114 protein-coding genes (1 of these 114 only partly in view) are annotated in these 111,981 nt (G+C 66.8%); 84 read left to right on the forward strand and 30 right to left on the reverse strand.

Annotated features, from left to right (window positions below; all coding sequences use genetic code 11):
* Together ACFWU2_RS12730 and ACFWU2_RS12735 are read left to right on the forward strand one after the other, a co-directional pair.
* A partial coding sequence (locus ACFWU2_RS12730) for an amino acid adenylation domain-containing protein (protein ID WP_378606307.1) occupies positions 1–3,527 on the forward strand: 3,527 nt, incomplete at its 5' end.
* Between the two features lie 133 nt (positions 3,528–3,660).
* Positions 3,661–4,722 carry an alpha/beta hydrolase gene (locus ACFWU2_RS12735; protein WP_378606310.1) on the forward strand — a complete coding sequence of 354 codons (1,062 nt, stop codon included), beginning with the start codon at positions 3,661–3,663 and terminating at the stop codon, positions 4,720–4,722.
* 80 nt (positions 4,723–4,802) lie between these two features.
* On the opposite strand, the gene ACFWU2_RS12740 is transcribed toward ACFWU2_RS12735, so the two are convergent.
* Genes ACFWU2_RS12740 through ACFWU2_RS12750 form a run of 3 tightly spaced genes read right to left on the reverse strand, consistent with a single transcriptional unit; the run spans position 4,803 to position 7,553 of the window.
* A complete protein-coding gene (locus ACFWU2_RS12740) occupies positions 4,803–5,648 on the reverse strand; it encodes an ABC transporter permease (RefSeq protein WP_378606313.1) in 846 nt (281 codons plus the stop codon).
* Positions 5,649–5,652: 4 nt separating this feature from the next.
* Positions 5,653–6,510 carry an ABC transporter permease gene (locus tag ACFWU2_RS12745; RefSeq protein ID WP_378606316.1) on the reverse strand — a complete coding sequence of 286 codons (858 nt, stop codon included), beginning with the start codon at positions 6,508–6,510 and terminating at the stop codon, positions 5,653–5,655.
* A complete protein-coding gene (locus ACFWU2_RS12750; RefSeq protein ID WP_378606319.1) occupies positions 6,507–7,553 on the reverse strand; it encodes an ATP-binding cassette domain-containing protein in 1,047 nt (348 codons plus the stop codon). The genes ACFWU2_RS12745 and ACFWU2_RS12750 overlap by 4 nt, the downstream gene beginning before the upstream one ends.
* 265 nt (positions 7,554–7,818) lie before the next feature.
* Here ACFWU2_RS12750 and ACFWU2_RS12755 point away from each other — a divergent pair, with 265 nt between their 5' ends.
* The 25 genes from ACFWU2_RS12755 to map all read left to right on the forward strand — a co-directional run bounded on the left by ACFWU2_RS12755 (position 7,819) and on the right by map (position 22,669).
* Entirely contained in the window at positions 7,819–9,474 is a 1,656-nt protein-coding gene (locus ACFWU2_RS12755) for an amidase (RefSeq protein WP_378606322.1), read from the forward strand.
* Between the two features lie 464 nt (positions 9,475–9,938).
* Entirely contained in the window at positions 9,939–10,244 is a 306-nt protein-coding gene (rpsJ, locus tag ACFWU2_RS12760; protein ID WP_003938093.1) for a 30S ribosomal protein S10, read from the forward strand.
* 28 nt (positions 10,245–10,272) lie between these two features.
* Complete coding sequence (gene rplC / locus ACFWU2_RS12765) at positions 10,273–10,926, forward strand: 50S ribosomal protein L3 (protein ID WP_169619973.1); 654 nt, start codon at positions 10,273–10,275, stop codon at positions 10,924–10,926.
* Complete coding sequence (rplD, locus tag ACFWU2_RS12770) at positions 10,923–11,603, forward strand: 50S ribosomal protein L4 (protein WP_169619972.1); 681 nt, start codon at positions 10,923–10,925, stop codon at positions 11,601–11,603. The genes rplC and rplD overlap by 4 nt, the downstream gene beginning before the upstream one ends.
* Positions 11,600–11,905, forward strand: coding sequence for a 50S ribosomal protein L23 (gene rplW, locus ACFWU2_RS12775; RefSeq protein ID WP_072813738.1), 306 nt, complete (start codon positions 11,600–11,602; stop codon positions 11,903–11,905). The genes rplD and rplW overlap by 4 nt, the downstream gene beginning before the upstream one ends.
* 38 nt (positions 11,906–11,943) lie before the next feature.
* On the forward strand, positions 11,944–12,780 hold the full coding sequence (rplB, locus tag ACFWU2_RS12780; RefSeq protein ID WP_378606325.1) for a 50S ribosomal protein L2: 837 nt from the start codon (positions 11,944–11,946) through the stop codon (positions 12,778–12,780).
* Positions 12,781–12,799: 19 nt separating this feature from the next.
* Positions 12,800–13,081, forward strand: coding sequence for a 30S ribosomal protein S19 (rpsS, locus tag ACFWU2_RS12785; RefSeq protein ID WP_072699610.1), 282 nt, complete (start codon positions 12,800–12,802; stop codon positions 13,079–13,081).
* Positions 13,078–13,476 (forward strand): 50S ribosomal protein L22, encoded by a 399-nt coding sequence (gene rplV / locus ACFWU2_RS12790; RefSeq protein ID WP_169619970.1) that lies wholly within the window; start codon positions 13,078–13,080, stop codon positions 13,474–13,476. Before rpsS ends, rplV begins: the two co-directional genes overlap by 4 nt.
* Positions 13,476–14,273, forward strand: a complete 798-nt coding sequence (rpsC, locus tag ACFWU2_RS12795) for a 30S ribosomal protein S3 (protein WP_378606328.1) — start codon at positions 13,476–13,478, stop codon at positions 14,271–14,273. Before rplV ends, rpsC begins: the two co-directional genes overlap by 1 nt.
* Positions 14,274–14,276: 3 nt before the next feature.
* Entirely contained in the window at positions 14,277–14,693 is a 417-nt protein-coding gene (gene rplP, locus ACFWU2_RS12800) for a 50S ribosomal protein L16 (RefSeq protein ID WP_072699607.1), read from the forward strand.
* Positions 14,693–14,929 (forward strand): 50S ribosomal protein L29, encoded by a 237-nt coding sequence (gene rpmC / locus ACFWU2_RS12805; protein WP_072699606.1) that lies wholly within the window; start codon positions 14,693–14,695, stop codon positions 14,927–14,929. Before rplP ends, rpmC begins: the two co-directional genes overlap by 1 nt.
* Positions 14,926–15,210 (forward strand): 30S ribosomal protein S17, encoded by a 285-nt coding sequence (gene rpsQ / locus ACFWU2_RS12810; protein ID WP_378606331.1) that lies wholly within the window; start codon positions 14,926–14,928, stop codon positions 15,208–15,210. Before rpmC ends, rpsQ begins: the two co-directional genes overlap by 4 nt.
* Before the next feature lie 299 nt (positions 15,211–15,509).
* Positions 15,510–15,878, forward strand: a complete 369-nt coding sequence (gene rplN, locus ACFWU2_RS12815; protein ID WP_072699604.1) for a 50S ribosomal protein L14 — start codon at positions 15,510–15,512, stop codon at positions 15,876–15,878.
* The gene (gene rplX / locus ACFWU2_RS12820) at positions 15,878–16,195 is read left to right on the forward strand and encodes a 50S ribosomal protein L24 (RefSeq protein ID WP_072699603.1); all 318 of its coding nucleotides are present in this window, start codon (positions 15,878–15,880) and stop codon (positions 16,193–16,195) included. The genes rplN and rplX overlap by 1 nt, the downstream gene beginning before the upstream one ends.
* A gap of 1 nt (position 16,196) precedes the next feature.
* On the forward strand, positions 16,197–16,763 hold the full coding sequence (gene rplE / locus ACFWU2_RS12825; protein WP_169619968.1) for a 50S ribosomal protein L5: 567 nt from the start codon (positions 16,197–16,199) through the stop codon (positions 16,761–16,763).
* A gap of 4 nt (positions 16,764–16,767) precedes the next feature.
* Positions 16,768–16,953: a type Z 30S ribosomal protein S14 gene (locus ACFWU2_RS12830; RefSeq protein WP_072699601.1), complete on the forward strand. Its 186-nt coding sequence runs from the start codon at positions 16,768–16,770 to the stop codon at positions 16,951–16,953.
* A 165-nt stretch (positions 16,954–17,118) separates the two neighbouring features.
* The gene (gene rpsH, locus ACFWU2_RS12835; RefSeq protein WP_169619967.1) at positions 17,119–17,517 is read left to right on the forward strand and encodes a 30S ribosomal protein S8; all 399 of its coding nucleotides are present in this window, start codon (positions 17,119–17,121) and stop codon (positions 17,515–17,517) included.
* A 14-nt stretch (positions 17,518–17,531) separates the two neighbouring features.
* The gene (gene rplF / locus ACFWU2_RS12840; RefSeq protein ID WP_378606336.1) at positions 17,532–18,071 is read left to right on the forward strand and encodes a 50S ribosomal protein L6; all 540 of its coding nucleotides are present in this window, start codon (positions 17,532–17,534) and stop codon (positions 18,069–18,071) included.
* Between the two features lie 2 nt (positions 18,072–18,073).
* Positions 18,074–18,481, forward strand: coding sequence for a 50S ribosomal protein L18 (rplR, locus tag ACFWU2_RS12845; protein WP_169619965.1), 408 nt, complete (start codon positions 18,074–18,076; stop codon positions 18,479–18,481).
* Between the two features lie 31 nt (positions 18,482–18,512).
* Entirely contained in the window at positions 18,513–19,169 is a 657-nt protein-coding gene (rpsE, locus tag ACFWU2_RS12850; RefSeq protein ID WP_378606339.1) for a 30S ribosomal protein S5, read from the forward strand.
* Positions 19,169–19,348, forward strand: coding sequence for a 50S ribosomal protein L30 (gene rpmD / locus ACFWU2_RS12855; RefSeq protein ID WP_006554593.1), 180 nt, complete (start codon positions 19,169–19,171; stop codon positions 19,346–19,348). The genes rpsE and rpmD overlap by 1 nt, the downstream gene beginning before the upstream one ends.
* A gap of 2 nt (positions 19,349–19,350) precedes the next feature.
* The gene (rplO, locus tag ACFWU2_RS12860) at positions 19,351–19,794 is read left to right on the forward strand and encodes a 50S ribosomal protein L15 (RefSeq protein ID WP_169619963.1); all 444 of its coding nucleotides are present in this window, start codon (positions 19,351–19,353) and stop codon (positions 19,792–19,794) included.
* A gap of 203 nt (positions 19,795–19,997) precedes the next feature.
* Positions 19,998–21,311, forward strand: a complete 1,314-nt coding sequence (gene secY, locus ACFWU2_RS12865; protein ID WP_378606342.1) for a preprotein translocase subunit SecY — start codon at positions 19,998–20,000, stop codon at positions 21,309–21,311.
* Positions 21,308–21,853, forward strand: a complete 546-nt coding sequence (locus tag ACFWU2_RS12870) for an adenylate kinase (protein ID WP_169619961.1) — start codon at positions 21,308–21,310, stop codon at positions 21,851–21,853. Before secY ends, ACFWU2_RS12870 begins: the two co-directional genes overlap by 4 nt.
* Before the next feature lie 18 nt (positions 21,854–21,871).
* Positions 21,872–22,669, forward strand: coding sequence for a type I methionyl aminopeptidase (map, locus tag ACFWU2_RS12875; RefSeq protein ID WP_378606345.1), 798 nt, complete (start codon positions 21,872–21,874; stop codon positions 22,667–22,669).
* 9 nt (positions 22,670–22,678) lie between these two features.
* On the opposite strand, the gene dtd is transcribed toward map, so the two are convergent.
* Complete coding sequence (gene dtd, locus ACFWU2_RS12880; RefSeq protein ID WP_378606348.1) at positions 22,679–23,116, reverse strand: D-aminoacyl-tRNA deacylase; 438 nt, start codon at positions 23,114–23,116, stop codon at positions 22,679–22,681.
* Positions 23,117–23,300: 184 nt separating this feature from the next.
* Between dtd and infA the strand changes: the two genes are divergently transcribed.
* The 10 genes from infA to ACFWU2_RS12930 all read left to right on the forward strand — a co-directional run bounded on the left by infA (position 23,301) and on the right by ACFWU2_RS12930 (position 29,049).
* Positions 23,301–23,522 (forward strand): translation initiation factor IF-1, encoded by a 222-nt coding sequence (gene infA / locus ACFWU2_RS12885; RefSeq protein WP_005140011.1) that lies wholly within the window; start codon positions 23,301–23,303, stop codon positions 23,520–23,522.
* 90 nt (positions 23,523–23,612) lie between these two features.
* A complete protein-coding gene (rpmJ, locus tag ACFWU2_RS12890) occupies positions 23,613–23,726 on the forward strand; it encodes a 50S ribosomal protein L36 (RefSeq protein WP_003938068.1) in 114 nt (37 codons plus the stop codon).
* Between the two features lie 212 nt (positions 23,727–23,938).
* Complete coding sequence (gene rpsM, locus ACFWU2_RS12895) at positions 23,939–24,307, forward strand: 30S ribosomal protein S13 (protein WP_072699592.1); 369 nt, start codon at positions 23,939–23,941, stop codon at positions 24,305–24,307.
* Entirely contained in the window at positions 24,307–24,720 is a 414-nt protein-coding gene (gene rpsK, locus ACFWU2_RS12900) for a 30S ribosomal protein S11 (protein WP_072699591.1), read from the forward strand. The genes rpsM and rpsK overlap by 1 nt, the downstream gene beginning before the upstream one ends.
* A gap of 26 nt (positions 24,721–24,746) precedes the next feature.
* Positions 24,747–25,352: a 30S ribosomal protein S4 gene (gene rpsD / locus ACFWU2_RS12905; RefSeq protein WP_378606353.1), complete on the forward strand. Its 606-nt coding sequence runs from the start codon at positions 24,747–24,749 to the stop codon at positions 25,350–25,352.
* Between the two features lie 99 nt (positions 25,353–25,451).
* A complete protein-coding gene (locus ACFWU2_RS12910; protein ID WP_072699589.1) occupies positions 25,452–26,513 on the forward strand; it encodes a DNA-directed RNA polymerase subunit alpha in 1,062 nt (353 codons plus the stop codon).
* 30 nt (positions 26,514–26,543) lie between these two features.
* Positions 26,544–27,095, forward strand: a complete 552-nt coding sequence (gene rplQ, locus ACFWU2_RS12915) for a 50S ribosomal protein L17 (protein ID WP_169619956.1) — start codon at positions 26,544–26,546, stop codon at positions 27,093–27,095.
* A 5-nt stretch (positions 27,096–27,100) separates the two neighbouring features.
* Complete coding sequence (gene truA / locus ACFWU2_RS12920; RefSeq protein WP_378606358.1) at positions 27,101–28,018, forward strand: tRNA pseudouridine(38-40) synthase TruA; 918 nt, start codon at positions 27,101–27,103, stop codon at positions 28,016–28,018.
* Between the two features lie 136 nt (positions 28,019–28,154).
* Entirely contained in the window at positions 28,155–28,736 is a 582-nt protein-coding gene (locus ACFWU2_RS12925; protein WP_378606360.1) for a hypothetical protein, read from the forward strand.
* Entirely contained in the window at positions 28,729–29,049 is a 321-nt protein-coding gene (locus ACFWU2_RS12930; RefSeq protein WP_169619953.1) for a transcriptional regulator, read from the forward strand. Before ACFWU2_RS12925 ends, ACFWU2_RS12930 begins: the two co-directional genes overlap by 8 nt.
* Before the next feature lie 37 nt (positions 29,050–29,086).
* On the opposite strand, the gene ACFWU2_RS12935 is transcribed toward ACFWU2_RS12930, so the two are convergent.
* The gene (locus ACFWU2_RS12935) at positions 29,087–30,229 is read right to left on the reverse strand and encodes an acyl-CoA dehydrogenase family protein (RefSeq protein ID WP_169651619.1); all 1,143 of its coding nucleotides are present in this window, start codon (positions 30,227–30,229) and stop codon (positions 29,087–29,089) included.
* Positions 30,230–30,283: 54 nt separating this feature from the next.
* On the opposite strand from ACFWU2_RS12935, the gene ACFWU2_RS12940 reads away from it, so the two are divergent.
* Positions 30,284–30,865, forward strand: a complete 582-nt coding sequence (locus ACFWU2_RS12940) for a TetR/AcrR family transcriptional regulator (RefSeq protein ID WP_378606364.1) — start codon at positions 30,284–30,286, stop codon at positions 30,863–30,865.
* Between the two features lie 20 nt (positions 30,866–30,885).
* A complete protein-coding gene (locus ACFWU2_RS12945; RefSeq protein ID WP_378606367.1) occupies positions 30,886–31,461 on the forward strand; it encodes an NADPH-dependent FMN reductase in 576 nt (191 codons plus the stop codon).
* Positions 31,462–31,470: 9 nt separating this feature from the next.
* On the opposite strand, the gene eccE is transcribed toward ACFWU2_RS12945, so the two are convergent.
* On the reverse strand, positions 31,471–33,099 hold the full coding sequence (gene eccE / locus ACFWU2_RS12950) for a type VII secretion protein EccE (protein WP_378606369.1): 1,629 nt from the start codon (positions 33,097–33,099) through the stop codon (positions 31,471–31,473).
* A gap of 104 nt (positions 33,100–33,203) precedes the next feature.
* Between eccE and eccB the strand changes: the two genes are divergently transcribed.
* Complete coding sequence (eccB, locus tag ACFWU2_RS12955; protein ID WP_378606371.1) at positions 33,204–34,655, forward strand: type VII secretion protein EccB; 1,452 nt, start codon at positions 33,204–33,206, stop codon at positions 34,653–34,655.
* A gap of 4 nt (positions 34,656–34,659) precedes the next feature.
* Here eccB and mycP read toward each other — a convergent pair whose 3' ends face one another.
* Together mycP and eccD are read right to left on the reverse strand one after the other, a co-directional pair.
* A complete protein-coding gene (gene mycP / locus ACFWU2_RS12960; RefSeq protein ID WP_378606374.1) occupies positions 34,660–36,033 on the reverse strand; it encodes a type VII secretion-associated serine protease mycosin in 1,374 nt (457 codons plus the stop codon).
* 4 nt (positions 36,034–36,037) lie between these two features.
* Positions 36,038–37,495, reverse strand: coding sequence for a type VII secretion integral membrane protein EccD (gene eccD, locus ACFWU2_RS12965; protein ID WP_378606377.1), 1,458 nt, complete (start codon positions 37,493–37,495; stop codon positions 36,038–36,040).
* Positions 37,496–37,745: 250 nt separating this feature from the next.
* Here eccD and eccCa point away from each other — a divergent pair, with 250 nt between their 5' ends.
* From eccCa to ACFWU2_RS13010, 9 genes are all read left to right on the forward strand, one after another.
* On the forward strand, positions 37,746–41,732 hold the full coding sequence (gene eccCa, locus ACFWU2_RS12970; protein WP_378606380.1) for a type VII secretion protein EccCa: 3,987 nt from the start codon (positions 37,746–37,748) through the stop codon (positions 41,730–41,732).
* Complete coding sequence (locus ACFWU2_RS12975; protein WP_378606383.1) at positions 41,714–43,231, forward strand: type VII secretion-associated protein; 1,518 nt, start codon at positions 41,714–41,716, stop codon at positions 43,229–43,231. The genes eccCa and ACFWU2_RS12975 overlap by 19 nt, the downstream gene beginning before the upstream one ends.
* A gap of 138 nt (positions 43,232–43,369) precedes the next feature.
* Positions 43,370–43,735, forward strand: coding sequence for a WXG100 family type VII secretion target (locus ACFWU2_RS12980; RefSeq protein ID WP_296551762.1), 366 nt, complete (start codon positions 43,370–43,372; stop codon positions 43,733–43,735).
* A 36-nt stretch (positions 43,736–43,771) separates the two neighbouring features.
* A complete protein-coding gene (locus ACFWU2_RS12985) occupies positions 43,772–44,077 on the forward strand; it encodes a WXG100 family type VII secretion target (RefSeq protein ID WP_378606386.1) in 306 nt (101 codons plus the stop codon).
* Between the two features lie 258 nt (positions 44,078–44,335).
* Entirely contained in the window at positions 44,336–44,779 is a 444-nt protein-coding gene (gene rplM / locus ACFWU2_RS12990) for a 50S ribosomal protein L13 (protein WP_378606389.1), read from the forward strand.
* The gene (gene rpsI / locus ACFWU2_RS12995; RefSeq protein WP_378606392.1) at positions 44,776–45,291 is read left to right on the forward strand and encodes a 30S ribosomal protein S9; all 516 of its coding nucleotides are present in this window, start codon (positions 44,776–44,778) and stop codon (positions 45,289–45,291) included. Before rplM ends, rpsI begins: the two co-directional genes overlap by 4 nt.
* Before the next feature lie 193 nt (positions 45,292–45,484).
* Positions 45,485–46,825, forward strand: coding sequence for a phosphoglucosamine mutase (gene glmM, locus ACFWU2_RS13000; RefSeq protein WP_378606395.1), 1,341 nt, complete (start codon positions 45,485–45,487; stop codon positions 46,823–46,825).
* Between the two features lie 139 nt (positions 46,826–46,964).
* Positions 46,965–47,324 carry a hypothetical protein gene (locus tag ACFWU2_RS13005; protein WP_378606398.1) on the forward strand — a complete coding sequence of 120 codons (360 nt, stop codon included), beginning with the start codon at positions 46,965–46,967 and terminating at the stop codon, positions 47,322–47,324.
* Complete coding sequence (locus ACFWU2_RS13010; RefSeq protein ID WP_378606401.1) at positions 47,321–48,667, forward strand: hypothetical protein; 1,347 nt, start codon at positions 47,321–47,323, stop codon at positions 48,665–48,667. The genes ACFWU2_RS13005 and ACFWU2_RS13010 overlap by 4 nt, the downstream gene beginning before the upstream one ends.
* 55 nt (positions 48,668–48,722) lie before the next feature.
* Here ACFWU2_RS13010 and ACFWU2_RS13015 read toward each other — a convergent pair whose 3' ends face one another.
* The gene (locus ACFWU2_RS13015) at positions 48,723–49,568 is read right to left on the reverse strand and encodes a hypothetical protein (RefSeq protein WP_378606404.1); all 846 of its coding nucleotides are present in this window, start codon (positions 49,566–49,568) and stop codon (positions 48,723–48,725) included.
* A gap of 161 nt (positions 49,569–49,729) precedes the next feature.
* Between ACFWU2_RS13015 and glmS the strand changes: the two genes are divergently transcribed.
* From glmS to tsaD, 8 genes are read left to right on the forward strand one after another with little or no spacing between them, the layout of a single operon-like run.
* Positions 49,730–51,595: a glutamine--fructose-6-phosphate transaminase (isomerizing) gene (gene glmS, locus ACFWU2_RS13020; RefSeq protein WP_378606407.1), complete on the forward strand. Its 1,866-nt coding sequence runs from the start codon at positions 49,730–49,732 to the stop codon at positions 51,593–51,595.
* A 44-nt stretch (positions 51,596–51,639) separates the two neighbouring features.
* Positions 51,640–53,109: an NAD(P)H-hydrate dehydratase gene (locus tag ACFWU2_RS13025; protein ID WP_378606410.1), complete on the forward strand. Its 1,470-nt coding sequence runs from the start codon at positions 51,640–51,642 to the stop codon at positions 53,107–53,109.
* Positions 53,110–53,167: 58 nt separating this feature from the next.
* The gene (alr, locus tag ACFWU2_RS13030) at positions 53,168–54,349 is read left to right on the forward strand and encodes an alanine racemase (RefSeq protein ID WP_378606413.1); all 1,182 of its coding nucleotides are present in this window, start codon (positions 53,168–53,170) and stop codon (positions 54,347–54,349) included.
* The gene (locus tag ACFWU2_RS13035; RefSeq protein WP_378606416.1) at positions 54,346–55,404 is read left to right on the forward strand and encodes an alpha/beta fold hydrolase; all 1,059 of its coding nucleotides are present in this window, start codon (positions 54,346–54,348) and stop codon (positions 55,402–55,404) included. The genes alr and ACFWU2_RS13035 overlap by 4 nt, the downstream gene beginning before the upstream one ends.
* A complete protein-coding gene (tsaE, locus tag ACFWU2_RS13040; RefSeq protein WP_378606419.1) occupies positions 55,397–55,879 on the forward strand; it encodes a tRNA (adenosine(37)-N6)-threonylcarbamoyltransferase complex ATPase subunit type 1 TsaE in 483 nt (160 codons plus the stop codon). The genes ACFWU2_RS13035 and tsaE overlap by 8 nt, the downstream gene beginning before the upstream one ends.
* A 31-nt stretch (positions 55,880–55,910) precedes the next feature.
* Positions 55,911–56,576, forward strand: a complete 666-nt coding sequence (gene tsaB / locus ACFWU2_RS13045; RefSeq protein ID WP_378606422.1) for a tRNA (adenosine(37)-N6)-threonylcarbamoyltransferase complex dimerization subunit type 1 TsaB — start codon at positions 55,911–55,913, stop codon at positions 56,574–56,576.
* Positions 56,573–57,055: a ribosomal protein S18-alanine N-acetyltransferase gene (gene rimI / locus ACFWU2_RS13050; RefSeq protein WP_378606425.1), complete on the forward strand. Its 483-nt coding sequence runs from the start codon at positions 56,573–56,575 to the stop codon at positions 57,053–57,055. The genes tsaB and rimI overlap by 4 nt, the downstream gene beginning before the upstream one ends.
* Positions 57,056–57,090: 35 nt before the next feature.
* Positions 57,091–58,119, forward strand: coding sequence for a tRNA (adenosine(37)-N6)-threonylcarbamoyltransferase complex transferase subunit TsaD (gene tsaD / locus ACFWU2_RS13055; RefSeq protein ID WP_378607241.1), 1,029 nt, complete (start codon positions 57,091–57,093; stop codon positions 58,117–58,119).
* Positions 58,120–58,135: 16 nt separating this feature from the next.
* Here tsaD and ACFWU2_RS13060 read toward each other — a convergent pair whose 3' ends face one another.
* Positions 58,136–59,725, reverse strand: coding sequence for an Hsp70 family protein (locus ACFWU2_RS13060; protein ID WP_378606428.1), 1,590 nt, complete (start codon positions 59,723–59,725; stop codon positions 58,136–58,138).
* Positions 59,726–60,040: 315 nt separating this feature from the next.
* Here ACFWU2_RS13060 and groES point away from each other — a divergent pair, with 315 nt between their 5' ends.
* A complete protein-coding gene (groES, locus tag ACFWU2_RS13065; RefSeq protein ID WP_006550071.1) occupies positions 60,041–60,343 on the forward strand; it encodes a co-chaperone GroES in 303 nt (100 codons plus the stop codon).
* A gap of 87 nt (positions 60,344–60,430) precedes the next feature.
* A complete protein-coding gene (groL, locus tag ACFWU2_RS13070) occupies positions 60,431–62,047 on the forward strand; it encodes a chaperonin GroEL (protein WP_378606431.1) in 1,617 nt (538 codons plus the stop codon).
* Between the two features lie 156 nt (positions 62,048–62,203).
* Here groL and ACFWU2_RS13075 read toward each other — a convergent pair whose 3' ends face one another.
* Complete coding sequence (locus tag ACFWU2_RS13075; RefSeq protein WP_378606434.1) at positions 62,204–62,497, reverse strand: WhiB family transcriptional regulator; 294 nt, start codon at positions 62,495–62,497, stop codon at positions 62,204–62,206.
* Between the two features lie 534 nt (positions 62,498–63,031).
* Here ACFWU2_RS13075 and ACFWU2_RS13080 point away from each other — a divergent pair.
* The 3 genes from ACFWU2_RS13080 to ACFWU2_RS13090 all read left to right on the forward strand — a co-directional run bounded on the left by ACFWU2_RS13080 (position 63,032) and on the right by ACFWU2_RS13090 (position 65,648).
* A complete protein-coding gene (locus tag ACFWU2_RS13080) occupies positions 63,032–63,949 on the forward strand; it encodes a hypothetical protein (protein WP_378606436.1) in 918 nt (305 codons plus the stop codon).
* A gap of 120 nt (positions 63,950–64,069) precedes the next feature.
* A complete protein-coding gene (locus tag ACFWU2_RS13085; protein ID WP_169619927.1) occupies positions 64,070–64,648 on the forward strand; it encodes a sigma-70 family RNA polymerase sigma factor in 579 nt (192 codons plus the stop codon).
* Complete coding sequence (locus tag ACFWU2_RS13090) at positions 64,641–65,648, forward strand: anti-sigma-D factor RsdA (protein ID WP_378606438.1); 1,008 nt, start codon at positions 64,641–64,643, stop codon at positions 65,646–65,648. The genes ACFWU2_RS13085 and ACFWU2_RS13090 overlap by 8 nt, the downstream gene beginning before the upstream one ends.
* Before the next feature lie 80 nt (positions 65,649–65,728).
* Here ACFWU2_RS13090 and ACFWU2_RS13095 read toward each other — a convergent pair whose 3' ends face one another.
* Positions 65,729–66,139 carry a DUF5319 domain-containing protein gene (locus ACFWU2_RS13095; protein WP_169619925.1) on the reverse strand — a complete coding sequence of 137 codons (411 nt, stop codon included), beginning with the start codon at positions 66,137–66,139 and terminating at the stop codon, positions 65,729–65,731.
* Between the two features lie 297 nt (positions 66,140–66,436).
* Here ACFWU2_RS13095 and guaB point away from each other — a divergent pair, with 297 nt between their 5' ends.
* The 5 genes from guaB to ACFWU2_RS13120 all read left to right on the forward strand — a co-directional run bounded on the left by guaB (position 66,437) and on the right by ACFWU2_RS13120 (position 74,223).
* Positions 66,437–67,960, forward strand: coding sequence for an IMP dehydrogenase (gene guaB / locus ACFWU2_RS13100; RefSeq protein WP_169619924.1), 1,524 nt, complete (start codon positions 66,437–66,439; stop codon positions 67,958–67,960).
* Between the two features lie 72 nt (positions 67,961–68,032).
* On the forward strand, positions 68,033–69,172 hold the full coding sequence (locus ACFWU2_RS13105) for a GuaB3 family IMP dehydrogenase-related protein (protein WP_378606440.1): 1,140 nt from the start codon (positions 68,033–68,035) through the stop codon (positions 69,170–69,172).
* A 204-nt stretch (positions 69,173–69,376) separates the two neighbouring features.
* On the forward strand, positions 69,377–71,104 hold the full coding sequence (locus ACFWU2_RS13110) for a GMC oxidoreductase (protein ID WP_378606443.1): 1,728 nt from the start codon (positions 69,377–69,379) through the stop codon (positions 71,102–71,104).
* A gap of 57 nt (positions 71,105–71,161) precedes the next feature.
* Positions 71,162–72,733, forward strand: coding sequence for a glutamine-hydrolyzing GMP synthase (gene guaA, locus ACFWU2_RS13115; RefSeq protein WP_378606446.1), 1,572 nt, complete (start codon positions 71,162–71,164; stop codon positions 72,731–72,733).
* Positions 72,734–72,894: 161 nt separating this feature from the next.
* Entirely contained in the window at positions 72,895–74,223 is a 1,329-nt protein-coding gene (locus ACFWU2_RS13120; RefSeq protein WP_378606449.1) for a hemolysin family protein, read from the forward strand.
* A gap of 26 nt (positions 74,224–74,249) precedes the next feature.
* Here ACFWU2_RS13120 and ACFWU2_RS13125 read toward each other — a convergent pair whose 3' ends face one another.
* Both ACFWU2_RS13125 and ACFWU2_RS13130 read right to left on the reverse strand, forming a co-directional pair.
* Positions 74,250–74,498, reverse strand: a complete 249-nt coding sequence (locus tag ACFWU2_RS13125; RefSeq protein ID WP_378606452.1) for a hypothetical protein — start codon at positions 74,496–74,498, stop codon at positions 74,250–74,252.
* A complete protein-coding gene (locus tag ACFWU2_RS13130) occupies positions 74,491–75,912 on the reverse strand; it encodes a PspC domain-containing protein (protein WP_378606455.1) in 1,422 nt (473 codons plus the stop codon). The genes ACFWU2_RS13125 and ACFWU2_RS13130 overlap by 8 nt, the downstream gene beginning before the upstream one ends.
* Before the next feature lie 130 nt (positions 75,913–76,042).
* Here ACFWU2_RS13130 and ACFWU2_RS13135 point away from each other — a divergent pair, with 130 nt between their 5' ends.
* Both ACFWU2_RS13135 and ACFWU2_RS13140 read left to right on the forward strand, forming a co-directional pair.
* On the forward strand, positions 76,043–77,311 hold the full coding sequence (locus tag ACFWU2_RS13135; RefSeq protein WP_378606457.1) for a PspC domain-containing protein: 1,269 nt from the start codon (positions 76,043–76,045) through the stop codon (positions 77,309–77,311).
* Positions 77,308–77,994 carry a response regulator gene (locus ACFWU2_RS13140; RefSeq protein WP_378606460.1) on the forward strand — a complete coding sequence of 229 codons (687 nt, stop codon included), beginning with the start codon at positions 77,308–77,310 and terminating at the stop codon, positions 77,992–77,994. Before ACFWU2_RS13135 ends, ACFWU2_RS13140 begins: the two co-directional genes overlap by 4 nt.
* A 7-nt stretch (positions 77,995–78,001) precedes the next feature.
* Here the strand turns inward: ACFWU2_RS13140 and ACFWU2_RS13145 are convergent, their stop codons facing one another.
* On the reverse strand, positions 78,002–78,490 hold the full coding sequence (locus ACFWU2_RS13145; protein ID WP_378606463.1) for a hypothetical protein: 489 nt from the start codon (positions 78,488–78,490) through the stop codon (positions 78,002–78,004).
* A 106-nt stretch (positions 78,491–78,596) separates the two neighbouring features.
* Positions 78,597–79,802, reverse strand: coding sequence for a serine/threonine-protein kinase (locus ACFWU2_RS13150; RefSeq protein ID WP_378606466.1), 1,206 nt, complete (start codon positions 79,800–79,802; stop codon positions 78,597–78,599).
* Between the two features lie 204 nt (positions 79,803–80,006).
* Here ACFWU2_RS13150 and ACFWU2_RS13155 point away from each other — a divergent pair, with 204 nt between their 5' ends.
* From ACFWU2_RS13155 to ACFWU2_RS13170, 4 genes are read left to right on the forward strand one after another with little or no spacing between them, the layout of a single operon-like run.
* A complete protein-coding gene (locus ACFWU2_RS13155) occupies positions 80,007–80,777 on the forward strand; it encodes a hypothetical protein (RefSeq protein ID WP_378606469.1) in 771 nt (256 codons plus the stop codon).
* Complete coding sequence (locus ACFWU2_RS13160; protein ID WP_378606471.1) at positions 80,774–82,348, forward strand: DNA polymerase Y family protein; 1,575 nt, start codon at positions 80,774–80,776, stop codon at positions 82,346–82,348. The genes ACFWU2_RS13155 and ACFWU2_RS13160 overlap by 4 nt, the downstream gene beginning before the upstream one ends.
* A 15-nt stretch (positions 82,349–82,363) precedes the next feature.
* The gene (locus tag ACFWU2_RS13165; RefSeq protein ID WP_378606474.1) at positions 82,364–83,125 is read left to right on the forward strand and encodes an alpha/beta fold hydrolase; all 762 of its coding nucleotides are present in this window, start codon (positions 82,364–82,366) and stop codon (positions 83,123–83,125) included.
* 25 nt (positions 83,126–83,150) lie between these two features.
* Entirely contained in the window at positions 83,151–84,065 is a 915-nt protein-coding gene (locus ACFWU2_RS13170) for an exodeoxyribonuclease III (RefSeq protein ID WP_378606476.1), read from the forward strand.
* 14 nt (positions 84,066–84,079) lie between these two features.
* Here ACFWU2_RS13170 and ACFWU2_RS13175 read toward each other — a convergent pair whose 3' ends face one another.
* From ACFWU2_RS13175 to ACFWU2_RS13190, 4 genes are all read right to left on the reverse strand, one after another.
* Positions 84,080–84,811: a hypothetical protein gene (locus tag ACFWU2_RS13175; RefSeq protein WP_378606479.1), complete on the reverse strand. Its 732-nt coding sequence runs from the start codon at positions 84,809–84,811 to the stop codon at positions 84,080–84,082.
* Positions 84,812–84,900: 89 nt separating this feature from the next.
* Positions 84,901–85,668 carry a hypothetical protein gene (locus tag ACFWU2_RS13180; protein WP_378606482.1) on the reverse strand — a complete coding sequence of 256 codons (768 nt, stop codon included), beginning with the start codon at positions 85,666–85,668 and terminating at the stop codon, positions 84,901–84,903.
* A 4-nt stretch (positions 85,669–85,672) separates the two neighbouring features.
* A complete protein-coding gene (locus ACFWU2_RS13185) occupies positions 85,673–88,123 on the reverse strand; it encodes a hypothetical protein (RefSeq protein ID WP_378606485.1) in 2,451 nt (816 codons plus the stop codon).
* Entirely contained in the window at positions 88,120–88,383 is a 264-nt protein-coding gene (locus ACFWU2_RS13190) for a hypothetical protein (RefSeq protein ID WP_378606488.1), read from the reverse strand. The genes ACFWU2_RS13185 and ACFWU2_RS13190 overlap by 4 nt, the downstream gene beginning before the upstream one ends.
* Positions 88,384–88,505: 122 nt before the next feature.
* Here ACFWU2_RS13190 and ACFWU2_RS13195 point away from each other — a divergent pair, with 122 nt between their 5' ends.
* On the forward strand, positions 88,506–89,036 hold the full coding sequence (locus ACFWU2_RS13195; protein WP_378606491.1) for a hypothetical protein: 531 nt from the start codon (positions 88,506–88,508) through the stop codon (positions 89,034–89,036).
* A 29-nt stretch (positions 89,037–89,065) separates the two neighbouring features.
* Positions 89,066–89,989, forward strand: coding sequence for a sucrase ferredoxin (locus ACFWU2_RS13200; RefSeq protein ID WP_378606494.1), 924 nt, complete (start codon positions 89,066–89,068; stop codon positions 89,987–89,989).
* Positions 89,990–90,033: 44 nt separating this feature from the next.
* Here ACFWU2_RS13200 and ACFWU2_RS13205 read toward each other — a convergent pair whose 3' ends face one another.
* The 3 genes from ACFWU2_RS13205 to ACFWU2_RS13215 form a co-directional block, all read right to left on the reverse strand.
* Positions 90,034–92,022 (reverse strand): SDR family oxidoreductase, encoded by a 1,989-nt coding sequence (locus ACFWU2_RS13205; RefSeq protein ID WP_378606497.1) that lies wholly within the window; start codon positions 92,020–92,022, stop codon positions 90,034–90,036.
* Positions 92,023–92,077: 55 nt separating this feature from the next.
* Entirely contained in the window at positions 92,078–94,201 is a 2,124-nt protein-coding gene (locus ACFWU2_RS13210) for an MMPL family transporter (RefSeq protein ID WP_378606500.1), read from the reverse strand.
* 306 nt (positions 94,202–94,507) lie between these two features.
* A complete protein-coding gene (locus ACFWU2_RS13215) occupies positions 94,508–96,064 on the reverse strand; it encodes a multicopper oxidase family protein (RefSeq protein ID WP_378607244.1) in 1,557 nt (518 codons plus the stop codon).
* Positions 96,065–96,193: 129 nt separating this feature from the next.
* On the opposite strand from ACFWU2_RS13215, the gene ACFWU2_RS13220 reads away from it, so the two are divergent.
* Complete coding sequence (locus ACFWU2_RS13220) at positions 96,194–97,099, forward strand: D-isomer specific 2-hydroxyacid dehydrogenase family protein (RefSeq protein ID WP_378606503.1); 906 nt, start codon at positions 96,194–96,196, stop codon at positions 97,097–97,099.
* 46 nt (positions 97,100–97,145) lie between these two features.
* Here ACFWU2_RS13220 and ACFWU2_RS13225 read toward each other — a convergent pair whose 3' ends face one another.
* Together ACFWU2_RS13225 and ACFWU2_RS13230 are read right to left on the reverse strand one after the other, a co-directional pair.
* Positions 97,146–97,499, reverse strand: coding sequence for an ArsR/SmtB family transcription factor (locus tag ACFWU2_RS13225; RefSeq protein WP_378607247.1), 354 nt, complete (start codon positions 97,497–97,499; stop codon positions 97,146–97,148).
* Position 97,500: 1 nt separating this feature from the next.
* Positions 97,501–97,959 carry an SRPBCC domain-containing protein gene (locus tag ACFWU2_RS13230; RefSeq protein WP_378606506.1) on the reverse strand — a complete coding sequence of 153 codons (459 nt, stop codon included), beginning with the start codon at positions 97,957–97,959 and terminating at the stop codon, positions 97,501–97,503.
* 459 nt (positions 97,960–98,418) lie between these two features.
* On the opposite strand from ACFWU2_RS13230, the gene ACFWU2_RS13235 reads away from it, so the two are divergent.
* The 3 genes from ACFWU2_RS13235 (at position 98,419) to ACFWU2_RS13245 (ending at position 101,765) form a co-directional block, all read left to right on the forward strand.
* Complete coding sequence (locus tag ACFWU2_RS13235) at positions 98,419–99,330, forward strand: polyphosphate polymerase domain-containing protein (RefSeq protein WP_378606509.1); 912 nt, start codon at positions 98,419–98,421, stop codon at positions 99,328–99,330.
* Positions 99,331–99,453: 123 nt separating this feature from the next.
* On the forward strand, positions 99,454–100,131 hold the full coding sequence (locus ACFWU2_RS13240; RefSeq protein WP_378606512.1) for a DUF4956 domain-containing protein: 678 nt from the start codon (positions 99,454–99,456) through the stop codon (positions 100,129–100,131).
* A 29-nt stretch (positions 100,132–100,160) separates the two neighbouring features.
* Complete coding sequence (locus tag ACFWU2_RS13245) at positions 100,161–101,765, forward strand: CotH kinase family protein (protein WP_378607250.1); 1,605 nt, start codon at positions 100,161–100,163, stop codon at positions 101,763–101,765.
* 155 nt (positions 101,766–101,920) lie between these two features.
* Here ACFWU2_RS13245 and ACFWU2_RS13250 read toward each other — a convergent pair whose 3' ends face one another.
* On the reverse strand, positions 101,921–102,505 hold the full coding sequence (locus ACFWU2_RS13250; protein WP_378606515.1) for a hypothetical protein: 585 nt from the start codon (positions 102,503–102,505) through the stop codon (positions 101,921–101,923).
* Between the two features lie 277 nt (positions 102,506–102,782).
* Between ACFWU2_RS13250 and ACFWU2_RS13255 the strand changes: the two genes are divergently transcribed.
* Together ACFWU2_RS13255 and ACFWU2_RS13260 are read left to right on the forward strand one after the other, a co-directional pair.
* Complete coding sequence (locus ACFWU2_RS13255) at positions 102,783–106,043, forward strand: error-prone DNA polymerase (RefSeq protein ID WP_378606518.1); 3,261 nt, start codon at positions 102,783–102,785, stop codon at positions 106,041–106,043.
* A 180-nt stretch (positions 106,044–106,223) separates the two neighbouring features.
* Positions 106,224–106,532 (forward strand): rhodanese-like domain-containing protein, encoded by a 309-nt coding sequence (locus ACFWU2_RS13260; RefSeq protein WP_296550813.1) that lies wholly within the window; start codon positions 106,224–106,226, stop codon positions 106,530–106,532.
* Positions 106,533–106,557: 25 nt separating this feature from the next.
* Here the strand turns inward: ACFWU2_RS13260 and fes are convergent, their stop codons facing one another.
* A complete protein-coding gene (gene fes / locus ACFWU2_RS13265; protein WP_378606526.1) occupies positions 106,558–107,763 on the reverse strand; it encodes an enterochelin esterase in 1,206 nt (401 codons plus the stop codon).
* Between the two features lie 79 nt (positions 107,764–107,842).
* Here fes and fepB point away from each other — a divergent pair, with 79 nt between their 5' ends.
* Positions 107,843–108,874 (forward strand): Fe2+-enterobactin ABC transporter substrate-binding protein, encoded by a 1,032-nt coding sequence (gene fepB / locus ACFWU2_RS13270; protein ID WP_378606529.1) that lies wholly within the window; start codon positions 107,843–107,845, stop codon positions 108,872–108,874.
* 76 nt (positions 108,875–108,950) lie between these two features.
* Here the strand turns inward: fepB and ACFWU2_RS13275 are convergent, their stop codons facing one another.
* Together ACFWU2_RS13275 and ACFWU2_RS13280 are read right to left on the reverse strand one after the other, a co-directional pair.
* A complete protein-coding gene (locus tag ACFWU2_RS13275) occupies positions 108,951–109,415 on the reverse strand; it encodes a tRNA (cytidine(34)-2'-O)-methyltransferase (RefSeq protein WP_378606532.1) in 465 nt (154 codons plus the stop codon).
* 139 nt (positions 109,416–109,554) lie between these two features.
* Positions 109,555–109,695, reverse strand: a complete 141-nt coding sequence (locus ACFWU2_RS13280; protein WP_169619887.1) for a hypothetical protein — start codon at positions 109,693–109,695, stop codon at positions 109,555–109,557.
* Between the two features lie 572 nt (positions 109,696–110,267).
* Here ACFWU2_RS13280 and ACFWU2_RS13285 point away from each other — a divergent pair.
* A complete protein-coding gene (locus tag ACFWU2_RS13285) occupies positions 110,268–111,122 on the forward strand; it encodes a bifunctional methylenetetrahydrofolate dehydrogenase/methenyltetrahydrofolate cyclohydrolase (protein ID WP_169619886.1) in 855 nt (284 codons plus the stop codon).
* Positions 111,123–111,142: 20 nt separating this feature from the next.
* A complete protein-coding gene (locus ACFWU2_RS13290; RefSeq protein ID WP_378606535.1) occupies positions 111,143–111,427 on the forward strand; it encodes a DUF3017 domain-containing protein in 285 nt (94 codons plus the stop codon).
* Positions 111,428–111,470: 43 nt separating this feature from the next.
* Here ACFWU2_RS13290 and ACFWU2_RS13295 read toward each other — a convergent pair whose 3' ends face one another.
* A protein-coding gene (locus tag ACFWU2_RS13295) for an MFS transporter (protein WP_378606538.1) crosses the window boundary here: on the reverse strand, positions 111,471–111,981 show its 3' end. 815 nt of this gene lie beyond the right edge of the window; only the last 511 of its 1,326 coding nucleotides appear in the window; the start codon falls outside the window, past its right edge; its stop codon occupies positions 111,471–111,473.

The following is a 111,981-nucleotide window of genomic DNA, read 5'->3' on the forward strand; positions in this document are numbered from 1 at the left end:
GTGCGGTCCCGGAGTGGTCGGCGTTGGAAGTCCAGTATGCGGATTACACGTTGTGGCAGCGTGAGGTCCTGGGCGAGGAGTCGGATCCGGAGTCGCTGCTGGCGCGGCAAACCGAGTTCTGGAGCACCACCCTCGCGGATCTGCCGGAGGAGTCGACGTTGCCGGGGGATCGGCCTCGCCCGGTGGTGTCGAGTTACCGGGGTGCGTCGCACGGGTTCACGATCGATCGACGCGTCCGTGCGGGTATCACCGATCTTGCCCGTCTCAGTGGCGCAACGGATTTCATGGTGGTCCATGCCGCTCTCGCGGTGATGCTGTCGCGGTTGGGCGCACAGTCCGATGTTGCGATCGGGACGCCGATCGCGGGGCGTGGTGAGGCTGCGCTCGATGATCTGGTGGGCATGTTCGTCAACACGCTCGTACTACGGTCTTCCCTCGACGGGGCTGTCCCGTTCGGCGAATTCCTCGACACCGTTCGCACGGCGGACCTCGAAGCGTTCGCCCATGCGGATGTGCCGTTCGAGCGGTTGGTGGAGGTGCTCGATCCTGCGCGTTCGCAGGCGCGTCATCCGTTGTTCCAGGTGATGTTGACTTTCCAGAATATCGCGGCTGCGGAGCTCGAGTTGCCTGGTCTGAGTGTCTCGGGTGTCGACTTCGACGCGCAGATCGCCAAGTTCGACTTGCAGTTGACGGTGTCGGAGGGGTTCGCGGAGGACGGTTCAGCCGCCGGTTGGGGTGCGGAGTTCACGTATGCCACCGATTTGTTCGATGCTTCGACGGTGGAGGGGTTCGCGGAGCGGTTCGTGCGGATCCTCGAAACGGTGGTGTCCGATCCGGCGCGGCGTGTCGGGGATATCGATCTGCTGGGCGCCGATGAGCGTGTGACGGTGCTCGAGCGGTGGAACGATACGGCGCATCCGGTGCCCGAAGGAACGTTGCTGGACCGGTTCGATGCGCAGGTCCTTTCGAATCCCGACGCGATTGCGGTGGTGTTCGAAGAAGAGTCGTTGACATACGGCGAGTTCGATGCGCGGGTCAATCAGCTTGCGCGGTATCTGATCTCGCGGGGTGTGGGTCCGGAGACGACGGTGGGGTTGGCGGTTCGCCGGTCGTTGGATCTGCTGGTGGGGATGTATGCGATTGTGCGGGCGGGCGGCGCGTATGTGCCGATCGATCCGGATCAGCCGGTAGAGCGTAATGGTTTCATTGTGGAGTCTGCGGCGCCGGTGTTGGTGGTGTCGACGTCGCGGGACGGGTTCGAGCTTCCCGATTCCGATTCCGATTCTGATTCCGGGTCCGGGTCGGTGCCGGTGGTGTCGATCGACACGCTTGATCTTGCCGAGGTGTCGACCGCGCCGGTGTCGGATGCGGAGCGGACCGCGCCGGTGCGGCCGTCGAATACGGCGTATGTGATTTTCACGTCGGGGTCGACGGGCCGGCCGAAGGGTGTGGCGGTCTCGCACGGGTCGATTGTCAATCGTCTCGAGTGGATGGAGCACGAGTACTCGCTCACCCGAGATGATGTGGTGTTGCAGAAGACGCCGTTTACGTTCGATGTGTCGGTGTGGGAGTTTTTCTGGCCGTTGGGTGTGGGTGCGCGGTTGGTGGTGGCTGCTCCGGACGGTCATCGTGATCCGGCGTATCTGGCGAAGGTGATGGCGGAGCGTTCGGTGTCGGTGGCGCATTTTGTGCCGTCGATGTTGGCGGTGTTCGTGGCGGAGGCGTCGGTGGGGGCGGCGGTGTCGTTGCGGTTGGTGTTCGCGTCGGGTGAGGCGTTGCCCGCGTCGGTGGCGGGCCGGTTGAGGTCGGTGCTGCCGGGGGTGCGGTTGCACAATTTGTATGGTCCGACCGAGGCTGCGGTGGATGTGACGTTCCACGAGGTGTCCGATGCCGATGTGGTGTCGGTTCCGATCGGTGCGCCGGTGTGGAATACGCAGGTGTTTGTGCTCGATGGTCGACTTGCGCCGGTGCCGGTGGGTGTGGCGGGTGAGTTGTATTTGTCGGGTGTGCAGTTGGCTCGGGGGTATGTGGGTCGGCCGGATTTGTCTGCGGAGCGTTTTGTGGCGTCGCCGTTCGGTGTGGGGGAGCGTCTTTATCGCACGGGTGATCTGGTGCGGTGGTCTGCTGTTGGTGAGTTGGAGTACATCGGTCGTACCGATTTTCAGGTGAAGTTGCGGGGGTTGCGGATCGAGCTCGGTGAGATCGAGGCGGCGTTGGTGTCGCACGAGTCGATCGCTCAGGCTGCGGTGGTGGTGTCGGCCTCGGATCTCGGGGATCAGCTGGTGGGGTATGTGGTGCCTGTTGTGGGGGCCACGGTCGATCGTGACGAGTTGGCGGGGTTCGTCTCGGGGTTGTTGCCCGCGTATATGGTGCCGTCGGTTTTGATGGTGCTCGACGAGTTGCCGGTGGGTTCGTCGGGCAAGTTGGACCGCAAGGCCTTGCCTTCCCCCACCTTCGAAGCTCGCGAGTTCCGGGCGCCGCAGACAACCGTCGAACAGACTGTGGCGTCGACGTTTGCGGACGTGTTGAGCCTCGAGCGCGTCGGTCTCGACGACAACTTCTTCGCCCTCGGAGGCAACTCCTTGATCGCGACGCAGGTCGCCAGCCGGCTGCAGAAGGAGACGGGCGTCGAAGTTCGGGTCCAGTGGCTGTTCACCGACTCCTCGGTGGCTGCACTCGCGCACCGCATCGAAACCAATGCCGGGAGCGAGGAGGACTTCGATCCGCTCACGGACGGCGCGGTACAGGTTCTGCTGCCGTTCCGTACGCACGGTTCCGGAAACCCGTTGTTCTGCATCCATTCGATGTACGGCCTCGCGTGGACCTACTCGGGCCTGACCGGATTCGTGGACGATCGGCCCCTGTACGGGATACAGACGCGCGCACTGTCGGACGACGACTACCTTCCCGGGACCATCGCGGAGATGGCGGACGACTATCTCCGGGAGATCAGGACGGCGCAGCCCGAGGGACCGTACAACCTGATGGGATGGTCGCTCGGAGGAGTGGTGGCACACGAAGTCGCCGTGAAGTTGCAGAAGCAGGGCGAGTCCGTGGAGAGCCTCGTGATGCTGGACAGCCACTGGAATCTCGAGGCAGCGGAGTTCCGCCGCGCCATTCGCGACAACCTCGCACAGATCGGCGTGATGCTCGAGGACCCGGACGATGTGGCGGCCCTTTCCGACGAACACATCCAAAGGCTCTGGGACACGATGGCGCAGGACGTGACTGCGCTCAGCACGCTCACCCTCGGGCGTTTCCGCAATTTGTACCGAAGCGCCGTCCGATCGGGACAACTGATCGCATCGCATCTCCCGGGAACGTTCGACGGTGACATCCTGTATTTCAGTGCAGCCGACCATCCGCCCGCCCGACACGGAGCGGCGAACCGGTGGGCTCACCTCGTGACCGGACATGTCACCGATGTACCGATCGACTGCAGCCACGACGACATGACCTCGCCCGAGGCGCTCGCGGAGATCGGCCCCGTGCTCGACCACTACCTCAAACGGAATGTGGTGTTGTAACAAGTTGCCGCCGGAATGCGACGCATGTAACTGTACGTAGGCTGCGATCGGGTACGTTCCGTTCGTACTCGCCTCGGACGAGGCGCTGTTGATGTCGACCACGCTGTGCAACTCGAAAAGGTGAAAGAACCGTATGAAGCATCCGAGACGAGGATCCGGACGACTTCGCGTCCTGACTGCAGGCGCAGCGTGCGCGTTGTTCTCTGCCGCTCTACTGGTCTCCCCGGCGGCGGCCGATCCGGTCGCGGACACGCTGCAGCCGCTCGAGAGCGCGACGAGCGAAAACGGCTCGCGCATCACCCGCATCGAAAAAGACAGCGATCGGGAACTCCGTGTCTATGTCCACTCCGCGTCGATGGACAGGGAAATTCAGCTCGACGTGACGCGTCCCGCAGACACCAGCGAACCGCGCCCCACGCTGTACCTGCTCAACGGTGCCGGCGGTGGCGAGGACGCAGCGAGCTGGCGTCTGCGTACCGATGCGCAAGACTTCTTCAAGGACAAGAATCTCAACATCGTCACGCCGGTCGGTGGTAAGTGGAGCTACTACACCGACTGGAAGCAGGAGGACCCGGTCCTCGGCCTGCACAAATGGGAGACCTTCCTGACCAAGGAGATTCCTCCGCTGATCGATGCGGCACTGGGAACCAACGGCGTGAACGCGATCGCCGGTTTGTCCTCATCGGGTACCTCTGTGCTCCAGCTCGCGATCGCGGGCGGGGGTCTCTACAAGGGCGTGGCCGCCTACAGCGGATGCGCGCAGACCTCCGATCCGATCGGCCACGAGTTCATCAGGGTCACCACCGAGGTGTGGGGCGGTGCCGACGACGTCCGCAACATGTGGGGTGAACCCGACGACCCGACTTGGGTGGAAAAGGACCCGTACGTCAACGCCGAGAAACTTCGTGGTCTCGAGCTCTACGTCTCCAACGGCACCGGACTTCCCGGCCGGTACGACACCCTCGACGGCCCGGAGATCGACGGCAATGCGGGAAAGCTCGCCAACCAGGTCGTCGTCGGCGGTGTCATCGAGGCCGCGACGAACTACTGCACGCACAATCTCCACGACCGGCTCAACGAGCTGGAAATCCCCGCCACCTTCAACTTCCGTGACTCCGGTACCCACTCGTGGGCTTACTGGCAGGACGACCTGAAGGATTCGTGGCCCGTACTGCAGAAGGCCCTCGGCCTCTGACAACGACCGTGAACGCGTGAAGCCTCTTCCACCTGTGGGAGAGGCTTCACTGCTTTCTGCCGCCTGGACTGCCCGGTTCGTCAGCCGTTCTGCGCCGCGCGCCGGTACCCTCTGATCGCCGGGACGAGGAACACCGCCACGGTTCCGAGCGACCACGCAAGCGTTTTCACGAACGGTTCGGCCACCGGGCCGCCGATCGCCAGCGCTCGCATCGTGTCGATTGCGCACGACATCGGCTGGTTCGCCACGATCGGCTGGAGCCAGGTCGGGTATGCCATCACCGGCACGAATCCCGAGTTGAAGAACATGAGCATCGTGCAGACGATCGACACCAGTTCCACCAGGGGAATTCGGCCAGGAACGGTTGCCAGCACCGTCACCATCAGCGCGAAGCCGATACCGAAGATCAGCGGGACAACGAAGAGCAGGACAGAAGCGCCGAGGCCCTGGGTGAACCGGAAACCCATCACCACGCCCGCGGCGAAGATCACGAGGGATGTCGCGAAGACTCGCGTCGTCTCTGCCATGAGGCGGCCCACGAGTCCGGCCGAACGATGGATCGGCAGGGTGTAAAAGCGTCCCAGCAGTCCGGAGTCGCGCTCGGCGCGCAGCCCGACCGCGCTCACCACCGACCCGAACATCGCGCCGACCAGCACGATCATGGGAACGGTACCGAAGATCGACGATTGCCCGGTCGCGGCGGTGATGCTGTCCCCGAGCACGATCCGGAACATCACCAACGTTAGCGCCGGGTAGATCAACGCCTGGATCAGTGTCACCGGGTCGCGCGCCCACCGCAGCAGGAGGCGCCCGCACTGCAACCTGCTGTGCTCCCACAACGCGGGGAGAGAGTTCTCGTCCCGCACACGGTCGGGTACCGGGTACACAACCGTGCCGTCCGGGCGTGATTCGACGGTGTCGCTCATTCGCTCACCCCCTCCTCGTCGTGGCCCAGAGAGCTGCCGGAAGACAGACCACAGCGAGCCCGATCATCCAGAACACACTCGGCCTGAAGACTTCCCATGTCACTCCGTCCTGCGCCATGTCGCGCATCGCGAAGGAGAACTGCGAGATGGGCTGGTTGCGGACGAACGGCCTGATCCATTCGGGAAAGCCGCTCTCGGGCACGAATCCGCACGAGAGCATTCCTAGGATCAGCTGCGGCAGTGTCAGTGCCTGAGACGTCGCCTCCGGGCTCTTGGACAGGCTTCCGATCGCGTCGGCGCCCAGGCACAGCAGAACACTGATGGCGAGTGCGGTCGCGCAGAACAAGGCCGCCTGGCCGAATCCCGCCGAGAACCGGAAACCGATCGCGTAGCCGAATCCGATGGCCGCAATCAGAGACACGATCGACCGGGCAGTCCCGGCCGCCAATCTGGCGAGCATCGGTATCCCAGCCACCACCGGCATCGTCTGCATTCGTGTCATCAGTCCGGTCGATGCCTCCGACGCAGCAAGCTGAGCCGCGGAGATCGCGGTGAACGCCATGGACTGCAGCACGATGATCGGCATCAGGAACTGCGCGTAGTCGATGCCCTGGAGTTGCATCACGAATTTGAGGGGCAGGTAGAACCCGAGCCCGAAGACGACCGGCGCTATCACCGCGACCACGAGTTCGCCGTTGCGCGCCATCGTCCGCAGCGCACGCGTGGTCAGCACCCACCATTGCTTCGGTGCGGCGGGCGCGATCCGGCGATGGTCTCCGCCGGGGCAGTCGCCCGGACCCGGAGAGGACGAGCCGGTCGACGGAGGATCGGGGAGTGGCGCCCGGTCGGTGCGTGTCGTCACGGTAGTTCCCCGGCCACCGCCACCTCCGGTCGTTCTCCGGCAGACGGGTCCGCGGGCGCCTCACCCGGTACGGGCGTCGCGGTATGTCCGGTGAGACGCAGGAACACATCGTCGAGCGATGGTCTCCGAAGCCCGATATCCGCCAGTTCCACGTCGAGCTGTTCGAGGCGCCGAAGAGCCTCGGTGAGAGTCGCGGCTCCGTCGGGTGCCGGGATCGAGATCCTGTCCTCGTCTCCTTCGGCCCCGAGGGCGAACGCGGCACGGGCTTCCGGCGGCACCATGTCACCGAGTGACTGCGCGATGGCCGGTAGGGTGCGGGGCTCGACCGGCACGATCTCGCAGAAACTGCCTCCTGCCGATGCCTTGAGTTGGTTCGCTGTGCCCTCGGCGATGACGGTGCCCTTGTCGATCACGATGATGTTGTCGCTCAGCACATCCGCCTCTTCGAGGTACTGGGTCGTCAGGAGCACCGTGATGCCCTGATCCTTGAGCGCCGACACCAGCGCCCACACGCCCTGCCGACTCCGCGGATCGAGTCCTGTGGTCGGTTCGTCGAGAAAGACCACCTCCGGGCGGACCACCAGTCCGCAGGCGATGTCGACGCGGCGTCGCATGCCGCCGGAATAGCCTTTCACCGGACGGCGAGCGGCTTCGACCAGGTCGAATTGGCGGAGGAGGTCGTCGGCGCGCCGCTTCGCCGATGCGTTGTCGAGACCCATCAGCCGGCCGAAGAGCACGAGGTTCTCCCGGCCTGTGAGCGTGTCGTCGAGCGCTGCGAACTGGCCGGTCATCATGATCGATCGCCGCACGGCCGCAGCGTCGGTGACGACGTCGTGTCCCGCAACAACCGCTCGCCCGGAGGTGGGGCGCAACAACGTCGAGAGGACTTTGACCATCGTGGTCTTTCCGGCTCCGTTGGGCCCGAGGATGGCGAGGACGCGCCCCGCAGCGGCGGCGAAGCCGATCCCGTCGAGGGCCTCGACGTCACCGAACGACTTGTGCACATCCTCCACGAGGACTGCCTGATCATGACTGTTCAGCATCACACTCCACCGTCGACCTCGGTCCCGCCCTGCATCGGAACTTCGTCTTCGCCGGCGGCGGCGGTGCCGCCGACCATGACGGATGCGCTGCCGTCGAGAGGGGATGTTACCGGCGTCACTGCAACGAGGCGGCTCAATGAGGCATCGACGAGCCTCGTGGGAACGGACCGTGGGAGGAATTGAGCCGCCGCCCAGTTTTCGAGGCAAGATCACAACGGACACCCTCGACCCGGCGAAATCCGCAGATCCGTGGTCTTGTGGGGGCGTGGCAGTCCCAGTAACGCGTCGGCAGTTGATCGGGGGAGCGGCGGGTGGACTGGTCGCGTGGGGTTCGGTCTCCGCCGGTGCCTCTCGGGCCGGGCGGCACAGACTGCCGGAGCCGGAGACGGTCACCGCTACCGATCCCGCGCTGATGAGCGCCGTGGACGCCGCTGCGCTCCTGCGCGCCGGCCGGTTGCATCCTCGCGAGTTGCTCGAGTCGTGCCTTACCCGCACCCGTGCATTCGACGGTGACATCGGTGCCTGGGTGCGGCTCTATCCCGAACTCGCCTACGAGGCGGCGGATGCGGCGGGGGAGCGTCTCGTCCGCGCGCGACGCGAGCAGACCCACCTCTCCCCGTTGTGCGGGCTGCCGATCGCCCTTAAAGACATCTTCGCGGTATCCGGTCTGCCGTTGACCGCGTCGAGCCGGGTGCTCGAGGGCAACATCGCAGCCGGTCACTCGGGGGTGTGGCGGAGGCTCGACGACGCCGGCGCGGTGCTGATGGGTCACACGCACACCGACGAGTTCGCGATCGGGGTCACGACCCCACAGGTCGGCAACCCCTGGAACACGAGGTTCTCGCCCGGGGGTTCGTCGGGAGGCAGTGCAGCCGCTCTCGCGGCCCGCTTCGTGCCCCTGGCTCTGGGCAGTGACACCGGGGGCTCGGCGCGACTGCCCGCCAGTGCGTGCGGAGTCTCGTCGATCAAACCCACCTACGGGGCCATCACCTCGTACGGCATGATCCCGCTCACCTGGACCCGAGACCATGTCGGGCCGATGGCGCGCAGTCTCGGAGACGCTGCTCTGCTCATGTCCGTGCTTGCGGGGCCGGACGCCGACGATCCGATCACCTCCCTCGGGCGCCCGGTTCCGGAGGGCGGGTACCCGGTCGCCGCCAGCGGTGGGGCGGCGCCTCTCTCCGGGATCAGGATCGGGGTACCGGTCGATCCCTGTCCCGCGCCCGTGGCTGCGGTGCAGCAGGTCGTCGACGGATTCCTCGATGTCGTGCGTGCGCTCGGCGCCGTGACCGTGCCGGTGACCATGCCGCCACTGCCGTCGTCGCTCGCGACGGGCGATCAGGTGGAGATGGGCTCCTACCATCAGCAGTTCGGAGATCGGCTCGGGCTGTACCGGCCGGACAAGGCGGCGCTGGTGTCCGCTGCCGTGGCGTCGCTGGGGGTGCCCGCCGGTGACTACTTCCAGTTCGAACGCGACAGGCTCCGCTACCAATCGGAGTACAACCGGATGTTCGCCGATCAGGATCTCGATGCCATCGCGGTGGCGGGGTCGGCGGTCGACGGTGCGCGTCGCGACGAGTTCCTCGGTGTCAGCGTCACGGCGGGCGTGGTGGGCGACGTGCGGTGGGCGAACTACGCGGGCGCGCCCGTGGTGACGCTTCCGGCGGGGCGGTCGGGGGGCACGGGGATGCCGGTGGGCGTGCAACTCGGCGCGCGCCCCTGGCAGGATGCCGAACTCATCGCCCTCGGCCTGGAAGTGCAAGCCGCACTGCCGATTTGGCGTGACGAGCCGGTGCTCGTGCCCGCGATCGCTCGTGTTCCCGAGGTGGGGAGGGTGCAGCCGGGACCAGGGCCCGATCCCACCAACACCTTCGGGGCGGCGGCGCCGTTACGCGCGCCCCCGATGAATCCGGTGGGATAGTCGGCACCCGGTTGCCGGCTGAGCGAGACCACGAAGGGTGCCGAGTTGAACTCTCGCGTGGACTCCTGCATACTGGTCGGGTTGCCTTGACCGGGCCATGGGTTGTTTCGCGGCTCGGATCGGGAAATCGTGACAGTCGCCGATCGACCCGAGGGTTGGTTGCGGCCACAATGCAAGACGGAAGCAGTACCAGCGTGCGCTCGTATGAGTGCATTCGGTCCCGTTCTTTGCGGTGTCGAAGCCCAGAGCTTCGTCACCGGGGAATGAGCGACTGGGCGACACGCCCGACCGCGTGGACCGGAGAACAATGACAGATGAACAGCGGCAGCGGATCGGGTGACCCCGGCTCGCAATGTGTATTTCAGTGCTGTTCTCTGTCGCCGTTCCCCTGGGGAACTGTGCAGACGAGGTGGTTCCCGGCTTGATCGGGTGCTACGAAACGCGGCAAGAAAAGGACACTAAGCGTGGCGGGACAGAAGATCCGCATCAGGCTCAAGGCCTATGACCACGAGGCGATCGACGCATCTGCGCGCAAGATCGTCGAGACGGTCACCCGTACGGGTGCCCGCGTGGTCGGCCCGGTGCCGTTGCCTACAGAAAAGAACGTGTACTGCGTCATTCGTTCGCCGCACAAGTACAAGGACTCGCGCGAGCACTTCGAGATGCGTACCCACAAGCGGCTGATCGACATCCTCGACCCGACGCCGAAGACTGTCGACGCGCTTATGCGTATCGACCTTCCGGCGAGCGTCGATGTCAACATTCAGTGAGCTTCGGAAGACGCAGCGGAGATAACACATGACTAACCAGATCAAGGGAATCCTGGGCACCAAGCTCGGCATGACCCAGGTCTTCGACGAGAACAACCGGGTCGTTCCGGTGACCGTCGTCAAGGCCGGACCGAACGTGGTCACGCAGGTTCGCACCGAGGAGCGCGACGGCTACAACGCCGTGCAGCTCGCGTTCGGTGCCATCGCGCCTCGCAAGGTCAACAAGCCCGTCCGCGGCCAGTTCGACAAGGCCGGCGTGACCCCGCGCCGCCACCTCGTCGAGCTTCGCGTCGAGGACACCTCGGACTACGAGGTCGGCCAGGAACTCACCGCAGAGGTTTTCGAGGACGGCGCATTCGTCGACGTCACCGGCACCTCCAAGGGCAAGGGCTTCGCCGGCACCATGAAGCGTCACGGCTTCGCGGGCCAGGGTGCCTCGCACGGTGCGCAGGCTGTGCACCGTCGTCCGGGTTCCATCGGTGGCTGCGCCACCCCGGGCCGCGTGTTCAAGGGCACGCGCATGTCCGGCCGGATGGGCTCCGACCGCATCACGACGCAGAACCTCTCGGTCCACAAGGTGGACGCCGAGAACGGTCTGCTGCTGATCAAGGGCGCGATCCCCGGCCGTAAGGGCGGCCTCGTGATCGTCAAGACTGCAGTGAAGGGTGGTGCACGGGCATGAGCACCGAGACCGCAACCAAGCTGACGCTGGACGTCAAGGCGCCCGGTGGCCAGTCCAACGGCACCGTCGATCTCCCCTCGGAGATCTTCGACGCTCCCGCGAACATCGCGTTGCTGCACCAGGTCGTCGTCGCACAGCTTGCGGCGGCTCGCCAGGGCACGCACTCCACGAAGACTCGTGGCGAGGTCCGCGGCGGCGGCAAGAAGCCGTACCGCCAGAAGGGCACCGGCCGCGCCCGCCAGGGTTCGACCCGTGCACCGCAGTTCGTCGGTGGCGGCGTCGTCCACGGCCCGCAGCCGCGCGACTACTCGCAGCGCACCCCCAAGAAGATGAAGGCTGCCGCTCTCCGCGGTGCCCTCTCCGACCGGGCACGCAACGAGCGCATCCACGTGATCACCGAACTCGTCGCGGGTCAGACCCCGTCGACGAAGAGTGCTCGCACGTTCCTCGGCGAAATCAGCGACCGCAAGAAGGTCCTGCTCGTCGTCGGCCGTGAAGACGTGGCGGCGTGGAAGTCGGTGCAGAACCTTCCGAACGTCCACGCGCTCGCGCCGGATCAGCTGAACACCTACGACGTGCTCTACAGCGACGACGTCGTGTTCAGCGTCGAAGCGCTGAACGCGTTCATCCACGGCCCGGCAGAGTCCGGCCAGGAATTCAAGGAGGAGACCAAGTGAGCACGATCGCCGATCCGCGCGACATCCTGCTGGCTCCCGTCATCTCCGAGAAGTCCTATGGACTGATGGAAGACGGCACGTACACCTTCCTGGTTCACCCGGACTCGAACAAGACGCAGATCAAGATTGCCGTCGAGAAGGTCTTCGGCGTCAAGGTGACCAGCGTCAACACCGCGAACCGTCAGGGCAAGCGCAAGCGGACCCGCTCCGGTTACGGCAAGCGCAAGGACACCAAGCGCGCGCTCGTGACCCTGGCCGCCGACAGCAAGCCCATCGAGATCTTCGGAGGCCCGGTCGCGTAGCGATCGGAACTCTCGAGAGATAGAGGACGAGAAGACTCATGGCAATCCGTAAGTACAAGCCGACTACGCCGGGCCGTCGTGGCGCCAGCGTGTCGGACTTCGCCGAGATCACTCGGTCGACGCCCGAAAAGTCGCTGGTTCGCCCGCTTCACGGTCGTGGTGGACGTAATGCGCACGGTCGCATCACCACCCGGCACAAGGGTGGCGGCCACAAGCGCGCCTACCGCCTGATCGATTTCCGTCGCAACGACAAGGACGGAATCCCGGCGAAGGTCGCTCACATCGAGTACGACCCCAACCGCACCGCTCGCATCGCGCTGCTCCACTACGTGGACGGCGAGAAGCGCTACATCATCGCCCCCAAGGGCCTGATGCAGGGTGCTCCGGTCGAGTCCGGCCCCACGGCCGACATCAAGCCGGGTAACAACCTGCCGCTGCGCAACATCCCGACCGGTACCACCATCCACGCAGTCGAGCTGCGTCCGGGTGGCGGCGCCAAGATGGCACGTTCCGCCGGCGCGAGCATCCAGCTCCTCGGTAAGGAAGGCACCTACGCCACGCTGCGTATGCCGTCCGGTGAAATCCGTCGCGTCGACGTGCGCTGCCGCGCCACCGTCGGCGAGGTCGGCAACGCCGAGCAGTCGAACATCAACTGGGGTAAGGCCGGCCGTATGCGGTGGAAGGGCAAGCGCCCGACCGTCCGTGGTGTCGTGATGAACCCGGTCGACCACCCGCACGGTGGTGGCGAGGGCAAGACCTCGGGTGGTCGCCACCCGGTCAGCCCCTGGGGTAAGCCGGAAGGCCGTACCCGCAAGAACAAGGCGTCCGACAAGCTCATCGTCCGTCGTCGCCGCACCGGCAAGAACAAGCGCTAGTCAAGGAGGGAGTTAGAGAATGCCACGCAGCCTCAAGAAGGGCCCGTTCGTCGACGACCACCTCCTGGCGAAGGTCGACGTCCAGAACGAGAAGGGCACCAAGCAGGTCATCAAGACCTGGTCGCGCCGTTCCACGATTCTGCCGGACTTCATCGGTCACACGTTTGCCGTCCATGACGGACGCAAGCACGTGCCGGTGTTCATCTCGGATTCGATGGTCGGCCACAAGCTCGGTGAATTTGCACCGACCCGTACGTTCAAGGGCCACATCAAGGACGACCGGAAGAGCAAGCGTCGATGAGCACTGAAACCACAACCAACAGCGCTCGGGCTGTTGCGCGCCACGTGCGCGTAACCCCGATGAAGGCGCGCCGCGTCGTCGACATCGTTCGCGGTAAGTCCGTCGAGGAAGCCCTCGCAATCCTCAAGTTCGCGCCGCAGGCCGCGGCCGAGCCGGTCGCCAAGGTGATCGCCTCTGCTGCTGCGAACGCGCAGAACAATTACAACCTCGACCCCAGCACGCTCGTCGTCGCGACGGCGTATGTGGACGAGGGTGCGACCCTGAAGCGGTTCCAGCCGCGTGCCCAGGGCCGTGCGTTCCGAATCCGCAAGCGGTCGAGCCACATCACCGTGATCGTGGAAAGCGTCGCATCTCGGTCGGGTTCGACTCGCAACCGCCGGAAGGGAGCTCAGTAGTGGGCCAGAAGATCAACCCGCACGGCTTCCGTCTGGGCATCACCACCGACTGGAAGTCGCGTTGGTACGCAGACAAGCAGTACGCGGAATACGTCAAGGAAGACGTCGCGATCCGTAAGTTCCTGGCCTCCGGCCTCGAGCGTGCAGGCATCGCGAAGGTCGAAATCGAGCGCACCCGTGACCGTGTGCGTGTGGACATCCACACCGCACGCCCGGGCATCGTCATCGGTCGCCGCGGCGCCGAGGCCGATCGCATTCGCGCCGAGCTCGAGAAGCTGACCGGTAAGCAGGTCCAGCTGAACATCCTCGAGGTCAAGAACGCGGAGTCCGAGGCTCAGCTGGTGGCGCAGGGCGTCGCCGAGCAGCTCTCGAACCGTGTTGCCTTCCGTCGGGCGATGCGCAAGGCCATTCAGTCGGCCATGCGTCAGCCCAACGTCAAGGGCATCCGCGTGCAGTGCTCGGGCCGCCTCGGTGGCGCCGAGATGTCGCGCTCGGAGTTCTACCGTGAGGGTCGGGTTCCGCTGCACACGCTGCGTGCGGACATCGACTACGGCCTGTACGAGGCCAAGACCACCTTCGGTCGTATCGGCGTGAAGGTCTGGATCTACAAGGGCGACATCGTTGGTGGCCGTCGTGAGCTCGCTGCTGCTGCAGCTGCTCCCGCCGACCGTCCGCGTCGTGAGCGTCCCACCCGCCCGCGTCGTTCCGGCGCGTCGGGCACCACGGCGACGAGCACCGACGCCGGCCGCGCAGCCTCGGCCGACGCCCCCGCTTCGACTGAGAACAAGGAGGGCTGACGCATGTTGATCCCACGGCGGGTCAAACACCGCAAGCAGCACCATCCGAGCCGTACGGGTGCCGCCAAGGGCGGAACCCAGGTGACCTTCGGTGAGTGGGGCATCCAGGCTCTCGAGCCGGCCTACATCACCAACCGGCAGATCGAGTCCGCTCGTATCGCCATGACCCGGCACATCAAGCGTGGCGGCAAGATCTGGATCAACATCTTCCCGGATCGCCCCCTCACGAAGAAGCCGGCCGAAACCCGCATGGGTTCCGGTAAGGGTTCCCCCGAGTGGTGGGTCGCGAACGTCAAGCCCGGTCGGGTGCTGTTCGAGATGAGCTACCCGAACGAGGAGATTGCTCGCGAGGCCCTGCGTCGCGCGATGCACAAGCTCCCCTGCAAGTGCCGCATCGTGACGAGGGAGGAGCAGTTCTGATGGCTACCGGTACCCCCGCCGCGGAACTCCGCGAGCTGAGCGACGCAGAGCTGGCCGACAAGGTCCGTGAGTTCAAGGAAGAGCTGTTCAACCTGCGCTTCCAGATGGCCACCGGACAGTTGGACAACAACCGTCGGCTGCGTGTCGTTCGTAACGAGATCGCACGTATCTACACGGTGCTGCGCGAGCGTGAGCTCGGACTGGCCACCGGCCCGAACACGGGTGATGTGGCATGAGTGAGGAAAAGACAGTGAGTACAAACGAAGAGCGCGCGAGCCGCAAGGTTCGCATCGGCTATGTCGTCTCGGACAAGATGGAAAAGACCATCGTTGTCGAGCTCGAGGATCGTGTGAAGCACCCGCTGTACGGCAAGATCATCCGCCGTACCACCCGGGTGAAGGCACACGACGAGAACAGCCTCGCCGGCGTCGGCGACCGCGTGCAGCTGATGGAGACCCGTCCGCTGTCCGCGTCGAAGCGGTGGCGTCTGGTCGAGGTGCTCGAGAAGGCCAAGTAGGCTTCCGGCATCGTCGATGAAGTATCTCGACAGCACCCCCGGCACCCGATCACTCGGGTGGTGGGGGTGCTGTTCTTCACCGGAGTGACGTACGGAACGGGCAGGCACACCCGGACCAGAGGCATGGGGACCGAGCACACGGTTCGCTAATTTGCCCTGGGTACGGTATATGGCCTACTCTGGACGGGTTGCTCACGGGACCCGTGCGCCCAGCGTATGTGCGCCGCGAGCAAACGACGACCGCGTACGTCCAGGTCGGAAATCTGACGTACATACCAATCCAGGTCAAGGAGAAGTAAGTGATCCAGCAGGAGTCGCGACTGCGCGTCGCCGACAACACGGGTGCCAAGGAGATTCTCTGCATCCGCGTTCTCGGTGGCTCGTCCCGTCGCTACGCCGGTATCGGTGACATCATCGTCGGCACCGTCAAGGAGGCGATCCCCGGCGGCAACGTCAAGCGTGGTGAGGTCGTCAAGGCCGTTATCGTGCGCACCACCAAGGAGCGCCGTCGGCCGGACGGCTCGTACATCAAGTTCGACGAGAACGCTGCCGTCCTCATCAAGGGCGACAACGATCCTCGCGGAACCCGCATCTTCGGACCCGTCGGTCGCGAGCTTCGCGACAAGCGCTTCATGAAGATCGTCTCGCTTGCTCCGGAGGTGCTGTGATGAAGGTGCACAAGGGCGACACCGTTCTCGTCATCTCGGGTAAGGACAAGGGCGCCAAGGGCAAGGTCATCGAGGCCTACCCGAAGCAGAACCGTGTCCTCGTCGAGGGCGTGAACCGCATCAAGAAGCACACCGCAGTCTCGGCCAACGAGCGTGGTGCCTCCACCGGCGGCATCGTCACGCAAGAGGCCCCGATCCACGTTTCCAACGTTGCGGTCATCGACTCGGACGGCAACGCCACGCGCGTGGGCTACCGCGTCGACGAGGAGACCGGCAAGCGCGTTCGGATTTCCCGGAAGAACGGGAAGGACATCTGACATGACCACCACTGAGACCAAGACCATGCCGCGCCTGAAGGTGCGGTACCGCGAGGAGATCCGCGACGCGCTGCAGTCGGAATACGGCTACGCGAACGTCATGCAGATCCCCGGCGTCGTGAAGGTCGTCGTCAACATGGGTGTCGGCGACGCCGCCCGCGACGCGAAGCTGATCAACGGCGCGGTCAACGACCTCGCACTGATCACCGGCCAGAAGCCCGAGATCCGCAAGGCTCGTAAGTCCATCGCACAGTTCAAGCTGCGCGAAGGCATGCCGATCGGTGCCCGCGTCACGCTTCGTGGCGACCGCATGTGGGAGTTCCTGGACCGCCTCGTGTCCATCGCGCTGCCCCGCATCCGGGACTTCCGTGGCCTCAACGGCAACCAGTTCGACGGAAACGGCAACTACACGTTCGGCCTGAACGAGCAGTCGATGTTCCACGAGATCGACGTGGACAAGATCGACCGCCCGCGCGGCATGGACATCACCGTCGTGACGACCGCCACCAACAACGAAGAAGGCCGTGCCCTGCTCAAGCACCTCGGCTTCCCGTTCAAGGAGAACTGAGCCCATGGCTAAGAAGGCACTGGTCAACAAGGCCAACAGCAAGCCGAAGTTCGCGGTGCGCGCCTACACCCGCTGCCAGCGCTGCGGGCGCCCGCACTCGGTCTTCCGCAAGTTCGGACTCTGCCGCATCTGCCTTCGCGAGATGGCACACCGCGGTGAGCTTCCGGGAGTTCACAAGAGCTCCTGGTGACGTGAACGGTGGGCGGAGCGCCGACGGCCTCCGCCCACCGCCACGCTGTCATGGGTTCGCGGCACCGCCGCGAACCCGCATCGAAACCGAGTTCGATGTAGGCCCACGGCCGGGATATCCCGGTGTTGCATGGGAACCGCACCGAGAAAGGTGTACAGGTCAGCCATGACCATGACCGACCCCATCGCAGACTTCTTGACGCGTCTGCGTAACGCCAATACGGCGTACCACGACGAGGTCAAGCTCCCGTCCTCGAAGATCAAGGTGAACATCGCCGAGATCCTCAAGCGCGAGGGCTACATCTCCGACTACCGCACCGAGGACGCCGAGGTGGGCACGACCCTCATCGTCGACCTCAAGTACGGCCCTTCCCGTGAGCGCAGCCTTGCAGGCGTGCGCCGCGTGTCGAAGCCCGGCCTGCGCGTGTACGCGAAATCCACCAACCTGCCCAAGGTCCTGGGCGGCCTCGGCGTGGCGATTATCTCCACGTCTTCCGGCCTGCTCACCGATCGCCAGGCGGCCAAGCAGAAGGTGGGCGGGGAAGTCCTCGCCTACGTCTGGTAAGGGAGGCCACCACAATGTCGCGAATCGGAAAACTCCCCGTAGTCGTCCCCTCGGGTGTCGAGGTGGACATCGATGGCCAGGCCGTCGCAGTGAAGGGCCCCAAGGGCAACCTCTCGCTGACGGTCGCCGAGCCCATCGTCGTCACCAAGGGTGATGACGGAGCAATCAACGTCACGCGTCCGAATGACGAGCGTCGCAGCCGTGCGCTGCACGGTCTGTCCCGGACCCTGGTGCAGAACCTCATCGTCGGCGTGACCGAGGGCTACACCACGAAGATGGAAATCTTCGGTGTCGGCTATCGCGTGGCCCTCAAGGGTAAGGACCTCGAGTTCTCCCTGGGCTACAGCCACCCGGTGCTGATCGAAGCGCCCGAGGGCATCACGTTTGCCGTCGAGACCCCGACGAAGTTCTCGATCTCGGGGATCGACAAGCAGAAGGTCGGCCAGATCGCTGCCAACATCCGCCGGCTGCGCAAGTCCGACCCGTACAAGGGCAAGGGCATCCGCTACGAGGGTGAACAGGTCCGTCGCAAGGTCGGAAAGACGGGTAAGTGATCATGAGCCAGACCGAGAACCAGAAGGCAAAGCGCATTCCGCGCGGCAAGGACGTGTCCACCACGCGTCGCCTCTCGAAGACGCGTCGTCACTTCCGCCTCCGCAAGAAGATCTCCGGTACCACCGAGCGTCCGCGTCTCGTCGTGAACCGGTCGTCGCGTCACATGCATGTGCAGTTGATCGACGACCTGACGGGTACGACCCTCGCCGCAGCTTCGACCATCGAACCCGATGTGCGTGCTGTCGAGGGCGACAAGAAGGCTCGTGGCGCGAAGGTCGGTCAGCTGATCGCCGAGCGCGCCAAGGCTGCCGGCGTGGAGGCCGTGGTCTTCGACCGCGGTGGCCACACCTACAGCGGCCGTATCGCGGCCCTCGCGGACGCGGCTCGCGAAAGCGGGTTGAAGTTCTGATGATGACTTTTTCGAACGGAAGGAACGCCTGATGCCGGGACGTCAGCGGCGTGACGGCGGCAGCGGCCCTGCCGGCCAGAACCCCAACAGCAGCAGCAGCGGTGACAACCGCGGCGGTCGTGACCGCCGTGACCGCGACTCGCGTGGCGGCAACGCTGCCGAGAAGTCGAACTTTATCGAGCGTGTCGTCTCGATCAACCGTGTGTCGAAGGTCGTCAAGGGCGGCCGTCGCTTCAGCTTCACCGCTCTGGTGATCGTGGGCGACGGTAACGGCTTGGTCGGCGTCGGCTACGGCAAGGCCAAGGAAGTTCCCGCGGCCATCCAGAAGGGCGTCGAAGAGGCTCGCAAGGGCTTCTTCCGCGTGCCGATGATCGCCACCACCATCACCCACCCGGTTCAGGGTGAGGCCGCAGCAGGCATCGTCATGCTGCGTCCGGCTTCGCCGGGTACCGGTGTTATCGCCGGTGGCGCGGTGCGTGCCGTGCTGGAGTGCGCGGGCATCTCCGACATCCTGTCGAAGTCCCTGGGCTCCGACAACGCCATCAATGTGGTGCACGCGACGGTTGCGGCTCTCAAGAGCCTGCAGCGTCCGGAAGAGGTCGCGGCTCGCCGTGGTCTCTCCCTCGAGGAAGTTGCCCCCGCCGGCATGCTTCGCGCCCGTGCACAGGCTGCTGGGAGCGTGAAGTAATGGCAGAGCTGAAGATCACCCAGATCAAGAGCACCATCGGCGCCAAGTCGAATCAGCGGGACAGCCTGCGCACCCTCGGTCTGCGGAAGATCCGTCAGTCCGTCGTCCGCGAGGACAATGCGCAGAACCGTGGCTTGATCAACGTGGTGCGTCACCTCGTGACCGTTGAGGAGGTCTGAAAATGACCATCAAGCTGCATCACCTGCGCCCGGCTCCGGGCGCGAAGACCGAAAAGACCCGCGTCGGACGTGGCGAGGGTTCCAAGGGCAAGACCGCTGGTCGCGGTACGAAGGGTACGAAGGCACGTAAGAACGTGTCGGCAGCCTTCGAAGGTGGCCAGATGCCGATTCACATGCGTCTCCCGAAGCTCAAGGGCTTCAAGAACGCATTCCGCACCGAGTACCAGATCGTCAATGTCGGCGACATCGCACGGGTTTTCCCCGAGGGTGGCCAGATCGGCATCGACGAGCTCGTCTCGAACGGACTGGTCCGCAAGAACCAGCTCGTGAAGGTGCTCGGCGAGGGCGAGCTGTCGGTGGCCGTGCAGGTCACCGCCAACAAGTTCTCGGGCTCCGCCAAGGAAAAGATCGCCGCTGCCGGCGGCACCACGACCGAACTGGTCTGACCTGTTCGATCATGTGAGCCAAGGCTCGCGAACGGCCGCGTTGCAGAACCCTGCATCGCGGCCGTTCGTGCTTTCACCGAGTTGAAGTACGCTACCGGCGTACTCGCCCGCTGAGGGCACACTGTTAGAGTTTTAGAGTTGTCTACTTTTCCGACGGGTCCGAAGTCGACCCGCCGTCCCCGATCGGCCTGCCAGGAGGATCTTTGCTTTCCGCCTTCGTTTCGGCCCTCAGGACACCGGACCTGAGGCGGAAGATTCTCATCGCCCTCGGTCTCGTGGCCCTGTATCGCCTCGGTGCGACCGTGCCGTCCCCGGGCGTCGACTACGGCAACGTCCAGGCCTGTGTCGATCAGCTTGCCGGTGGCGATCAAGCCGGCATCTACTCGTTGATCAATCTCTTCTCCGGTGGTGCGCTGCTGCAGCTGTCGGTGTTCGCGATCGGCATCATGCCGTTCATCACCGCGAGCATCATCGTCCAGCTGCTCACCGTCGTCATCCCTCGCTTCGAGGAGTTGCGCAAGGAGGGCCAGTCCGGTCAGGCCAAGATGACGCAGTACACGCGTTATCTGGCCGTCGCGCTCGCCGTTCTCCAAGCCACCGGCATCGTGGCCCTCGCTGCCCGTGGGCAGCTGCTCCAGGGCTGCTCCGAGCCGATCCTCGCCGACGACAGCATCTTCGCGATGGTCGTCATCGTCCTGGTCATGACTGCCGGTGCCGCCGTCGTCATGTGGTTCGGTGAACTCATCACCGAGCGCGGTGTCGGCAACGGCATGTCGCTGCTGATCTTCTCGGGTATCGCTGCTGCGCTCCCGACCGAGGGTCGCACCATCCTCGAATCCCGCGGCGGCCTCGTCTTCGCGATCGTGCTGGTGGTGGCGCTGGTCATCATCACCGGTGTCGTGTTCGTCGAGCAGGGCCAGCGCCGTATCCCGGTCCAGTACGCCAAGCGCATGGTGGGCCGGCGCATGTACGGCGGTTCGTCGACGTACCTGCCGCTCAAGGTCAACCAGGCCGGCATCATCCCGGTCATCTTCGCGTCGTCGCTGCTGTACCTGCCGAATCTCATCGGGCAGCTCACCGGCGCGACGTCAGCGGTCGACCCGAACTGGTGGCAGCGCATCGTCAACACGTACCTGATCGATCCGAGCAACCCGGTCTACATCTCGATCTACTTCGCGTTGATCGTCTTCTTCGTGTTCTTCTACGTCGCGATCACCTTCAATCCGGAGGAACGAGCCGACGAGATGAAGAAGTACGGCGGCTTCATCCCGGGCATCCGTCCGGGCCGGCCCACCGCCGAGTACCTCAGCTTCGTGCTCAACCGCATCACGGTCCCGGGCTCGATCTACCTCGGTCTCATCGCAACCCTGCCGAACTTCTTCTTGTCCGGGGGCCAGACTGCCTCGAGCATTTTCGGTGGCGCCGCGGTGCTCATTCTTGTCAGTGTCGCGCTGGACACCGTCAAGCAGATCGAAAGTCAATTGATGCAGCGTAACTACGAAGGGTTCCTCAAGTGAGACTTGTACTCCTCGGTCCTCCCGGTGCCGGAAAGGGCACGCAGGCCGCGATCCTGTCCGACAAGCTCGGTGTCCCCGCGATCTCGACCGGCGATCTGTTCCGCGCCAACATCGGACAGGGAACGCCGCTCGGCGTCGAGGCCAAGAAGTACATCGACGCGGGAGACCTCGTACCCGCAGAGATCACGAACAACATGGTGCGCGACCGTCTCGGCGAGCCCGACGCGGCACACGGGTTCCTCCTCGACGGCTTCCCGCGCAGCGTCGAGCAGGCCAAGGAACTCGAGAACATCCTGCAGGACCTCGGCGTCGCCCTCGACGGCGTGCTGTCCTTCGTCATCGACGAGGACGTCGTCGTCGGGCGCATGCTCGCCCGCGGCCGCGCCGACGACACCGAGGACGTCATCCGTAATCGCCTCCGGGTCTACCGCGAGGAGACAGCTCCGCTGCTCGACTACTACCGCGACGCGATCATCACGGTCGACGCCATCGGTGACGTCGAGGAGATCAACGCCCGTGCGCTCGCAGCGCTCGGCAAGTAACACGTAGGAAGTTTCGACATGGGTTTCGGGCGCAAGCGCAAGGTGGTTCCGTTCCGTACGGCCGGTGAACTCGACGCGATGGCGGCTGCCGGCGCGATCGTCGGCGCCGCACTCGTGGCGGTGCGGGACGCGGCGAAGCCGGGCGTGAGCACCCTGGAACTCGACCGGGTGGCGGAAGCGGTGATCCGTGATGCGGGCGCCGTTCCGTCCTTCCTGGGATACAACGGTTTCACCGGGTCGATCTGCTCCTCGGTCAACGACCGCGTGGTCCACGGCATCCCTTCGGCGGACGACATCCTCGCCGAAGGTGATCTGGTCTCCATCGACTGCGGCGCGATTCTCGACGGCTGGCACGGCGACTCGGCATGGACATTCGGGGTGGGTGAACTCGCACAAGAGGATGCCGATCTGAGCGAGGCGACGCGGCTGTCAATGGAGGCCGGTATCGCGGCGATGCTTCCGGGCAACCGTCTCACCGACGTCTCGCACGCGATCGAGAACGGCACGCACGCCGCCGAGAAGTTGTTCGGCCGTCCCTTCGGGATCGTGGACGGCTACGGCGGCCACGGCATCGGCCGCGAAATGCACATGGAGCCTTTCCTGGCGAACGAAGGTGCGCCCGGCAAGGGACCGCAGCTGGTCGTCGGATCGGTGCTCGCGATCGAGCCGATGCTCACTCTCGGCACGTACGAGACCGAAGTGCTCGCAGACGATTGGACCGTGGTCACGTCGGACGGCAGCCGCGCCGCGCATTGGGAGCACACCGTCGCGGTCACCGAGTCGGGTCCGCGCATTCTCACGCTGCGCCCCGAGTAGCGGCGTTCGTCACACCTCGACGATCAGGGTCACCGGCCCGTCGTTGACGAGGCTCACCTCCATGTGTGCGCCGAACACGCCCGTTTCGACGTGTGCGCCGAGCGCACGCAACGCGGACGTGAACTCCTCGACGAGAGGTTCCGCCACACTGCGCGGTGCCGCCGCCGACCAGGACGGCCGCCGGCTCTTCCGGGTGTCGGCCATCAGCGTGAACTGGCTGACGACCAGCACCGGAGCACCCACATCGGACGCAGATTTCTCGTCTTCGAGGATGCGCATCGTCCACACCTTGCGGGCGAGTGTCGCCGCTTTCGCCGCGTCGTCGTCGTGGGTCACCCCCACGAGCACGAGCAGGCCGTGCCCGCCGGGTGGGGGCGTGATCCGGGCAACCTCGTCGCCCTCCACCGCAACCGCCGCGGTCGTCACCCGCTGAATCAGCGCCCGCAACTCGTGTCCTCCTCGTCCGTCTCCATTTGGCCTGGTGGGAAAACTCCCGTAGCATTGACCGGTGGTGCGCGCTGCGCTCCGGGTCGGTACGTGTCGAATCTCGATTCGCGCGACTTCCGGAGGCCGAGCGTCACGGTAACGGATGCCGATGCAACCACACATCGAACGACGGATCGCGGAGGATATGGCTAAGAAGGACGGGGCAATCGAGGTCGAGGGCCGGGTTGTCGAACCACTGCCCAATGCGATGTTCCGCATCGAGCTGGAGAACGGTCATAAAGTTCTGGCCCACATCAGCGGCAAGATGCGCCAGCACTACATTCGTATTCTTCCCGAGGACCGCGTGGTCGTGGAGCTTTCGCCCTACGACTTGACGCGTGGACGCATCGTCTACCGGTACAAGTAGAAGCTTCCCCGGCTATACGGTCGGGGGGAACCCTGTCTTCGGTCGCGGTCAGCCGTGTCCGGGGGCGCACATACAGGAGATCGGACGCACGTGAAGGTTCAGCCTAGCGTCAAGAAGATCTGCGAGAAGTGCAAGGTGATCCGTCGTAACGGACGGGTCATGGTGATCTGCGAGAACCTGCGTCACAAGCAGCGTCAGGGCTAGATCGGACCTTCGTCTCGAAGATCTGCTTGGCAACAAGCAAAGAAGACCTTCCAGCACCAGTCGCACGGTTACGATCCTCGATCAGTCGAGGAGCTGTGCGATCAACCCCCGGTTCGGAGGCCGGGGCCCCACTGTGTTTATCGACTTACACAGTTTTTCGACGCAGGGGACGGGCTGGGAGCAGACCTCCGCACACCGAATAGGAATGCCACATGGCACGTCTCGCAGGTGTCGATCTACCCCGTGAAAAGCGGATGGAGATCGCACTCACTTACATCTACGGCATCGGCCGTACGCGCTCCCAGGAAATCCTTGCGGCGACCGGCGTGAACCCGGATCTGCGCAGCAAGGATCTGTCCGACGAGGATCTCGCCAAGCTCCGCGAGCACATCGAGGAAAGCTACAAGGTCGAGGGTGACCTCCGCCGCGAGGTCCAGGCGGATATCCGCCGCAAGATCGAGATCGGCTGCTACCAGGGCCTGCGGCATCGTCGTGGTCTGCCCGTGCGTGGACAGCGCACCAAGACCAACGCCCGTACCCGCAAGGGTCCGAAGCGCACCGTCGCAGGAAAGAAGAAGTAATGCCTCCCAAGTCACGCACCGCCGGTCCGAAGAAGACCCAGAAGGCACGGCGCAGGGACAAGAAGAATGTTCCGCACGGCGCCGCTCACATCAAGAGCACCTTCAACAACACCATCGTGTCCATCACCGATCCCCAGGGCAACGTGATCTCCTGGGCGTCGTCGGGCCACGTCGGCTTCAAGGGTTCGCGCAAGTCGACCCCGTTCGCCGCGCAGCTCGCCGCCGAGAGCGCTGCCCGCAAGGCGCAGGAGCACGGTGTCAAGAAGGTCGACGTTTTCGTGAAGGGCCCCGGTTCGGGCCGCGAAACCGCGATCCGCTCCCTCCAGGCCGCAGGCCTCGAGGTCGGCACCATCTCCGACGTCACGCCCCAGCCGCACAATGGTTGCCGTCCGCCCAAGCGGCGTCGCGTCTAATACGGGAAAGGAAAAGGTTCTAAGTCATGGCACGTTATACCGGTCCCGTTACACGTAAGTCGCGTCGTCTCCGCGTCGACCTGGTCGGAGGCGATCAGGCCTTCGAGCGCCGCCCCTACCCGCCCGGCCAGCACGGTCGCGCGCGGATCAAGGAGAGCGAGTACCTGCTCCAGCTGCAGGAGAAGCAGAAGGCTCGCTTCTCCTACGGCATCATGGAGAAGCAGTTCCGTCGTTACTACGAGGAAGCCGCCAGCCGCCCCGGTAAGACCGGTGAGGTGCTGCTCACGATCCTCGAGTCGCGTCTGGACAATGTCGTCTACCGTGCCGGCCTCGCCCGCACGCGTCGGCAGGCTCGCCAGCTGGTCAGCCACGGTCACTTCCTTGTCAACGGCAAGAAGGTCGACATCCCCAGCTACCGCGTCTCGCAGTACGACATCATCGATGTCCGCGAGAAGTCGCTGAGCACGCTGCCCTTCCAGGTGGCCCGTGAGACCCAGGGCGATCGCCCCATCCCGGGTTGGCTGCAGGTCGTCGGTTCGCGTCTGCGGGTGCTGGTTCACCAGCTTCCCGAGCGCGCACAGATCGACATCCCGCTGCAGGAACAGCTCATCGTCGAGTACTACTCGAAGTAAGGCACTTAGTGCCGTGTGTTTCTCCGGTCCTTCGGGCCGGAGAAACACACACCCATCCACCAGGGCGTCAAATAGCGGACGCCCACAAGGAGGCAACAGATGCTCATTTCGCAGCGACCCACCCTGACCGAAGAGGTCATCGCTGACAACCGTTCGAAGTTCGTCATCGAACCCCTCGAGCCTGGCTTCGGGTACACACTCGGCAACTCGCTTCGTCGCACCCTGCTCTCCTCGATCCCGGGCGCAGCCGTCACCAGCATTCGCATCGACGGCGTGCTCCACGAGTTCACCACGGTTCCGGGGGTGAAGGAGGATGTCACCGACATCATCCTGAACCTCAAGGGCCTCGTGGTCGGCTCGGAAGAGGACGAGCCGGTCACCATGTACGTCCGCAAGCAGGGTCCCGGCACCGTTACGGCCGGCGACATCGTCCCCCCGGCCGGTGTCACCATCCATAACCCGGACCTGCACATCGCCACCCTGAACGACAAGGGAAAGCTGGAGATCGAGCTCGTCGTCGAGCGCGGTCGCGGCTACGTCCCCGCCGTCCAGAACAAGGCGTCCGGCGCCGAGATCGGCCGTATCCCGGTCGACTCGATCTACTCGCCCGTGCTCAAGGTGACGTACAAGGTGGAAGCGACCCGCGTCGAGCAGCGCACCGACTTCGATCGGCTGATTCTCGACGTGGAGACCAAGAACTCCATCACGGCGCGGGACGCGCTCGCTTCGGCGGGTAAGACCCTCGTGGAGCTCTTCGGTCTGGCTCGTGAGCTGAATGTCGAAGCAGAGGGTATCGAGATCGGTCCCTCGCCCGCCGAGGCCGACCACATCGCCTCCTTCGGACTTCCGATCGAGGACCTCGACCTCACGGTCCGGTCCTACAACTGCCTCAAGCGCGAAGGCGTTCACACCGTCGGTGAGCTCGTGGCACGCACGGAGTCCGATCTGCTCGACATCCGCAACTTCGGTCAGAAGTCCATCGATGAGGTCAAGGTCAAGCTGCACTCGCTCGGCCTGTCGCTCAAGGACAGCCCCGCTTCGTTCGACCCCAGCACCGTGGCCGGTTACGACGCCGCGACCGGTACCTGGAGCGACACCGAGCCCGGCTCCTTCAGTGAGACCGACGGCAACGAGGACTACGCCGAGACCGAGCAGCTGTAGCAGCTCACGGTCCGTTACTAGGAGAAAATCATGCCCAAGCCCAAGAAGGGCGCCCGCTTCGGCGGGTCGGCCTCGCACCAGAAGGCGATCTTCGCCAACCTGGCCACCGCGCTCTTCGAGCACGGCCGCATCACCACCACCGAGTCCAAGGCAAAGGCCCTGCGCCCGTACGCCGAGAAGCTCGTCACGCACGCAAAGGCCAACACGTTGGCTTCGCGTCGTGAGGTGCTGAAGGTCCTCCGCAACAAGGACGTCGTCCACACGCTCTTCGCGGAGATCGGTCCTTCCTTCGAGGATCGCAACGGTGGCTACACCCGCATCATCAAGACGATGCCGCGCAAGGGCGACAACGCCCCCATGGCGGTCATCGAGCTCGTCCGTGAGAAGACGGTCAGCAACGAGGCGGATCGCGCTCGTCGCGTCGCCGCGTCGCAGTCTGCTCCGGCTGCCGAGGACAACGTGGTGGAGGCCGTCGAGGCCGACGCCACCGATGCCCAGGTCGAGAACGCGGATGCCGTCATCGAGTCGATCGAGGACGACACCGCTACGGCCGCCGATGCCGACGAGGCCAAGAAGGACTAGTTCCCTTGGTTTCGGCATCTGCTGAAGCACACGAGCCCGCCGACCCTTCCGAGGGCGGCGGGCTCGTCGCTTCCCATGACCCCGCTGTTGCGGACGGGCCCGAGCTCACCCGGCTCCGGCTCGATATCGCCTACGACGGCACCGACTTCTCCGGATGGGCACGGCAGCCCGGCCGCCGCACGGTGTGCGGCGAGATCGAGGAGAAACTCGGCGCGATCGTGCGTACCCCTGTGCTGCTCACCGTCGCAGGCCGGACCGACGCCGGTGTGCACGCGTCCGGTCAGGTCGCGCACGTCGACGTGCCCACAGCGGCACTGCCCGACGACCCTTCGCGATGGATCCGCCGACTGGCACGGTTTCTTCCCCGCGATATCCGGGTGACCGCAATCTCCGTGGCGCCGGCGCATTTCGACGCGCGGTTCTCCGCGATCCGCCGCCACTACGAATACCGGTTGACCACGGCGCCGTACGGTGCGGAGCCTTTGCGTGCGCGCGACACCGTGGCGTGGCCGAAGGCCGTCGACCTCGAGGCGATGCAGCGTGCATCCCGGTCGCTTCTCGGACTGCACGATTTCGCCGCGTTCTGCAAACGCCGCGACGGCGCCACGACGGTTCGCGAACTCCAGCGCTACGACTGGTCGCGCGACGGCGACATTCTCACCGCCTATGTCAGTGCCGACGCGTTCTGCTGGTCGATGGTGCGAAGCCTCGTCGGTGCTGCCCTCGCCGTCGGTGAGGGCCGGCGCAGCGTCGAATGGATGACCGAGTTGCTGCACGAACGCGAGCGCGCCGCATCGGTCGCCGTCGCGCCCGCGCACGGACTCTCGCTCGTGCGCGTCGATTATCCGACGGACGACGAACTCGCCGCACGCAATGTCGCGACCCGTGAAGTCCGCGGGCCCATCGTGCCGGGCTGCTGCTGAGGGTCTCGTCGCCGTCTCATGTCGTGTCGCGCCGGTCGGCGCAACGGCAGTCCTGCTGTCTTCGCAACTGCACCGTTACCGGATTGTCGGCGCCGACCCATTGACAGCGTTCACTTTGCATTGCAAAGTGAACGGCATGAACCCTCCCTCGCACAGTGAATGCGACGCCGCCCAGGCGCAGGATCTCATCACCGACATCGACCAGTGGTCGCGGCAGGGGAGAAGGCTGTCGTCGCCCGCGTGGTTCCCACTTCTCGTCGTGTCCGTCGCGGTGTTCGCGGCACTACCGGTCGCGCTTCTGCTCGGCGGCAACGCGACCGGTTACTGGGCTGTCGTGACTCCGCTCTCCGCGGTGGTCACGGGGTGGTACTTCGCCACCCGTCGCGTGCAACTGCCCATGATGCGCGGCACGATCGTGTTCGCAACCGGCGTCGTGATGCTCCTCGTCGTCGCGGGCTTCCTGCTGTGGTTCGCCGGAGACAGCGCAGACTTCCTGCCGTGGCTCGTGATCGCCTGCGGCTTCGGGATATTCGCTCTGGTGTGGCGATCGGCGCCGACCGCGTTCTTCGCCGCATCGACCGCGGTCGCGACCGTTGTCGTCGCGCTCGGAGGGTGGGGGAACGCAGGGATGATCATGACGCTCGTCGTCGGGACAGGAGCGGTCGTCGCGGCGATGGTCGAACTCGCGCAGGCGGATCCGGGACGTGCACATGCCTGACACGTCTTCGCCGGACGAGCATCCGACGCTCGGCCTCGACGACGTCGTCCACCAACGCACCCGCCTCGGAATTCTCTCACTTCTCCGAGACGGTGCGTCGATGCAATTCGGTGTGCTCCGGGAAACGCTGCGCCTGACGGACGGAAATCTGAACCGTCATCTCAAAGTGCTCGTCGACGCGGGACTGCTCGAGAGCACCCGCGAAGAAGGCAAAGGACGCACACGTACCTGGGTCACGATCACCCCGGCCGGGCGCGCCGCGCTCGACGCCGAGATCGCCGCGCTCCGCGCGCTGATCGGCGCGCACGACTAGACGGAGACTCGCCCGGTCCGGGGACCGCCGGTCCGGCTCAGCCGGCCAGGGACCGTGCGATCACCAGACGCTGAATCTGGTTGGTGCCCTCGAAGATCTGCGTGATCTTGGCATCGCGCATGAACCGTTCGACGGGGAAATCGCGCGTGTACCCATAGCCGCCGAGCACCTGCACGGCATCGGTGGTGACCTTCATGGCGGCGTCCGTCGCGACGAGTTTCGCGACCGAGGCCTGGCGTGAGTAGGGGAGTCCCGCGTCCTTGCGGCGCGCGGCGTCGAGGTAGGTGGCGCGGGCGGAGTCGACTGCCGCCGCCATGTCGGCGAGGACGAATCCGAGACCCTGGTGGTCGATGATGCGCTTGCCGAACGCTTTGCGTTCCTTGGCGTAGGCGGTGGCCTCGTCGAGCGCTGCCTGCGCGATACCGGTCGCAACAGCGGCGATGCCCAGGCGGCCCGAATCCAGCGCGCTGAACGCGATGGGCAGCCCCTGGCCTTCGGCGCCGATACGACGGTCGGCCGGGACGAACGCGTCGTCGTAATGCGCTGCGGTGGTGGGGATCGCGTGCAGGCCCATCTTCTCCTCGGGCTTGCCGAAGCTCAGGCCCTCGGTTCCGTCGGGCACGAGGAAGCACGAGATGCCCTTCGAACCGGTGTCGGCGGTACGCGCGAACAACGTATAGAAATCCGCCTTGCCGCCGTTGGTGATCCACGCCTTCGATCCGGTGATGCGATACCCGCCGTCGACGGCCGTCGCCCGGCACGCGAGTGCGGCGGCATCCGATCCGGCCTGCGGCTCGGACAGGCTGTACGCGCCGATGGTGTTGCCGCCGAGCATGTCCGGAAGCCACGCGTTCTTCTGTTCGTCGGTGCCGTGGGTGGCCAGGGCGAAACAGGAGAGGCCGTGCACGCTCACCGCGACCGCGACCGCAGCCCACCGGGCTCCGAGTTCTTCGAGGACCTGCAGGTAGACCTCGTACGGCTGGTCGCCGCCGCCGAACTCCTCGGGGTACGGCAGGCTCAGCAGGCCCGCCGCACCGAGCGCCGGGAACACACCCTCCGGGAACGTCTCGGCGCGCTCGTGCTCGTCGACGCGCGGGGCCAGGACCTTGTCGGCGACGTCGCGGGTCAGCTCGATCAGGTCGTAGGCCTCTTGGGTGGGCAGAAGACGCTCGACAGCCACAGGGTTCCTCCTCAGAAACAGTACTGAGAAAGATACTGCAGTACTGTTCTAAGTATGACAAGAGCGGAGACGCGCCGGACGACCGCGCGCCGGGCCCAACTGTTCGACCAGCTTGTCGCGATGTTTCTGGCCGAGGGCTTCGCACACCTCACCCTCGACGACGTCGCCGCCCGCCTCCATTGCTCGAAGTCCACGCTCTACGCGCTCGCGGAGAACAAGGACCGGCTGGTCTATGCCGTCACGGTGCACTTCTTCCGGGGTGCCACCGAGCGCGTCGAAGCAGAACTCGCACGCAGTGCAGGAGCAGAAGCGCGGATCCGCACCTATCTCGAGGCGGTCGGACGGCAACTCGAACCGGCATCCGCGCGCTTCATGGAGGACATCGCCCGGACTCCCGTCGCGCGCGAGGTGTACGAGCGCAACACCCGGATGGCGGCAGATCGGGTGCGCACGCTGATTTCCGAGGGTGTCGACGCGGGTGATCTCCGCGACGTGCACGCGGCCTTCGTCGCCGACGTCGTCGCGTCCGTCATGGTGCGAATCCAGCAACGGCAGGTCGCCGAGGCGACGGGACTGGCCGACGCTCAGGCCTACCGCGAACTGGCAGCGCTCCTGACACACGGTCTCACCACCTGACCGGGCCTAGGATCGCAGGCATGGACCCACAGATCGGGACCGGGCCGGTCCGCCTCGAGATCGTCGTGGCCAGCGTGCGTGCCGGACGCGTCGCACCGGTCGTCGCCCACTGGTTCGCCGAGACCGCGCGCCGCCGAGCAGAATTCGATGTGGGAATCATCGACCTCGCGGACACTCCCTTACCTCAGGATCTGTCGGGAGGCCCCGAAGCGGACGCGTTCACCCGCCGTGTGGGCGCGGCCGAGGCGTTCGTTGTGGTCACCTCGGAGTACAACCACGGATATCCGGCCGCGCTCAAGACCGCGATCGACACGGTGAAACACGAATGGCGCACCAAGCCGATCGGATTCGTCTCCTACGGTGGGCTGTCCGGCGGATTGCGCGCCGTCGAGCAACTCAGGCAGGTCGTCGTCGAGGTGCATATGGTGCCGGTGCGCGAATCGGTGAGTTTCCACCGCGTCAAGCACGCTTTCGCGCAGGACGGCACCACCACCGACGGGGCGGCGATCGACGCGGCAGAACGCATGCTCGACCAGATCGATTGGTGGGCGCGGACGGTGCGGGAGGGGCGGGCTCGCACGGAGTATCCGGGCTGAGCAGGGCAGTCAGGACACCGGAACAGGTTCGGGAATCCGCGGCCGGCCGATATGGGTGGTCTCGGCTGCAATGGTCACGAGCGTGAGGTGCACGCGGGTGCCGGCTGTGGTGAGAAGGATCCGGTCTCCCGATGCGCCCGGTTGATGAAGCAACACCGTGGGGCGTTCTCCGGGCAAGCTCTCCGGGTACATCTGCACGTGAATCGCGCTGACCTGCGGCGGAACCGTCGTGGGCCGCACGCCGTCGTAGACCACGGTGTCGAACTTCCCATCGTCGGCGTACTCACCCGCGACGCGAAGCCGATCCGGTCCGGCAGCACCGTCGAGTAGCGGCCGCCACGCACCGACCCGATCGGTGTACAGGAGAACCCGCGCTCCCACGGCCACCGCTCTGAACACGACCTGCTGTGCCAGGTACAACTCGCCCGCGACATGCACCGAGCGGATCCCGGGACCGAAGAGTCGCACGGTGACCGCGCGCCCGGCATCGTCCGAACCGATGAGCTGACCGCAACCGCCGGGCGGCAGTGCGAGGTCAACCAGTTCGCCGGCACTCACATCACGCAACGGAGCCACGTGCTCGAGTCTCGGCGCGGCCACCGGCAAGGCGGCGGTCAACGACTCCCGGTCGAGCCCGTACGGGCAGCGGAGCCCGGGCAGCGCCGGAACGACAGGCGATCTCGTGGTGAACCGAGCCGATCCCGCGACCCGGACGGCGCCCTGATCTCCCGGCCGTAGCCGGACTACGAGTGTCGATGAGAGGGCGGGATAGGTCCACACGCTGGTCGCTGCGTGACGACCGAATCGGCGGGGGTCGAAGTAACCACCGCTGTTGAAGCCCATCGGGAGGGGGACGTGATGCGGGTGCCGCGCGAATTCGGCCGGCGCGACACCGTGCGCGACGCGACGCGATGCTGTCTCGATGTCGGAGGCGCTGAGAATGATTCCCGCACAACCTCCGTCGTCGAGCACTCGCACGACGCGCCGCGCCGCCGCCGCGACCGTATGTGCCGCCCCTTCCGCTCCGCCGCCGCGCCGGGCGATCGCCTCACCACAGGTCGACACGTCGAGACGGACAGCGAGCCAGACCGTTCGCTCGGCTGCAGCGGGCAGCGGACCCAGTAGGTGTGCGTAGACCTGCCCTGCCGGGCTCGAATCGCGTACCCGCCATCCGTGCGTCACCACATCGATCCCGTCGAGGGTGACGTCGTGCCGGCGCAGGCACGATGCGATCGCGTCGAGCGGCAGCGTGACCTCGGCCTCGACGCTGTCGCGCCCCACGCGCATGACCTGCCCGGGCCGGGACACGACCTCGACGACCGCCGTCACGTACGGAGCGTCCCAGCTCAGGCCGATCGGGCGACCGGACGGCTGCGGGAAGTCGCGCAGGACCGCTTCGTTTCCGCGTCGTCCGCACCGGTAGCGCACCAGTGTGGAGGCGAACGTGATCGCATCGACTCCGCGAACCGGGATCGTCAGTGCCGCCGCGACGAGCGCGCCCCCCGCTACCGCCATCCACATCCGGCCCGTGGCGCCGTGCACTGCGGCCCACACCGCCACCGCAGAGATCTGCGCGATCACCAGACGGGTGACGGCAACGGATTTCGTCCGTCCTGCCGCCGCCGAAGCCCCAGCCATGTCTCCCCCCGATCCCGCCCGGCCGCGCCCCCTGCGCTCCACCGGACTTCCCGGCGGAACTGTACTGTGTTGCGGCAGAGAGCGTGCCGCACAGGGGGAGATACATGGCAGCGCAGCCGACCACGCGATGGCAGGTCAGCGGATACAGATTTCTCATGCGGCGCATGGGCCACGCATTGGTGCGACGCGATGTGCGGATGATCCACGACCCCCTGCGTTCCCAGTCCCGCGCGCTCGCGGTGGGAACGGTCGTGGCATGCCTCGGCCTCGCCGGCTGCGCCGCGCTGGCTTTGTTCCGGCCTCAGGACCGGATCGGGGATGCCACCGTCGTCGTCGGACGCGAGTCCGGCGCGCTGTACGTCGCGATCGACGGGACTTTCCACCCCGCCCTCAACCTGGCGTCCGCACGCCTCGTGCTCGGCTCGCCCGTCGAACCGGTCGTCGTGGCCGACGACCAACTCGCGGATCGCCCCCGTGGCCCTCTTGTGGGGATCCCGGGTGCGCCGTCGTCGCTGACCCACGCCTCGGACGATCGGCCGTGGACCGTGTGCGACACCGTCGAACCCAACGGAATGCACGGCGTGACGACCGCCGTCGTCGTCGGTGCGCCGGAGAGCGGCAGAAGTGCGCCCCTGCGCGAGGACGAAGCCTTTCTCGTCTCGTCCGACGATCGTTTCTATCTGGTGTACAACGGTGTTCGAGCGGAGATCGACCCGGACGACCGTGCGTTGACGCGAGTGCTCGGTATCGATGTGACGCGGGCTCGTCCGGCGAGTCCCGGTCTCCTGGGCGCGGTTCCCGAAGTGCCTGCTCTCGCCGCCCCGGTGATTCCCGGTGCGGGCGGTGCTCCGAGCGTGCACGTTCGCGGGTTGCCGGTCGGATCGGTGGTCGCGCTGACCGAGCCCGATGGGCAGAGTTTCCACGTCGTGCTGCGCGACGGCGTTCAAGAGGTGTCGCGAGCGACCGCGCAGATCCTGCACGCGTCGGATTCGCAGGGGGCGGCGGAGATCCCGGTCGTACCGCCGGACGTCCTCAAGAATGCGCCCGCCGTGCAGGAGCTTGCGGTGGCTTCCTTCCCCGCCGTGATTCCCGACATCGTGGAGCCGGCCGACGCTCCCGTGGCGTGCCTTACCTGGGACCCGGGGGAACCCGGGGACGGCCGGAACCGTTCGACGCTGGGGTTGTCGGCAGGCACCGGGCTCCCCCTCGCCGAGGACGCCGTCCCGGTGGTGCCGGCGCAGGCGGACGGCGCGGGCCCGAACGCCGACGCCGTGTACGTCCCGCCGGGGCGGGGCGTGTACCTCGGCACGACGGCCGTGACGGCCGGTAGCGATCGCGCCGGCTCGTTGTTCTATGTCGCGGACACCGGTGTCCGTTACGGCATCGTGGACAGTGAATCCGCGGCAGCCCTGGGTTTGTCGGACCCGGTCCGCGCCCCGTGGCCGATGGTGGAACTCCTCGCACCCGGTCCCGCTCTCGGCAGGGCTGAGGCGCTGCTCGCGCACGACGGTGTAGCACCCGACCCGAGCCCCGCACCCGTACGCGCGGGAGGCTGACGGCTCAGGACCGCTCGCCGAGACGGCGCCGCGGGATCGACAGCAACACGATGGGCACCAGCGCGATACAGACCGCGGCCGCAGCGATCAGCGCGACGGTGCGCGACCGGTTGTCCGGCGGGGGAGTTTCTGCGGGCGCAGCGAGCGGGTGCGGTTCGGGAGGACGCACCTCTGCCGAACGTGAATGGTTCGCCGACAGTGGGGCTGTGACGGCTGCGTACGGATCCACGATCCCGTGGCCGACCCGCGGATTCCAACCCTCGGCGGGGGCATGCGCGGTCGCCTCGATCCGGGCCATCACCTCACGTGCGATCAGGTGCGGGTGCCGGGCACGCACGAGAGCCGCAGTCGCCGCGACCAGCGGCGCTGCGAAGCTGGTGCCGGAAATCGATTGTGGCCCGTTCGATCCCCAGATCTGGTCCACGAGACCCGCCGTGCCGGGATTCAAGGAGACCAGTCCGCTGCCCGGTGCCGCGACATCCACCCACGGGCCCGGCAGGCTGTATTCGGACGGGGTGCCGTCCGATTCGACCGCGCCGACGGTGAGCACGTAGTCGTCGTACCAGGCCGGCGACGCCAGAGTCGTGACCGAATCCCACGGATCGTCTTGGGGAGCAGCGGGATCGAGCGATGCAGGATTCCCGGGACGGCAGGTATCGGTGTTCCCGGCCGCCACGACCACGACGACGTCTTCGACATCGGTGGCGTACTGCACGGCCGCGCCCAAGGGGCCGTCGAACAGCCCTTCGGCAGTGGTCCGGCATGCCACCTCCGAGATGTTCACCACGGTCGCACCCAAATCCACCGCTCGTCGGAGCGCGAAGGCGAGTGTGCGCACGTCGCCGTAACCGGTGGCATTGCGGGCGGTGTCGTCGTCTGCGCGTGCCCGATCCGAGTACCGTCCGCTCGACTGGCGAATCGTGATCAGCTGGACATCGGGCGCACCCCCGGCGAACCCGGATCCGGGAACCTGGGCAGCCGCGATGAGACCTGCGACGAGTGTGCCGTGCGCGTCGCAGTCGTCCGTGCCGTCCCCTGTCGATACGTAATCACCACCCGGTTGCAGTGCGGGTAGCCGGGGATGGGGCTGCACCCCGGTGTCGATGACCGCGACGACCTGCCCCGCGCCCCGGGTGAGTGGCCAGACGGACTCGAAATCGAGAATCCGCTGGGCAATGGGCACCTGGGGCCCGTCCGCTGCATCCTCCGGTTCCGAGCACACGATCCGTTGTTCCGTGGCGTCCGGCGGCGCCGGAGCACCAGCGGACGGCAGAAGGGCTGGGTCCGGAACGGGTGGTCTCGCCGCGGCCGGACTGCCGGCGCCTGCGATCACCGCCGCGATGACGACAACGCAGGCGGACGCCGCACACCGTCGCATCCCTTCACAGCCCCCGCACCGCGGAGTACAAGCCCGCGACCCAGCACGCGAGCGGAACGACGAGCGCGATCACGGTGTATTCGGTCAGTTCCGCGATCCGGCGCTGCACCGGCGTGAACTGACGGCGGGGCGCCACCACACCGAACACGATCGCTCCGGCGAACATCGCCAGGGCAGCGGCGGAGACGAACCACGGCGGAACCGGAGTGAGTACCGCCGCTCCGGTGATCAGCCCGATCAGGATGGTCGCGCCGCCCAGTACCAGCGGCACAGCTTCGGTCGCGGACGTGTAGGAGCGGCCCCGGAACATCAGCACGACCGCGGTGGTGACGGCCAGACCTACCCCCGGCCACGACACCGCCCCGGCCACCGGATAGGCCGCGCACCACGCGCCACCGACGGCGACGGCGACCGCCCCGTAGACCAGCCCGGTCAGATGCGCGCGGGCGAGTCCGATCCGTGCCTCGAGTTCCCCGAACGACGGGAGCGGAGCAGCAGTCTCCGGATCGGGCGAGACCGGGTCGAGTGACGTTCCGGGTACGGGTACGGGAGGTACGGGCAGGCGGCCGAGAACCGCTGCGAGCCGTGGCGCGGATGCGGCGAGAAGCAAGGCTGCGATCACCGTGCCCGCACCGAGCGCGTGCGGCCCGACACCGGCCGTCGACGCAAAACCCAGTGCGACCGCCGCGCAGGCCGCAGCGGCGGCGACACCGGTGAAGGTCGCAGTACCGACCATGGCCGTTCGCAACGCAATCACCGCGGCCGCACCGACCAGCACGGCCCCGAGCAGTAGGTGGGGAGGCCCGACATCGCCCGGCACGAGCAGCACTCCTGCGGCGAACACAGTCGGTACCGCGCAGACGGCGGGCAGGAGCCCCGTCCGCGGGTCGCCGTACCCACGTGAGACGACCGCAGCCGCGAGCAGGAGCAGAACGCCCAGCACCGCCGCGATCGCGCCCGCTACAAGTCGGTGCGGTCCCGCCGGCAGTTGCACCAGGGAAAAACAGCCCGCGGAGAGCGCGGCCGGAGCGAGAACTGTTGCGAGCACACCTGCGGGAGCCGCGCCCCACCGTCGCAACCGGTCCTTGCCGTCCACCGCCACCGCGTACATCACGTCGTCGAACAGCGGGGGAGGCGCAGGAGATCCGGCGTCGGCGAGGACGAGCAACTCGCCGTCGCGTACACCGTGTTCGTCGAGGCTCAGCGCACCGGCAAGCGGCGCATGACCGATCCGGGCGAGGGTCCACGCCCCCGGCTCCACCTGCTCGGGCGTGAGATCGAACCGGTTCGCGGCCCGGTGCGATGCGACGAGGTCGACGATGCCGGGAATCAGCAGCGCCACAGGAACTCCGAGGGGAAGGGCGAGATCCACCTCGGTGTGTTGCGCGAGCACCGTGATCCTGCACAGATCCGGAGCCTCGACAGTGCCGTGATGGTCGGATCCGGTCTGCGCGGACGTCATGGCCTTCTTCCCCCGTCGTTCACCCGGTCGCCGGCCGCTGCGCGCGGCTCCCCTCGGATGTGCACCGCGCCGACCGGGACGACGCAGACCATACGACACGGGCCGGTCGGTGTCTCGTGGCGGAGTCGCCGGTAGGACCCGATCACGGAGGCACCCTGTATGTCTGCGTCGTGCGCTACCCTTCCTCGGACCGTGGGGGTCGGCCGTCGGGGGACGGTTGTGGGATGCGGTGTTCCGGGGGTGGCGAACGTTGAGTACCGAGCGCTTCGTGCGCGCAGCGCGCAAGGAGGCTCCGCGAGCTCCGAGCGGCGAGTTGAGTTTGCAAGCGCCGCCCGATATTCCGCGTCCGACGCCCGGGAACCTGCTGGTGAGGTTGCTGCCGCTCGTGATGGTGGCGGCCATGGTCGGCATGATGGCGCTGATGTTCACCTCGGGCATGGCCCGCAGTCCGATGGCGATGATCTTCCCGATCATGATGGTCGTCTCGATGGTCGGCATGCTCGCGAACGGCGGACGCGGAGGAACGAAGACCTCCGAGGTGGACGAAGACCGCAAAGACTATCTCCGGTATCTCGACCAGGTCCGGCGCGAGGTCACCGAAACCAGTGGCGAACAGCGTAAATCGCTCGAATGGGCGCACCCCGACCCGGCCTTGCTCTGGACCCTCGTCGGCACTGCGCGGATGTGGGAACGGCGGTGCACCGATGCGGATTTCTGCCACGTGCGGGTCGGGCGGGGCGGGCAGCGACTCGCCACCCGCCTCGTCGCACCGGACACCGGTCCGCTCGAGGATCTCGAGCCGGTCGCGGCGGTCTCTCTCCGGCGGTTCGTGCGAGCCCACTCGGTGGTACCCGCGCTGCCCACGGCGGTCGCACTGCGAGGCTTTGCGGCGATCGGGCTCGACGGAGACAGGCAGGCCGCCCGGTCTCTGGCGCGCGCGATGCTCATCCAGTTGTGCACCTTTCACGGGCCGGACGTCCTCCGGGTAGCGATCGTCTGCGGACCGGACACGGCCGCGGAATGGGAGTGGGCCAAATGGCTCCCGCACGTTCAGCACCCCGACGCCCGCGACGGTGCGGGGAGCGCGCGAATGGTCTTCGGCTCGGTCCTCGAACTGGAGACGGACCTCGCTCCGGTCCTCTCGACCCGAGGGCGCTTCACGCGCAATGCCCCGGCCGTCGAGGGAGTTCCGCAGCTCGTCGTCGTGGTCGACGGTGGCGTGTCGGGGTCCGGGTCGGGACTGCTCGAGGACGGGCTGGATTCGCTGACGATCCTCGACCTGTCGGGTTTCGCGCCGCGACTCGCGTCGGCTCTCGGCCTCCAACTCGTGGTGGAGGACGGCTGTGTCGGCGCACGATCCGGCGTGGACGTCGAGTCGTTCGCCGACGCCGACGCCGTGAGCGCGCCCCGGGCCCAGACGGTCGCGCGCCGTCTGGCTCCCTATCGCGTGGTCGCGCAGGCTTCGGTCGGTGACAACTCCGACGAAAGTCCGGCCACCTGGCAGGACCTTCTGGGGGTCGGCGACGTGCTGCGCTTCGATCCCGGCCGAGCATGGGTCCCGCGCCGAGGACGCGACCGTCTGCGGGTTCCCATCGGCGTCGATACCGACGGCAGACCTGTGGAGATCGACCTGAAGGAAGCCGCCGAGAACGGGATGGGCCCACACGGTCTGTGCATCGGAGCCACTGGATCGGGAAAGTCGGAATTGCTGCGCACACTTGTCCTCGGCCTCGTCGCTACTCATTCGCCCGACGATCTCAATCTCGTCCTGGTCGACTTCAAGGGCGGCGCAACCTTTCTGGGGCTGGAAGGACTGCCCCATGTCGCGGCGATCATTACCAATCTCGCGGACGAACTCGCGATGGTCGACCGGATGAAAGACGCACTCGAGGGTGAAATGAACCGCAGGCAGGAGTTGCTCCGGGCGTCCGGAAACTTCGCCAACGTAGGAGACTACGAAAAGGCACGTGCGGCGGGCGCTCCCCTCGATCCGCTGCCGGCGTTGTTCATTGTCGTCGACGAGTTCTCCGAACTTCTCTCGCAGCAACCGGAATTCGCCGACCTGTTCGCGGCGATCGGACGGCTGGGGCGCTCGCTGCACATGCATCTTCTGCTGGCCAGCCAGCGACTCGACGAGGGACGACTGCGAGGGCTCGACAGTCATCTGTCCTATCGCATCGGCCTCAAGACCTTCTCGGCGAACGAATCGCGCAGCGTCCTCGGCGTTCCCGATGCCTACCATCTGCCGTCGGCGCCGGGCGCGGGTTACCTCAAGTCGGATTCGGCGGAGATCGTGCGGTTCGCTGCGGCGTACGTCTCCGGGCCCTCGGTGTCGGGACGCCCGTCCCGGCGAGCCGTGGTGCACGGCGTCACCGGTGCACTGCGGCCCCGGGTGTTCACCGCGCGCGGCGTTCCACTCGACGATCCTGTTCCGCAGGCGGTCCCGACACCGGACATTCCCGACGACACGACGGCCACGGGAGGCCGCAGCCTCCTGGACCTCGTGGTGGATCGGATCCGCGGACACGGAACACCCGCGCACGAAGTGTGGCTTCCTCCGCTCGAGGAGTCTCCGACTCTCGATGCGCTGGTCCCACGCTCGGTCCTCACGGGCGAGGTACCCCGCCTCGCCTCCCTGCGGACTCCTGTCGGCATCGTCGACCGGCCGTTCGACCAGCGCCGCGACCTTCTCGTGGTGGATCTTGCGGGTGCGGCCGGCAACGTCGTGATCGTGGGCGGTCCCCAGGCGGGGAAGTCGACGCTGCTGCGCACTCTCGTCGTGTCGATGGCCCTGACGCATACCGCGGAGCAGGTGCAGTTCTACTGTCTCGACTTCGGAGGCGGGGCGCTCGCAGGTCTGGCAGCGCTGCCTCACGTCGGATCGGTCGCAACCCGTCTCGATGCCGATCGGGTGCGGCGTACCGTCGCGGAACTCGTGTCGTTGTTGCGGAGCCGAGAGCGACTGTTCGCCGAGCGGGGTATCGAGTCGATGGCCGAGTTTCGCCGCCGCCGGGCCGACGGCGCACCCGATACGTCCACCGATCCGTTCGGCGACGTCTTCCTCGTGATCGACGGGTGGCCCAGTATCCGGCAGGACTTCGAAGCTCTCGAACAGGTCGTGAGTGTCTTGGCATCCCAAGGGCTTTCGTACGGTATCCACGTGGTGCTCAGTGCGCCCCGCTGGGGGGATGTCCGTCCGGCGATGCGCGATCAGTTCGGCACGCGACTCGAACTGCGCCTCGGGGATCCGTCCGATTCGGAGTACGGACGGAAGAAGGCGGCGACGGTTCCGGAGGGGCGACCGGGCCGTGGAATCGACCGCGACGGGCTGCACATCCTCGTGGCGCTGCCGCGCGTCGACGGCGTCACGGACACCACCGATCTCGGCGCCGGAGTGTCGGGAGCGGTCGCCGCGATCGCCGCCGCGACACCCGGCGGACGCGCACCCAGGGTCCGGATGCTGCCCGACACCATCGATCGCGCCGACCTGCTGGCGGCGCTGCCCCGTGGATGGCCGAGTGCCCCGGATGCGCCGCCCGCGGTGCGTCTCACGATCCCGATCGGCATCGACGAAGCGGAACTCGCGCCGGTCGCCGTGGACTTCACCGACAGCCCGCATCTCCTCGTATTCGGTGATTCCGGCTGCGGGAAGACAGCTTTGCTGCGCGGGATCTGCCGCGGATTGATGGAGTCGAACACCTCCGACCAGGTGCGCATCATCGTCGGCGACTACCGCCGCACCCTGCTCGGCGTAGTCGAGGGCGACCACCTCGGCGGCTACGCACCGGCGGCGAGCGTGCTGGCCACGATGGCTCAGGAACTCGCGGGGATCTTCGAGCGGCGACTGCCGGGGCCGGGGACCACTCAACAGCAATTGCGCGACCGTTCGTGGTGGACCGGGCCGGAGGTCTTCGTGATCATCGATGACTACGACATGGTTGCGACGAGCGGCCAGAATCCTTTGGCGCCCCTGATCGACTATCTGCCGCAGGCCAAGGACCTCGGCCTGCACCTCGTGGTGGCGCGCCGAGCCGGGGGAGCGGGCAGGGCACTGTTCGAACCGGTTCTGGCCCGATTGCGCGAACTCTCCAGTCCCGGGCTGGTGATGAGCGGCAATCGGGACGAAGGTGCGCTCGTGGGCTCGGCCCGTCCGTCGCCTATGCCGGCGGGAAGAGGACTGCTCGTGCGCCGTGACGGCGCGTCGCTCGTGCAGACCGCATGGTCACCGCTGCCGTGACGTCGCCGGAGGTGCTGGTCCTGGCCGTACTGCCGGGGTGGGTCCGGGGGCAATGGGGTGAGACGTCACGATCGGTACCCGCGGTCGCGGCTCGGCTCGGTGGCGGCTGGGTGTTCGGTGACTCGGCTCTCGACTCTCCGGACGCGATCCACGTCACCGACGCGGTCGACGACCCCGCTGCGGCCTCGCCGCGAACGGACGGCCACGACCCAGGACCCTTGCTGACCGGACTCGTGCGCTATGCCGCCGCAGCCGTGGGTGCGCCACCGATGGTCGCGACAGCCGTCGTGGTGTACCCGACGTGGTGGAACGAGCGCCGGCGCCGCCTACTGGACACGGCTGCGCGTCAGGTCGCCGACAACGTGCTGCTGGTTCCGGTCTCCGTTGCGGCATGTCGTGCCGCGTACCAGGACGATGCCGAGCGGTACGTCGTGCTCGAGTTCGCCGAGCGAGGCGTCACCGCTGTATCGGTCACGCCGGGGTCGCGCGAGGACGGTCCGGTGGTCGACCGGGTCGCCCGGAATCCGGAGATCTTGGTCGAAGACCTCGTTACGGCGGGGGCCGACGACACGGTTTCTGCGGAAGGGACGGTCAGGTCGCTGATCGCAGCGGTGAACGACGGCCGGGAAGACTCGTGTGTCCTGGTCCTCACCGGTGCGCCGGGCGAACCGGCGGGGTGGCCGGCGTGCGAGCAGATAGCGAACCGGATCGCCGGCACAGTCCCGACCGTGCCGGTCGCTGCCGCGGAGATGGTGGCGGCAGTGTCCGGCCGCCGCGCCCAGGACACCGCCCATACCCAGGACACCGCCCACGCCGACACCACCTCGACCGTGCCGTGGTTACAAGAGGTACGGACACCGGGAACCGCTCCTGCCACCCGCAACGGGCGAGCCGCCAAGTTGATCCTCGCCGTGGTGAGCTTCGGCGTACTCGCCGCGGTGTTCCTGTGGGTGGGCGCACCCGCGCCCACCGGATCCGTGGCGGGCGCCGGGACGACCGGCGACGGCACCGGTGCCACCGACAGTCAGGTCTCGGCCGCAGACCCGTCGGATTTCCCGCAACCCGACGCGGATCGGCGGGCTCGCTTCGACGTCGGGCCGGTGCATCTCGACCTGCCCGGTTCCTGGCGCCTGCGAACGCCGGAATCAGCCGACTCGGGGCGCACGGAGCTCGTCCCGGCGTCGGGCAACGACCGGAGAATCGTGATCGTGCACAGTGTCCTGGCCGACGGTATGGACGAGCATGCCGTGGCCGAAGTGCTCGAGACACGAGCGGATGAGCGCGGCGGAGTGATTCGAAATATGGACGCCGACACCACATTCGCGGACCGGAGTGTGATCGCCTACACCGAAGTGCCCGATGAATTCTCCGAGGTCCGGTGGTCGGTCGTGGTCTTCCCGGGGCTGCAGGTCGCGGTGGGTTGCCAGTTCCTCGACGGTGAGTGGGCAGGGATCCGGCGCGAATGCGAACAGGCAGTGCACACCCTCCGGACCGGATGAAGACACGCTCGAAACGAATTCCGGATCCGAGGGAACCGCTCGGCCGGTTGCGGCGTCCAACCTTGTGTAGGCGCAATCCGGCTCAGACCAATTGGGGGGCTGAGACAGCCGGTGCGCAGAGCGATCGAAGGAGCACTCGTGACCGAACCGTCGGCCGGAGCAGGGTCCGGCCACTCGAATGGCTTGAGCACAGATGTCGCAACCATGGAGGTGGTCGCGGGGCAACTTCAGGATTCTCGCAACGAACTCGTGGGGATTCTCCGGGTGCTCGGCGACGTCGTGCAGTCCGCACCGTCCGTGTGGCGAGGTGTGTCCGCCACGCGCTTCGCCGGAATCATGGAGCGTTGGAATGTCAACAACACCAACCTGACTGCCGCACTCGACGAACTCGCGGAGGCGGTGCGGACCAGCGGCCGGTCATACGACGCGACCGAACAAGAGAACGCACGGGCGCTCGGTGCCGTCGACCCCGGTGCCGGTTCCCTTCTCCGCGGTTCGTTCTGATCCCCGGTCCCGAATCCAGCTGAAGGAGAACGAACAGTGACAGTCGACGGTGGATCCGAGATCTTCCAGAATTTCGCGGGCGTCGCAGATCTGCACTCGCGCCTCGTCTCGGGCGAGAAGGCGATCAGGGACACGCTCGACCGGATCGAAGCGCAGGTAGCGCCGCTGGTGGCCACGTGGAGTGGTGAGGCGCAGGCCGACTACGTCGCGACCCAGCAGCGGTGGAACCGGGCCGAAGCCGGCCTCATCCAGGTGCTGCAGGACATCGGCCGAATCGTGTCGAGCGGCAACGACGACATGCAGGCAACGGAACGGAGGAACCAGGCTCGCTTCCCGGGGTGATACCCGGTGCGTCCGGTGGGTGCAGGGGGAGAGCCCACGGCACTGCGTCCCGGTGGTGGAGAGGCCGCCGGGACGTCGTGCTGTCCGGAGGCGTTTTGACCTACCGGCCGCTGCGCCGGTAAAGTGGTTCCTCGGCGTGTCGTCCGTCGTCGTTGCCTTGCGCGCGGCGAACATCTCATCCCGGGTCTCAACTGGCCGCCGGGTGTGACCATCGGCGGCATGCGGGCCAGCAGCGAGAACGATAGACGAGGAAATTCTGTGTCTACGTACACACCGAAGGCCAGCGAGCTGAACCACGAGTGGCACGTCATCGACGCCACCGACGTGGTCCTCGGCCGCCTCGCGGTGCAGGCGGCAACCCTGCTCCGTGGCAAGCACAAGCCCACCTTTGCTCCGCACATGGACGGCGGTGATTTCGTCGTCATCATCAACGCCGACAAGGTCGCCATCTCCGGCAACAAGCGGACCGACAAGTTCCTGTACCACCACTCCGGTTACCCGGGTGGCCTGCGGGGTCGTTCGGTCGGCGAGGTTCTCGACAAGAACCCCGATCGTCTCGTGGAGAAGGCCGTCACCGGCATGCTCCCGAAGAACAAGCTCGGCCGCGCCATCGCCAAGAAGCTGAAGGTCTACGCGGGCCCGAACCATCCCCACGCCGCGCAGCAGCCGGTGCCGTTCGAGATCAAGCAGGTGGCACAGTGACGACGCCCGAGGAACAGACCGAGAACGTGACGAACGTCGAAGAGTTCGCCGACAACGTCGAGGTCGCTGTAGACGAGTACGTGGCTGAAGAGGCTGTTGCGGAGCCCGCGGCTCCGATCGTGCTCGACCGTCCGATCCAGACCGTCGGTCGCCGTAAGGAGGCCGTCGTTCGCGTGCGCCTCATGCCCGGCTCCGGCAACTTCGTCCTCAACGGCCGCACCATCGAGGATTACTTCCCGAACAAGGTGCACCAGCAGCTCGTGAAGTCGCCGCTGGTGACCGTCGAGCGCACCGAGGGCTTCGACATCCACGCTCGCCTGCATGGTGGCGGCCCGTCCGGCCAGGCCGGCGCGCTGCGTCTCGCCATCGCACGTGCACTCATCGAGGTCACTCCCGAGGATCGCCCCGCGCTCAAGCGCGCCGGCTTCCTCACGCGTGACCCGCGTGCCGTCGAGCGTAAGAAGTACGGCCTGAAGAAGGCCCGTAAGGCATCTCAGTACTCCAAGCGCTGATGTGTCGCCGATGCTGACCTGGTCAGCCTCGGCACTTGTTCGACCACGAGAGCAGGCGTCGGTAGAGATTCGCTACCGGCGCCTGCTTTCGTGCATTCTGTCTTCCGTCAGATTCCGGGGCCGGGTACGCCGTCCCGCGGAACCGGGGAGCTATGCGCGGTAGTGACCGCAGTGAACGTTGAGGGGCGTGTCTATGGGTCGGTTGTTCGGCACCGACGGAGTTCGAGGCTTGGCAAATGCCGAGCTGACGGTGGAGTTGGCATTGCGTCTGGCCGGTGGTGCTGCCGCGGTGCTGGCGCCGGCGGATTCCGAGCGGCGGCCGGTGGCCGTCGTCGGCCGGGACCCACGCGCGAGCGGTGAGATGCTCGAGGCCGCCGTCACCGCCGGACTCACCGCGGCCGGCGTCGATGTGCTGTCGGTGGGCGTGCAGCCCACTCCCGCAGTCGCGTACCTCACCGCCGCCTATGGCGCCGACCTCGGAGTGATGATCTCCGCGTCGCACAATCCCATGCCCGACAACGGCATCAAGATCTTCGCGGCGGGTGGGCACAAGCTCGAGGACTCGGTCGAGGACCGCATCGAGGCGGTACTCCAGGGCGAGAACGGGTCACCGGCACGCCCCACCGGAGCAGGGATCGGACGCGTCCGGGTCGCTGAAGACGCCGTGGACCGTTATCTCGCGCACCTCGCGTCGACGATGCATCATCCCCTCACGGGTCTGACGGTCGTCGTCGACTGTGCGCACGGTGCGGCGTCACGCGTCGGCCCCGAGGCCTACGAGGCCGCCGGCGCGACGGTGATCGCAATCGGCGCGGAGCCCGACGGGCTCAACATCAATCTCGATTGCGGCTCGACACATCTCGAAGGCTTGCAGAAAGCTGTGCTGGAGCACGGTGCGGATCTGGGTCTCGCTCACGACGGGGATGCCGACCGTTGTCTCGCGGTGGATGCGTCCGGTGCGGTCGTCGACGGCGACGCCATCATGGCGATCCTGGCGCTGAGCATGCACGAATCAGGTGAACTGCACGACGACACGCTGGTCACCACGGTGATGAGCAACCTCGGACTGCATCTCGCGATGAAGGACGCCGGAATTGCCGTCCGGACCGTCGGGGTCGGGGATCGCTACGTGCTCGAGGAGTTGCGCCGCGGCGGATTCAGCCTCGGTGGTGAACAGTCCGGGCACATCGTGCTCCCTGCTCACGGCACGACCGGCGACGGCGTGCTCACCGGACTGTGGCTCATGGAACGGATCTCGACGACCGGACGCTCGCTCTCCGAACTGGCGTCGGTGATGACCATCCTGCCGCAGGTTCTCGTCAACGTCCGGGTGAGCGACAAGGCGGCGGTAGCGAACGATCCTGCTGTCGCCGTCGCGGTCGCCGAAGTGGAGCGTGAACTCGGCGAGACCGGACGCGTGTTGCTGCGGCCTTCCGGCACAGAGCAACTCGTCCGCGTCATGGTCGAGGCCGCCGACGACAGCCATGCCCGCGCCCTCGCCGACCGGTTGGCCGGAGTCGTGGCAGGCGTCTGACGCCAGGACAGCCCCTCATCCGGTCCCCGCCGGGACCCCATCGGCACGACGCCCCCTCCCGACCCTCCACGATGAGGGAACCGGAGGGGGCGTCGCTGCGTCCAACACAGCGAGACGCAATGCGGGGGAGGAGCGGGCCATGGCAGCACCACGGGATCGTGTGCGATTCGACGAGCAGGGCGTCATGTCGATTGCGGGCCGAGTGGCGAGATCCGCTGACGACACCGATCACGAATGCCGTCATCTCCTAGGAAATCTGGAGTTCGGTCCACGCATGGCCGGCGAGCACTACCGCAACTGCGGCGCGGTCGTCGACGACGGATACCGGCGAGTGCGCCGGGCATGTGACGAGTGGGTGGCGGCGGTGAACGCACACGTGGATGCGCTGCGCACCGCAGCCGACCGTTACGCCGAGCGCGACGCGGCGACGGCGGACGACATGACCCGCGTACCGGGCCCGGATACCCTCCGGGGCGATCCCGGCCACTGGTCACCATGACGCCGGCATCGGACCCGGCCCGCATCCTCGACATGGGCGCCGGCGGTCTGACGTTCTTCGCCGAGTACCTTCCCTGTGCGCATCAGCTGGGCATCGCGACTTCCACCACGGCCGAGTCGCTGCGGGAGAGGTACGACGAGCAACGCGGCCTCGATCTCGCCACGCTCGTCGCCGACGCCTCGGATCTCGGTCGGCTCGCCGACGTGCTCGGCGGCCATGTCGAGGATCAGAGCGGTCACGTGCGTGGCCTGCCGGGAGTCTGGCAGGGACGCGCCGGCGACACCGCTCGGTCGCGCTTGGACGCCGTCATCGTCCAGGGGTGGGCACTGCAGAGCGGCGTGGACGCGCTGTCGCGTGCTCTCGCCACCGCTGCGGCGGACATCGCTGCGATCGTCGGCGACAAGGCGCGCGTCGTCGGCGCGTTCGAGGGGCGCCTCGTCGGCGGACGTACTGCCGACGAAGTCCGGGTGATTCTTGCCGGCGCGTCGGGTGGGTCAGGCGGTCCCACTCCGGATCAGGTGGCGGGCTGGTTTCCTCCCGCCGATCGCGGGTCCGGCGATCCGGCTACCACGGCGGAGCCGTGCTCGCGATGGCTACGCGAGACGTTCACCCCGGAGTTCGGCGCTGCGATCGACGGTGTGCTCCGGGTCTGTGACGACACCGATCGAACGATCAGATCTGTATTCGACTCTCTGGCTGCATCATTCGGCAGCATCGAAGATCTCGGTGGGGCGGGAGCTGCGTTCGGCGCGTCGGTGCCGGGCAGTATCCGATCGGGCTTCGCCCCCAACGTGCCGTCGTCGGGCGACGGGAGCGACCCGGTACGAGCAGGAGTAGATCTCGCCGTCGCGGCAGCGGGTCTCGCCGGTGCCGTACTCGATCTGGCCGGATCGGGAGTGCGGGCCGCGACCGCGATGCTCGACGCCGTCACAGATGCCGCGATTTCGCCCGACGCCACACCGCCCGCCGCGCCTCCCGATGTGGAGCCGTCCGCAGCAGGTCCGGCAACGCCGACGGCCCGATCCGAGGAACCGTCACCGGCGCACGCGGTGCCGGTGGAACCGCCGGTGGTGGACGCGCCACCCGATCAGTTGCCGACGGAGCACCGGAGCGCGGGCGTCACAGGTGGGGCCGATTCGCCGCCGGACCCGGTGGGTGACCAGATCCATCTATCCGGGACGCCCGCAAGCGACATCCCACCGGTGGCCGCTGCGCCCGCGTCCGGCCGCCGCGACACCTCGACATCACCAGCTGCGCCGGTCGCTGCCGAGACGGATCGGGCGACCGGCCAACCCGGTGACGCCGACGGCGGGGTGGTACTCGCCGAAGCCGGGCCGCTCTGACACTCGGCGGAAGGCGGAGTTGTCGCGTAAGACGATCCGCGTGTCGTCCGCCGGATCAGCGTCCGAGAAGAAGATTGATCTGGCTGCCGAGTTCGCGGTCGATCGAATTGGGGTCGGTGAGCGCGACGGAGCCCGGAATCTCGGCGGTCGGGTCGGAAAAGGCCGCGTAGGTCTTGTCCCCGTTCAGCCGGTGGAGCAGGAAGCCGGTGAGCAGCGAGCGGGTGTGCTGCTGTGTGCGCCGCTCGTTCCCGCCGATACCGAGAGCGGCGATCAGGCGACGTCCCTCGGCAAGGCCGTTGTCGTCGGACTTCTCCACCACCCGCAGTTGCACGTCGCCGCCCCACGATGCGGCCACCGCGGCAGCGTCGCTGGTCATCGACCCGACGCTCTTCTCGCCGACGAGGACCAGACCGGGAGCGGTGACCTGCGCCGCGGCGTCCGACGCACGCGGTGAGGTGGGTGCCGGGTAGAGCGCGGCGACCGCAGCGACTTCGCGGCGCGCGGCAGCCAGCACGGCGGCGCCCGCACCGAACCCGTGGCCGACGAACGCGAGACGGTCCGGATGGACGCTGATGCGTCCCGTGCCGAGTCGCACGCCGCGGCAGATGTCGAGTGTGGTGTGCAGGTCGGTGGCGAGCCCCACAGCGGACGGGACCGGGCCGCGTTCGGTGCTGGGAGCCCCGACGACGATGCCCCACGACGCGAGATGCTCGAACAGTGCTGTGTACTTGCCTACATTCGTGAGCCAGCCGTGCCCGAACGCCACTGCCGGAAGGTTGAACCCTTCGGCGGGGGTATAGACCACGCCGGGTTGTCCTGCGAGCGCCAGGTCGCCGCGCAGCACCGAGTGCGGACCGCGCTTGGACAGTTCCTTAGCCAGGGATTTCGGGTTCGCCGCCACGGCGTGAACGTTAGCGGATACGTTGCGGAGGCGGGTCCGGTGTGCCCGTGACGTGCGTGTCGCGCGAAGCCTGCGCGCGTCGTGCCCGAACAGCTGCCCGCCGGCGGCCGAGTTCCCGATGAGTTGCGGTCGTCCAGCCCGCGACCAGTACCCTGCTAACCATGTGCGGAATCGTGGGGTATGTAGGGCACCGTCGTGCTCTCGACGTCGTAGTCGAAGCGCTGCGGCGGATGGAGTACCGGGGTTACGACTCGGCCGGAATCGCCATTCTCGACGGTCGAGGCGGATTGGCAGTGGAAAGGAAGGCCGGACGTCTGGCCAACCTCGAGGCCGAACTCGCCGAGATCGGGGAGGACCACTTCGCAGGCACCGCCGGAATGGGCCACACCCGATGGGCGACCCACGGCCGCCCCACCGACCGCAACGCGCACCCGCACCGGGACGTGACCGGCAAGGTCGCGGTCGTGCACAACGGCATCATCGAGAATTTCGCACCGCTGCGCGAGGAACTCGAGAAGGACGGCGTGGAGCTGGCCAGCGACACCGACACCGAGGTCACCGTGCATCTGGTGGCCCGCGCCTACGCCCAGGGCCCGACCGCCGGGGACTTCGTCGAAAGTGCCCGCAGCGTAGTGCGCCGCCTCGAAGGTGCGTTCACTCTCGTCTTCACCCATGCCGACCACCCCGGCACGATCGTCGCCGCTCGACGCTCGACACCGCTGGTCGTCGGTGTCGGTGACGGGGAGATGTTCGTCGCCTCCGATGTCGCCGCGTTCATCGAGTTCACTCGCGACGCCGTCGAACTGGGCCAGGACCAGGTCGTGGTCATCACCGCGGACTCGTACGAGGTCACCGACTTCGACGGCAACACCGGTGTGCGCACCCAGCCGTTCACCATCGACTGGGATCTCGCAGCCGCCGAGAAGGGCGGCCACGACTACTTCATGCTCAAGGAGATCGAGGAGCAGCCGGGCGCGGTGGCCGACACCCTGCGCGGGCACTTCGTCGACAACCGCATCGTGCTCGACGAGCAGCGGCTCTCCGATCAGGAACTGCGCGACATCGACAAGGTGTTCGTCGTCGCGTGCGGCAGTTCCTACCATTCCGGTCTCGTCGCGAAGTATGCGATCGAGCACTGGACCCGGCTGCCCGTCGAGGTGGAACTGGCCTCCGAGTTCCGGTACCGCGACCCGGTGCTGGACCGTTCGACGCTGGTGGTCGCGATTTCGCAGTCGGGGGAGACCGCCGACACCCTCGAAGCGGTGCGGCACGCCAAGGACCAGAAGGCTCGCGTACTCGCGGTGTGCAACACCAACGGTGCGCAGATCCCGCGTGAGGCCGACGCGGTGTTGTACACCCGTACCGGTCCGGAGATCGGGGTGGCGTCGACGAAGGCGTTCCTGGCGCAGATGGCCGCGAACTACCTGGTCGGCTTGGCATTGGCGCAGGCCCGTGGCACGAAGTATCCCGACGAGGTGGCCCGCGAGTACGAGGATCTGGCGGCGATGCCGGAGAAGATCGCGCAGGTGCTCGAGGGCATGGACTCGGTCCGGCAACTCGCGCGGGATCTGTCGGCGTCGCCGGCGGTGCTGTTCCTGGGCCGGCATGTCGGGTATCCGGTGGCGCTCGAAGGCGCTCTCAAACTCAAGGAACTGGCGTACATGCACGCCGAGGGGTTCGCGGCCGGTGAACTCAAGCACGGTCCGATCGCGCTGATCGAGGACGGTCTGCCCGTGATCGTGGTGATGCCGTCGCCGAAGGGCCGCGCGGTGCTGCACAGCAAGTTGCTCAGCAACATCCGGGAGATCCAGGCGCGTGGCGCGGTGACCGTGGTGATCGCGGAGGAGGGCGACGAGACGGTGCGCCCGTTCGCCGATCATCTCATCGAGATCCCGTCGGCGCCGTCGCTGCTGCAGCCGTTGTTGTCGACGGTGCCGTTGCAGGTGTTCGCGGCCGAGGTCGCGCAGGCGCGCGGGTACGACGTCGACAAGCCCCGTAACCTCGCGAAATCCGTCACGGTCGAATAACCCGGACCACGCCGCCGGGCGGCACGAGGGGCCCAGGAGGGGCGATGCGCAGCTACTACCCGTGTGAGGCGGTGCGGGCCGCGGAGGCGCCGCTGCTGGCCTCGCTGCCGGAAGGCACGCTGATGCGCCGGGCGGCGCACGGTCTGGCGACCGTCGCCGCGGCGGAACTCCGTGCCCTCACCGGGGGAGTCGCCGGGCGACGGGTTGTTCTGCTCGTCGGGACCGGCGACAACGGCGGGGACGCCCTGTGGGCCGGGTCCTTCCTCCGCCGGCGTGGCTGCGCGGTGACCGCGCTGCTGCTCGATCCGGAGCGCGCACACCCCGCCGGTCTCGCCGCACTGAAGGCCGCCGGCGGTCGTGCCGTGCCGGCCCGGCCCGAGCATCTCGGTGACCCCGACCTGGTGCTCGACGGCATCGTCGGGATCTCCGGTCGCGGGCCGCTGCGTCCCGCCGCCGCCGACATCGTCGACGCCATCACCGCACCGATCGTCGCGGTGGACACGCCGAGTGGCGTCGACCCGGACACCGGCGCCGTGGACGGTCCGGCGGTGAGCGCAACCGTGACCGTCGCGTTCGGGGCGCTCAAGCCGGTCCACGCACTCGCATCGCCCCGGTGCGGCCGCGTCGAACTCGTCGACATCGGACTCGAACTCCCCGAATCCCGCCTGATCGCTGCCGAAGCCGCCGAGGTGGGAGCCATCTGGCCGGTACCGGGCCCGGATGACGACAAATACAGCCAGGGCGTGGTCGGTGTCTCCGCGGGCAGCGCGAAGTACCCCGGGGCAGCGGTCCTGTGTGCGGGGGCAGCGGTCGCCGCGACCTCCGGCATGGTCCGCTACGCCGGTTCCGCGTCGGCCGAAGTCCTTGCCCATCGCCCCGAGGTGGTGGCCGCACCCTCGATCGCGGAGGCCGGTCGCGTGCAGGCCTGGGTCGTGGGCCCGGGCGGCGGGACGGGCACCGAGGCAGACGAGACCCTCCGGGCGATTCTGGCCACCGACCTGCCGGTCCTGGTCGACGCCGACGGGCTGACCGTGCTCGCGCGCAATCGGGACCTGGTGAGGGGACGCGCTGCCCCGACCCTGCTCACTCCCCACGCGGGAGAGTTCGCGCGGCTCACCGGGGCCCGTCCCGAACCGGACCGGGTCACAGCGGTACGCACTCTCGCCGCGGAGTGGGGCGTCCATGTCCTGCTCAAGGGGCACGTGACGCTGATCGCACGACCCGACGGCCGGGTGTTCGTCAACGACGCCGGAGGGTCCTGGGCCTCGACGGCGGGCGCCGGCGACGTGCTGTCCGGAACGATCGGGGCGCTGCTGTCGTCGGGGATGCCCGTCGATCTCGCCGCTGCCGCCGGTGCTCGGGCACATGCGCTGGCCGCGAACCTCGCTGCCTCCGGCGGTACGCCCGGGGAGGGCCTGAAAGCAGCGTCGGCGGCTCCGGTGTCGGCGAGTGTGATTCTCGCCTCGCTGCACGACGCCGTGCGGTTGCTCCGTACCTATATGCCCGAATCGTGACCGGACGCGCCGGACCACGGCGTCCGTACAAAAACGGGCAGTGGCAGGATCGAGAGACGTGACCACGACCCAGCACACCCTGCCTTCAGCCCGAAACGCCCGCCCTCAAGCCGAGGCGGTCATCGATCTGGACGCGGTCACCGAGAACGTCCGGCGGCTCCAGGACTTCGCCGGGGACGCTGCCGTCATGGCTGTGGTCAAGGCCGACGCCTACAACCACGGAGCCGTGCCCGTCGCGAAGGCTGCGCTCGCCGCCGGAGCCCGTGAACTCGGAGTCACCACACTCGGTGAAGCCCTCGAACTGCGTGCCGCCGGAATCGAGGCGCCGGTGCTGTCCTGGCTCCACGCCTCCGACGCGGACTTCGCGCCTGCCATCGCGGCGAACGTCGAACTCGGCGTCTCCTCGCCCCGCCATCTCGAGTCGATCGTCGCGGCGGCGCATTCCACCGGGACAACGGCGTCGATCGCGGTGAAGGTCGACACCGGACTCAACCGCAACGGCGTCGCCCCCGACGAGTGGGACGTGTTCGTCGAGGATCTTGCGCGTGCCCAGGCCGAGGAGGCGGTGCGACTGCGCGGTGTGTTCTCCCACCTCGCGCACGGGGACGAACCCGAGCACCGCGTCAACGACGAGCAGCGCGACCGTCTGCGGGAGGCGGTCGCGGATCTGCGACGCCGGTCGCTGTCTCCCGAGGTGGTGCACCTGGCGAACTCCGCTGCCACCCTCACCCGTCCTGACCTGCGATTCGATATGGTTCGGCCCGGAATTGCGATGTACGGTCTGACACCGATTCCGGAACGCGGCAACTTCGGGTTCCGTCCGGTGATGACAGTACGGACGAAGGTGATTCTGGTGAAGAAGGTCAAGGCAGGGACGGGCGTGTCGTACGGGCACAGCTGGATCGCTCCCACCGACACGACGGTGGCACTTCTGCCGATGGGCTACGCCGACGGCATCCGCCGCAATCTCAGCGGGCGGATCGAGGTACAACTCGGCGGCCGGCGGCGGCCGCAGATCGGCCGGATCTGCATGGACCAGGTCGTCGTCGATCTCGGCCCGGACGGTGCCGGAGTAAACGAAGGCGACGAGGCGTTGTTTTTCGGAGACGGTCGTCACGGTGAGCCCGGAGCGCAGGATTGGGCCGAGAAACTCGACACGATCAACTACGAGATCGTCACGGGCATCGGTGGTCGCACCGTCCGAACCTACGTCGGAGGCGAAGGGAGTGTGACGCCATGACCGTCTTGGGCCGAATGGGCATGCTCGGGTCCAGCCTGATCACACTCGCCTCGTCGGCAGGCCTCTACGCGGTACGTACCGCGGGAATGCCCGCCCACGAACTCTACGAGGACGAAGACTTCGACGCGATCCTGCGGCTGCCGAAACGGGTGATCCACACCGAAGACGACGTCTCGCTCGTCGTCCGGGAGGCGGGATCGCCGTTTGCCCCGCTCACCGTGGTCTTCGTACACGGCTACTGCTTGCGGATGCAGTCGTGGCACATGCAGTACCGGCACATCGCCGAGCGCTGGGGCCGCGACGTGCGGATGGTCTTCGTCGACCAGCGAGGGCACGGCGAGTCGGGTGCGTCGGGGTCGAAGACGTGCACCATCGCTCAACTGGGCCGCGATCTCGGACGCGTCATCGACGCCACAGCCCCGACCGGGCCTGTGGTCGTGGTGGGACATTCGATGGGCGGGATGACCACCATCGCGCTGGCGGCGCAGCGCCCCGAACTGTTCGGGCCGCGGGTCGTCGCAGTGGGATTGCTCGCCACCACCGCAGCCGGGCTCAGCAAGACCGGGATCGGGCGCAACCTCGACAACCCGGTCATCGACGCCTTCCGTTACGCCGCACGCACGGCGCCGGGCTTCGTGCAGCAGGCGCGAGGCATGGCGAAGGCGATCGTGTCGCCGATCCTGCGCGCTGCGTCGTACGGCACCGTGGTCAGCCCGCGTCTGGTGCGGTTCTCCGATCGGATGCTCGACGAGACGCCGGTGCTCACCATCGTGAACTTTCTGCGCACACTCGAACTGCACGACGAGTCCGCAGCGCTGCCGGTGCTCGGCACCGTGCCGGGCCTGGTGCTGTCGGGGGACGCCGACATGGTGATTCCCTATGCGAGTTCCGAGGATCTCGCCGCCGCGCTGCCCGACGTCGAACTCAAGCGGGTACGCGGTGCAGGTCATCTCGTACAGCTCGAATTCCCCGAAGTTGTCAACCGGGCGGTAGACCGCCTCATCCAGCGCGGTTTCGCGCACGACGTATCGACCAGGCGGTCCGCAATTGTCTGACGACCAGCCCCGGGACACCGGGTCACGGAGCATCGAACTCGAAACCGTGGAGGACACGGAAGCGTTCGGCAGGCGGCTCGCTGCCGACCTGCACGCCGGGGATCTCGTGGTCCTCGACGGCCCGCTCGGCGCGGGGAAGACCGCGTTGACCCGCGGTATCGCCGCCGGTCTCGGGGTTCAGGGACGCGTGACCTCGCCGACCTTCGTGATCGCCCGCGAACACCGCCCCGGCAGCGCCGACGGCCGGACGCCGGTCGGTCTGGTGCACGTCGACGCGTACCGGCTCGGCAACGGTCCCGGCGCACTCGACGAACTCGATGCGCTCGACCTGGATACCGATCTGGCGGATGCGGTGGTGGTCGTGGAATGGGGAGAGGGACTCGTCGAGAAGCTCACCGACCGGCATCTGCGTGTGCGTCTGCGGAGGGATCCCGACAGCGACGTCCGCCGGGCGGAGTGGGCCTGGGTGGGCTGAGGGACTCGAAGGGCGGGTACGCTGGTACATCGTGCTCGTGCTCGCCGTCGATACCGCAACCCCCGCCGTGACCTCCGGACTCGTCCGTCTCGGCGGCGGCGCCCGTCCCGAGACTCTGGCGTCGCGCGTCACCGACAACCCCCGCGCGCACGCGGAGGTACTCACCCCCCAGATTCTCGAGTGCCTCGCCGACGCGGGACACTCACCGGCAGAACTCGACGCGATCGTCGTCGGCGTCGGGCCCGGCCCGTTCACCGGGCTCCGCGTCGGCATGGTGACAGCCGCCGCGTTCGGCGACGCCCTGGGCATTCCCGTGTACGGAGTGTGCACACTCGACGCGATCGCCGCCGATGTCCGTCGCCTCGACGGTGACGTGGACGGTGGAGACCTGCTCGTCGTCACCGACGCCCGTCGCCGGGAGATCTATTGGGCGCGGTACAAGCAGGATCAGCGTGTCGAGGGCCCCGACGTTCGTAAACCGGCCGAGGTCACCGCGGAGCCGTCGGTGCGAGTCGCCGGTTCGGCGCCGCACGCGGCACTGTTCGACGTGCCCACGGTGGACGTGCAGTCACCGTCCCCCGCCGGTCTGGTGGCAGTGGCCGCGGAGGCGATCGGCTCCGGTGCGACCCCCGATCCGCTGGTGCCGATGTACCTGCGCCGTCCCGACGCGGTGGAGACTGCGGACCGGCGAGCATGACCCGCACGACTATCGACGCATTGCGGCCCGAGGATGCCGACCGTTGTGCAGAACTCGAAAAGATCTTGTTTCCCGGTGACGGTCCGTGGAGTGCGGCCGCGTTCCGGTCCGCGCTGGCGTCGCCGCACAATCACTACGTCGCCGCTCGGGACGCCGACGGACGGGTCCTGGGGTATGCCGGACTCGCTCGCCTGGGCCCGGCCGTCTTCCCCGAATCCGAAGTCCACACCATCGGCGTGGATCCCGCTGCGCGCCGGCAAGGCATCGGTGGCGCACTGCTGGCGAACCTGCTCGCGGCCGCCGATCGATGGGGCGGCCCAGTCTTTCTCGAAGTGCGTACCGACAACGACGCCGCGATCGCCCTGTACCGGCGTGAGGGCTTCGAGATCATCGGAACCCGAAAGAACTACTACCAGCCGAGCGGCGCCGACGCGTACACCATGAAGCGTCCGGATCCGCGAGAGGAGCGACAACCGTGACCACGGGGAGCGCACTGCCGAAGAATCCCATCGTGATGGGTATCGAGAGTTCGTGCGACGAGACCGGTGTCGGAATCGTGCGGTGGACCGGTGACGGCACCCTCGAACTTCTCGCCGACGAAGTCGCCTCGAGCGTCGACGAGCATGCCCGGTTCGGGGGAGTGGTCCCGGAGATCGCGTCCAGAGCGCATCTCGAAGCGATGGTGCCGACGATGCGGCGTGCGCTGGCAGCGGCCGGGATCGACAAGCCCGACGCGGTGTGCGTCACCATCGGCCCGGGTCTCGCCGGTGCACTGCTCGTCGGAGTGGCCGCTGCCAAGGCGTACGCGGCGGCCTGGGACGTGCCCTTCTACGCGATCAATCATCTCGGTGGCCACGTCGCGGTGGACACCCTCGAGCACGGACCGATGCCGCCGTGCGTTGCCCTGCTCGTCTCGGGCGGGCACACGCACCTGCTCCATGTCGAGGACATCGGCAAGCCCATCGTGGAACTCGGCACGACTGTCGACGACGCCGCAGGTGAAGCGTTCGACAAGGTGGCCCGGTTGCTCGGTCTCGGTTATCCCGGCGGACCCGAGGTGGATCGGCTTGCCAGAGAAGGTGATCGCACGGCGGTGGTGTTCCCGCGAGGAATGACCGGGTCACGCGACTCCCGCCACGACTTCTCGTTCTCCGGGCTGAAGACGGCCGTCGCGCGCTTCGTCGAGGCGAAACAGCGTGCGGGTGAACCTGTTCCGGTCGCCGACGTCGCCGCGGGTTTCCAGGAGGCGGTGGCCGATGTGCTCACCATGAAGGCAGTCAGGGCGGCGAAGGATCTCGGCGTGGACACCCTCGTGCTCGGTGGCGGGGCGACAGCGAACAGCCGACTGCGGGAACTGGCCGAAGAGCGTTGCGCGGCAGCAGGTATGACGCTGCGGGTGCCCCGGCCGAAACTCTGCACGGACAACGGCGTGATGATCGCGGCGCTCGGCGCACACTTGATCGCCGGTGGCGCGGCACCGTCCTCACTGGGTGCGGCAACCGATCCCGGCCTGCCTGTGTCCGTGTCGCAGGTCTCTGCCTGACCGTCCCCGCGCGGCGTCAGCCGCCGGTGTCGGCGCCCCCCGGAGGGATGACGACGGTGCCGGTCTCGCCGGACAGCGGAGTCCCGGGCGCGACGGCCGGTGCCCCTTCTGTCGTCGTAGGCGCCGGCGACGGAGCGATCCCCGGGGTGGACGGTTCCGTACCCGGTTGATCGCTCGGTTCCGGTGACACCGGAAGCGGACTCGTGGTGTCCGGAAGTGTGGTGTCGTCGGGGTCCGGTGTGGTCGACGGGTCCGGTGTGGTGCTCGGAGGCGGCGCAGTGGTGGTGTCGCGATCGGGGAAGGTCTCGTCGGGCGAGACCTCCGGCGTGGGCACCTGGTCGATCGGAGTGGGGGTCACCGTGGTTGCACCGAACCGGGGATTCGACGTGCTCGGTTCGGGGGTCTCCGGTTCGAGGATGCCCGGAAGGAGCATGTCGGCGGTCGGTACGGGCGGGAACTGCGCGTCCGAGGTGAGAGTCGAGACCGGCAGCGTATCCGGGTCCTGGGACGGGATCGCGGTCTCGGTGGACGCTTGGGGTGCGTCCTCGTTCGCCGGGGGCACCGCCCCACTCGTCATCAACGGCGAGACCGGCCCACCGGCGGTGTCGCGGTCGGCGAAATGGTCGGTGGCAAAACCGGCGAGGATCGCGCTCAGCACGAGTACACCGGCGAGCGTGCCCGAGAGTCGTCCACTCGTTTTGCCACGACGCGTCCTCGACGACCCGACCAAGGGATAGGCCGCTGCCTCGGGGGACTCGCCGATGAGGGCGGCTCCCTGAGCCGCAGCGGATGCAGGCTCGGCCACGCGTATGGTGTCGCCGTCGAACGCGCCCGCAACGGCGTCGGCCAAGGCGGGAACGCCGGCCGCGCCACCGACCAGTGCGAGGGTCCGCGGGTGCGGTGCCGATCCGGTGCAGATGCGCCGGGTGAATGCGGCAGCCGTGTCGGCGAGGTCGGCGCTCAGTTCGTGAAGGTCGACGCGGGTGAGGGTGACGGACGCCTCGGGCCCCGCTTCCGCGATGTCGATCCGGGCGACGTCGGCGGTGGTGAGTACCTCCTGGGCGCCCTGGCATCGCGCGGCGAGCAACTCGGAGTCGATCCGGCGCCGGGTGCGCATCGTGCTCGTGGAGCGGAGGACCCGTTCGTAGATGCGAGTTCCGAGTGCGTTGCCGCTGACTTCTTCGGTGCGTGCAGAGCGAAGGACGGTGCCGGTGGACTGGTCCAGAACAGACACCGTGGTGCCTGTCGCACCGAGATCGGCGATCGCGACCGTTCCCGCCTCGGAGCGAAGGCCCACGGTGCGGAGGAAGGCGAGCATCGCAGCGGTTTCGGGGACGAGTCGTACGTGTCGTCCCTCGCGTTCGGCAGCGATACGTACGGTCTCGGCTTGTTCGTCGGTGCGGTAGGCGACGTTGACAACAGGACGATCCACCAGGTGCGCGCACATCAGGGAGACGGCGTCGAACACAAGATCACCGAGTTCACGGCCTCGGTCGGAATCGGCGGCCAGCCGGCGGTACTCGGTGGTGGATCCGGTCTCCGTTTCGATCCGTAGGGCCGAACCGACACCTGACGCTCCGACGGAGATGCCTAGCGACGTGGGCATAGTTCACCTCTCGTGCATGACCGGTGCTCGGACGGGTTTCTGTTCCCTCTCTTGGGTCACCGTATGGCCACGCTCTCGATTTCGTTATGCAACCGTAACATACTTTTGTATGTCGTGACTCGGGTCGGCGGGTCGGCCCGACCCCTCTTGAGTGGCTGGCACTCTCATGTATAGAGTGCTAGAGACACCGAGCGTTGATCCGGCACCCGCGACGACGGGTCTGCGTACGGCGTCACCCGTGGTGACTGAACAACCCCGCGTCCGAGGACATCGAGAGCTTCGGACCCAAAAACCCCTGAAAGTGGAGGGCTCATCGTGGCGAGCGTGAACATCAAGCCGCTCGAGGACAAGATCCTCGTCCAGGCCAATGAGGCCGAGACGACGACTGCCTCCGGCCTCGTCATCCCGGATACGGCGAAGGAGAAGCCCCAGGAGGGCACCGTCGTCGCTGTAGGCCCCGGCCGCTGGGACGAAGATGGCGACAAGCGCATCCCGCTCGACGTCAAGGAAGGCGACGTCGTCATCTACAGCAAGTACGGCGGAACCGAGATCAAGTACGCCGGCGAGGAGTACCTGATCCTGTCTGCGCGCGACGTCCTGGCTGTCGTCGCCAAGTAGGCCGCACACATTCCGCCCCGGAGTTCCGTCACGGACCCGGGGCGGAATCCGTTGCGGATCACCCGAGTCCAGGAGTAGCCGGAGAACATGTCCAAACAAATCGAGTTCAACGAGACCGCGCGCCGGGCACTCGAACGCGGTGTCGACCAGCTCGCCGACGCCGTCAAGGTCACCCTCGGCCCGCGTGGGCGGCACGTCGTGCTCGCCAAGGCTTTCGGTGGCCCCACCGTCACCAACGACGGTGTGAGCATCGCCCGGGAGATCGACCTGGCAGATCCGTTCGAGAATCTCGGCGCTCAGCTCGTCAAGAGCGTTGCCACCAAGACCAACGATGTCGCGGGAGATGGCACCACCACCGCGACGGTTCTCGCGCAGGCGCTCGTCAAGGCCGGCCTGAGAAACATCGCCGCGGGAGCGAACCCGATGGCCATGGGTTCGGGCATCTCCAAGGGTGCCGACCGCGTCTGCGAAGCTCTGCTCGCCGCCGCCACCCCGGTCGAGGGCAAGAACGCCATCGCGCAGGTCGCCACGGTCTCGTGCCGTGACGCGGAAATCGGCGAGATGGTCGGCGAGGCCCTCACGCGGGTCGGCGAAAACGGTGTCGTCACGATCGAGGAATCCTCGACCATGCACACCGAACTCGTCGTCACCGAAGGTGTCCAGTTCGACAAGGGCTTCCTGTCCCCGTACTTCATCACCGACGTAGACACCCAGGAAGCCGTCCTCGAGGACGCGCTGATCCTGCTCTACCGCGAGAAGATCACCTCGCTTCCCGACTTCCTTCCGCTCCTCGAGAAGATCGCCGAATCGGGTAAGCCCGTTCTCCTCATCGCCGAGGACATCGAGGGCGAACCGCTGTCGACCCTCGTGGTCAACGCGATCCGTAAAACCCTCAAGGCTGTTGCGGTCAAGGCGCCGTACTTCGGCGATCGTCGCAAGGCGTTCCTCGACGACCTCGCGGTCGTCACCGCAGGTACGGTCATCAACTCCGATCTGGGCCTGTCCCTGAAGGAGGCCGGACTCGACCTGCTCGGCAAGGCACGTCGTGTCGTTGTCACGAAGGACAGCACCACGATCGTCGACGGAGCAGGCACGGCCGAAGAGATCGAAGCACGCGCGGCGCAGTTGCGGCGTGAGATCGAGGCGACCGAGTCCGACTGGGACCGCGAGAAGCTCGAAGAGCGTCTGGCGAAGCTCGCCGGCGGCGTTGCGGTCATCAAGGTCGGCGCGGCCACCGAAACCGATCTCAAGGAACGCAAGTTCCGGGTCGAGGACGCTGTGAACGCGGCCAAGGCCGCCGTCGAAGAGGGCATCGTCCCCGGTGGCGGTTCGGCTCTGGTCCAGGCGTCGCTCTCGCTGCGTGAACTCGAAGACTCGCTCGCGGGCGACGAGGCGCTCGGTGTCGCGGTCCTGCGCACCGCGCTGACCGCTCCGTTGTACTGGATCGCCTCCAACGCCGGCCTCGACGGAGCCGTCGTGGTGAACAAGGTGACCGAAGCGGAGAAGGGCCACGGCTTCAACGCCGCGACCCTCACCTACGGTGACCTGCTCGCCGACGGTGTCGTCGATCCGGTGAAGGTGACGCGCTCGGCGGTTGTCAACGCGGCGTCGGTCGCGCGGATGATCCTCACCACCGAGAGTGCCATCGTCGAAAAGCCCGAAGAGGCTGCGGACGACAACCACGGTCACGGGCACGCTCACTAGTAGCGAACCGAGACACGTAACACGAAGCCCCGCGCATGGAACTCCGCGCGGGGCTTCGTTGTGTCGGAGGGTGCTTCCGGCCCGGGCCGTCGGGCCTCGGCGGAGGACGCTCGGACGTGCAGCCTGTTGTGCGGTGTCATCCGCATCGGGGCCACATCACACGGCGACCTTGCGCCGGCGATGACGGGCGTACATCTCACGTTCGGTCTCCGACATTCCGCCCCAGATGCCGTACGGCTCGGCAACGGTGAGTGCGTGCTCGCGGCACTGTTCGAGCACCGGGCAACTACGGCACAGATCCTTCGCACGGCTCTCGCGTTGGGCGCGTGCACGTCCCCGTTCCCCGTCCGGGTGGAAGAACATCGAGGAGTCCACTCCGCGACACTTGCCATCCATCTGCCAATCCCACAGGTCCGCGTTGGGCCCGGGCAGGTGATTCTGTGCAGGCATGTGGCACTCCTTCGCAGCGTTGCTCGCATCAAGGACGAGCGGACCGTAGTTCGGCGATGGGGTACCCCCCATGTAGCCGAGCGAATCTTTGTTTCGAGCGAACTCACCGTAAAAGCGTTATCGATTCACCGTCAAGGCTTTCGATCAGTGGTGAAGTCCATAACGACAACGTCAAGAATTAACCCCTGAAATATTTACATTGTGACCGGGTCATGATGCAACCCGGCAGCCGAATGTGTTTCGAAATCCGGCATTGCGGACCTAGCCCGGATCGATCATCGCCGTAACCAGGGCAAAGGTGACGACGTGCCGCTGTGTGGGGCTTTCGCCCTGATCGCGGCGCCTCTTGTGGGCCGCCTTCGTTGGGCATACAAATTGTATGTTCTTAACGCTACGTTAAAGGAAATGTTCGAATTCTGTTCACTGGACGTTCGTCCTATTCCACTCTGCAGGACTATTTGCGCGCGCGGTGCGTATTTCTTCAAACATTCGGCCCTAATCGGACGGACCGAACGTCGGTGCGATGATTGTCCGATGTTCGCCAAAGGCCCCATGAAGGATGACATCGAATCGGCCGCGCCGCAGCGTTCGTTGCTGCCGAGTTCGCCCGGCACGGCGGCCGTGCTGGCCGCTGCGGCATTCGGCGCCACCCCGGGCATGCATCCGCTTCCGGCAGCGCACGATGTGGAACAGCGGTGGCACCGCGCCGTGGCCCTGGGCGGCCAAGGCCGCTATGCCGCGGCGCGAGCCGAACTCTCGCGGGTCCGTCGGCAGGTCGGACCGACAGGGGCCTCGGCGTCACTCGTCGCGAGTACCGAGGCGTCGCTGCTCCGTCAACTCGGAGGGCATCGAGTGGCTGCGGCGTCGGACGGCCGGGCTCTGGCGGCAGTAGGGACAGAGGCTGCGCCGCAGGAGAATCCGGAAAACCGCATCCGGTGTGTTCGGGCTCGATGCGACGCACTCACCGGTCTCGCCGCCGACTCACTGGGGATCGGGGGGCTCGCGGCCTCCCGCGATCTGCTGAAGCGGTGCACCGCGGTGCTGGACGAGGCCGAGGACGCCGACGGAGACGCACCTTTTCTGCGCCAGCAGATACGCCTCGCATGGGTGAGTGCCGAAACGGCTCTGGCCGGAGGGGACTTCTCCACCGCTCGCGTGTTCGCGGATCGTGCTGCCGCGACCGCGTCGCGGTACGGATCGGTGCGGCACACGATCAAATCCGACCTGATCAGGGCCGCGTCACTGACCGGCGATGTCGACTTGGAGCCGGCGCGTGTGCTCGCGAGAGAAATGTTCGACCGCAGCGCGGAACACGGCTTGATCCCGCTCCGGTGGGCGGCAGCAATGATGCTCGCGGGGATCGGTGGCTCCACCGAGGCGGAATCAGTGGTGAATGCATGCGCCGCAACGATCGTCCGCCGGGGTGGGCGTTTTGTACCGATCGGCATGTGACCGGTACTGCCGTACCCGAACTGTCGGCCACTATCGCTACGCTATGTGGGTTCCACGTCTCAGTGGAAGCACGCCCGGGTGGGGGATCGTGTCTCTGTAACGCCAGGACTTGCGCAATCGATGACTGTTATGGGTGAGGAGTGGGACGCCGCCGTTGTTGCGGCTGCGCAGGGTGATCGTGCTGCTCTCTCCCGAGTTCTCGAAGGTGTTCGACCGCTCGTCGTGCGGTATTGCCGCGCACGAGTGGGCTCTGCAGAGCGCGGCCAGCTCTCTGCAGACGACGTAGCGCAGGAGGTGTGCCTGGCTGTGATGACTGCGTTGCCGAGATATCAGGACCAGGGACGCCCCTTCATGGCTTTCGTCTACGGCATTGCGGCCCACAAGGTCGCCGACGCACACCGCAGCGCGGCGCGTAATCGCGCCGAACCCGTTGCGGATGTGCCGGAAGTGATGTCGCTCGACGACAGCCCGGAGGAATTTGCGCTCAACTCGGAAGCCGGCCGGGAGATGAAGAAGCTTTTGGAGATTCTTCCGGAGAAACAACGCGAGATCTTGATCTTGCGTCTGGTGATGGGGTTGTCGGCCGAGGAAACGGCCGTGGCAGTCGGAAGCACAGCGGGAGCGATACGAGTGGCTCAGCACCGAGCCATCGCCAGACTCAAGAAAGAAGTCACGAGAGCAGGTGAAAGGAATGGGTAGGAGGCGCAACTCGGGCGGCAGCTTCTCCGAGGATCTGCCCGACGGCGACGCTACCGTGGACATCTCTGCAGTCCGGCGAGACGACGCCCTCATCGACGCGATCTCGGGAAACGGTCCCGTCGAGACGGAATCGACCGAGGAATACGAACTCGCCACTCTGCTGGCCGGCTGGCGAGCGGAGATCCTGTCCGACCCGGTACCCGCGGAGCCGGACCTCGATCAGGTCGTCGCGGCCGTCCACAGGGAACTCGGTGCTCGTGACGCTCTCGCCTCACGGCGTGCGCGGTCGAAGAGCCAACTCCGCGTGATCCGCCCTATTGCCGGTGCTGCCGCGCTGGTCGTGATTGCTCTCGGCGGCGCCGCTGCGGTGTCGTACAGCGCAGAGCCCGGCGATCCGCTGTGGAGCGTGAAGCAGGTCGTGTTCAGCGAGCAGGCGCAATCGACAGAAGCCCGCATCGATACCACGTCGACCCTCGAACGCGCCGAGCAGTTGATCGCCGACGGAAAGGCCGACGAAGCGGAGCAATTGTTGCAGTCCGCCGAAGCGCGGTCGACGCGCGTCACCGACCAGGGCGAACGTGACGCCCTCGGAGACTGGCTGCAGAGGTTGGCGGCCGAAATCGACAAACTGGCGCCCGCGCCCGCGCCGTCGCCACTGCCGTCGGACACTGCGGTGGTGCCCGCGCCCGACGTCGGGCAGATTCCGTCGGACACCCTCCTTCCCGTGGAGCCTCCGCCGCTTCCGGCGACGCCCGGTCCCACCGAGCCGTCGCCACCACCGGGGCCGTCACCAGGCACGTCGCCGGTCGACCCCACCATTCTCGATGCACCGCCGGCGTCCGACCCTCCTTCGCCGACTCAGACTCCGTCGCCGACCCTGCCCGGGACGACGGAACCGTCGAGCGGGACACCGGGGGATACGTCGCCGCTACCGCCGACCTCACCTGCGTCTGCATCGCATTCGCAGACGACGGCGGATTCGGAACCGGCTACTCCCTAGGGACGGTCTCGACCTGCTCACAAAGCGAGGGCCCAGCAGCGACGCTGCTGGGCCCTCGTATTCGTCGAATGTGGGAAGGATCAGGGCTCTCGGCCGTACGGGTCCACCGGCAATGCGTCGTTCATCGAGGCGTCGGCGTATCCGCGGCAGTAGTCCCACGTCACGTAGGCATCGGGCGCGGGATCGAACGCAGGCTCGTGCGGACGGACGGTGCCGTCGACAAGCAACTGCAGCAGGTTCGCCCGGAGCATGTCCCAGTCGTGGTAGTGGTCCTGGTGGCAATCCTCGCAGCACACAACGAGACCGCGGACTCCACGTGGAGCCAGCAATGCCTCGTAGACCGCGAGGTCGGCGAGGTCTTCTTCCACCGCGAGGCGTTCGGCAGGATCGAGCGGCTGACCCGGCTCGATCGCGTCCAAAGCAGCGGACGGATCGTCGGGATCTCCTGCGAACGGGTCCGGGGGAAGCCCGGGGGGCAACTGATCACGCACGCCTCCACGGTACGCAGCCCGAGGGGTTCTGCGCCAGCGGAACGGCCCGGACACGCCGCAACCCGACCGCATCCCGCGTCGAATCCGCACCGGAACGGCCACGGTGCCAGGGTTGAGCGAGGACAGTTCCGGACAACGGATATCATGGACAGGTGCGCGTAGCCCCGGCTCCGGCGGTGCCGGAACGGGAAGCGCAGGCGGCGGTTCTGCAGGTCGGCATCGCTGCACACCACAATTTTCCAATGCCGGACGGTTGCCGTCCGCACCCATCGATCGTCAACGGAGGGTCCGAACCGCATGAGTAGTACCGGAGGGCATGTGCACACCGGCGGTGACGACCCCGAGAAGGTCGCCATGTTGGGACTGACCTTCGACGACGTGCTGCTGCTGCCGGCGGCGTCCGACGTCGTCCCGAGCAAGGTCGACACCTCGAGTCAGCTGACCCGCGATATCCGGCTGCGTACACCGCTGGTGAGCTCCGCCATGGACACGGTCACCGAGTCGCGCATGGCCATCGCGATGGCCCGCGTGGGCGGTATGGGCGTGCTGCACCGCAATATGCCTGCCGACGTGCAGGCCGCTCAGGTCGAGACGGTGAAGCGGTCCGAGGCGGGCATGGTCACCGACCCCGTGACCTGCAAGCCGACCGACACCCTCGCCGAGGTCGACGCGAAGTGCGCGCGCTTCCGCATCTCGGGTCTTCCCGTCACCGACGACGAAGGTCAGCTCGTCGGCATCATCACGAACCGCGATATGCGGTTCGAGGTGGATCAGAACCGGCCCGTCTACGAGGTGATGACCAAGTCGCCTCTCGTCACCGCGCGCGAAGGTGTCACCGCCGAGGCCGCACTCGGACTTCTGCGCCGTCACAAGATCGAGAAGCTGCCGATCGTCGACGGCCAGGGCAAGCTCACCGGGCTGATCACCGTCAAGGACTTCGTCAAGACCGAACAGCATCCGAACGCCACCAAGGACCGCGACGGCCGTCTGCTCGTCGGCGCGGCCGTCGGCGTCGGTGACGACGCATGGACTCGGGCCATGACACTGGCGGATGCCGGCGTCGACGTCTTCGTCGTGGACAGCGCGCACGGTCACTCGTCGAACGTGTTGTCGATGATCGCCAAGCTCAAGGCCGAGGTCGGCGAGCGCGTGCAGATCATCGGCGGCAACGTCGCGACCCGGCAGGGAACGGCGGCGCTCATCGAAGCGGGCGTCGACGCCGTCAAGGTCGGTATCGGTCCCGGCTCGATCTGCACGACGCGTGTCGTCGCCGGTGTGGGTGCGCCTCAGATCACCGCGATTCTCGAAGCATCGACGGTGGCACGGGCACACGGTGTGCCGGTGATCGCCGACGGTGGCATGCAGTTCTCCGGGGACGTGGCGAAGGCCCTCGCGGCCGGCGCGTCGACCGCGATGCTCGGTTCGCTCCTCGCCGGCACGACCGAGTCGCCCGGCCAGCTGATCCTCGTCAACGGCAAGCAGTTCAAGAGCTACCGCGGCATGGGTTCGCTCGGCGCGATGCAGAGCCGGGGCGAGGCCAAGTCGTACTCGAAGGATCGCTACTTCCAGGACGACGTGCTGTCCGAGGACAAGCTCGTGCCGGAGGGAATCGAGGGACGTGTCCCGTTCCGCGGACCTCTGCAGCAGGTCACGCACCAGCTCATCGGTGGCCTTCGGGCGGCCATGGGCTACACGGGGGCGTCGACGATCGAGGAACTGCAGAACGCGCAGTTCGTCCAGATCACCGCGGCAGGTCTGAAAGAGAGCCATCCGCACGACATCACGATCACCGCGGAGGCACCGAACTACGCTGCCCGGTAGGGCCACGAGTCCGCAGCAGGCCCCGTCCCAGGTGTGACGGGAGCACCGTCAATACAGGAGAAAGGGGCGCGCGTGCGCGACCTCGTTGAAATCGGCATGGGCCGCACGGCTCGCCGCACCTACGAACTGGACGACGTCGATATCGTTCCGTCCCGGCGGACGCGTTCGTCCAAGGAGGTGTCGACGGCGTGGCAGATCGATGCGTACCGCTTCGACATCCCCGTCCTCGCGCACCCCACCGACGCCCTGGTGTCGCCGTCGTTCGCGGTGGAGCTGGGTAAGGCCGGAGGCCTCGGCGTCATCAACGGTGAGGGCCTGTGGGGTCGTCACGCCGACGTCGACGCGGTGATCACCCGGCTCGCCGAGATCGCCGACTCCGATCCGGACCCGAGTGCCGCGATCCGGTACCTGCAGGAGCTGCATGCCGCCCCACTGAAGCCCGACCTGCTGGCCGCCGCGGTCGCACAGGTGCGTGACGAGGGCGTCACCACCGCGGTGCGCGTGAGTCCGCAGAACGCGCGCGCACTCACTCCCGCGCTCGTGAAGGCCGGCATCGACCTGCTCGTCGTGCAGGGCACCATCATCTCCGCCGAGCACGTCGCGCACGGCGAGGACGAGCCGCTCAACCTGAAGACGTTCATCTCCGAGCTCGACGTGCCGGTGGTTGCCGGCGGCGTGAGCGACCATCGGACGGCTCTGCACCTGATGCGTACGGGTGCCGCGGGCGTCATCGTCGGTTTCGGATCGACGGCGGAAGCGACCACCACGAGTCCCTCGCTCGGGATCGGAATCCCGATGGCGACGGCGATCGCGGATGCGGCTGCCGCTCGCCGTGACTACCTCGACGAGACCGGTGGCCGGTATGTGCACGTGATCGCGGACGGCGATATCGAGACCGCCGGTGATCTGGCGAAGGCGATCGCTTGCGGCGCCGACGCCGCGGTGCTCGGCGCCCCTCTCGCGGTGGCGGCAGAGGCTGCCGGACACGGCTGGTACTGGCCGTCGGTGGCCGCGCACCCGTCGATGCCTCGCGGTGCGGTGCTTCAGGTCGCGTACGACGAGCGGCCCAGTCTGGCGCGTGTCCTGAACGGACCGTCCGACGATCCGTACGGTTCGCTCAACCTCGTCGGCGGTCTGCGCCGTTCGATGGCCAAGGCCGGATACTCGGATCTCAAGGAATTCCAGAAGGTGGGCTTGTCGGTGCGCGCCTGACGCAGCACCGCACGAATCTGCTCGGCTGTGGCCGAATGCCCCCCGCGTCGCTTCGGCGGCGTGAGGGCGGCATTCGGCCACAGCCGTATTCGCCGTTCGGGGTCTTGGTGCAACTCCCGGTAACGGTTAGGGTTGCCTCGTGCCGGTAATCACACCCTCGGTGTGCATACTGACCGGTAACAAATGCCGTTCGGTGGAGGTGCCATGGGTCAGCAACGGGTTACGGACTACGACGTTCTCATCGTCGGATCCGGGTTCGGTGGAAGCGTCACCGCGCTCCGCCTGGTCGAGAAGGGCTACAAGGTCGGAATCCTCGAAGCGGGACGTCGTTTCGCCGACGCCGACTTCGCGAAGACCAGCTGGGACCTCCGGCGGTTCCTGTGGGCACCCAAGCTCGGGTGCTTCGGTATCCAGCGCGTCCACTTGCTGCGTGACTGCCTGATTCTCGCGGGCGCCGGGGTGGGCGGCGGATCGCTCAACTACGCGAACACCTTGTACAAGCCGCCCGCGCCGTTCTTCGAGGACGCGCAGTGGGCCGGCATCACCGATTGGCACGACGAGCTGAGCCCGTTCTACGAGCAGGCACAGCGGATGCTCGGTGTCGTGCAGTACACCCGGATGACCGCGGCGGACAAGATCGTCAAGGAGGTCGCGGACGAGATGGGCGTCGGTGAGACGTTCGTCCAGACTCCGGTGGGGGTGTACTTCGGTGAAGCGGGGCGCACCGTGCCCGACCCGTACTTCGGTGGCGCCGGACCCGATCGCGCCGGCTGCATCGAATGTGGCGAGTGCATGACGGGTTGCCGTCACGGCGCGAAGAACACCCTCGTCAAGAACTATCTCGGGCTCGCGGAAAGCGCAGGAGCCGAGATCATTCCGCTGACCACCGTCACCGATCTCCGTGAGGCCGGCGACGGCACGTGGGACGTGATCACCGAACGCACCGGTGCGTGGGTGCGCAAGGGCCGCCGTACCTACACGGCCTCGCACGTCGTGCTCGCTGCCGGTACGTGGGGCACCCAGCACCTGCTGCACCATCTCAAGGACACCGGTGCGCTGCCCGCGCTGTCCGATCGCGTGGGCGAACTGACCCGCACCAACTCCGAATCGATCGTCGGAGCGGGCATGTACGAGGTACATCCCGACCTGGACATCACGCAGGGGGTCGCGATCACGTCGTCGTTCCATCCCACGCCCGACACCCACATCGAGCCCGTGCGTTACGGCAAGGGCTCGAACGCGATGGGGTTGCTGCAGACTCTGATGACCGACGGTGACGGGCCCACCCCGCGCTGGATGAAGTTCCTGGGTCAGGTGGCGAAGAATCCGCGCAAGATGCTGCGGATGTTGTCGGTGCGGAACTGGAGCGAGCGGACGATCATCGCGCTCGTCATGCAGAACCTCGACAACTCGATCACGACCTACACGAAGAAGGGGCTTTTCGGCAGCCGGAAGGTCACCAGCAAGCAGGGCCACGGGCAGCCCAACCCCACCTGGATTCCTGCCGGAAACGAGGCGACCCGCCGCATCGCGGAGAAGATCGACGGAGTTGCCGGGGGCACGTGGGGTGAGATCTTCAACATTCCGCTCACCGCACACTTCCTCGGCGGGGCAGTCATCGGAACGGATCCCGAGCACGGCGTGATCGACCCGTACCAGCGGGTGCACGGCTATCCCACCCTCAGCGTCGCGGACGGATCTGCAGTGTCGGCGAACCTCGGGGTGAACCCGTCGCTCACCATCGCAGCGCAGGCCGAACGTGCCGCGGCACTCTGGCCGAACAAGGGTGAGCAGGACCAGCGCCCTGCCCAGGGCGAGGCCTACCGCAGGCTGCAGCCGATCGCACCGAAGAACCCCGTGGTCCCCGAGGGTGCCCCCGGGGCGCTCCACCTGCCCATCGTCGGGATCACAGGTTCGGCGGGGGCTGCCTGATCTTCCACCGGTCCGGCCGCGTCGGGGGCACCCGGCGCGGCCGCTTAGACTGTTCTGGTGTCGCAAACCCAGCAGTCCAGGCCGGTCCTCGTCGTCGACTTCGGAGCCCAGTACGCGCAGCTGATCGCACGGCGCGTCCGTGAGGCGAACGTGTACTCGGAGGTCGTGCCTCACACCACCGCCGTAGACGAGATCGCAGCGAAGAATCCGCTCGCAGTGGTGCTCTCCGGTGGTCCCTCCAGCGTCTACGAAGACGGCGCACCCACACTCGACCCGAAGCTCTTCGATCTCGGCGTCCCGGTGTTCGGCATCTGCTACGGCTTCCAGGCGATGGCCCAGGCCCTCGGCGGCACCGTCGGGCACACCGGTGCCCGTGAGTACGGCCGGACCGAGCTCGAGGTCTCCGGCGGCGTTCTGCACGACGGTCTGCCCGCGACGCAACCGGTATGGATGAGCCATGGTGACGGCGTCACCGTCGCCCCCGAGGGCTTCGAGGTCACCGCGACGAGCGCCGGTGCCCCGGTCGCAGCCTTCGAGGATCGCGCCCGGCGACTTGCCGGCGTCCAGTACCACCCCGAGGTCCTGCACTCACCGCACGGTCAGCAGGTCCTGAGCCGCTTCCTGCACGACATCGCGGGCATTCCCGGCAGCTGGACGGCAGCCAATATCGCCGAATCCCTCATCGAGCAGGTTCGCGCACAGGTCGGTGACGGACGCGCGATCTGCGGGCTGTCCGGCGGCGTGGACTCGGCAGTCGCGGCGGCGCTCGTGCAGCGCGCGATCGGTGACCGCCTGACCTGTGTTTTCGTCGACCACGGTCTGATGCGGGAGGGTGAGCGTCAGCAGGTGGAGAAGGACTTCGTCGCCGCCACCGGCGCCCGGCTCGTCACCGTGGACGCGTCGGAGACCTTCCTCCGGGAGCTCTCCGGTGTCACCGACCCCGAGACCAAGCGCAAGATCATCGGCCGCGAATTCATCCGCAGTTTCGAAGGCGCGGTGTCCGAGGTGCTCGGCGAGGGCGCCGAGAAGGGCGAGACCGTCGAGTTCCTCGTGCAGGGCACGCTGTATCCCGACGTGGTCGAGTCGGGCGGCGGCTCCGGTACTGCCAACATCAAGAGCCACCACAACGTCGGTGGCCTCCCGGAAGATCTCCAGTTCGCACTCGTCGAACCGCTGCGCCTGCTGTTCAAGGACGAAGTGCGCGCGGTGGGACGTCAGCTCGGACTGCCCGAGGAGATCGTCGGCCGCCAGCCGTTCCCCGGCCCGGGCCTCGGTATCCGCATCATCGGTGAGGTCACCCGCGAGCGACTCGAAATTCTTCGTCGTGCCGACTCCATCGCGCGCGAGGAACTCACCTCTGCCGGGCTCGACGGCCAGATCTGGCAGTGCCCGGTCGTGCTGCTCGCCGACGTGCGGAGCGTGGGCGTGCAGGGTGACGGCCGCACCTACGGCCACCCCATTGTCCTGCGCCCGGTCTCGAGCGAAGACGCCATGACCGCAGACTGGACGCGACTGCCGTACGAGACCCTCGAGCGCATCTCCACGCGCATCACGAACGAGGTAGCCGAGGTGAACCGCGTCGTGCTCGACGTGACGAGCAAGCCGCCGGGAACCATCGAATGGGAGTGAGTTCCCCGAACTCGTAGGACGCCGCGGGCAGGTCGAGGACCCTCGACCTGCTTCGGGACGCCGTCCCCTCCGCCTAGACTGAGAGGTCACCGGCGAGGAGCGCGGAACATGGACCACGGCCTGAGCTCTCAGTCCCGCCGCACCGGCACCGGGTCACCGGCGTGACGGGCGGCACGCTCGTCAACGTGGGGGCGGTGCTGGTCTTCGTTCTCGTGGGCGGGGTGTTCGCCGCTACCGAGATGGCTCTGGTGTCGTTGCGTGAGAGCCAGATTCGGGAGTTGGCGCGTCGCGGGGGACGGGGTCGCCGCACCGCCGCACTCGCGCGTGATCCGAACCGATTTCTGTCGGCCGTCCAGATCGGCGTCACGGTTGCCGGGTTCTTCTCCGCCGCCTTCGGAGCGTCGACCCTCGCACCCGATCTCGCACCGACACTGCGGGGATGGGGTCTCGGGCCCGCGGCAGCCGATGCTGTCGCCCTGATCGGCACCACCCTGGTGATCGCCTACCTGTCACTGGTTCTCGGCGAACTGGTACCCAAACGCATCGCGTTGCAGCGGTCTACGGGGATGGCGCTGGCCACGGCACCGGCCCTCGACCGGTTCGCCACCGTCATGCGGCCGGTCATCTGGCTGCTCTCGGTCTCGACCGATGCGCTGGTGCGCCTTCTCGGTTCCGACCCGTCACTCAAGAACGAGCAGATCACGCACGAGGAACTGCGCGACATGCTCGTCGGTCTCGAGGCGCTTTCCGAAGACGAACGCAGCGTGTTCACCGAGGTGTTCGACGTAGGCTCCCGGAACCTGGGGGAGGTGATGCGGCCACGAACGGAGGTCGATTTCCTGCGCGCCGACACCACGATTCCCGACGCTCGCGCCCTCGCGCTCGGACTGGGCCATACGAGATACCCCGTCATCGCCGACACTGCCGATCATGTGGTCGGGTTCGTGCATCTGCGCGATCTGCTGCTGATCGATCGGCCCGACGGCACGGTCGCCGACCTGTGTCGGCCCATCGTGGCGTTGCCGGGATCGAAGCCGGCACTTGCCGCTCTGACGGTGATGCGACGGGGCAATGCGCAGATAGCCTTGGTCGTCGACGAATACGGCGGCACCGCAGGCATCGTCACGGTCGAGGACATCGTGGAGGAGATCGTCGGCGAGATCGGTGACGAGTTCGATCCCGTCGACGGTGCGCCGGGTACAGACACCTCGGGCACGGGACACCTCCGCGCGCTGCGCGAAGACATCGACGGATTGCTGCACGTCGAGGACTTCGCTCGGCAGACCGGTATCGCGCTACCCGAAGGCCCGTACGACACGGTCGCCGGCTATGTCCTGTACCGACTGGAGCATCTGCCGCAGGTGGGCGAGAGCCTCGCTCTCGACGGGAACCGGCTGACCGTCACCGAACTCGACGGTCGCCGTATCGCGCGTCTGCGCCTGACTCGCCGGCACTCCGACCCGGACGACTCCTCCCGCGCCCAGGCCTGAGACCGGTGGAGCCGCCGGTGTCGCGTCTACTTGGAGCGCCTGTTCGGGAGGAACACCAGCACGGCCCCGATGACGACGGCTACCCCGACCAGAATCCATCCCCCGTCGAACGTGGCGAGGAAATCCACGGAGAACGGTCCGACGAGTGCCCACGCGCTGACCAGGAGCGCGACGACGCCGGAGATCAGAAGCAGGATCGAGGGGCCGCGCCGGCCGGGCCGGGGCTGTCCTTCCTGCGCGGATCCGGTATCGAATGCGGTGTCGTACTCAGCCACGACGCACCTCCAGGTTTCCGAAGTCGACAGCCGCGTCCAAGGTCAGGACCGGCCCCTTCTCGCCGTCACGCCCTCCGTCGAGGCCGGGCTCGGGGCATTGCGTGATCTTGCCGGCGTCGACCGAACACGTCGTGCGGACATCGAGGTTCTCGGGCAGGAGCACCTCGACGTTCCCGAAGCTGCCGTCGACCGCGACCGTGTAGTCCTCGGTGAGCTCGAGGTTCCGCAAATCCAGGTTCATCTGACCGAAATGGGACGCGTAGGCGGGCTGGAGTTCTGCCGCCGAGGTCGGTGCCCAGTCGCGATCCCCCCAATTCGAATGATCCATCGGACCGACGATCGAGGCCAGCACCACGAAACCGAGCAACGGCCCGGTGACGACCAGCAGACCGTGGCCGCGGTGCAGGAACGCACCCACGAGCATGCCGGCGCCGATGACGGCGAGTGCGATCGCGCCGACCCTGGCCGGTGTCATCCACGCGACATCGCCGGCCACGGCGACCGCTCCCGCGGCTGCCGCAGCGAGCACCGCAAGTCCGAGAACGGTAGTGGTCAGCCGCGAGCGCCTCTTTCCGGTGGGAACGAGATCACGGGCAGGTGCCGGTTCGGGAAGATCCCACGCGAACGGCGCGACGCCGAGGGGATCCCATGCCGGCGGGCCCGACGCAGCCGGCGAGGAGTCCTTCGTCGGCGCTCCGGGGTCCGGTTCCTTGCGAAGGTTCGGGGTGCCGGACGGCATGCTCATCGGCGTGGTTCCCTCCTGCGTCGTGCCGGCCGTCGACTCCGGCGTGCCTGTCAGATAGCCGGGGTCGCCGGGGGCCGGTCCGCTGGGGGGCGGCGTCGAGGTGGCCGTCTGCGTGAACGCGTTCCGCGTGAACATCTGGTGCATGAACATTCCGTGCGAGAAGATGCCCTGCTGGAAGGGCTGCTCCGGAGATGCGGACGGGTCTGCCGTGAATCCTCCTTCCGGAAGGGGGAATCCCGCCGGAGGTTCCGGTTGGCGCTGGTAGAGCAACCACCAGCCGCCGAGCATCAGGAACGTACCGATGAATCCGGAACCTCCGAAGCCGGCTCCGACCGGGCCTACAGCGCTCGCCGCGATCGCGAGGGCCACCAGGATGACGATCACCTTGGTGGACGAATCCGAACTGTTCCCTCGTCCCATCAGGGATTCGAGTGGCGACACCTGATCGCCGCGGCGCGTGAACAACACCCACGCTGCCAGGTACAGCACGATTCCGGCGCCACCGAAGATCGCCGATACGGTGAAGGCGACACGGATGAGCACCGGGTCGACGCCGTAGCGCATTCCGATCCCCGTGCACACACCGGCGACATGTCCCTGTTCCGGCAGGCGCACCGGGCGGGTGCGCCACATATCCGACAGTTGCTCGGGGAAGCTCCTCGTGGTCATGCCACCATCCTGTCGTGAAGCAGCATCGGGCACATCGGGGAGAAACCCTGATTTCCGGCGCCGCGGAAGAGTCCGACATCAGGGTCCGTCCCCGATGCCGTAGAGGGTGCAACCGTGTCAGTATCGATATGTGCAGCCTGTAGCCGGATCACCCCTCCCCGTCCCGCGCCTCGAGCGACGGGTGGGCGGACGTGTCGTGGGCGGCGTCGCCGGTGGACTGGCAGATCACCTCGGAATCGACGTCACGAAGGTGCGGGTCGCGTTCACGGTCCTGGCCGCTCTCGGCGGCGTCGGCATCGTCGCATACGGAATGTTGTGGATGTTCGTGCCGCCGGGATCGGACAGTGCCCGTCCCGAGCCGGGGGAGCGTCGCCGCGCGGTGGGGCTGGCGGTCATGGGAATTGCCCTCGCTGTCGGCCTGTCGTGGCTTTTCAGCGGGGGAGCGGCCTCGGTCATCACCCCGGTCCTGGTGGTCGCGGTGGGTGCGGCCCTCGTGTGGCGAGAATTCGACGCGGAAGGACCGAGGTCCGTCTTCGGTCTGCCGGCCCGACCGACGGTGCTCACGTGGGCCCGCGTCCTCGGTGGTCTCACGCTGGTGGTGACGGGACTGGGAGTGATCGTCCTCGCCCAGGTCGACGTGGCGGCACTGCGGTCGTCGCTCCTGGCGGTCGTGGTCACCCTGATCGGTGCCGCGTTGCTCTCCGTGCCGCTGTGGATCCGGATGTGGCGGGCGCTCGAATCCGAGCGGGCTGCGCGCGTCCGGAACGAGGAGCGCGAAGAAATCGCGTCGCACCTGCACGATTCGGTATTGCAGACCCTCGCCCTCATCCAGAAGCAGGCTGCCGATCAGCAGGAAGTCCTTCGGCTCGCGCGCAGTCAGGAACGCGAACTACGGCGCTGGCTGTTCGGTGGGGACGAGTCGCCGCGAACCTCCCTCGCAGAAGCACTGCGGACGATCGCGGGCGAGGTCGAGGATCAGCACGGAGTGTCGGTCGTGCCCGTCATCGTCGGCGACGTGGCACCGGACGACGACATGTCACCCGAAGCCGTCACTGCCGTTCTCGGCGCCACGCGTGAAGCACTCGTCAACGCTGCCAAGCACGCGCAGGTGGACAACGTCGATCTGTTCGCGGAAGTCGAACCCGACCAGATCAGTGTGTTCGTCCGCGACCGCGGCGTGGGATTCGATCCCGATTCGGTGCCCGAAGATCGCCAGGGACTTGCCCGTTCGATCCGGACTCGTATCGAACGCCGCGGCGGACGGACGGTCGTGAAGTCGAATCCGGGCAAAGGCACCGAAATCCGCATCCACATGCCGCGCGCCGGACGCGAGCAGAGTGAGGAGACGACCTTAGAGTGGGAGGTGCCCGACCCCCACCCCGAGGAGCAGACGCAGTGATTTCGACCCCGGTGACAGCGTCCGAGGTTTCCGAGCAGGTCCGCCGTTTCCGCGTCTTCCTGGTCGACGACCACGCGGTGTTCCGGTCGGGTGTCCGCACCGAGTTGGGGCGCGAGTTCGACATGGAGATCGTCGGGGAAGCCGGCGGTGTCGGTGAGGCCGTGGCGGGTATCGCCGCTTCGCGGCCCGACGTCGTTCTTCTCGACGTGCACATGCCCGACGGTGGTGGAGTTGCCGTGCTCAACCGCATCACCGACGGTCCGGTGTGTCTCGCGCTGAGCGTGTCGGACGCAGCCGAAGATGTCATCGCCGTCATCCGCGCCGGCGCGCGCGGATACGTCACCAAGACCATCTCGGGACCCGACCTCGCCGACGCGGTACGCCGGGTGGCAGGCGGGGACGCGGTATTCAGCCCACGGCTTGCGGGTTTCGTGCTCGACTCGTTCACCGGCAGGTCGTCCGCGCCGGAACCCCCGCTCGATCCCGAATTGGATTCCCTGACCCCGCGGGAACTCGAAGTGCTGCGGTTGCTCGCCCGCGGTTACACCTACCGCGAGATCGCCGAAGAATTGGTGATCTCGGTGAAGACGGTCGAAACCCACGCGTCGAACGTGCTTCGCAAGACCCAGCAGTCCAATCGCAATGCGCTGACGCGATGGGCACACCGGCGCCGCATCGACTGACCGGCCCTCAGTGTGTCGCCAGGCGTTCCGTATTCCTCGCGGCGATCGCTGCGGCCACGTTGTCGATTCCGCCGAGGACCCCCGCTCCGTAGCCGTCGTCGGCGAGTGCATCGGCGTATTCCCGGGCGGCCGCGAGATGACCGGCAGCAGAGTCGAAGTCGCCGAGGCGCCGGTAGTCGTCGGCGAGGTTGAGATGTAGAGACGGGTAGAAGCCGCGGATGCGGAGGGACTCGTGGTGTTCTCGGACGCGTCGATCGTCCATATCGTCGGCGGCGGCCAGTGCCCTGATGTCCCATTCCAGTGAGGCTGCCGCGTCGTCGTACAGGTCGGCCAGATAGTGGGCGAGGGTACAGCGATGGAGCGGGTCGCCTCCGGGGCCGATCTCGGCCCACAGTTCTTCGAGCGAAACACGAGCGTCGGAGGTGCGTCCCGCGCGAGCCAGAGTCACGGCGTCGGTAATTGCTGTCATCGTCGGATCCGCTGGTGGAGTGCTCATGGTCTGCTCCCTCTGGCTGTTCGGTGGGAGCCGGATCGTCACATACACATCCGACACTGTCGGCCGAATTCGGACCGCAGATGCGGCCCGTGCGGATCGGGAGGTGTCAGTTCACGAGAAAGCTGATGACGAGGGCTGCCACGAGCGCTGCGACCAGCAGCGCGACCATGGCTGCCATCGCGAGCGGTGCGTAGGCGACGACCTTGTCCTGCAGTGAGTCGGATACCGGGCCGTTCGGAAGGAGGCGGTCCAGCAGACCCGAAGGGTGCGAATTTCGCTTGCTCGACGACGGTCCCTGTGTCTTGTGCCCGGGCGGTATCTCGCCGAGTGGCCGGTCGACGAACGACCCGCGACCGCGGAGAGGCTCCGCGAGAGGGGTGGCGCGCTGCGCCCAGGAGGGAACGGTCCCGTCCTCCGACAGGATGGGACGTCCGCGGAGTTGTGCGGCCGTGCCTCCGGGACCGAGCGTCACCGCGGCGAGCAGGTCGCGTGCCTGGGCCATCGTCGGCCGACGGGCAGGGTCCGGCTCGAGCATCGACAGGAGGATGTCGGTGAGGGGGCCCGTGTTCGTGGGCATGATGATCTCGGCGCGAGCAACCCGGTGCAGCAGAGCGATCGAGTCGGCCTCGAAACCGAACGGCGGCTGCCCCTCGATGGCGGTGTAGAGAGTCGCGCCGAGTGAGAAGACGTCACTGGCTTCGGTCGGGTCGTTGCCTCGTGCGACCTCGGGGGCAAAATATGCGGGCGTTCCGATGATCACGCCCGCCGGGTCGTTGTCGCCCTTGACCCGCGCGATGCCGAAGTCGCTGATCTTCACGACGCCGGAGATCTCGCCCCGCTCGGCGATCAGGATGTTGCCGGGCTTGACGTCGCGGTGAACGATACCGGCTGCGTGTGCGGCCGTGAGAGCGTCGGCGACGTTCGCCCCGATCTGGGCCACGATGTACGGCGGCAGCGTGTCGACAGCATTCATCACCTGCGCCAGGCTCCGAGAGGGCAGATGCTCCATGACGAGCCAGGGCTCACCGTAATGCAGAGCCACGTCGTACATGGAGATGGCGTGTTCGTGCGTGAGCTGGGCCGCGACCCGGCCTTCGCGTAGTGCCCGGCGGCGGATCTCCTCGGCTTCGGCGTGGTCGAGGTCGGCGGTGGAGATCACCTGCTTGACAGCCACATTGCGGCCGAGTCTGGTGTCGTGGGCGAGCCAGACGGCTCCCATGCCGCCGCCGCCGAGCTTGGAATCGAGTCGATACCGCCCGGCCACCAAGTGGTCCGGGCCGACGACTCGTCCTGCTCTGTCCTGATCGACCACCTTGCCAAGGGTAATCGATGGGGTCGGGGACGCCGGAGGCGAGACTGCGAGGTGTGGCCGGTCGCTCACTTGACGGCGAGCGAGCGCATCGGGTCTACTGAAATGGTTCGAATGAATGTTCGAATACGAATTCGCGCTGGGCCACGTCTTCCCCGTGGTCGGCCGGTCGTGTGCAACGCGGCAGGCGGATGACAGGGGTGCATAGTGGGCGAGGTAGCCGAATTTCCGATCGGTGACGAAGAAGCGGGCCTGGAGCGCGCGCAACAGATAGAGGCGTTGCGACGACGGATCGCCGCCGTCCCCTCGCGGGGTGAGGTCTCCCGACCGACCCCGGTGGCGGAGCCTGCCGAGGTCCCGTCCCGTGGAGTACTTCCGGTACCCGGGCCGCTCGCCGAGTTGCTGCCGCACGGTGGTCTCGTCCGCGGCACCGTCGTCTCGGTTTCCGGTGCGGCCTCACTGTTGCTGGGGGTGCTGGCATCTGTGACCTCCTCCGGCGGACACGCCGCGGTGATCGGTCAGCGGCGGCTGGGGTTGCTCGCTGCGGCAGAAATGGGGGCGCATCTGCAACGCCTCGCGATGGTTCCGGATCCCGGGCCCGACCCCGTCGAGGTCGCGGCGGTGCTTCTCGATGGGATGGATCTCGTCGTCCTCGGACTGGGCGGTGCCTCCGTCCCGCCGACCCGGGCACGTGCTGTCGTGGCCAGGGCCCGGAGCAAAGGGGCTGTCCTGATCGTCACCGACGGGCGGTGGGAGGGAGCACAGGTCCGGCTCGAGGCACAGGTCAGTGGCTATGACGGAGTGGACGGGCCCGGCCTCGGGAGGCTGTGCGGAACGCGGCTGTCGGTACGGGCGCACGGGCGGGCGTTTCCTCCGCGCACCACCCAGATCGATGTGTGCGCCGAACGCAGCAGAGTGCTGTGGGAGCCCGGCGAACCCCGTCGCATCGGTGGCGGTGCCGGGCGGGTGGCGCAATGAACGTGCCCGCGGAAGCTCCGGCTCGGGTGGTGGCGGTGTGGTGCCCGGACTGGCCGGCGGTGGCGGCCGCGGCGTCCGCAGAACTACCCGCGACCACCCCGATCGCGGTGGTCGCTGCCAATCGGGTGATTGCATGTTCTGCTACCGCACGCGCCGCGGGGGTACGACGCGGCCTGCGCCGTCGGGAAGCACAAGCACGATGCCCGGAACTGTATGTGGCACAGTCGGACCCCGACCGTGATGCAATCCGGTTCGAGTCGGTGGTGTCCGCGATCGATGCGGCCGCCCCGGGGGTGGAGGTGCTGCGCCCCGGTCTGGTGGTGCTGGCTGCCCGCGGTGTCGTCCGATGGTTCGGCTCGGAGGAGGCGGCAGCGGAAAGCCTGGTCGACGCCGTTGCCGCAGTCGGAGTCGAGTGCCAGGTCGGCATCGCCGACGAGCTCTCCACCGCGGTGCTCGCAGCCCGGCGCGGCACCCTCGTTCCCGTCGGTACCGGTGCCGGATTCCTGGCGCCCCTACCCATTTCGGAACTGGCGGTGGAACCGTCACTGGCAGCTCCCGAGCGTACGGAAACGGTGGACCTGCTGCGTCGGCTGGGGATGCGCACGATCGGAACGTTCGCCGCATTGACCCCGGCCGAGGTGGCCTCCAGGTTCGGTTCCGATGCGGTCGCCGCGCACCGGAGTGCGCGAGGCGTGCCGGAACGCCCGCCGTCGGGCCGGGCGATCCCTCCCGACCTGGTGGTGGAATATCCGTGCGATCCGCCGATCGATCGGGTGGACGCGGCCGCGTTCGCCGGTCGCACGCTGGCCGGGCTACTGCATGACCGCCTTGCCGCGGCGGGGGTGGCGTGCACGCGATTGCTTGTCGCCGCTCGCACCGGGAACGGCGAGGAGCACTCCCGTACCTGGCGCTGCGCCGAACCGCTGACTCCGGACGGAACCGCCGATCGGGTGCGCTGGCAACTCGACGGATGGCTCACCGGCCGCAGCGTTTCCCGCCCCACCGCGGGGATCGTGATGCTGCGTCTGGAACCGGTGGAAGTGGTGGCGTCGGGTGCGTTGCAATTGGGATTGTGGGGTGGGGTAGGAGACGAGGACGAACGGGCCCGACGAGCGCTGGTCCGCGTCCAGGGGCTTCTCGGCGGCGATGCGGTGCAGGTGGGGGTGCTCAGCGGTGGTCGCGGACCGGGTGAGCGCGTCGTCCTCGTGCCCGTGGGGGACGAAGCGGTTCCGGCGTCCGATCCGAGCGCTCCCTGGCCCGGCCGGCTTCCCCCGCCCGCTCCCGCCATGGTCCTGCACGAACCGCCCGTCGTGGTCCTGGACGACGAGTCCGGTGCGCCGGTGACCGTCACGGAGCGGGGTGTGCTCGACGGGCGGCCGGCCCGGTTGCAATGGGGAAGTCGCAGCTGGACGGTGATGGGATGGGCGGGCCCGTGGCCGGTGGACGAGTACTGGTGGGATCCGGCGTCGGCTCGGCACGTCGCCCGGCTCCAGGTGCTCCTCGACGGCTCTCGTGCGCTGCTCGTCCTCTACGGCGCGGACGGCTGGCGGGTCGAGGGCGTCTACGACTGAGTAGGCTCGGCGGTCGTGGACAGTCTCGTGCGTACGGCCGAACCGAACGGTGTCGTGGTTTCGTACCGCGAGGCCGCGCCGTCCGGTCGCGCGCACCCGGTGCCGGTCGTGCTGGTGCACGGACTCGGCGGTGACGGTCGCACGTGGGCGCGTTTCTCTCGGGTTCTGGCAAAGGCGGGGAGGCGTGTCGTTGCCGTCGACCTGCGGGGCCACGGCCGTAGCGGTCGCGCCGAGTCGTACCGGTTCGACGATTTCGCCGCCGATGTCGCGGGCTTGTGCACCCATCTCGGATTCGACACGATCGACCTGGTCGGCCACTCACTCGGAGGACATACCGGCTCGTTGATCGCACAGCGGCACCCGGAGCTCATCCGGCGCCTGGTACTCGAGGAAGCCCCGCTGCCCTTGAGAGCGGGTGATCCGGTTCCGCAGATTCCCGCCGGCCGTCCGACGCCCGCCGAACTGTGGCATGCGACCAGCAGCATGATCCTCAATCCCCGCGCCGTCTTCACTTTCGATCGGTCGATGACCGAGACGGTGGTGAGCCAGTTCCACACCCCGAATCCTTCGTGGTGGGAACAACTTTCACACATCCGATCTTCGACCCTGTTGCTGCGTGGCGTCCGCCGCGGCAGTATGGTCGACCCGAAGCTGCTCGCTGCGGCGCTGTCGTCGCTACCGGACGGAACGGTGCGGGAGATCGGGTGCGGTCACAGCATCCATCGCGATCGCGCCGGAGATTTCGCGGCCGCGGTCCTGCCGTTCCTCATGGACTGACCTTCGGTCCCTACACTGGTACTCCGTGCGTATCGCGACCTTCAATATCAACGGAATCCGTGCGGCGCAGCGACGTGGATTCGAAGAGTGGCTCCTCGAGCGCCAGCCCGACGTGGTCGCACTGCAAGAGGTGCGTGCTCCTGCTGCGGCGGTTCCGCCCGGAGTGTTCGGCAAGTACCACTTCAGTTACGAAGAGGGTGTACTCCCGGGCCGCAACGGTGTGGGGATCCTGACGATGCATCCTCCCGCTGCGGTGCGCACGTGGAGCGGTACGGCACTGGTGCGGACGCCCGGTGAAGATCACAGCGACCTGATCACCCTCGAGCGAGTGCCGTTGGCGCGCGGACTGAAAGAATTCGCGGACGAAGGTCGCTACATCGAGGTCGATCTCGCGGATGCGCCGATCACTGTCGCGTCGCTGTATCTGCCGAAAGGTGGCGTCCCGGCGCACCTGCAGAAGCCGGGCCGCATGCGGGACGAACCGGACGGCGGGGTCCGGTACGCACGCAAGATGCGTTTTCTCGACGCATTCGCACGGCAACTGGGGCGGTCGCGCCGCGCGGCCCGCGCGCAGGGCAGAGAACTGCTGTTGATGGGCGACCTCAACATCGCACACACGCGGTACGACGTCCGGAACTGGCGGCGCAGCAATCAGGCCGAGGGATTCCTCCCCGAGGAGCGTGAATGGCTTGATTCGTTGCTCTCGCCGCGCACCCTCGTCGACGTCGTCCGTCGGCACTACCCGGGTGTCGACGGCCCATACTCGTGGTGGTCGTGGATCCCCGGATCGTTCACGCGCGATGTCGGATGGCGGATCGACTACCACCTTGCGACCCCGGGCCTGGCTCGAACCGCCGTCGCTGCGGGCACCGACCGGGAACCCGCGGAGGATCGACGGATGAGTGACCACGCACCGGTCGTTGTGGATTACGACATCTGATCCCGCAATCCGTTTCACGGACCACCGACGCGCTGAGGCCATCCGGGAACGGAAGGTTGGACAGCGGGGGGAGCGTCGAGAATATCGCCGTAGCGGAAATTTCCGTTGCTGGGCGGATGCTCGTCATCGCAGTAGTCGAGAAGCGCGCGATCTTCGGGATCGTAACCGGAGAAGAAGTCATTTTCCCAACGCGTTCTGAGGCGTATCTCCCAGCCCTCGAAGACATTCCACGACGGATGTCGAGTGCGGACCGCGCGGTCCACACGAGGGACTGGGGTATTCCATCCCGTGCGGGTAATGGCGAGGATGTAGGTATATCGATTGCTCGCGCCGTTCGCTTTCCACGCGTCACCTGTGGGTATGGCTGTGTCGGTTTCGTCGGTGCAATAGGCGACGCGATACGACGGGCGTCCGAATCTATCGGGGAGTGGACGCACCTCGAAGACGTGATTGTTCACCGTCCCGGTGCGAGGGTAGGTGCGTCCACCGTTGTCGAGATAGGGAGCTGCCTCGGGAAAGCCTTCATACGCCGATTCGTACTGGCCGGTGATTTCGTAGAACAGTTCAGAATCTCCGAAAGCCCGTGCCACCAGGACTTCAGGGGAGTCCAGGTCCACGCCCGGAACTGCGGTCCAACGGATCGAGATGTCCTCGATAGGGACCCATTCGTAGGGTGGTGTTTCGGCCACAGGCGCGCTGTCGACATGTTTTGTGGGCGTGCCGCACCCTACCGAGAGAATCAGCATGGTCGCGGCGAGTATTCCTGTTGTCTGACGCATCGTCTCAGTTCGAAGAGGTGAAATCACTGGTGGTGCCGCGTTGTGGGCTTTGCTTGTCAGGGACCATCGACGCGCTGGGGCCATCCGGGGACGGAAGGCTGGGCAACGGGAGGAGCCTCGAGAGGATGCTCGCGGGGGAACCTTCCATTGCTTGTCGGATGGTCCAGGATGCAGTAGTCATTCAGTGCTTGATCCTCGGGTTTGCTGAGAGAGAAGAAGTCATTCCCCACACTCGTTCCGAGACGTATCTCCCAGCCCTCGAAGACATTCCAGGATGGATGGGACGTACGGACCGCGGTATTCACCTGAGGAGCCGGAGCATTCCAACCGGTGCGGGTGATGGCGAGAACGCGGGGATGGCTGAGTGCGTAGCTGCTCGTTTTCCACGCGTCACCTGTGGGTACGGCTGTATCGGTTTCGTCGGTGCAATAGGCCACGCGATACGACGGGCGTCCGAATCTATCGGGGAGTGGACGCACCTCGAAGACGTGATTGTTCACCGTCCCGATGCGAGGGTAGGTGCGTCCGCCGTTGTTGAGAAGATATGGCACTGCCTCGGCGAATCCTTCATAGGTCGATTCGAGCCGGCCGGTGATTTCGTAGAACAGTTCGGATTCTCCGAACGCCCGTGCAACGAGGAGTTCGGGGGCGTCCAGCTCGATGCCCGGAACTGCGGTCCAGCGGACGGAAACGTCGTCGATAGCGACCCACTCGTGGGGTGTTGGTTCGGCAACACGCGCGTTGTCGATGTGTTCTGTCGGCGTGCCGCACCCCGCCGAGAGTGTTAGGAAGGCCGCGGCGAGTATCGCTGTTGTTTGGCGCATCGTCTCAGTTCGAAGTGAAGTGAACGGTGGGAGCGACGTCGTGGTAGCTCCGCTGGTATTCGTCGGTGTAACGATTGAGATAGTCAGATCCGAACTCGTTCTCCACGGCGTATCCAATGAGCGTGTGCACCTTCTGAGAGCTTCGCGTCGAGAGCGGATCAGGATTAGTCGAGAGCCTGCCGTCGTCCGCCAATATGCCTGCGTCGGTCAGAGCGCTGATCCCGCTTGGGCTCTCGGGTTCCCAGTTAGTGCCGAGCAGCAAGCGTGCGATCCGGACATCGTTTTCCGCAGTCAGCTGCGCCTCGTTCATGGTGAACGCGAAATTTCCCGCCGGTGATTCCGGAATCGTGAAGGTGTCGCGAACACTCGGGTTGAGCATGTCCATGGTCATGCCGACCGTGAAGTTGGCGGGAACGAACGACGCGACCGCGTTGCGCATCATGGTGTAGCCGGTGTCGTAAGCCTGGTTGCGGCGTTCGGCAACCGTGTTCGCGATGTTCTCCTGGTCGCGCGACTGTTCGACGGCCGCGCCGTAGATACCGGTGTCGACCAGAGCCTGGATGTGGGCCGCATTTCCGGCGGCCGCCGTGTCGGGGGATATCTCACCCCACTTGTCGGGCTCGAGGAGGCTGCGGACGAACACGCGATCGTAGGTCTCGTGGAACGCGAGGGCACCTCCCATGAAAGTGGTGTTCGCGTCGGTTCCCGTCGACATGAGGGCGAACACACGCTGCGCATGGGCGAAACGCTTGTCGCCGGCGTCACTGGATTCTGCTGCACGGTAACCCCACTCGCGGCTGTCGGTGTCGATGCCTGCGAGATGGGGGATGTACCCGACGAGGCCCTGGCTTGTCGCATGCAGCAGCGCAGGATTCACCTCGCCGAGGTTCGAGGTGTCGGGCCCCCTCATGTCCATGAAACGTGAGTAGTTCTCGCCGTGCGAAAGGTATTGCGCCAGTCCGAGAGCCGCTCGATCCGCGCGGTCGCGGCGCTCCGTGTCGAGCGAGCCGGTCTCGCCGTGCACGGTGAGGCTCTCCTCCGTCATCCATGATGTCAACCGGCCGAGCGACGCGCCGTCGTCGTTCCACTCGTGGACGAACAACGGCGTGAGGACGGCGTCGCGTCGAGTCTCGGGACTGCCGTCGCCGTCGAGGTCGCCGGTGAGGATGCGCGCGTTGGTTTCGTTGTTCCGGGTGCCGACGTCGAGCATGGCTTCGCCGAGTCCGTTCGGGAAGGCGTACGACGCGGAGGCGATCGCCGAACGGCCCGTGGAGTCGGAGAGGCCCACCTGTGTCGCTGCGGATTCGACGAGTTCGACTCCGAGCCGAGTGCCGGGGATACCGTCGGAGTCGGCTACGCGTCCCCAGAACTCGTTTTGGACGCCGAGGCGCTGGGCGTAGTGGTTACCCGGATCGCGCAGCATCTCGGCGTGCGCGCGGGCGGCCGCGCCTGGATCGGCTTCGAGTCGGGATCGCTCGAACGGCGAGAGCGAGCGCAGGTAGTCGTCGAGAGTCGCCGGTGCGGAGTCGGCCGGATTCAACTGCACGAGGGCGCGTACGTCCGGCGGAAGCCTGTCCCAGGCGCCGCTGTGTCCGTCGTCGTCGACGATGCTCTCGTTCGACAGGGTGAGGATTCCCGCGCTCAGCGCCCGCCCCGCCGCAACAGCCTGTGGGCTGCCGTCCTCGTCGAGCGCGTTCTGCAAGAGAAGAAATTGTTCGACTCCACCCCGGTGATACAACTCTTCGAGGTATCGGATGGCCCCGGCGGGCAGGTGTGTGACCTGTCTGCCCGCCGCAAGATCGGCGAGGGAGTTCGTGTCGAGGCCGGCAGCGGTCAGGTTGGCCAGCAATCGCCCGACCTCGTCGCCGTCGAGTTTTCCGTCGTCGAAGATGGCCCGGTCGCGGACCGCCTCGTCGGGGGAGAGCGGCGCAGGTTTCGGAGTGCTCGCGGCGAGATCCGCAACAACCCCTCGGAGGATGTTTGCGTAGTGATCGTCCAATTCTCCGAGGGTGGCCAGTGCGCGTCGGATCGCCTCGGCGTGCTCGGCGGCCGCGGCCGAGGTTGCAGCGGCCGAGGTTGCAGCGGCCGAGTCGTCCGCGTGGCGGCCGGGTTTCACGCCGCTGTCGTCGACAGTGAAACCTGCCCGTTCGGCGTTCGCGATCGCATTGCGCACCGCCAGAACCGACCAGGTGAGCGCGGTATCGGCGCGGCGGAGTTGGTCCCCGACGTGTCGCAGATGCTCGACGGCGGCCACGACGGAGCGACGTTCCCTGTCCAGGTGTTTCTCCGCCGCGTCTGCTGCATGTCCTTGCCAGGACTGCCACAGCGTGCGTGCGGTGTCCGTCAGAGCGCCACGCTCGTCGTCGAGGTGTGCGACAACCCTGTCGACGGCTTGTGCTCTGTCGTGGAGGACGGCGGGCTTCCAGTTGCGGACATCGGTGATCGTGGGGATCACTCGGGAACTGCCCGCGCCAATCCGGCGGCGAAGTACTCGTCGGTGTTCTCGTAGTCCGCGGCGACCCGGTCGATGGTGTCGGACGTCGACCAGGCATGGTCGGCGAGGAGTGAGACCGAGCGTCGCGACGCGGACTCGACTGCTGCGAGTGCCTCGACGATCGCAGCACCGCCCGGGAATCCCTCGGCGGACCCCGCCGAGATCGCACGGGTGTCGATACGGGCGATACGACCTGCAATTCCTTGGAAAGTCGTTGACAAAGAGAATAATTCGTCGATATCGGCCCTGATCGTATCCGCCATCGTCCCCCCAGACGTTCGGTAGCGCGGACACCATAACGCACAAATCCGACACCGGGGAAGTGGGCGCTACCATCATGGACATGGCACTGACCGAATCGGATCGTCGGCTCATCGGATCGTCGCTGTTGTTCCTGGCGTCCCAGGCAAACATGGGCCGCGTCCTCGGCCCCACCGCACTTACCGTCGGCACGATTCAGGCCACCTTCTCGGCGGACAAGTATCGGAAGATCCTCGACAACCTGGGTCCGGACGAGATCAGTCGGTACCGGCAGCACTACTACTGGGACATGGTGCATCCGTTGACGTTCGCCATCGCGCTCCGGGACGGCGCCCGTGCCCTCGACCACCACCGCCCGTTGACACCCCGAACGCGCAGGCTTCTCGCTGCCGCGCCTGTGATCGCTGCGGCCGGGGATTACGCAGAGAACATTGCCGGGCTGTACCTGCTCGACCATCGCAGTCGCATCGACGACACCACCGTTCGCGCCGCGACGACGATCAGCCTGACCAAATGGGTGCTGGCGCTCGGTTGCTTGGGCTACCTGACGCAAGGTTTCCTGCGGGTGTGGGGGAGAGCCGGACTGCGGCGGGTACGAGGAAACCGACGCTGACCGGGGAAACTCGCCAGGGCGCCGATTCCATGAGTGAGCCGAGCGGCGACAATGAACCGGTGACGATCGCTGCGACAACCTGCTCCGCGCTGTCCGCTCTCGACGAGCCGTTGCCCGGCACCGCCGCAACGGCGCTCGGGTACGTGTGCCTGGAGTTTCCCTCGGGCTGGGGGCGGGACGTTCTCGACGGCACGGCACTCGGCGCGGGACTCGCTGCCGAGCTCTCGGCTCGCGCAGATGCGGCGGGGGTCCGGTTCATGTTCATCCGCCGGCCAGGCCGCGACGTGGTGCGTACGACCCGGACGGTTCTGCTCGCACGCACCGAACCGGGCGCTACGTGGTGCGAGCGCCTCGAGATCACACACCCGGCAGAACTGCTCGACATCGTGCCGCAGGTGGTGGCCGGGCCTTCCCCCGGCCTCGGCACTCCGGTCGGCGAACCGGTCGTGCTCGTCTGCGCCCACGGCAAGCGGGATCAATGCTGCGCGGTGCTGGGCCGCCCGGTCGCTGCGGCGCTCGCCGCCGAATTCGGTGACGCGGTGTGGGAGTGCTCCCACACCGGAGGGCATCGCTTCGCCCCGTCGATGATTCTCCTGCCCACCGGCTATACCTACGGCCGCCTCGATGCCGCACAGAGCGCAGACGCAGTGCGCGCCGCGACAGCCGGCCGGGTATACCTCCCGGGCCTTCGTGGACGCAGCACGTGGGACGCGCCGGGGCAGGTGGCAGAGATCGCGGTGCGCACGCTCACCGGCACCGACCACCTCGACGAGTTCACCGTCGATGACGGCACGGTGCCGGTCGTGCATCACGGTGACGGGCGGGCCTGGCGGGTGGACGTCGAGAAACGTGACCTGCCGCCGCGGCCTGCGAGCTGTGGAGCCGCACCCAAGCCGGTGTATCCGGTGGTGGCCACCAGGGTGACACCGGTCGGAGCACTCGACCGCGGGTGACCGCATATGCAGCCGAGGGCGCGAACACGGTTGTTTCGGAACGCCTACCAGTGCACGCCTGGAACGAGTCGTCCGATACGGCGCAAGGCCGTGCCTCCGGTCATGGCCGGAAGCACGCTGAAAAGAATCGGCGGCTTCCCCCGACGATGCTCGGTTTCGCCTCGCGCCACACCGGAATCCGGCGATGTGTGGTGGAGCCGGGACCGGACGCGATTGGCGGTCGACGGTGCGAACAGGCTGCCGAACTCGGCGAGCGTGCCCACCGGGACGTCGATGCGAGTGGGCCGCTCGACGAGAGCACGCACGATCATCGCCGCCGCGGTCTCCGGGCTCGCCGCCGGTGCGTCGGTGTACTCGTCGGTCGGTGTGATCATCGGTGTGCGCACGAGCGGCATCCGGACGGTGGTGAAGGTGATTCCGTCGCTCAGGGTTTCTCCCGCGGCGACCTCCGCGAATGCTTCGAGGGCTGATTTGGAGGCCAGGTAGGCCGCGAACCGTGGGGTGCGGGCGGGCACACCCGCGCTGGTGATGTTCACGATGTGTCCGAAGCGCCGCCGGCGCATCTGCGGAAGGAGCGCGAGCACCAGACGCACGGCGCCGAAATAGTTGACCGCCATGGTTCGCTCGAAATCATGCATTCGGTCCGTCGAGTCGTACAGCCCGCGCCGGATCGATCGACCGGCATTGTTGACGAGCATGTCGACGTGCCCGTGGTCGGTGAGGATGGTCGTGACGGTGAGTTCGACGGAGTCGGGGTCGGTGAGATCGCAGGGGTAGGCGTGGCCCCGCCCGCCTCCGGCACGGATCTGCGCCACGACGGCGTCGAGTTCCTCTTCGCGGCGAGCCAGGAGAATCACCCGCGCCCCCTCCTGCGCGACTGCGAGTGCGGCGGCTCGTCCGATCCCCGAGGAGGCGCCGGTGATGACTACATTCCGGTCGGCAAGCGGTCCGGGCCCGTCACCGCGTCGCGCGCGGTTCGGATCCAGATTCTCGGCCCAGTACCGCCAGAGCGCCGGTGCATACGTCGAGAGATCCGGAACTGTGATACCGCTGTCGCGCAACACTTCCCGGGTTCGCGTGTCGTCGAACACGGTCGGGAGTGCGAGATGGTCGAGCATCACCGGTGGGATGCCGAGACGGTTCAGTGCGAAACGGCGGGCGGCATCGAGACCGGGCAGAGCGGTCGACGACAGGAGCGTGCGCACGAAACCGCCGGGAACGGTGGCGACCGGAAGCGGGGCTCCCGCTGCGGAAGCGAACGCGGCGAATACTTCTCGCAGCGGTTGTGGCCGGGGAGCGACGAGGTGGAAGACCCGGCCGTCGAGGTGCGGGCGGTGCACGAGTTCGACGATCGCAGCGGCGACATAGTCCACCGGCACCAAGTTGGTGTCGCCCAGATCGGGTACGACGAGGGGCAACCCGGAGGGCAGCGCTCCGAGTCGTGCCAGCGCGGGGAAGAAGAAGTACGGACCGTCGATCTTGTCGATGGCACCGGTGACGGAATCGCCGACGATCGCGGACGGGCGGTACGTGCGCCAGCGGATGTCGCTATGGCGCACCGCCTTCTCGGCCTCGAACTTGGTGCGGTGGTACGGCGTCGGGAAGTGCTGCCCGAGGTCGAAGTCGTTCTCGGTGAAGGTCCCGCGGTGGTCGCCGGCGATCGCGATCGACGAGACATGATGCAGGGTCGCGTCGAGTTGCCGTGCCAGCGCGATCACGGCGTGGGTGCCGTCGACATTGGTGGCGGCCTGCTCGTCACCGGCGGTCAGGTCGTAGATCGCGCCGAGGTGCAGGATGTGATCGGCCTGTGGGATCGTCTCCGGTTCGAGACCGAGGTCGCTCGCCGTCAGGTCTCCGACCAGGGCGTGCAATCGCGCGCCACCGGGCAGCGAGTCGGCGAGCGCTTCGAACTTGGCGACGGAGCCCCGCCGCACCAGCACATGCACTTCGGCGTCGGGCCGGGTGGCGAGCAGCCGGGCGAGGACCTGCCGACCGAGAAATCCTGTTCCACCCGTGACCAGGTAAGTTGCCATGCCCGAGAACTTACTCTGAGGTAAGTATTGCGGGCCGGAAAACCGAGGTCGCGTCCTAGTGGCCCAGCCCGACCTTCTCGTGAATCCGCTTCATCCATGCCGGCGCCCACCAGTTCGCCTCACCCATCAGCTTCACCAGCGACGGCACCAGAAGCATCCGGATGATCGTCGCGTCGATGATCAGCGCAATGATCATGCCGATGCCCAGGAACCGCATGATCGACAGACCGGAGATCGTGAACGCACCGGTCACCACGATCAGCAGCAGGGCGGCCGCAGTGACGACCCGGCCGGTCCGCGCGGTGCCGTATTCCACGGCTTCGACCGTGGTGGCACCCGCCGCGCGGGCCTCGACCATTCGGGACATGAGGAACACCTCGTAGTCCGTGGAGAGACCGAACACGACCGCCAGGATCAGGACGACGAATGTCGGCTCGAGCGCATTCGGTACGACACCGATCCACGATGCGCCGTGCCCGAGCTGGAACACCCATGTCAGCACGCCGAACGTGGCTGCCAGGCTCAATCCGGCCATCAGGACCGCCTTGACCGGCAGCACCACGGAGCCGAACGCAAGGAACAACAGCACCAGCGTCGAGGCCACCATGATCGCGATCATCCACGGCAGAGCGTCGGCGATCGCGGCATTGGCGTCGTCGACGAGCGCGCGTCCGCCACCGACGAGCACCTCCGTTCCGGCGGGTTCGGGGACGGCTCGCAGTTCGTCGGTGATGGCACTCGCCCGGGGAGTGCCGTCGACTCCCTGCCCGTACAGCGCTTGCAGCACCGCGACGTCACCCTCCGAACCCACGGTGACGGTCTGCTCGATGCCGTCGAGGGCGGTCGCCGCGCGCGACACCTCACGGACCGCCTCGGCCGACGGTGTCTGCCCGTTGTCGCCTCGCACCACCAGGGTGGCGCCGTTCCCGCTGCTGGAGAAGTCGTCGAGCAGTTTCTGCGTCGCGGCGCGTGCGGGACTGTCCTCCGGGAGTGCGGTGTACTCGATCTCGCCGAACCCGGCCTTGAAGACCGGTGTGGCAAGCACGAGCAGCCCGGCGGTGATGACGATCGCGATGGTCGCCGGTCGCCGCATCACGTTTCGCACGACACGACCCCAGAAGCGCACGGCGCGGGCCTCGCTGCGAGCGGACGCCTCCCTGTCCCAGGTCCAGGCGTTGATTCGGTGACCGAGCAGTGCGAGCACGGCCGGCACAGCGGTCAGGGACAGCAGGGCAGCGCTGAACACGGACGCCATCGCGCCCAGGCCGAGCGACCGCAGCACCGACTGCGGGAAGACGAGCATGCCCGCGAATGCGCAGATCAGCAGGGCCGCAGAGAACATCACCGTGCGCCCCGCAGTGAACATGGTGCGCTTCGTCGCGGCGATGACCTCGGCTCCGGCGTTGAGTTCTTCGCGGAATCTACTGACGATGAACAGGCCGTAGTCGATCGCGAGGCCGAGCCCGATCAACGAGGTGATGTTCAGCGCGTACGAGGACACGTCGGTGAACATCGTGAGCAATCGCAGCGTCGCGAGCGAAGAGAAGATCGCCAGGACACCGACGAACACCGGCACCGCTGCGGCGACCACCCCGCCGAAGATGAACACCAGCAGGAGGAGTGTCACCGGGATCGCGATCGCCTCCGAGACGATCAGGTCGTGTTCGAGGGTTCCGGTGAATTCCACTCCGACGACGGTTCCACCGGCGAATTGCGAATCGACCCCGGGAACCTCGAGCATCTCGAGGACCGCCGGGAAAGTAGCGTTCGTGACCCCCGAGTCCTCTCCCAGGATGATCGAGGCCGCGACACTGCGCTGATCTGTGGAGACCAGCAGCTGGTTCATCGGCGGCGGTGCCGTCCAGTACGTCGAGATGGAAGTGACCGTCACCTCGTCGGAGAACTGCCCGAGGGTCTGCTCGACGTCGTCTCGGATGTCGTCGATGGTCTGGCCGTCGGGAGCGGTGTACATCGCGATGATGTCTGCGGTCTGCGGACCGAAGGTGTCGTAGATGATCTTCTGGGCCTGCATGGATTCGCTACCCGCCACGTAGTAGCCGGTGCCGGAGAGTTTTCCGAATACCCCCACTCCCCAGATTCCGGCAGCCAGGACCACCAACAGGACCGCGGCGAGAACCCACCGACTTCTGGTCACCACGATGTCGGCCCAGCGGTTCATGCACACTCCCGTTTCGGTTGCCTCGGTTACCGAACGGCAACTGTACTGGCGGGAGAATCGGCCGCCACAGCGATACCGGTCATAACGGAAATGGGAGCGCAATCCACCGGCGTCGCAGCGCGGGAGCGCGAAGAAAGAGAGGCGGACCGACGCGCCCGATGCCTCACGGCGTCTCGCGCAACGTGGCTCCAGCCGGACGGTATTCCACGAAGGCCATTCATACTGGCTCCGGGGCGTACTGACGCGCCGATCCACACGGTTCCAACACAGCCACCCCAGGATGTATTCCCCGGATATTTCCGCTGGTTATCCGCCGTGCGTGCCGTGCCCACCCGGGGATGCGTGATCGGTGACGCCATCCACACGGGCTGCATCGTCCGGACCGACCACGACGAACTGTCCCATCATCCCGTCGTCCTCGTGTCGCAGCAGGTGACAGTGGTACATGTACGGCATCGCGGGGTCGCTGTGATCGCCGAACCGCACGAGAAGCCGCACCGTGGTGTTCGGAGGCACGAATACGGTGTCCTTGCGTCCGGCGAGGAGGGCGCCGTCCTCTCGTGTACCCGTCGCGTCGACGACCTCGAACTGAACATCATGGATATGGAAGTTGTGGTGGGTGCCGCTCCCGTTCCGCACCTCCCACAACTCGGTCGAGCCTGCCGGGACGACGTCGTCGATGCGGCTCATGTCCATCTCCCGGCCGTTGATCATGTTCGTCCCGTTCAGATCGATCCGGCGCACGGTGCTGGGCTCGCCGAGATCCTCGAACGTGGTGAGGCGTTCCGGTAGCGCCGCGGAGCTTTCGAGGACGGTGGACGTGCGCAGTTCCAGAATGTCGAAGCTGTCGTCTCCACCGGAGAAGCGTTTCTGGAAGAAATCCACATCGAGATCGGGCGGCGTGCTGCGCAGAACGTCCCGGGTGCCGGGCCGCGGGCGCACGACTATTTCGGCGCGTTCGCCGGGAGAGAGTTGGACGCTGCTCACGGGCGTGGGGTGTTCGAGGAGGCCACCATCGCTGCCGACGAGGTCGAACTGCATGCCGGACTCCAGCGAGAAGTCGAACACGCGCGCGTTCGACGCGTTGAGCAGTCGCAACCGGACGGCCTCCGTCGTGACGTCGAGGTACGGCCGCGGAGTGCCGTTGACCAGGATCTCGTCGCCGAGTGTCCCGACATTCGAGAATGTACCGGCGCCCGCATCGAGTTGGTCACCGTCGAACTGCTTGTCCTGGACGATGAGCGGGATGTCGTCGACGCCGTACTCACGGGGTAGCGCCCGGCCGGCGGGCGTGGTCGCAGCGGCCGGATCGTCGAGGAGGAACATCCCCGCCAGACCCCTGTACACGTGCTGCGCGGTGCTGCCGTGGAGGTGCGGGTGGTACCAGAGGGAGGCAGCGGGCTGATCTACGGTCCAGTTCGGCGACCATGTCTCTCCGGCGTCGACGGTCTGGTGCGGGCCGCCGTCCATCGCCGCGGGCAGATGCATGCCGTGCCAGTGCACGGTGCTGGTTTCACCGAGGTGATTGGTGACATCGACACGGACCTTCTCTCCGCGCGCCGCACGCAGGGTCGGGCCGAGGTAGGACCCGTTGAAACCCCACGTCCGAGTCCCCGGACCGTGGCCGAGATCGGTCGTGCCGCTCTGCAGTTCCAGATCGAACACTCGGGTGCCGTCGGCGGTTACGGTGCCGGTCTCCAGCGGAGGGATCTGCAGCGGCCGGTCGAAGTCGACCCGGCCGAGGGTGTCGACGTCGGCGGTGTTCCATGCGTAGGCCACGACGGAGGCACCGGTCGCAACCGCCACCAGGACGAGGGCGAGTGCCGCCACGATCAGCCGCACCAGAAGTTTCATACTCATCATGCTCGTCCGCGACACGACGCGGCACCTCCGGTGTGGTACCCGATCTTGCCCTCGGGGAGAACCCCGAAGATCAACCCCCTGCGCAGGTGTAGCCTTCCGTTTTCCCGCGGCGGCACTAGGGTTTTCGACATGCGAATTCATCTCGGCCCGGACCACGACGACTACCTCGCTGCGGCGATCACCGACGGTGGCGCCACGGTGTCGTCGCTCGACGACGCCGACGCCGTCGTCTGGTACGGCGGCGCGGAGGACTTCCCTGCCCTGCCGGAACGGGTGCGCTGGGTGCAACTCGCCTACGCGGGCATCGAACCGTTCTTCCGTGCCGGCCTGATCGACCGCACCAGGGTGTGGACGAACGCGTCAGGGGTCTATGCCGACAACGTGGCCGAGTATGCGGTCGGAGCCCTGCTGGTCGGCTTACGGCAGTTCCACACCGCCGTCGCGGCCAACCGGTGGAGCAAAGATCATATCGACCCCCTCGTCCGCCCGCTGCACGGATCGACCGTGGCGATCGTGGGATGCGGGGGAATCGGCCGGGCGATGATTCCCAGACTCCGTGCCTTCGGGGTGGAGGTCGTCGCCGTCACCCGTTCCGGACGTCCGGTCGACGGAGCGTCGGTGACGTTGCCGGCACACCGCACCTCGGACGTGTGGACCATGGCCGACCACTTCGTCGTTGCGGCGCCCGCGACCGCCGACACCGACCGGCTGGTCGACGCTGCGGCGTTCGATGCCATGCCGGATACGGCGTGGCTGGTGAACGTGGCCCGCGGCAACCTCGTCGACACCGATGCGCTGGTAGATGCGTTGCGTGCGGGGGCGATCGCCGGCGCGGTGCTCGACGTGACGGAGCCGGAACCGCTTCCGGACGGACATCCGTTGTGGCACTTCGACAATTGCGTAATCACCCCGCACGTTGCGAACACCCGGAGCGGGCTCACGGCGGCATTCGCGCCCACTCTTCGTGAGAACGTTCGGCGGTTCGTCGCGGGGGAGGACCTCGTCGCGCGCGTCGATCCGTCGGCAGGCTACTGAGCTCGCGAGTCGCGCAGGTCTTCGACCGTCGGACAGCATTCCACTCTCACGGGGAGCGCTCCGCAGCCTTCTTGATGGCGTCGAGCCGTCGGTCCCATCCCGAGCCCACCGCTTCCAGGGCCCTGCCCACCGCGCTCAGCCGGGAACCGGCTGCGGAGAAACGGAGTTCGCGGCCGACACGTTCGGACGTCACCAGACCGCAGTCCTCCAGTATCGACAAATGCTTGGCGATCGCTTGACGCGAGACCGTGAATTCCCCCGCCAGACCTGACGCGGACGCCGGGGAGCGGGCGAGTCGTTGCAACAGTTGCCACCTCGTATCGTCCGCGAGTGCGGCGAATACGCGGGTCGGGCCGGTTGCTGCGGCCGCGCCGGAACCGCCGTCGTCGAACCTTCCTATTTCACTGTGCGGCAACGATTTGCCCGCTTTCCAGGTGCTGTCGTGCGAGATCGAGTTCGATGGTCCACCCCTCGACGTTTCCCTCGTACTTCGCGCGACGCTCGGCGGCGTCGCCGGGAAGGGACTCGAATCCGGTTTCCGTCACGTGCAGGACGGTGGAGGAGTCGGAGACGGCATCGACCCGGAACTCGACGAGCGTGGACGGGCTGTCGGGGTCGGTGCTGTCGGCCAACCAGCGGAACGCCGCGTAGTGCGGTTTATCCAGTGCGACCGTGCGGAACAGGAAGGCGCCGTGGACGGGATCGTGAACGACGGTGAGGTCGCCGTCGCGTTCGAGTCGGTGTTCGGTGATCGTGTGGTCGTTGATGTACCACCCGGGTTCGGCTACGAGCTCCCAGACCCGCGCGGCCGGTGCGTCGATGGCGATCTGTCGTTCGATGCGGTCGAGCTCGTCGGTCATGACGTCTCCTCGTTCGATGCGAGCGGGGTGCAACCCCATGGTTGCACCCCGATTCGTCTATCGGCAACCCCTTGGTTGCAGGTGAGCCGTGCACCCCAGCTCAGGGCTGGGAATTACGTCGATGGTGCTCTGTTTCCACGCTTCCTGATCGTTGACGCTCCGTCCGGAACTTTTCTCTCTTATCGGATTTGCAGTGCGGTCGGGCATCTTCCGGACAAATCGATCCACCTGCACAGATCGTTGACCGGTGGCGTTCGGTGACGGCAAATTCCCCGAAGCCGAGCCCGAGTCGGCCGAGGTGCCGGAATTGGCCGTGGCAGGTGAGTTGCTCGTCGCCGAGTACCTGCGCGATTGACAGCCGATTGCCAGGTAACCTCCAAGTTTCCTCGAGGCGTCCGGTGTGTGCTGTGGGGGTGAACATTGCGCGTACAGCACTGGTGACCGAGAAAGGCGGAAGCAATGGGTATGTTCGACCGATTCCGTGACCGGTCGGCGCCGGACCGGCAGCGGGCGGAAGACGTCCCGACCGAACCTGCCGGTTATCAGCAGACCGCGAGCAAGTTGCACGCGTTCAACCGTTACGAGATCAAGTACTTCGTCGACGAGTTCAAGGTTCCCGAGTTGCGGCGCGAACTCGCCGCCCGCATGGACACCGATCCGTACTCGCCGCACGGCGGGTATCCGGTGACCTCGCTGTATTACGACACTCCCGATCTGCGCTTCTACTGGGAGAAGATCGAGGGCCTGAAGTTCCGGCGCAAGGTGCGATTGCGCCTGTACGGCAACCCTGCCGAGTGCACCGACGACACCTCGGTGCAGGTCGAGATCAAGCAGCGGGTCAATCGGGTCACGCAGAAACGGCGCACCGCCATGCCGTACGGTCTCGCGCAGCGGTGGCTCAACGGGCGCGAGGAGATCGACTGCGACGACTCGCAACGACCCTTCGTGAACGAGGTCTCCATGTTGATCGGCAACCTGGATCTGCGGCCGATCGTGACCACCGGTTATCTGCGTGAGGCGTTCGTCGGACGCGGCGCCGACCTGGGTTTGCGGGTGACGATCGATCACAAGGTGCACGGCCGCGACCGGGACTTCCACTTCGCCTCGGGCGCAGAAAACCGATTCATCATTCCGCCCAAGCTCGCCATCGTCGAACTCAAGGCGAACGAGCGGGTGCCCTACTGGGTAACCGATCTCACGGCCCGACTCGACATGTCGGTGATCCGGGTGTCGAAATATTGCCAGTCGGTCGAAGCGTTCGGGCTCGCGCCACGCTCGCGTGTCGGTGCGCCGGAGTTGGTGTTGCCGAAAGGATTCGATGCCAAGGTCGCGGACGACCTGTTGGCCATCACACCGATTCCGGTCTCCTAGACCCCGATGCGCTGACCTGGCACGCATTCTCTTCCTGTCGCCCGGCATCGATGCCGGGCGTCCCGATTGCCCCCGACACCTGCGGCGGCGATCGCTTCATCCCTCTTCCGAAACAGGATCGTCATGAATTTGGATTTCCAAGACCTCAGCGGCACGTTCACGGTCTTCGACATCGTGGTGTCACTGACGTTGTCGTTCGTCCTCTCGAGCGTGATCGCCTGGGTTTACCGCTACACCCACAAGAACGTCTCCTACAGCCAGTCCTACGTGCAGACGCTCGTGCTGTGCGGCATGATCATCGCCCTGATCATGCTGGTGGTCGGCTCGAACATCGCCCGGGCCTTTGCTCTCGTCGGCGCTCTGTCGGTTATCCGATTCCGCAATGCCATCAAGGAAACCCGTGATGTCGGGTTCATCTTCCTGGTGATGGCCGTCGGAATGACCACCGGTACCCGCTTCTATCTGCTCGCGATCGCCGCGACCATCGCGATCTGCCTTGTCTTGTTGATCATGAACAAGTTCAATTGGTTCAAGCTCGACGTCAGCCGACAGGTTGTCAAGGTCCAGGTGCCGCCGGCGCCGGAATACACGGCGATGGTCGAGGACGTGCTCATCAAGCACTGCAGTGAGTACGAGCTCGTCTCCACAGAATCCGTGCGCTCGGGCGCCTTGACCGAGCTGTATTACACGGCGCAGATGAAGAAGGGCCTGTCCGCCGGCGAACTCGTTTCCGCGCTGAGTGCGGTGAACACCGGTCAGCGGGTGACCGTGCTGACCGGATACGACCAGACCGACCTGTAGTGAGCACCCCCATCCCACCCCGGCGCCGCATGCGGCACCGGATACCGAAATCGCTGCGGCAGCACTGGAAACTGCCCGTCGCACTCATCGCGTTCGTTGTGATCGTGGCATCGGTGTTCGGCGCTACGAGGGTCCGCCCGTACATCACCGGCGACGCCTCGATCATCGCCTCGGAAATCACCGAGAACATCACCGGAACGGTCGACTTGTTCGATACCTCCGTCACCCACGAATTGTCCATCGCGATCAGCGATGCCGAGTACGACGACATGATCTCCACTTTCCGGAAGTCCGGGGACAAGAAGTGGGTGAACGCCGATGTGGTCATCGACGGCATCCGTATCGAGGACGCCTCTGTCCGGTTGAAAGGCAATTCCACGCTCACGGGGGTCCGTGGAACCGATTTCGCGGAGATGGCGCCCGAGGGTATCGAGCTGCCCGAAGGATTCGATCCGGCGCAGGGACCGCCCGGTATGGGCGGGACGATTTCTCAGGCGGATCCGGAGGATCCGACGTCGCTGCCACTGCTGATCAGCTTCGATGAGAACGCCGAGGGACGTGCCTATCAAGGCATGACCGAGTTGTCGGTGCGGCCCGGCTCGCCGGTGCTCAACGAGGCGATGGCCCTATCGCTCACCGCTGAGACCGATCAGCCCACCCAGCGCTATGCGTACACCGTGTATTCGGTCAACGACAGCGCAACCACCACCCGTTTGGTGCTCGAACATCCCGACGACACCTACGCCAACAGCCTGTTCGACTCGAACGGCTATCTCTACAAGGCGGATGCTTCCTCACGGTTGGAATACGTCGGCGACGACCAGTCGTCCTACTCCGGCCAGTTCAAGCAGATCAACGCCGTGGGCACCGGAAACCTGCAGCCGCTCATCAACTTCTCGAGATGGTTGGATTCGGCGAGCGACGAAGAATTCGCCGCGCGGCTCGGTGAGTGGGTGGACGTCGACTCGTTCGCCCGCTATCTGGCCACCCAGAACCTGCTCGTCAACGGAGACGACATGGCAGGCCCGGGACAGAACTACTACCTCTGGTACGACCTCGACACCGAGAAATTGTCGGTGATCTCCTGGGATCTGAACCTTGCCATGCAGGGCGACGCCACCCTTGGTCCGCACGACAGCGTGTCGATGGGGCCGGGTGGAATGGGCCCCGGCGGCCCCGGCGGCCCTGGCGGCCCCGGGATGGGGCAGGGGGCCATGAGCGGCGGCGCCGACTCTGCCCCGGCAACCGCACCCGACGGCGGAGCGGGCGGCGGACCGGGCGGGTTCCCTCAGGGCATGCCGCGATTGCCGGGCGGCGGCCCAGAGGGAATGCCAGGGATACAGGGCGAAACACCCGAGGGTATGCCGGGCGGAGGGCAGGCCCCACCGCAGATCGGCAATACCCTCAAAACCCGGTTCCTCGAATCCGAGGCCTTCACCGCGATGTACGAGGACGCCTACCGGCAGCTGCACGAGCAGATCTACGGCAGCGGCCGCGCTCTCGAGATTCTCGACGAGGTGTCCGCGTCTGTCTCCACGTCCGACGGACTGACCGCCGAGTCGTTACAGGGCAGCGTCGAAGCCATGCGCTCGTGGATCGAGGAGCGCATCACCGCCCTCGACGACCTGCGGTAGTCGGTGGCAGCCGGTGGCGCACGGCGGTTTGCCGTGCGCCACCGATGTTTTCACTCGTCCCTCGTCGTCCACCACCGACATGAACGGTATGCCGCGGTACCGGATCGAAATCAACGAATTCGACAATCCCCCATGCGATCGATCGAAACACGGGCCTAGTCGAGTGTCCAGGATGCGACAGGGGTGGAGTCGTCGGTATCGACGAGTACGACCTCGGCGGGGTCGGCTCCGGGCGGAATCTCGAACAGGAGGCTTCCGCAGCGGCTTTCGCCCGTGCGCAGGGTTCCGGACCCGAGGTCGTCGTCGAGGCCGGGTGTGGAGGCGACGTAGATGGCTCCGCCGGGTGTGCGCAGCGAGAAGTACAAGGCATTGTACGGAAACTCGCCGGCCCGGGTTTCGATCTCGACGAGCACGGTGTAGCCGAGGTGATCGAGGGCGGTGGGGTGCGGGGGATACTTCTCGATTCGCGGGTGGGGGAGTGGTGCGAAGTTGGACACGGTCACGTCCGCGGTGCCGATGACCCCTTCGGTGGATCCGACCACCTCCACGGACACGGTGACGGTGTCACCGATCGGGACGGTGGGGAGGTCGACGCCGGGGACCGATGCCTGTTCGATTCGGCTGACGCTCGCGCCGGTGGTCGGGGGAGTGGCGGATGACTCGGTTCGGTCGTTGTCGCAGGAAACCAGGGGTACGAGAGCAACGAGGGCGGCTGTGACTATGAAGCGATGCCTTCTCATGGTCCGGACCTTCTTTCGCATTGCGGGAAGGCATGAGGACCACGGACCGGGGGCTCCCGGCGAGAACCGCACGAGAGTCGACATCCTCGATGCCTCCCTCCATTCTGGCTCAATAGTCTCGGGCTCAATAGGGGCCTCGGCCGTGAATCCGGCATTCGAGCCGGTGCCGCGCTCGGGCCCAGATGCCTGCCCCGAGCGCCATCACCACCGCGCTTGTACCCAGAATCGAACATACGTGCGATAATTCTGGTGAATACGTGCAGCTGGAGGTGTTCCGATGGGATGGGGAAACGGCCCACCGACCTGGTCGGAGATGGAACGTGTCCTCTCCGGCCGGCCTCCGTCCGGCACTTCCCGTCGCGATCCCGTCCACCCCGGTGACGGCAACGACAGCCCGGCGTGGAGCCGCGCCCGAGGCGAGTACGAAAGTCGGGCCCGGCCGCCCGACGGCCCGGTGGTGCCGTATGCCGAGCTGCACACGCACTCGGCGTTCAGCTTTCTCGACGGCGCCTCGACCCCGGAGGAACTGGTCGAAGAAGCGGTGCGTCTCGGCCTCGAGGCTCTCGCGATCACCGACCACGACGGCCTGTACGGCGCCGTGCGCTTCGCCGAAGCCGCGCGGGAACTCGACATGCGGACGGTGTTCGGTGCGGAGTTGACGCTCGACGATGCGCATCTGCTGGTGCTCGCCCGCGGACAGGAGGGGTATCGCCGGTTGTCTCGCCAGATCGCCGATGCGCACCTGGTCGGAGGGGAGAAGAACGAACCTCGTTACGACTACGACGCGCTCACCGATGCGGCGGCCGGCCACTGGCAGATCCTCACCGGGTGCCGTAACGGACACGTGCGCCGTGCCCTCGACAGCGGTGGTCCGGGAGCCGCCGAAGCGGCTCTGCTCGATCTCGTCGAGCGGTTCGGGTCCGACCGCGTCACCGTCGAACTCACCTGGCAGGGAACTCCCGACGACTACGAACGCAATGTCGCACTGTTCGGGCTCGCGGAGCGCCACGGAATTTCGTCTGTAGCAGGTACCGCCGCACACTTCGCCCGGCCGGAGCGCCGGCGACTCGCCATGGCCATGGCTGCCATATCCGATCGACAGAGCCTCGACGACGCAGCGAGTCGCCTCCCTCCCGCCGGTGGCGGCCATCTCCGCTCCGGAGCCGAGATGGCCCGGCTGTTCACGGCCTTTCCCGGTGCCGTGCATACCGCGGCGGAACTCGGTCGCGAATGTGCTTTCGACCTGCGGCTCATCGCCCCGAAGCTGCCTCCGTTCGACGTGCCCGACGGGCACACGGAGTTCACGTGGCTGCGCGCCCTCACCTACGCCGGCGCACTCCGCCGGTACGGGCCGGTCGAGCAGAACGGGGACGCGTACCGGCAGATCGAACACGAACTCGGCATCATCGGCAGTCTCGGCTTTCCCGGTTACTTCCTGGTCGTCCACGACATCGTCGAGTTCTGCAGGGAGAACGACATCCTTTGCCAGGGAAGAGGTTCGGCTGCCAACTCTGCTGTCTGTTACGCCATCGGCATCACCAACGTCGATCCCGTGCGCAACCGGTTGCTGTTCGAACGGTTCCTGTCACCGGAGCGCGACGGGCCTCCCGACATCGACCTCGACATCGAATCCGATCGGCGCGAAGAAGCAATCCAGCACGTCTATGCGAAATACGGCCGGACCCACGCCGCGCAGGTCGCCAACGTCATCACCTACCGCGGGAGGTCGGCGGTTCGCGACATGGCACGCGCGCTCGGTTACTCCCAGGGGCAGCAGGATGCGTGGAGCAAGCAGATCAGCAGATGGGGGGGAGTGAGCGTCGAAACCGACGCAGACATCCCCGCCGCCGTTCTCGATCTCGCCGAGCAGATCGAAGGCCTGCCACGGCATCTCGGAATCCATTCGGGCGGCATGGTGATCTGCGACCGGCCCGTCTCCGACGTGTGCCCTGTCGAATGGGCGCGGATGCCGGGCCGCACCGTCCTGCAATGGGACAAGGACGATTGTGCGGCCGCAGGACTCGTGAAATTCGACCTACTCGGACTGGGAATGCTCTCCGCGCTGCATTACATGATCGATCTCGTCGCCGAACATGAAGGTGTCCGGGTCGATCTCGCGCAACTCGACCTGACCGAGGACGGCGTGTACGAGATGCTGCGTCGCGCCGACTCGGTGGGTGTGTTCCAGGTGGAGTCGCGCGCGCAGATGGCAACCCTGCCGCGTCTGAAACCCCGGAACTTCTACGACCTCGTCATCGAAGTGGCGCTCATCCGGCCGGGACCCATCCAGGGCGGGTCCGTGCATCCGTACATTCGCCGTCGCAACGGACTCGAACCCGTCACCTACGACCACCCGTGTCTCGAGAAGTCGCTCGAGCGCACCCTCGGCGTCCCGCTGTTCCAGGAACAGTTGATGCAGATGGCAGTCGATGCGGCCGGATTCAGCGCAGCCGAGGCCGACCAGTTGCGGCGGGCGATGGGATCGAAGCGGTCACCCGAGAAGATGGAGCGCCTGCGCGACCGCCTCTACGACGGGATGCGCGAGTTGCACGGCATCACCGGCGCCGTCGCCGACGGCATCTACGAGAAACTGCACGCATTCGCGAATTTCGGTTTCCCCGAAAGTCATTCACAGAGTTTCGCGTCGCTCGTCTTCTATTCCGCCTGGTTCAAACTGCATCATCCCGCCGCATTCTGCGCGGGTCTGCTCCGGGCGCAGCCGATGGGCTTCTACTCTCCGCAGTCACTCGTCGCCGACGCGCGCCGGCACGGGGTGATCGTGCACGGCCCCGACATCGGTGCGAGCCTCGCGCATGCGACGGTGGAGAACGCGGGCAAGGAAGTGCGGCTGGGTCTTGCGTCGGTGCGGCACATCGGCGAGGACCTCGCTGAGCGGATCGTTACCGAACGACAGGAACACGGTCCGTACACCTCGTTCCTGGACCTCACCGCGCGGATCGAATTCACCACGGCGCAGGCCGAGGCCCTCGCGACCGCCGGAGCTCTCGGCGGGTTCGGCGTCACCCGGCGTGAGGCGCTGTGGGCTGCTGCCCCCGCTGCCACCCAGCGCCCGGGGCGCCTGCCCGGTGTCGGAGCGACCACCGTGGCGCCGGCACTGCCGGGCATGAGTGCGCTCGAACTCGCCGCGGCCGATGTCTGGGCCACGGGGGTGTCCCCGGACAGTTACCCGACGCAGTTCCTGCGTGCACGGCTCGACGCGCTCGGCGTGGTTCCGGCGTCGCGACTGCTCGACGTGCGGGACGGAACGAGGGTGCTCGTCGGAGGGGCGGTGACGCACCGGCAGCGACCCGCGACGGCCGCAGGCGTCACCTTCCTCAACCTGGAGGACGAAACCGGCATGGTGAACGTGGTGTGTTCGGTCGGGCTGTGGGCGCGGTACCGCACCCTCGCGCATACCGCCTCGGCGTTGCTCGTCCGGGGACGGCTCCAGAACGCCGACGGCGTGGTGACGCTGCTCGCCGACCACCTGGAACCTCTGGACCTGCGGATGCCGGGCAAGTCGCGCGACTTTCAGTGATACCCGCGACTGTCGGTGGTCTGCATCGGGTGCCTGGATGGTGGCGTGCGGGGTCGCGCTACCGTGGGGATGTTCCCGATCGTGTGCGCCCGGAATTCTCCCTGTCGTATGGCTCGTCACGCGCCTGCGACGCTCGTCCGGAGCACCCGACGAAACCCTTGATCGAGAGGACCCACACCGATGCGTGAGGTCGACCTGGTTGCCTTCGAGACCGCACTCGCCGACGGAGCGCCCGTCATCGATGTGCGGGAACGCGACGAATACGCCCAGGTGCGGGTGCCCGGCGTCACCAATATCCCGCTCAGCGAGTTCGTCGCCCGGGTCGACGAGATTCCCACGACCGGGACCGTGTACGTGATCTGCGCCGTCGGTGGACGCAGCCTCCAGGCCGCCAACTATCTCGCGGGCCGGGGAATCGACGCGGTGTCCGTCGCCGCAGGCACCGACGGGTGGGCGCGTTCGGGCAGGCCCACCGAGAGCGGCGAGTAGCGGCAGCGGCCGCGGGCCGCAGCACTCAGTGAGCGGCAGCGGTGCCGAGCAGTGCTGCGGCTCCCGCGACCAACCCGTCACGCCAGTGAACGTTGTCGTGACCGCCGCAGAATTCGCGGTAGTCGACGTCGAACCCTTTTGCGTGCAGCAGGTGCCGAACGTCGCGATTCTCTTCGATCAAGCGGGGCTCCAGAACTCCGGCACGCATCCAGAATCGTGACCCGTGCGGCTCGAGGTCGTCGAGTTGCCGTTGTATGGACCGGGCTGTCGCGTCGGGTTGTCCCGGCATGCCCGGCCGGGGCCACCAGAACGAGCCGGACAAGCTCACGGCGCCACCGAAATGCCGCGGTGCCTGCAGTGCCGCATAGGTCGCCGCCAATCCGCCGTAGCTCGAGCCGCCCGCGAGGACGGAACGCGCGTCGCCGGTGGTCTGCCACTCCGCTCGCAGGTAGGGGAGCAGCTCGTCGGTCAGGCCGCCGAGAAACTGTGCACTGCAAGGAAGTTCACGGGAGCGAACATCGGAATCGATACTGTCGATCATCACGACCAGCGGAACTCGGACGCCGCGTTCGGTGAAGCGGTCGAAGGCCGGCGCGATGGGAACCTCTACTGCCGCAACCTGGCCGTCGAACACCACGAACACCGGACGGTCGCGTTCGGCAAGTCCGGGCGGTTCGTAGATCCAGATCCGGCGTCCCACCCCGGCTATCGTTCGGAACTCTTCGGTCATCGTCCCGCGCGCCTGCACCGCGGAATGATCCCACCAGAGTTGGGGCGGAGCGCTCGGCATCACGGCTTCCGAGCGGGCCCGGCCGCCCATGAACGAGAAAGTGGGGAGGCGGTTGGCAGGGTCCGTCACCAGGCCGGCAAGAACGCCTCGCCACCATTCCCACTCGGTTTCACCCACGGCCGGGCGCGTGATCGGCTCGGTTCGCGGTAGGAACCCGTAGCTTCCCCGCCACGCTTCGGGCAACACCATGGGCAGCGTCCAGAGGTCGCTGTTGCCGAGTCGGTGCAGTGCCTGGGACTCGGGATTATGGCGATCGGTGATGCCGTGGGCATCCAGATAGACGTGACGAATATCGGAACCGGCGGGAACCCGGAAGACGAACGTCGCGGTGACGTGGCCGGCAGGACCGGGATCGATAAGCGGCGCACCTTCCCGGTATAGCCGACGTCCCAGCAGCTCCACGTCGCGGGTGTCCCACCCGACTTCTCCGACACCGCGCACAGGCACCCCTCTACTTAGGACATGCTTACCTAACAGTAAGGTGCGTATCGTACCGCTATCGCTATGCAGGAGGATTCCGTTGTCCCCGAAAATGCCTCGTCGCCGAGCGTTCGTCACCCGATTCGTGGCGGCACTCGGCGTACTCGCGGTCGGCACCGCAGCCGTCGCGTGTTCGTCCGAGGAAGTTGTAGAAGAGGCGTCGCAGCCGTCGGCCGTGTCCGGCGAATGGCCGCGCACCGTCGACACCGCCGACGGCCCTGTCACTCTCGATGCCCCGCCGGAGCGCATCGTATCGACGAGCGTCACCCTCACCGGATCGCTGCTCGCACTGGACGCCCCGCTGATCGGCACCGGCGCCCAGCCCACGAGCAATACCACCGACGAGCAGGGCCGGTTCAGTCAGTGGGCCGATGTCGCGGACGAGCGCGGGGTCGAAACCCTGTACCAGGGTGAGCCGAACATCGAGCGGATCACCGCTGCCGCACCGGATCTGATCGTCGTCTCGGCCGGCGGGGCCGATTCTGCCAAGGAGCGATACGACGTCCTGTCGCAGATCGCGCCCACGCTCGTGTTCGACTACACCGACAAGTCGTGGCAGGAAATGACCACGGTTCTTGCCACTGCGGTCGGTGCGGAGGAGCGTGCAGAAGAGCTGATCTCCGAATTCGACACCAAAGTCCAAGACGCCCGCGCCGCGATCGCGCCGGCACTGTCGGACTCCTCCGAGGTGAACATCCTCACCTACAACTCCCCGCAGGATTCCCGGATTTTCACTGCTGTGTCCGCCCAGGGGCAGCTCGCCGACCGGCTCGGCCTGACCACCGCGCCGCTGCCCGACGACATCGCGAACGCGGACAAGGGCATCATGGCGGGTCGCGCCGACGTCGTGCCGGTCGGGGTCGAGAACCTTTCGCGGGCATTGCCCGGAGCCATCACGTTCGTCATCAGTGCGGAACAGCCTGCAGCGGACGCGATGCAAGCCGATCCGCTGCTCGCGGAGATTCCGTCGGTGCGCACCGGCAAGGTCTACGCGCTCGGTTACGACAGCTTCCGCCTCGACTACTACAGCGCGAACAACGTCGTCGACCGCATTGTGGACGCACTCGCGTAGTCATCATCGCGATCCGACGGCAGTGGCCGGGCATCCCGGAGATGCCCGGCCACTGCCGTGTCGAGAGGGAAGCGAATCAGACGGCGCCCTCGAAGCCGTTCTGGCGCCAGGCTTCGTAGCTGACCACCGCGGCCGCGTTCGACAGGTTCAACGAACGCCGACCCGGCAGCATGGGAATGCGGACCTGCGCCGTGATGTGCGGGTCGGACAGAACCTCCGCAGCAAGCCCCGTCGGCTCCGGCCCGAAGAGCAGCACGTCACCCGGTCTGTATTCGATCTCTGCGTAGCTCGCCGCGCCGTGGGCGGTGAAGGCGAACACCCGCTCGGGATTGAGTGCGTCCCAGGCTGAGGCAAGGTCGGCATGGACGGTGACCGACGCGAGATCGTGGTAGTCGAGACCGGCACGCCGCAGTTTCGGCTCCGAGAGATCGAACCCGAGTGGCTCCACGAGATGCAGTTCGGCACCCGTCGCGGCAACCATCCGAATGGCGTTGCCGGTGTTGGGCGGAATGCGTGGTTCGTGGAACATCACTCTGAACATAACCAAAGAAAGATAGCACCACGACGGTAAACGCCCTGGGCCTGGGAGGTCGCGCCCCGATGGTGGCCGGAGCGCAACCGGCTCCCGAGTCGCCCGGAGAAGACGGATGTTTCCGGACGGCGAGCTGATGCGCTGCCGACTAGAAGGATCCACCCAGCAGGAGGTGGATCACCGCGAACGGCATCCCGAGGAAAGCAATAGCGGTGAAGAGCGCGGACTGTATCGGCTCTCCTGCGACGTACCCGTCGCCGATCCATTGCAAGATTTCGACCGAGCCCATGGGGTGCCTCCTGTTTTCGGTTGTGTGTCAACGGGATTGTCGCACGCACACGACAATCCGTTACTGATTGTGTATCGGCCTCGGCGAGGTTCGCGATGGTAGATGTGGCCCGGCGGTCTCGATGTCGCGGCAGGGTCGTGAAAAGTCTTCTACGCCAGGGTGTTCGAATGACAGGCTGTCGAGCTGTATCGGGGGGGTGGTGGGGTCGGTGTGTCCTTTCGCGCCCGCTCCGTCATCGAATGTTGTTGTGCATAAGCAACATCTTGCGGCTTCGTTCTGATCCGTGTCGGCCGCGCAGCAACCCCTTGGCGCGCAAGCTGACAAGCGACAGCGCGGTGGTGCCGGTGGATGTTCGGAAATGGAGTCGCCCGGGAGTATCCGCCCCGAGTTCTGCCGGGCCTGCTCACGCTGCAACAGCCCCGAGGCGGCAACCGTGGGTAAGCCGGTCACCGCTCATGAGATGACCCCGCCCCGGGCCCCCACACGGCGGACGGCAACCGGAATCGGCAGACCGCGACCCGCGCACGCGGGCTGACGATCCGCGACGCGCAGTCGCCTGGAACAATGGAACCGTGACTGCGACGATCCTGGACGGCAAAGCGACCCGCGACGAGATTTTCGAGGACCTGAAGGCACGAGTGGCCGTGCTGAGGGAGCAGGGCATCACGCCCGGCCTCGGCACCATCCTCGTCGGCGACGATCCGGGATCGGCAGCGTACGTGCGCGGCAAGCACAACGACTGCGCGAAGGTCGGCATCACGTCGATCCGCAAGGACCTGCCCGCCGACATCACGCAGGAACAGCTCGAGCAGGCGATCGACGAGCTCAATGCGGATCCGGCCTGCACCGGGTACATCGTGCAGTTGCCGTTGCCCCGGCACCTCGACGAGAACGCTGCCCTCGAGCGGATCGACGCAGACAAGGACGCCGACGGGCTGCATCCGATCAATCTCGGTCGCCTGGTCCTCGGCAAAGAGGCGGCACTGCCTTGCACGCCGCGCGGAATCCTGCACCTCCTGCGGCGCTACGACGTGCCGATCGCGGGATCGCACGTGACGGTCGTCGGCCGCGGTGTCACCGTCGGCCGCCCGATCGGGCTGCTGTTCACGCGCCGCAGCGAGAACGCCACCGTCACTCTGTGCCACACAGGCACCCGGGACCTCGCCGCGGAGGTGCGCCGGGCCGACATCGTAATTGCCGCAGCAGGTGTACCCGGACTCGTCACCGCCGACATGGTCAAGCCGGGCGCGGCAGTCCTGGATGTGGGTGTCTCGCGCACGCCGGACGGGCTCCGCGGTGACGTCGCCGACGATGTGCGCGAGGTCGCAGGTTTCGTCTCCCCGAACCCCGGCGGTGTCGGACCGCTCACCCGCGCCTTCCTGCTCACCAACGTGGTGGAGCGGGCAGAGCAACTCGCGGCGCGCTGACCGGGCACGGGCACACAGTCATGGGCCGGGCCTTGCGGTTCGCACGTCTGAATCTTCCGCTCATTGCCGTCACTCTGGTGATCGCGATCGCGGTGGCGCTCGTTCTCGCAGACCGGTGGCGGCGCGGTGCGTTCGTCTTCGGGGGTGCCACGATCCTTGCGGGGCTGCTGCGGTGGGTTCTCGACGACAGTCAGGTCGGTGTACTCGCGGTGCGCAGCAAGGGCTTCGACGTCGGGGCACTGCTCGTCGTCGGAGGGGTCATCGTCGCGCTCGCCGCGTCCATCGATCCGCTCGGCACCGGATAGCCGGCTGCGGGTAGGCCGTGCGGTATCCCGCCCGCAGCCCGGCTCAGAGGTAGAGATCCTTCTTACGGATCAGGGCGGTCGCGATCACGCTGACCGCGGCCGTCCCGACGAGGTAGGCGCATGCGATCCAGGGGCTACCGCCGCCGACCGCGATCAGCGCGGTCAGGATCATCGGGGTGACGCCGGACGCGTAGATACCGGAGAACTGGTAGACCACCGACAATCCCGTGTACCGGATCTCCGCGGGGTACAGGCTTGCATACAGAGTTCCCTGGGCGCCGTAGAAGAGGGCGTGGACGATGCCGAAGACCACGACCATGGCGACGGCGAACCAGATCAGGTTGTTCGTTGTGAAGAGACCGAACGCGGGGAACACGGCGACGCCGTAGGCCGCGATCCCGATGATGTAGATGCGTTTCGCGCCGTATCTGTCCACCAACACGCCCGACAGCGGCAGCAGCGCAGCCATCACGAGCGCGGCCACGGTGACCACGAGCAGCACCGGCACCTTCTCGAAGTTCAAATCCTTGGTGGCGTAGGCGATCGCGAATACG

This window comes from Rhodococcus sp. NPDC058639 (assembly GCF_042717545.1).
Lineage (GTDB): Bacteria > Actinomycetota > Actinomycetes > Mycobacteriales > Mycobacteriaceae > Rhodococcus.

What these genes read in the sequence shown, in the direction of transcription:
- ACFWU2_RS12735 (WP_378606310.1), top strand. Translation starts at nt 3,661, where the DNA reads ATGAAGCATCCGAGACGAGGATCCGGACGACTTCGCGTCCTGACTGCA.
- ACFWU2_RS12740 (WP_378606313.1), bottom strand. Translation starts at nt 5,648, where the DNA reads ATGAGCGACACCGTCGAATCACGCCCGGACGGCACGGTTGTGTACCCG.
- ACFWU2_RS12750 (WP_378606319.1), bottom strand. Translation starts at nt 7,553, where the DNA reads ATGCTGAACAGTCATGATCAGGCAGTCCTCGTGGAGGATGTGCACAAG.
- rplC (WP_169619973.1), top strand. Translation starts at nt 10,273, where the DNA reads ATGACTAACCAGATCAAGGGAATCCTGGGCACCAAGCTCGGCATGACC.
- rplD (WP_169619972.1), top strand. Translation starts at nt 10,923, where the DNA reads ATGAGCACCGAGACCGCAACCAAGCTGACGCTGGACGTCAAGGCGCCC.
- rplB (WP_378606325.1), top strand. Translation starts at nt 11,944, where the DNA reads ATGGCAATCCGTAAGTACAAGCCGACTACGCCGGGCCGTCGTGGCGCC.
- rpsS (WP_072699610.1), top strand. Translation starts at nt 12,800, where the DNA reads ATGCCACGCAGCCTCAAGAAGGGCCCGTTCGTCGACGACCACCTCCTG.
- rplV (WP_169619970.1), top strand. Translation starts at nt 13,078, where the DNA reads ATGAGCACTGAAACCACAACCAACAGCGCTCGGGCTGTTGCGCGCCAC.
- rplP (WP_072699607.1), top strand. Translation starts at nt 14,277, where the DNA reads ATGTTGATCCCACGGCGGGTCAAACACCGCAAGCAGCACCATCCGAGC.
- rpmC (WP_072699606.1), top strand. Translation starts at nt 14,693, where the DNA reads ATGGCTACCGGTACCCCCGCCGCGGAACTCCGCGAGCTGAGCGACGCA.
- rpsQ (WP_378606331.1), top strand. Translation starts at nt 14,926, where the DNA reads ATGAGTGAGGAAAAGACAGTGAGTACAAACGAAGAGCGCGCGAGCCGC.
- rplX (WP_072699603.1), top strand. Translation starts at nt 15,878, where the DNA reads ATGAAGGTGCACAAGGGCGACACCGTTCTCGTCATCTCGGGTAAGGAC.
- rplE (WP_169619968.1), top strand. Translation starts at nt 16,197, where the DNA reads ATGACCACCACTGAGACCAAGACCATGCCGCGCCTGAAGGTGCGGTAC.
- ACFWU2_RS12830 (WP_072699601.1), top strand. Translation starts at nt 16,768, where the DNA reads ATGGCTAAGAAGGCACTGGTCAACAAGGCCAACAGCAAGCCGAAGTTC.
- rpsH (WP_169619967.1), top strand. Translation starts at nt 17,119, where the DNA reads ATGACCATGACCGACCCCATCGCAGACTTCTTGACGCGTCTGCGTAAC.
- rplF (WP_378606336.1), top strand. Translation starts at nt 17,532, where the DNA reads ATGTCGCGAATCGGAAAACTCCCCGTAGTCGTCCCCTCGGGTGTCGAG.
- rplR (WP_169619965.1), top strand. Translation starts at nt 18,074, where the DNA reads ATGAGCCAGACCGAGAACCAGAAGGCAAAGCGCATTCCGCGCGGCAAG.
- rpsE (WP_378606339.1), top strand. Translation starts at nt 18,513, where the DNA reads ATGCCGGGACGTCAGCGGCGTGACGGCGGCAGCGGCCCTGCCGGCCAG.
- rpmD (WP_006554593.1), top strand. Translation starts at nt 19,169, where the DNA reads ATGGCAGAGCTGAAGATCACCCAGATCAAGAGCACCATCGGCGCCAAG.
- rplO (WP_169619963.1), top strand. Translation starts at nt 19,351, where the DNA reads ATGACCATCAAGCTGCATCACCTGCGCCCGGCTCCGGGCGCGAAGACC.
- map (WP_378606345.1), top strand. Translation starts at nt 21,872, where the DNA reads ATGGGTTTCGGGCGCAAGCGCAAGGTGGTTCCGTTCCGTACGGCCGGT.
- infA (WP_005140011.1), top strand. Translation starts at nt 23,301, where the DNA reads ATGGCTAAGAAGGACGGGGCAATCGAGGTCGAGGGCCGGGTTGTCGAA.
- rpsM (WP_072699592.1), top strand. Translation starts at nt 23,939, where the DNA reads ATGGCACGTCTCGCAGGTGTCGATCTACCCCGTGAAAAGCGGATGGAG.
- rpsK (WP_072699591.1), top strand. Translation starts at nt 24,307, where the DNA reads ATGCCTCCCAAGTCACGCACCGCCGGTCCGAAGAAGACCCAGAAGGCA.
- rpsD (WP_378606353.1), top strand. Translation starts at nt 24,747, where the DNA reads ATGGCACGTTATACCGGTCCCGTTACACGTAAGTCGCGTCGTCTCCGC.
- ACFWU2_RS12910 (WP_072699589.1), top strand. Translation starts at nt 25,452, where the DNA reads ATGCTCATTTCGCAGCGACCCACCCTGACCGAAGAGGTCATCGCTGAC.
- rplQ (WP_169619956.1), top strand. Translation starts at nt 26,544, where the DNA reads ATGCCCAAGCCCAAGAAGGGCGCCCGCTTCGGCGGGTCGGCCTCGCAC.
- ACFWU2_RS12925 (WP_378606360.1), top strand. Translation starts at nt 28,155, where the DNA reads ATGAACCCTCCCTCGCACAGTGAATGCGACGCCGCCCAGGCGCAGGAT.
- ACFWU2_RS12930 (WP_169619953.1), top strand. Translation starts at nt 28,729, where the DNA reads ATGCCTGACACGTCTTCGCCGGACGAGCATCCGACGCTCGGCCTCGAC.
- ACFWU2_RS12940 (WP_378606364.1), top strand. Translation starts at nt 30,284, where the DNA reads ATGACAAGAGCGGAGACGCGCCGGACGACCGCGCGCCGGGCCCAACTG.
- ACFWU2_RS12945 (WP_378606367.1), top strand. Translation starts at nt 30,886, where the DNA reads ATGGACCCACAGATCGGGACCGGGCCGGTCCGCCTCGAGATCGTCGTG.
- eccE (WP_378606369.1), bottom strand. Translation starts at nt 33,099, where the DNA reads ATGGCTGGGGCTTCGGCGGCGGCAGGACGGACGAAATCCGTTGCCGTC.
- eccB (WP_378606371.1), top strand. Translation starts at nt 33,204, where the DNA reads ATGGCAGCGCAGCCGACCACGCGATGGCAGGTCAGCGGATACAGATTT.
- mycP (WP_378606374.1), bottom strand. Translation starts at nt 36,033, where the DNA reads ATGCGACGGTGTGCGGCGTCCGCCTGCGTTGTCGTCATCGCGGCGGTG.
- eccD (WP_378606377.1), bottom strand. Translation starts at nt 37,495, where the DNA reads ATGACGTCCGCGCAGACCGGATCCGACCATCACGGCACTGTCGAGGCT.
- ACFWU2_RS12975 (WP_378606383.1), top strand. Translation starts at nt 41,714, where the DNA reads ATGGTCACCGCTGCCGTGACGTCGCCGGAGGTGCTGGTCCTGGCCGTA.
- glmM (WP_378606395.1), top strand. Translation starts at nt 45,485, where the DNA reads ATGGGTCGGTTGTTCGGCACCGACGGAGTTCGAGGCTTGGCAAATGCC.
- ACFWU2_RS13005 (WP_378606398.1), top strand. Translation starts at nt 46,965, where the DNA reads ATGGCAGCACCACGGGATCGTGTGCGATTCGACGAGCAGGGCGTCATG.
- ACFWU2_RS13010 (WP_378606401.1), top strand. Translation starts at nt 47,321, where the DNA reads ATGACGCCGGCATCGGACCCGGCCCGCATCCTCGACATGGGCGCCGGC.
- glmS (WP_378606407.1), top strand. Translation starts at nt 49,730, where the DNA reads ATGTGCGGAATCGTGGGGTATGTAGGGCACCGTCGTGCTCTCGACGTC.
- ACFWU2_RS13025 (WP_378606410.1), top strand. Translation starts at nt 51,640, where the DNA reads ATGCGCAGCTACTACCCGTGTGAGGCGGTGCGGGCCGCGGAGGCGCCG.
- ACFWU2_RS13035 (WP_378606416.1), top strand. Translation starts at nt 54,346, where the DNA reads ATGACCGTCTTGGGCCGAATGGGCATGCTCGGGTCCAGCCTGATCACA.
- rimI (WP_378606425.1), top strand. Translation starts at nt 56,573, where the DNA reads ATGACCCGCACGACTATCGACGCATTGCGGCCCGAGGATGCCGACCGT.
- tsaD (WP_378607241.1), top strand. Translation starts at nt 57,091, where the DNA reads ATGGGTATCGAGAGTTCGTGCGACGAGACCGGTGTCGGAATCGTGCGG.
- ACFWU2_RS13060 (WP_378606428.1), bottom strand. Translation starts at nt 59,725, where the DNA reads ATGCCCACGTCGCTAGGCATCTCCGTCGGAGCGTCAGGTGTCGGTTCG.
- groL (WP_378606431.1), top strand. Translation starts at nt 60,431, where the DNA reads ATGTCCAAACAAATCGAGTTCAACGAGACCGCGCGCCGGGCACTCGAA.
- ACFWU2_RS13075 (WP_378606434.1), bottom strand. Translation starts at nt 62,497, where the DNA reads ATGCCTGCACAGAATCACCTGCCCGGGCCCAACGCGGACCTGTGGGAT.
- ACFWU2_RS13080 (WP_378606436.1), top strand. Translation starts at nt 63,032, where the DNA reads ATGTTCGCCAAAGGCCCCATGAAGGATGACATCGAATCGGCCGCGCCG.
- ACFWU2_RS13085 (WP_169619927.1), top strand. Translation starts at nt 64,070, where the DNA reads ATGACTGTTATGGGTGAGGAGTGGGACGCCGCCGTTGTTGCGGCTGCG.
- ACFWU2_RS13090 (WP_378606438.1), top strand. Translation starts at nt 64,641, where the DNA reads ATGGGTAGGAGGCGCAACTCGGGCGGCAGCTTCTCCGAGGATCTGCCC.
- guaB (WP_169619924.1), top strand. Translation starts at nt 66,437, where the DNA reads ATGAGTAGTACCGGAGGGCATGTGCACACCGGCGGTGACGACCCCGAG.
- ACFWU2_RS13110 (WP_378606443.1), top strand. Translation starts at nt 69,377, where the DNA reads ATGGGTCAGCAACGGGTTACGGACTACGACGTTCTCATCGTCGGATCC.
- ACFWU2_RS13130 (WP_378606455.1), bottom strand. Translation starts at nt 75,912, where the DNA reads ATGACCACGAGGAGCTTCCCCGAGCAACTGTCGGATATGTGGCGCACC.
- ACFWU2_RS13145 (WP_378606463.1), bottom strand. Translation starts at nt 78,490, where the DNA reads ATGAGCACTCCACCAGCGGATCCGACGATGACAGCAATTACCGACGCC.
- ACFWU2_RS13160 (WP_378606471.1), top strand. Translation starts at nt 80,774, where the DNA reads ATGAACGTGCCCGCGGAAGCTCCGGCTCGGGTGGTGGCGGTGTGGTGC.
- ACFWU2_RS13175 (WP_378606479.1), bottom strand. Translation starts at nt 84,811, where the DNA reads ATGCTGATTCTCTCGGTAGGGTGCGGCACGCCCACAAAACATGTCGAC.
- ACFWU2_RS13180 (WP_378606482.1), bottom strand. Translation starts at nt 85,668, where the DNA reads ATGCGCCAAACAACAGCGATACTCGCCGCGGCCTTCCTAACACTCTCG.
- ACFWU2_RS13195 (WP_378606491.1), top strand. Translation starts at nt 88,506, where the DNA reads ATGGCACTGACCGAATCGGATCGTCGGCTCATCGGATCGTCGCTGTTG.
- ACFWU2_RS13200 (WP_378606494.1), top strand. Translation starts at nt 89,066, where the DNA reads ATGAGTGAGCCGAGCGGCGACAATGAACCGGTGACGATCGCTGCGACA.
- ACFWU2_RS13205 (WP_378606497.1), bottom strand. Translation starts at nt 92,022, where the DNA reads ATGGCAACTTACCTGGTCACGGGTGGAACAGGATTTCTCGGTCGGCAG.
- ACFWU2_RS13210 (WP_378606500.1), bottom strand. Translation starts at nt 94,201, where the DNA reads ATGAACCGCTGGGCCGACATCGTGGTGACCAGAAGTCGGTGGGTTCTC.
- ACFWU2_RS13215 (WP_378607244.1), bottom strand. Translation starts at nt 96,064, where the DNA reads ATGATGAGTATGAAACTTCTGGTGCGGCTGATCGTGGCGGCACTCGCC.
- ACFWU2_RS13220 (WP_378606503.1), top strand. Translation starts at nt 96,194, where the DNA reads ATGCGAATTCATCTCGGCCCGGACCACGACGACTACCTCGCTGCGGCG.
- ACFWU2_RS13230 (WP_378606506.1), bottom strand. Translation starts at nt 97,959, where the DNA reads ATGACCGACGAGCTCGACCGCATCGAACGACAGATCGCCATCGACGCA.
- ACFWU2_RS13235 (WP_378606509.1), top strand. Translation starts at nt 98,419, where the DNA reads ATGGGTATGTTCGACCGATTCCGTGACCGGTCGGCGCCGGACCGGCAG.
- ACFWU2_RS13240 (WP_378606512.1), top strand. Translation starts at nt 99,454, where the DNA reads ATGAATTTGGATTTCCAAGACCTCAGCGGCACGTTCACGGTCTTCGAC.
- ACFWU2_RS13245 (WP_378607250.1), top strand. Translation starts at nt 100,161, where the DNA reads ATGCGGCACCGGATACCGAAATCGCTGCGGCAGCACTGGAAACTGCCC.
- ACFWU2_RS13250 (WP_378606515.1), bottom strand. Translation starts at nt 102,505, where the DNA reads ATGAGAAGGCATCGCTTCATAGTCACAGCCGCCCTCGTTGCTCTCGTA.
- ACFWU2_RS13255 (WP_378606518.1), top strand. Translation starts at nt 102,783, where the DNA reads ATGGGATGGGGAAACGGCCCACCGACCTGGTCGGAGATGGAACGTGTC.
- ACFWU2_RS13260 (WP_296550813.1), top strand. Translation starts at nt 106,224, where the DNA reads ATGCGTGAGGTCGACCTGGTTGCCTTCGAGACCGCACTCGCCGACGGA.
- ACFWU2_RS13275 (WP_378606532.1), bottom strand. Translation starts at nt 109,415, where the DNA reads ATGTTCAGAGTGATGTTCCACGAACCACGCATTCCGCCCAACACCGGC.
- ACFWU2_RS13280 (WP_169619887.1), bottom strand. Translation starts at nt 109,695, where the DNA reads ATGGGCTCGGTCGAAATCTTGCAATGGATCGGCGACGGGTACGTCGCA.
- ACFWU2_RS13290 (WP_378606535.1), top strand. Translation starts at nt 111,143, where the DNA reads ATGGGCCGGGCCTTGCGGTTCGCACGTCTGAATCTTCCGCTCATTGCC.